Source organism: Amycolatopsis camponoti (genome assembly GCF_902497555.1).
Taxonomy (GTDB): Bacteria; Actinomycetota; Actinomycetes; order Mycobacteriales; family Pseudonocardiaceae; genus Amycolatopsis; species Amycolatopsis camponoti.
On the sequence record NZ_CABVGP010000002.1, the window covers coordinates 755,178 to 867,926 of the forward strand.

Genomic DNA, 112,749 nt, shown 5'->3' on the forward strand with positions numbered 1-112,749 from the left:
GAGCTCGCGCTCGAGGGCCTGCAGGAGGTCCTCGTCGCGGTCTTCGTCGACCTCGAAGTCGGCGTTGCGGGTGACGCGGAAGACGTGGTGCTCGGTGACGTCCATCCCGGTGAACAGCTCGCCCAGGTGCGCGGCGATGAGCTCTTCGAGGGGCAGGAACGTCGCGGTCCGGCTGGTCCGCTCGGTCTCGACGCGCATCAGGCGCGGCACGTTGCTCGGCACCTTGACGCGCGCGAAGCGCTCGGTGCCGCCCTCCGGGTCGCGGACCGTGACCGCCAGGTTGAGCGAAAGGCCCGAAATGTACGGGAACGGGTGCGCCGGGTCGACGGCCAGCGGCGTCAGCACCGGGAAGATCTGCTCGGAGAAGTAGCTGGACAGCCGGAGCTGGTCGGCGCCGGAGAGGTCGGCCCAGCCGACGATGTGGATGTCGTGCTCGGCCAGCTGCGGGCGCAGGTGCTTCTCGAACGCGCCGGTCTGCCGCTCGACCAGGTCCTGGTTGCGCTTGGCGATGTAGTCGAGCTGCTCGCGCGGGGTGAGCCCGTCCGCGCTGCGCACCAGGAGGCCGGTCTCGTCGCGGCGCTTCAGGCCGGCGACGCGGACCATGTAGAACTCGTCCAGATTGGACGCGAAGATGGCGAGGAACTTCGTCCGTTCGAGCAGCGGCTGCGACTCGTCCTCGGCCAGCGCGAGCACGCGGGCGTTGAAGTCCTGCCACGAGAGCTCGCGGTTGAAGTACCGGTCGTCCGGCAGCGTCTCGGTGGCTGTCGGGGCCGTGGTGACCGCGGGCGGCGCCGACGGGCCGGCGCGGAACTCCTCGCCGGGGCGCTCGCTGGCGCGGCGCCGGGGCGTGGCCGCGGCGGCGGTGCTCTTGCGGGTTCTCGGCTTCCCGGCGTTGGCACGGGCGGCGGTGTCACGCGCGGTCGACTTCGACGGGACCTTCTTGGCGGCGGCCGGTTTGGCCGCGTTCGCCCGGGCGGTGGTGGTCTTCTTCGCCGCCTCCGAAGATCCGTCCGCCGGGTTCCGTCGCCTCCGCGGTGCGGGTGTTCCGCCGTCGTCTGTGCTCACGGCCCCCATTCTTCACTAAGCCCGGCCGAATTGCGCAGGGCGCGGTGAAGGTCAGATGAACAGCTCCGCGGTGTGTTTCCCGACACCCAGCGCACGCACGTGGGCGAGGTCTTCGGGGGTGTCGACGTCGCTGCGGAGACTCGGGAGCGGGTTTTTCAACGGAACGGCCCCGGAGCCGGTGTGTTTTCGCGCCGAGCCCGGGCCGAAGTGCGGGTCGAGGGGCGCGCCGGGCGCGGACAGCAGGAGGGTGGTGCCGGTGCCCTGCCGGTCCGCGACGAAGGCGCGCTGCCCCGCCGCTTCGGCGAGGGCGTCGGCCAGGTCGCCGGCGCGCAGGGCCGGGAGGTCGGCTTGGAGTGCGCCGACGACGGAGCCGGGATCGTCTCGCCGGAGGAGCTCCGCGCCGTGGCGGAAGGCGGCGTTGAGGGTCTTCTCGGCGGGTTCGCGGACGATCTCGACCCCGAGCTGCGCGAGCTCGGCGACGGAATCGGGATCGGCGGCGACGAGCAGGACGCGCCGCACGTGCGCACCCGAGGTGACGGCGGCGAGGGTGTCGGCGGCGAGGGCGAGGACGAGGCCGGGGTGCCGATCGGCCTCGACGGCGCCACGCAGCCGCGACTTGCCGTCGCGGGGGTGTTTCATCGGCACGACCAGGTCCACGTCCACCCGTCCATCTTTACCCGAACCTGCGGGTGGGTGCCGCCGACCGCCGGGTTCGGACGGTGGGCCCGGCTGGGAGGCCTTTCGCCCGGACTCGCCGGCACCCCCCGGATCACCGCCCCGACCTCGGCGAAGGCACCCTCCCTGGACTGCTCTCACCCCGGCGCGGCAGGATCTGGGGCGGACGTGACGTGTGGAGGAGGAGATCGTGGCCCGGCGTGAGAAGGGCGGCTTCTGGGTTGGGCTCGCCGCCGTACTGTTCTACCCGCTCACCGCCATCGGGCGGCGGGTCTACGTCGGGGCCGAGAAGATCCCCCGGCAGGGCCCCGCGCTGCTCGTCATGAACCACATCTCGCACCTGGACCCGGTCGTCGACGCCGTCTTCGTGCACCGGCAGAAGCGCGTTCCCCGCTTCCTCGGCAAGGAGAGCCTGACGCGCACCCCGGTCTTCGGGAAGATCTTCGTCGGGGCCGGGCAGATCCCCGTCTCGCGCGGGTCCGCCGCCGCCGGTGACAGCCTCAAGGCCGCCCACCAGGCCCTCGAAGAAGGCAAGATCGTCGTCATCTACCCCGAGGGCACCATCACCAAGGACCCCGCCGGCTGGCCGAAGGAGTCCTTCACCGGCGCCGCGCGGCTCGCGCTGCAGAACGACGTCCCCATCATCCCCATCGCGCGCTGGGGGACCAACCAGATCTTCAACGGCTACACCAAGAAGTTCACGCCGTTCCCGCGCAAGACGATCACCCACTCGATCGGCGACCCGATCGATCTCTCCGCCTACCGCGGCGGCAACACGCGCAGCGCGTCGAAGCTGCGGGAGGTCACCAAGGTCATGATGGACGAGGTGACCCGCCTGCTCGGCGAGATCCGCCACGAGGAACCGCCGTCGGCGAAGCCGGGGGACCCGGCCTGATGCGCGCCGACGTCCAGCGGGTCACCGTGCTCGGGGCCGGCTCGTGGGGCACCGCCTTCGCGAAGGTGCTCGGCGACGCCGGTCGCGACGTCACGATGTGGGCGCGCCGCGAAGAGGTCGCCGCCGACATCCGCGAGCGGCACGTCAACAGCGCCTACCTGCCCGGTGTCGGCCTGCCGGAGAACATCACCGCGACCAGCGACCCCGCGAAGGCGCTCGAAGACGCCCAAGCCGTCGTGCTGGCCGTGCCCAGCCAGAGCCTGCGGGCGAACCTTTCGGAGTGGCGCCCCCTGCTGCCGCTCGACGCGGTCCTCGTCAGCCTCGCCAAGGGCGTCGAACTCGGCACGCTCAAGCGGATGAGCGAGGTCATCGGGGAGATCGTCGGGATCGACCCCGGCGAGGTCGTCGTGGTCACCGGGCCCAACCTGGCCAAGGAAATCGCCGCCGGGCAGCCGTCCGCGTCGGTGCTCGCCTGCGCCGACCACGAACGCGCTGTCGCGATCCAGCGCGCCTGCGCCAACTCCTACTTCCGCCCGTACACCAACACCGACGTCGTCGGCTGCGAGCTGGGCGGCGCGTGCAAGAACGTCATCGCGCTCAGCACCGGCATGGCCGCGGGCCTCGGCCTCGGCACGAACACGATGGCGACGCTCATCACCCGCGGCCTGGCCGAGATGGCCCGCCTCGGCGCGAAACTGGGCGCCGACCCGCTGACGTTCGCCGGGCTCGCCGGCGTCGGCGACCTGGTCGCGACGTGCTCGTCGCCGCTTTCGCGCAACCGGACGTTCGGCGAGCGCCTCGGTCGCGGCGAGACCCTCGAACAGGCGCAGGCGGCGGGCGGCGGGCAGGTCGCCGAGGGCGTCATGTCGTGCTCGTCGATCCGGGCGCTGGCCATGAGCGTCGGTGTCGACATGCCGATCACCGACGCGATGCACCGCGTCTGCCACGAGGGCGTCGACCCGCGGCAGGCCGGCGCCGAGCTGCTGGGCCGCTCGCAGAAGCACGAGTGGTCCTGATCCTCCCGGCAGGTGGGACGTCTTGACCGGGGCACGACGGTAGGGAACGCTGAGCGCCATGTTCGCGTGCGAGATGACTGAGCTGCGGGGCCTTACGGGTCTCCGCGCCGTCATGTGCGCGTGTCGCTGTTGTCGGTGAACCCCGCCCCGGCCCAGTTCGACACCCCTTTTCTCTTCCGTGAGGACCTCATGTTCGCCGTTCCCGACAACACCCTGCTGCGTCCCGAGAACCCCGCGCTGCGCCACCCCGTGCGCGTCGCGCTGGAGGTCGCCGCCGACCGCGACCGCTGGAAGCACCTGCTGCGCTACGACCCCGACGAGCGGTTCGCGACGCTCGTCGAGAAGGACGAGCGGCAGGAGGTCTGGCTGATGAGCTGGCTGCCCGGCCAGCGCACCGACCTGCACGACCACGCGTTCGCCAGTGGCGCGTTCACGCTGGTCAGCGGTCATCTGACGGAGGCGGTGGCCCGCCGCGCGCCGGACGGCCGCGCGATCACCGAGCTGCACGCGCTGTCGGCGGGGCAGTCACGGGTGTTCGGCCCGGGGTACGTGCACGAGGTGCGCAATGACGGCCCGGACCCGGCCATCTCGATCCACGTCTACCGCGACGCGGAGCGCGAGATGCGCTCGTACCACCTCGACCCGCTCGGCGGCCCGGTCCTGGACTGAACCACTCAGTCCAGGTCGCCGCGGGCCCGGAACTCGCGTTCGATCGCTTCCCGGTCCGCGCCGCCCGCGAGCAGCGTGTGCAGCAGGATCCGGGACTTGCGCGCGTCCAGCCAGCCGGCCATCGTCGCGCCCATCGCGATCAGGTTCGACTCCGAGCCGGGGAAGCCGTACGTCGACCGCAGCGTCGGGCCCGCGCCCGTCCGGGAAGCGACGACCACCGGCAGGGACGTCACCAGCCGGGCCACCACGTCGGCCGTGCCGGCCGACACGTGGCCGGCGCCGGTCGCCGCCAGCACGATTCCGCGCACTCCAGGCTGCGAAGCGGCGTGAGAGAGCACCGCGCCCGAGTCGTCGAGGCCGGATTCTACCACCGGCACCAGCCCCGAAAAGTCCGTGCCCGGCAAGGCGGGCAGCCGCGGCGGCGACGGGTGGAACCAGTGCACCGCCCGCTCGACGACCATGCCGAGCGGCCCCGCCGGCGCCGATGAGAACGCCTCCAGGTGGCTCGAGTGCGCTTTCCGTACCCACCGCGCCGCGTGAACGTCGTCGTTCAGCGTCACCAGCACGCCCCGCCCGCGGCTGCGCGGGTCGGCCGCGACCGTCAGGGCGTTGCGCAGGTTCGCCGGGCCGTCCGGGCTGAGCAGGCCCGCGTTGCGCATCGCCCCGGTGACGACCACCGGGACCTCCGACGGCCAGCCCAGCTCCAGGAAGTACGCCGTCTCCTCCAGGGTGTCGGTGCCCTGCACGACGACGAACCCGTCGGCGTCCTGCCGCAGCCCCCACTCGCGGCACCGCAGCAGCGTCGCGAAGTCCATCGATGCGCTGCCGATTCCGGCCAGGGTCTCGGCCAGCACGTCCATCGGGAGGTCGCCGAGGCCACCGAGCAGTTCCGACGCGCCGAGCCGGGGGACGGCGCCACCCTCGCCGGAGACGGGGGCCATCGAGATGGTGCCGCCCAGCGTGGCGACGGCGATCAAGGGACGAGCCATGCCGCCACCCTATTCAGCCGCCCTTGACCGCCTGGAGCGTGTAGCTCGCCGCGACCCGCGACGGCGTGTCCGTCATCCGCCACTCGTCCGCGGCCTCGTCGTGCGTCATCTGCCCGGGGATCGCGTTCCACGGGACGCTGTCGTGCTCGGTGAACGCGGTCAGCGTCAGGCCGTTGTCCAGCAGCGCCGTGATGATCTCGCCGAGGGAGTGGTTCCACGAGTGGCTGATGCTGTTCTCCAGCTTCCGCGAAACCTTCATGTACGTCTCGGGCTCGTCGAACACCAGCGGTTCGGCGTGCTCGAAGTACGGGTACCGCGGCCACGCCGGGTCCGCGGTCTCGTCGAGCGCCCACAGCATCGGGTGCCCTTCGCGGACGAACAGCCGGCCACCGGGCCGCAGGAGACCGGCGACGACCGACGCCCACCGCGCGATCGAAGGCAGCCAGCACAAGGCGCCGATCCCGGTGTAGACCAGGTCGAACCGCCCGGCGCCGAGCACTTCGACGGCGTCGTAGACGTTCGCCTCGTGGAAGTCGATCGAAGCGCCGGCGGCGGACGCGAGCCGCCGCGCCTCCGTCAGCGCCGCGCCCGAGAAGTCCAGGCCCGTCATCGAAGCGCCCAGCCGGGACAGCGAAACGGTGTCCGTCCCGATGTGGCACTGCAGGTGGACCGCGCGCAGCCCGGCGAGGTCGCCCAGGCGCGGCCGGTCGAACCGCACGACGCCGCTCAGATACGCCGGGTCGGCCGCGATGGTGGCGAAGCTGGATTCCGGCGACGCCGCGTGCAGCGCCGCGCGTTCGTCCCAGTTGGCCTTGTTGACGGCGAACGAGTCCGTCACGACGTCGCTGCCCGTTCGGCGGCGCTGCGCAGGACGCAGAACTCGTTGCCCTCCGGGTCGGCGAGCACGGCCCAGCCGGTGCCGTCCGGCTTGCGGAGGTCGTTCACCAGCGTCGCGCCCAAGCCCAGGATCCGCTCGACCTCTTCGTCGCGCGGGACGTCCGGCTGCAGGCACACGTGCAGGCGGTTCTTGACGGTCTTCGGTTCGGGGACGCGCAGGAACAGCAGGTCGATGCCGCCTTCGAGACCGATGCCGCACTCGTCGTCCCCGGGCTGGTCCTCGTCGGGGACCGGCTTCCCGGTGACTTCGCTCCAGAACTGACAGAGCCGGTACGGGTCGGCACAGTCGACGGACACGTGCAGGACGGACGACGGCATGGCACTCCTCGGGATCGGGTGCCGTCGAGTCTGGCCGAGCCGCCGGAGGAGGGCGAACCGATTTCAGGACGCCCGAGCGCTTGCCCGAGGACGTCCCGCTTCCCCGGAAGCCAGCGCGAGCCCGGCCGTCCGGTGCACGCGCCGGCTGTCGTCGACGATCAGGATCTCGCAGTCCGGCCGGTCGGCCGCCCAGGTGATGCCCTCGGCGCCCATCGCGAACGCCGCGGTGGCCAGCGCGTCGGCGGTGACCAGGTCGCCGGCCACGATGGTGACGCTCATCAGCCCGGTCGCCGGTGTCCCCGAACGGCCGTCGACGATGTGCGAGCCGCGCTCGTAGGCCGCCGACGTCGCGATCGCGCCGTTGCGCGACTCCAGCACCGCGCACACGGCCAGGGGCTGCTCGGGGTGGCGGATGCCGACCCGCCACGGCCGTCCCGGTTCCGGCTCGCCCGCCGTGACGACGTCGCCGCCGGCGTTGAGGCAGAACGTCGTCGCGCCCTCGGCCTTGAGCATGTCGGCGGCGCGCTGCACCGCCCAGCCCTTGACCACCGCGCACGGGTCGAGCCCGCGCCCGGGCAGCCGCGCGCGGAACGCGCCGCCGGAGAGCTGCTCGTAGTACGCGCAGAGCTCCAGGACCTCCAGGAGGTCGTCGGTCAGCCCGGCCGCGGTGAGCTCGCCGCGGTCGTAGCGGCTGACCTCGCTGTCCGCCTTGAACGGGCTGAACCGGGCGTCGACGTCGCGGAACCAGGCGAACACCTCGTCGACGATCTCGGCGAAGTCGCCGTCGTCCCGCAGGTCGAGGGAGATCGGCAGGCCCATCACCTGCTCGACGCGCGTGGTCATCTGTTGCCCCTGGCGTCGATGGCCGCCCGCAGCGACGTCTTGTACGACTCGCTCGTCTCGGTCGCCCCGGTGATCGTGTCGATGTCGGCGCTCTGCGCTTTCATGGCTTCCTCCTGCAAACGCGGCAACGCGGTCAGCGCGCGGCCGTCGTGGGGAGCCTGCAGCAGCGTGACCGCCACCATCCGGGAGCCGGTGAACGTCACCTCGACCTGGACGGTCCCGTAGTTGCTGGACTCCGCGGAGCCCTGGGTCGTGACTGTCGCGTTCGCACTGTCCGGAGTGGACGTCGTGGACGGTGCCGTCGAAGCCGGCGGAGCGGGGGCGGTCGACGGTGCGGCGATGCTCGGCGGCGGCGCGGCGACGGCGGTGTTGTGCACCGGCCCCGGCTCGAACCGCCAGACCGCGATGAACCCCGCGACCGAAAGCGCGACGACGAAGATGGTCCGTTTCACTGGGCTGTCCCCTTAGGCCGCGAGGCTGAAGCGTTCGGCGTGGACCTGGGCCTTCGGCACGCGCAGCTCGCGCAGGCTGCGCAGCACCGCCGACGTCATCCCCGGCGGGCCGCAGACGAACACGTCCCGCTCGTGCACGTCCGGCACCATCATGTGCAGGTTCGCCGGGCCGAGCATCGCCCCGCGCGGGCCGACCGCCTGGTCCGATCCGGTGAGGACGCTCACCACCGCGCCGCGGGCCTTGGCGAGCCCGTTGAGCTCGGGCAGCAGGACCGCGTCGGCCTGCGTGCGCACCCGGTAGAGGACGACGACGTGGCCGTCGATGTCCTCCAGCAGCGCCCGGATCGGCGTGATGCCGACGCCGCCCGCCACGAGCAGCGCGTTGGGCCGCTGCTGGTGGATCGTCGTGAACGCGCCGTACGGGCCTTCGGCGAACACCCGCGTCCCGACGCGCAGGCTGCGCAGCGACGCGCTGGAGTCGCCGAGCGCCTTCGCGGTCAGCCGCAGCGTGCGGCCGTCGGGCGCGGCGGACAGCGAGAACGGGTTGGCCTGGTACCAGCGGTCCTTCGTGAGGAACCGCCACAGGAAGAACTGGCCCGCGCGCGCCGGCATCTTGTCGAGGTGCTTGCCCGTCATGTAGACCGAAACCACGTCCGGCGCCTCGGAAACCACGGCGGTGACGCGCAGCTGGTGGCGCAGGTTCCGCCACAGCGGGAGCACGACGCGCCCGGCGAGCACGGCGAAGCCGGCGCCCAGCCACATCGTCCACCAGTAGGCCTTCGCCGTCGGGGCACTGGCGAACGACGTCCCGAGCGCGATCTGGTGCGTGAACGCCAGCACGATGGCGGCGTAGGTGTAGAGGTGGATGAAGTGCCACGTCTCGTAGGCCAGCCGCTTGCGCGCGAACTTCGCCGAAGCCGCGCCCACGATGAGGATCACGGCGAACGCGACCAGGGCCCGCAGGATCCCTTCGAGTGTGTTCGCCATTTCGACCAGCTCGTCGACGACGCCCTTGTTCGAGACCTCCGCGTACCCGAACGCGATGAACACGAGGTGCGCCAGCAGGGTCCAGAGGATCGTGAAGCCGGTCCACCGGTGCCACGTCGTGAGCCGGTCCATCCCGATCCGCCGGTCCAGCCAGGGCAACCGGGCCACCAGCAGCAGCTGCGTGGCCATCGCCAGCGCGCCGTACATCCCGGCGAGCCTGCCGATGCTGATCAGCACGTTCTGGGACAGCCCGGCCTGGGCGAAGAGCACCGTGACGGCGCCCACGTTGGCGCCCAGGAAGAGGAAGAGGCCGGATTTCGCGGCGATCCGGGGGCGGATCGCCGGGCGCGTGGCCTCGGCGGTCTGCGTCATGCTGGTCACACGGATCCCCTTCGGTTTCGGTTCACGAAGGCCAGCTTCGCCACGGAGCCTGTGGCGAGTCTGGGTAAGGGCTGTCGGATTCCTGTCGGCCCGGGTCACCGGTCGCCGCTCGCCCACGCGCCGGGAGAAGATGGGGTGGTGCAGCCCTCCGAACCCGTGCGCCTGCTCGTCGTCGACGACGAGCCGCACATCGCCGACCTCGTCGCCACCGTCGCCCGGTACGAGGGCTGGCAGGCGGTCACGGCCGGGTCCGGGAAAGCCGCGCTGAGCCAGGCCGCGGAGTTCGGGCCGGACATCGTCGTGCTCGACCTGATGCTGCCCGACCTGGACGGCTTCACCGTGCTCGACCGCCTCCGGGAGAACGGCAGCACGGTGCCCGTGGTGTTCCTCACGGCCAAGGACGCGACGGCCGACCGGATCGCCGGGCTCACCCGCGGGGGTGACGACTACCTCGTGAAACCGTTTTCCGTCGAGGAGCTGATGGCGCGGCTGCGGGCGGTGCTGCGGCGCAGCTCCGGCGTCACGCACCAGGTGGTGACGCGCGGCGCCGTCCTGCGCGTCGGCGACCTGACGCTGGACGAGGACACCCGCGAGGTCCGCCGCGGCGACCGGCCGGCCGAGCTGACCCCGACCGAGTACGAGCTGCTGCGCTACCTCATGCGCCGCTCGCCCGCGGTGCTGACGAAGGCGCAGATCCTCGACCACGTCTGGGAGTACGACTTCGGCGGCCGGTCCAATGTGGTCGAGCTCGTCATCTCGCACCTGCGGCGCAAGGTCGACGCGGGCGACGGCGAACCACTGATCCACACCGTGCGCGGTGTCGGGTACGTCGTGCGCCAGGCCAGCCGGTGAAGCGCTTCTTCCGCCGGTGGTACGGGGCCTGGCAGCGCACGCGGCTGGGCACCCGGATCACGCTCGGCCTCGGCGCGCTCGCGCTGGTCGTGTTCGCGGCCGTCGGCGTCACGACGGTCGGGATCATGCACGGCTACCTCGACCGGCGGCTCGACGAGCAGCTGTCCAAGAGCCAGAACACGCAGCTGCCGATGCTGCGCGAGACGCACGGCTCGCCGCAGTCGATCTACTCGTGGTACTCGGCGCTGTACAAGGTGCGCGACGGCGTCGCGATGCCCGAGACGGGCGGCAAGCTGCCGGGGGACGGCCGCCAGCTCGCGAAGATCGCCGCCGAGGCGGCGGGCGGCGACGTCACGCGCACCGTGTACCTCTCCGACGACGGCCCCTACCGGGTGCGGGCCTGCCCGGTCGACAACGGTTCGGTGCTGCTGTCCGCCGCGCCGCAGAAGGACCTCGACGGCACGGTCCGGCAGCTGATCTGGGTGGAGGTCGGCGCCTTCGCGTTCGCGCTGGCCGTGCTGGTGGTCGTGGGACGGCTCGTGCTGAGCCGCGGCCTGCGCCCGCTGGCCGACATGGCCGGTACCGCGCACGACATCGCGTCCCACGACCTCACCGCGAACCCCGCCCTGCCGGCCCGCGCGGCGGGCACGGGCGGTGGCGCCGAGGTCGACGAGCTGCGGACGGCGTTCAACGTGATGCTCGCGCACATCGACACGTCCCTGGCGGCGAAGACCGAGGCGAACGAGCGGCTGCGCCGGTTCGTGGCGGACGCGTCGCACGAGCTGCGGACGCCGTTGACGTCGATCCGGGGCTACGCAGACCTTTTCCGCTACGCGGCGGCGAACGAGCCCGCGGAGCGGGAAGCGCACCTCGGGAAGATCCGCTCCGAGACGGCGCGGATGAGCGTCCTCGTCGACGACCTCCTGCTGCTGGCCCGGCTCGACGCGCGCGCGGCCGAGACGCCGTTGCGGCCGGAGCGCGTCGACCTGGCCGAGCTGGCCGGCGACGCGGCGGACGCGTTCGCCGCCGGCCGTCCCGACCACCCGCTGACGACTTCCCTCGACGCGGCTTTCGTGGACGCCGACCCGGTGCGGCTGCGGCAGGTGTTCGACAACCTGCTGGCCAACGCGGCCGTGCACACGCCGCCCGGGACCGCGGTGCACGTCTCGGTGACGGCCTCGGCGTCCGAAGCGGTCGTGGCGGTGGCCGACGCCGGACCGGGGATCGCCGCGGCCGACCAGGAGCGCATCTTCGACCGGTTCTTCCGCGTCGACGACTCGCGCACCCGCGGCAACGGCGGCACCGGGCTCGGGCTGTCGGTGGTCCAGTCCCTGGTCACGGCGCACGGCGGCACGGTCGCGGTCGCCTCGGAGCCGGGCCGGACGGTGTTCACGGTCAGGTTGCCGCTCGCCCGGTCGTGAGTGAGAAACAGTGTTCTAACCCTGTTTCTCACTCACGACCGGTGACGTGCGCCGGGACCTGCCAGCCGGGGGAGAGGTCGGTGGACGGCTCGGGCGTGCCGAAGACGGTCCGGACCGGGAGCACTCCCGCCCAGGCGGCGTCCGCGTCGAGGTCTTCCGGCTCGTCGTCCGGGCCTTCGGCGCGCACCTTCACCGACGCCTCGGCGAGGTCCAGCGACAGGACGCTCACCGCCGCGAACTCCTTCGCGTTGACCTCGCGCGCGTGCTCCCAGGAACCCGGCGCGAGGTGGTCGGTCAGCACCTTCAGGCCGTGCATCTTCGCTTCGGGGTCGACGACCGGCTTCGCCTTCCCGAAGATGACCGCGCTGCGGTAGTTCATCGAGTGGTTGTTCACCGAGCGCGAGTAGACGATGCCGTCGAGGAGCGTCACCGTGACGCAGACGTCGAGGTCCCGGGACGCCGTGCGCAGGCTCGACGCGCCGGTGGAGCCGTGCAGGTAGAGCGTGTCGCCGTCGCGGCCGTAGCCGGTCGGCAGGACCAGGGGCGCGCCGTCCCGGACGATGCCGAGGTGGCAGATCAGGCCCTCGTCCAGGACGGCGTGGAGTGCGGAGCGGTCGGTCACGGCCCGGTGCTTCTTGCGGCCGAGCGTGGTGCGGGGCGTGGTGGACAGCATGCGACCAGCGTCTCCCAGCACAGTGGCATCGGAGAACGTCCACTTCTCGTACACTTGGGAAGTCCACTTGAGGAGGTCCCCGTGACCCACGCCGACACCGCGCTCCCGGTCAGCCTCGACCGGGACGACGCGACGCCGCTGGCCGTCCAGCTCGCCGACGCGCTGCGAGAAGCGGCCGCTTCGGGCCACCTCCGGGGCGGCGACCGGCTCCCGTCGACGCGGGCACTGGCCGGACGCCTCGGCGTCAGCCGGACGGTGACGTCGGCGGCGTACGAGCAGCTGCACGCCGAGGGGTGGATCGCGGGGCGGCACGGGTCCGGCACGTACGTGACGACGCCGCCCTCGTTTTCGGCGTCGGAGGTGCCGGCGCCGGCTGTCCCGGCGCCTGAGTCCGAAGCGCCGTCGCTGCTCGACCTCGGGCCGGGGACGCCGTGGGCGGACGGCCTGGACCGCGCGGCCTGGCGCCGCGCGTGGCGGGCGGCGGCCGACCCGGATCCGCTGGTCCGCGCGCACCGCGCCGGGCTGCCGGAGTACCGCGCGGCCGTGTCGGAGCACCTGCTGCGGCACCGCGGGCTGGCGGCGGGCTCGGTGCTGGCGACCGGCGGGACGACGGCGGCGGTCGTCGAGCTGGCCGCGGCGGTGCTCGAACGCGGGGACGTCGTCGCCGTCGAGGAGCCCGGCTACCAGCGCGCGGTGCAGGCGTTCCGGCGGGCGGGCATGCGGGTGGTGGGCGTGCCGGTGGACGACGAGGGCCTGCGCCCGGACGCGATCCCGGCGGGGGCGAGGGCGGTGTACTGCTCGCCGGCGCACCAGTACCCGATGGGCAGCCGGCTGAGCGCGGCGAGGCGGGTCGCGCTGGTGGAGCGGGCGCGATCGTCCGCGATGTTGGTGATCGAGGACGACTACGACGGCGAGCTGCGCTTCGACGTGGCGCCGCTGCCGATGCTGGCGTCGTTGGCACCGGACGTGGTGGCGCACTTGGGGACGACGTCGAAGATCCTGACGCCGACGCTGGGGGCGGGGTGGATGGTGGCGCCGGAGGCGATCACGTCGGCGGTGCTGGCGTATCGGGATTCGACGGGGACGCGGCCGTCGCCGGCGGGGCAGCGGGTGCTGTACGAGTTCGCGCGGAACGGGGATCTGGGGCGTCACTTGCGGAAGCTGCGCCGGGAGATGGCCGAGCGGCGGACGTTGCTGGCGGGAGCGTTGGCCGGGGCGGGGATCCCGGTGCGGGGCGATGACGCGGGGGCGCATCTGGTGGTGCCGTTTTCGTCGGCTTCGGTGGAGGCTTCGGTGATCTCCGCGGCGGAGCGGCGGGGGATCCGGCTGGACGGGTTGGCGCGGCACTTCGCGGGGGAGCCTTCGGCGCACGGGGTGGCGATCGGGTACGCGGGTTGTGGGCGGGAGGCTTTGGTGGCGGCGTTGCCGACGTTGGTTTCGCTGCTGCGGTGAGGCTTGTGGTGAGCTGGCGCTGCGGGTTGGTGCTGCGGGTTGGTCTCGAGCGCGCGATGTGGCCTTGGGTGTGTTGGGCGCCCCGATGTGGCGTTGGTTGCGCGGGGCGCACGCAATGTGGCGTTGGTTGCGCCCCGCGCACCCGATGTGGCGTTGGTTGCGCGGGGCGCTGATCTCTCTTGCCGTGTCAGGAGTTGCGCTGTTGTCCACAGCCAAGCCGTGATGTGGACAACGAGGTTCGGTCGGCGGCTTTCCCGGCTTCGCGTCGGTGGTTGCCGATACGCTGGAGCAGGCGGGGGCCCCCGAGGGGAGGGCGGGCTCTGCCCTGGCCCGCGGGGAACTGCGTGGGCCCTACAGGGAACTGCCCTGGCCTTGCGCGGGCTCCGCGGGGGAACTGCCCGGCCCTGCGGGGGAACTGCCCCGCCCTGCCGGGGAGCTGTGCGGACCCTGCCCCGGCCTTGCGCGGGCCCTGCGGGGGAACTGCACAGGCGCTGCGCGGGCCCTGCGGGGGGAACTGCACAGGCGCTGCGCGGGCCCTGCTCGGGGAAGTCCGGGCTGTCCCGGCTCCGGCCCGGCTGAGCCCCGAGTCCCGAGACTCCAGCCCGAGACTCCAGCCCCGGGCCCACCGGTCCCCCGATGTACCAGACGTGACAGGGCCCGCACAGGTTGCGCTCACCGCCCGTGGGGCGCCGCCCGGCGCACCGGGCTCGGCTGTTCGCCGAGGTCACCGGGTACGGTGGCTCACCATGAGCGAGAAGATCCGGGTGGCGGTCGTGTTCGGCGGGCGCAGCAGTGAGCACACCATCTCCTGCCTCTCCGCCGGCAGCGTCCTGGGGAACCTCGACCCCGGACGGTTCGAAGCCGTTCCCGTCGGGATCACCCGTGCGGGCCGGTGGGTGCTCGGCACCGGGGACTCCGCGCAGCTCGCCATCCGGGGCCGCGAACTGCCGTCCGTCGATGACGGCAAGGGCCTCGTCCTCGCCGGCGATCCCTCCAGCCAGGGGCTCGTCGCCGTCGAAGCCGGGCGGGAAAGCGAACTCCTCTCCCAGGTGGACGTCGTCTTCCCGGTGCTGCACGGCGCCTTCGGCGAAGACGGCACCATCCAGGGCCTGCTCGAACTCGCCGGCATCCCGTACGTCGGCCCCGGCGTGCTCGCCAGTGCCGCCGCCATGGACAAGGAAACCGCCAAGAAACTCCTGGCCGCCGAAGGGCTTCCGGTCGGTACCTTCGCCGCCCTCAAGCGCAGCGAGTCCACTTTGGACGAACACGGCAAGGCCAAGCTCGGCCTGCCCGTCTTCGTCAAGCCCTCGCGCGCCGGTTCCTCAGTCGGCATCAGCCGCGTGACGTCGTGGGACGACCTCGACGCCGCCATCGAACTCGCCCGCGCCACCGATCCGAAGGTCCTCGTCGAAGCCGCGGTCGTCGGCCGTGAGGTCGAGTGCGGTGTCCTCGAGTTCCCCGACGGCCGCGTCGAAGCGTCGCTGCCCGCCGAGATCCGGGTGCTGTCCGAGGACGAAAACGCTTGGTACGACTTCGAAACCAAGTACCTCGGCGACGACGCCGAGCTGGACATCCCGGCCAAGCTCGACGACGCGCTCACCGAGAAGCTGCGCGCCATGGCCGTCAAGGCGTTCCGGGCGCTCGACTGCCAGGGCCTCGCCCGCGTCGACTTCTTCGTCGGTGCCGACGGCGAGCTGACCATCAACGAGGTCAACACCATGCCCGGCTTCACGACGAAGTCCGCCTACCCGAAGATGTGGGAGGTCACCGGCGTCGACTACACGACCCTGCTGACCACGCTCATCGACACGGCCATCGCGCGGGGCACGGGCCTGCGCTGACCGAGGCTCAGGAGAACCGCAGCGGCCGAGCGGGCAGCTTCGCCGCCACGGTGTCCGAGATCTGCTGCAACGGCCCGGTCCCGGCGCTGTCCGGCACCGTCAACGCCGCGTAGACCTCGCGGTCCACGACGTACCACGTCGACGCGCCGTCGCCCGGCACCTGCAGCCATTGGACCTTGTTCACCAGCCGCAGCGCCGCCGTCGGCGTCAGCTCCGGGGGCCGGCTCAGCCCGCACCGGAGCACGAGCGGGTCGTCGGAGCCCCAGGCCACCGTGGCCGGCGGGGCCGGGTCCGCCAGCGCGCGCACTTTGAGAGAAGTCCCGTTCGACGTCAGCTCCGTCGGCACCGCTCCCAGCAGCGTCGTGCAGCCCGGCGACCCCGCGAACGGCGCGGGCACCGGGACGAGCGGCAACGGGCCGGAGTCCGCGGACTCCGAGGAACGCAGAGTCAGGGCGAAGACGGCGACGGCGACCGCCAGGGCCACGGCGAGCGCGGCCGCGGTGACGAGCACCACCCTGGGCGGGGCACCGGTGTCGGAATCGGGCACGCCACCACTACACCATTACTCAGAGATGCACGACCGGGCAGGTCAGCGTCCGCGTGATGCCTTCCACGTTCTGCACCTTGGCGACCACGAGCTGACCCAGCTGGTCGACGCTGTCGGCGGCCGCGCGGACGATCACGTCGTACGGCCCGGTGACATCCTCCGAACTGGTGACGCCGGCGATGCTGGAGATCTCGGCTGCCACCGCGGCCGCCTTGCCGACCTCGGTCTGAATGAGGATGTATGCGTGGACCACGGCGCGCCCTTTCGTCGGGATCGATCGGCTCAAGGTAGGAACGTTCTCAGCAACGTATCGCCAGCTCACGGAAAAACATAGGGCATCCGACTATCGGTGATCGATCTTTGTCCCGGTAGAGAAAGCAGAGGTGACCGGTGTCACCGAACGACGGAACGGTCGCCGAGACCGGGGAGTTCGCGCTCATCCGCGCCGTCACCGAAGGACGGCGCCAGCCCCCGGGCACGCTGCTCGGCCCGGGCGACGACGCCGCCGTCGTCGCGGCCCCCGACGGCCGCGTGGTCGCCAGCACCGACGTGCTCGTCCAGGGCGTCCACTTTCGGCTCGACTGGTCGCCGCCCGAGTACGTCGGGCGCAAGGCCGTCGCGGTCAACCTGGCCGACATCGCCGCCATGGGCGCCACCCCGACCACCGTCCTGGTCGGCCTCGCCTGCCCGCCCGACACCCCGCGCGACGTCGTCACCGCGCTGGCCGACGGCATGTGGGCCGAGGCCGAACGCGCCGGCATCGGCGTCTCCGGCGGCGACATGGTCCGCGCCGACCAGCTCGTGATCAGCGTCACCGCGCTCGGCGACCTGGGCGACCGCGAGCCCGTGACGCGCTCGGGCGCCCGGCCCGGCGACGTCCTCGCCGTCAACGGGAAGCTCGGCTGGGCGGCGGCCGGCCTGGCCGTGCTCGGCCGAGGGTTCCGCTCGCCGGTCGGCGTCGTCAACGCCCAGCGCTGCCCGGAACCGCCGTACGACGCGGGTCCGCGCGCTGCCCTCGCGGGAGCCACGGCGATGATCGACGTCTCCGACGGGCTCCTGGCCGACCTCGCCCACATCGGCGAGGCGTCCGGCGTCGGGATCGACGTCCGCACGGCCGACCTCGACGTCCCCGGGCGGCTCACCGAAGTCGGCGCCGCACTGGGCGCCGACCCGCTGGACTGGGTCCTGACCGGTGGTGAGGATCACGCCCTCGTCGCGACCTTCCCGCCGTTCACCGAACTCCCCGAGGGCTGGCGCACGATCGGCGTCGTCACCATGGCGGACTCGGGGATCACGGTGGACGGGAAACCGTTTTCGCGAGAAGCCGGATGGACGCACTGGCGCTGATCTAGGCTCGGGAAGCGTGAGAATCGTTCCGGTCCCCTTCGACCATCCCGACGCGGCCAAGCTCATGGCCGCGGTGCAGCAGGTCTACGTCGAGCGCTACGGCGACGAAGACGCCACCCCGATGACCCCGGCGGACTTCGACCCGCCGCAGGGCGTTTTCCTCGTCGGTTACCAGGGCGACGAAGCGGTCGCCTGCGGGGCGTGGCGCGCCCATGACGGCCCCGCGCCGGACTTCCGGGACGGCGACGCCGAGTTCAAGCGGATGTACGTCGCCGATTCCGCCCGCGGCCGCGGGTTCGCGCGGATGATCCTGTCCGAGCTGGAGCGCACGGCGGCGCTGTGCGGCCGCAAGCGCGCGATCCTGGAAACCGGGACCAAGCAGCCCGAGGCCATCGCGCTGTACACGTCGTCGGGCTACGCCGAGATCCCGAAGTTCGGCGTGTACAAGGACGAGGAGTCGAGCCGCTGCTACGGCAAGGACCTCACTTCGGTGTGAGCTTCAGCAGGGCCGCCGCGTGTGGTCGCAGGGACATCGAGACGTCGGAACCGAGGTCTCGATGTGCCCAGAGATCCCGGACGGTCCAGGCGCCCGGGATCGCCGCGGAGACGGTCGCGGTGGTGGTGCCGGTGTTGAGCAGCACCACCGCGAACCCGCCGCCGGTCAGCGGTTTCCCCCACACCTGGTAGCCGGGGCCGGCGGCGAGCTGACGGCCCTGGCCGCCCGCGAAGTCCTGGTCGACGGCGATCGCTTCGGGGTTGGCGAGCGTCGCGAGGTCGGCGTCGGAGAGCTTCGCCGGGTCGGTGCCGGCGAACAGCGGCGCGTTCAGCACGGCCCAGACGCTGAAGTGGGCGCGGGCCTCGTCCGCGGTCAGCGTGCCGTTGCCCACCTGCAGCATGTCCGGGTCGTTCCAGCCGCCGGGCGAGCCGCTGTGGGGCGCGACGGCGGCCTGCTGGTCGATCGTCGCGAGGACGGAGTCCCAGGTCGGGACCAGGTCGTTGGTGGTCCGCCACAGGTTCGCCACCGGCCGAGCCCAGGTCCACGGGCTGGAGACGCCGTATTCGGAGATCGCGTAGACGATCGGGCGGGGCAGTGCGGCGAGCTCGTCGCGCATCTTCTCGAACGCCGCCCTGCGGTCGAGGCCGTCGACGGTGTCGGCGTTGCACCAGTCGTACTTGAGGTAGTCGACGCTCCACCGGTCGAACGTCTCCGCGTCCTGGCGCTCGTGGCCGAGCGAGCCGATGCCGGACGCGGGGTAGGCGTCGTTCGCCATCGCGCAGGTCCGGCTGCCCGGCACGGCGTAGATGCCGAACAGCAAGCCGCGGGAGTGCACGTAGTCGGCGAGGTCGGCGATGCCGTGGGGGAACCGCGTCGGATCGGCCTGCAGCGAGCCGTCGGCCGCGCGTGTGGGTGCCTGCCAGCAGTCGTCGACGACGACGTACTTGTAACCCGCGTCCCGCAGGCCGGTGTCGGCGAGTGCGTCGGCCGCCTTCTTGACGACGTCTTCGGTCAGGTCGTAGCAGCGGACCTGGTTCCAGCTGTTCCAGCCCATCGGCGGGGTCCCGGCGAGGCCGTTCGCCAGGGCCGGTGACGCGCCGGGCAGGCTCAGCAGCCAGGTCAGCACGATGAGCAGGAGCACGAGGCCCGTGCTCCCGGTACTGGCGTTCCGGTTCGCGGTGATGCCGTGATCCAATCGCACGGGAAGTGAAACCGCGGTCACCCGGAGGCGGCATGCCCATCTATGCACTCGGATCGCTCGAGCCCACGATCCACCCCGACGCCTACGTCCACCCGGACGCGACGGTGATCGGCGACGTCCGGATCCGCGCGCACGCGTCGGTGTGGCCCCAGACGGTGCTGCGCGGCGACCACGGCCACATCGAGATCGGCGCGCGCTCGAACGTCCAGGACGGCTGCGTCCTGCACTGCACCAAGCAGAACCCGACGATCCTCGGGCCGTCGTCGGCGATCGGGCACGCCGTGCACGTCGAGGGCGCGACGATCGGCACCGGCTGCCTGATCGCGTCCGGGTCGGTGGTGCTCAACGGGTCGGTGATCGAGGACGGCGGCATGGTCGGCGCGGGCGCGGTGCTCTCGTACGGCTCGCACGTGAAGACCGGTGAGATCGCCCTCGGCGTCCCCGCGAAGACGCGGGAGAACAAGTCGTTCAGCGCGGAGAACATCGCTCTCGTCGTCGATTCCTACGTCCAGCGGGGCCGCCGTTTCCGGACCGAGCTGAGGCGGCTCGACCCGCTCGGGTGACGCCGGCCACGCCCGGTAGGCTTGCGCGCCGTGACCGCACGACCGCTGCAGGACATCGTCGAGGCAGGCTGGGCCGAGGCCCTCGAACCGGTGGCGCCGCAGGTGTCCGCGATGGGGGAGTTCCTCCGCGCGGAGATCGCCGCGGGCCGGACGTACCTGCCGGCGGGTGAACACGTGCTGCGGGCGTTCAAGCAGCCGTTCCACGACGTGCGCGTGCTGATCGTGGGGCAGGACCCGTACCCGACGCCCGGGCACGCGGTGGGCCTGAGCTTCTCGGTGGCGCCGGACGTCCGGCCGATCCCGAAGAGCCTGGTCAACATCTACAAGGAGTACGCCGAGGACCTCGGGTACCCGCTGCCTTCGAACGGCGACCTGACGCCGTGGGCCGATCAGGGCGTGCTGCTGCTCAACAGGGCGCTGACCGTGCAGCCCGGCAAGTCGAACTCGCACCAGGGCAAGGGCTGGGAAGAGGTCACCGAGCAGGCGATCAAGGCCCTCGCGGCGCGCTCGGAGCCGATGGTGGCGATCCTGTGGGGCCGCAACGCGCGCAACCTGCGCCCGATGCTGGGCGAGGTGCCGTGCATCGAATCGGCCCACCCGAGCCCGCTTTCGGCGCACAACGGCTTCTTCGGGTCACGGCCGTTCAGCCGCGCGAACCAGCTGCTGGAGCAGCAGGGCGCGGCGCCGGTCGACTGGAAACTCCCGTAGGTTCGGTGTCCGGAACCGCGTGACGGCTCCGACCAGGGGGAAACGGACCTTGGAGGACACCATGAACGTCACATCGGCCGACGGCACGACCATCGCCTTCGACCAGCGCGGCTCCGGGGCGCCGGTGATCCTGGTCGGCGGCGCGTTCAACGACCGGACGACGGTCTCGGGCCTGGCCGAGGTGCTGGCCGGGGATTTCACGACGATCGCCTACGACCGGCGTGGCCGCGGGGACAGCGGGGACGCTCCCGAGTACGCGTTCGAGCGGGAGATCGAGGACATCGCGGCGCTGATCGCGCACGCGGGCGGGTCGGCGTCGGTGTTCGGGCACTCGTCGGGGGCGGTGCTGGCCCTGGAAGCGGCGGCGGCCGGTCTCCCGATCGACAAGCTGGTGGCGTACGAGCCGCCGTACGCGACCGCGGAGGAGGCCCGCGGCGACGTGCTGGAGAAGGTGCGGGCGCAGCTCGCGGCGGGCGACCGCGACGGCGCGGTGGCGACGTTCCTGATGGTCGCGGGCACGCCGGCGGAGATGGTCGAGGGGATGAAGCAGGCCCCGGTGTGGGGCTGGTTCACGGGGCTGGCGCACACGCTGCCGTACGACCTGACGATCTGCGGCCCCGGCGCCCACCCGCGCACGGAGAACCTGGCGAAGATCGCGATCCCGACCCTGGTCATCGGCGGCGGTGCGAGCCCGGAAGCCCTCCAGGCGGGCGCGCGCGTGGCGGCGTCGGCGGTGCCGGGCGCCCGGCACGAGACCCTGGCGGGGCAGGACCACGGGGTGCTGCAGTTCCCGGAGACGCTGAAGCCGCTCCTGCTGGACTTCCTGAAGTAAGCCGACCGCTCGACCCGACCCCGCCGGGGGTCCAGGGGGGCTCACCCCCTGGCGGGGGTCTGGGGGTTCGACCCCCAGGAGGCACGTAAGGCGAAAAAAATGGCGAGCGCTCTTCGCGAGCACTCGCCACCCTTCCGTTTCGCCTTACCCGCGAACGACCTTGCCCGCCTTGATGCACGAGGTGCACACGTTCAAGCGCTTGCGCTGGGACACACCCACCTTGGCGTGGACGGTCTGGATGTTCGGGTTCCACCGGCGGTTGGTACGGCGGTGGGAGTGCGAGACCGACTTGCCGAAGCCGGGTCCCTTGCCACAGACGTCGCACACGGCAGCCACGTCGAACTCCTTTGGATCTGGGTCATAGAGATGAGCCCAGACGTGCTGGGCAACTCGACCATAGTAACTAGTGGCTTCGCGAGGATCCGCACGGGGTCGATACGCTGCCCCGGGACCGGGTAGGAGGTTACGGGGTGCGGGTGCTGGACGTGGCTGCGGTGTCGGCCTGGGCGACGGGCTGCGTGCACAGTCTCGCGAGCCTGCGGCCGGCCATCGACGAGATCAACGTCTACCCCGTCGCCGACTCCGACACCGGCTCCAACATGCTCTTCACGATGACCGGCGCGGCGAAGGAACTCGAAGCCGCGCAACCGAAGGACGCCGCCGAGGCGCTGAAGATCCTCGCGCGCGGCGCCGTGGCTTCGGCCAAGGGCAACTCCGGCGTGATCCTCTCCCAGGTCGTGCGCGGGCTGGCCGACAGCGCCCAGGGTGAGCTCGACGGCTCGTGGCTGGCCAAGGCGCTCGGGCACGCCGACGAGGTCGCCACCGGCGCTGTGAGCCGCCCGGTCGCCGGGACGATCCTCACCGTCCTGCACGCCGTCGCGCTGGCCCTGCGCGGCGACACCCGGTCGCTGGCCGAGGTCGCCCGAGAGGCCGCGAAGGAGGCCGCGCACGCCCTCGAGAAGACGCCCCTGCAGCTGCCCGCGCTGGCCCGCGCCGGCGTCGTCGACGCGGGGGCCCGCGGGCTCGTCGCCGTGCTCGACGCGCTGGTCGGGGTGCTCACCGGCACCGCGCTCGAACGGGACCACGCGCTGGAAGTGCCCACCGCCGAGGAGCTGACCTACGCCTGGGAGGTCATGTACCTGCTCGACGGCGTCGACGAGCAGAGCCTGCCGACCCTGCGCAAGGAGCTGAGTGGCCTCGGCGACAGCGTCACCGTGGCCGGCGACGGCTCGGGCAGCCACGCCGTGCACGTCCACTGCGCCGACATCGGCGCCGCCATCGAGGCCGGGCTCGGCCTGGGCCGCCCGCGCAAGATCCGGGTCGAGCCGCTGCTCACGCCGACGCCGATCGAGCCCGGTGGCGGGCTCGACCGCACGGTCGTCGCGGTGGTGCACGGCGGTGAGCTGGCCGAGCTGCTACGCGCCGAGAGCATCCCGGTGCTGGCCGTGGCCGAAGGCGAAACCCCGAGCGTCGAGGACGTGATCGGCCTGCTCAACGAAGCCGCCGGGCGGCACGTCACCGTGCTGCCGGGCAGCGTCGCGCTCACCGCGGCGGTCGACACGGCGGCTGGGCACGCCATGGCCGCCGACCGGGACGTCGTGGTCATCCCGTGCGTCTCGCCGGTGCAGGTGCTGGCCGCCCTCGCCGTGCACGACGCCGGGCGCCGCACCAACGACGACGTCGTCGCGATGGCCGAAGCGGCCGCCGCGACCAGGCGTGGCGAACTGCGGATCGCGCGCGAGGAGTCGCTAACCTGGGTGGGCCGGGCCCAGTCCGGCGACGTGGTCGGCCTGATCGACGACGAGGTGGTGCTGATCGAGCCGGCACCGGCGTCGGAGACGAACCTGGTCGCGGCCGCGATGAACGTGCTGAACCGGATGCTCGCGCTCGGCGGTGAGCTGGTGACGGTGCTGAGCGGGGCCGCCGCCCCGCCCGGGGTCGCCGAAGAGCTCGCCGAGCAGCTGCGGCTGGAGCACCCGGAGGTGGAGCTGGCCGGCTACGCCAGTGGTCAGGCGGAAGCCGTGCTGCTGATGGGAGTCGAATAGCCGATGGCCGGACTGCGCGACAAGCTGCCGCTGTTGCTGGGCGCCAAGACGGCGAAGGCGCTCGCCACGGCGTTGGACATCGAGACGGTCAGCGACCTGCTGCGCCACTACCCGCGCCGCTACGCCGAGCGCGGCGAGCTCACCGACATCGCCGGCCTCGAGCTGGGCGAGCACGCCACGGTGCTGGCGCGCGTGGAAAAGGTGAGCAAGCGCCGGATGAAGTCCCGCAACGGGACCATCCTCGACATGGTGATCACCGACGGCAAGCGCCGGCTCACCTGCGCCTTCTTCAACCAGGCCTGGCGCGAGAAGGACCTCGTGCCCGGCAAGACCGGCCTGTTCGCCGGCAAGGTGTCCGCCTTCCGCGACACCCTGCAGCTGACCAACCCCGAGTACGAGCTGTTCGAGGCCGACCGCGAAGCCGAGGCGATGGACGACTTCCTCGCCGCGATCATCCCGGTCTACCCGGCGGCGCAGGGCATGCCGACGTGGTCGATCGCCAAGTGCGTGCGCCAGGTGCTCGACGTCCTCGAAGTGGACGACGACCCGATGCCGGCCGAGCTGCGGCGGCTGCACAAGCTGTCCGACCTCGACACCGCGCTGCACGGCATCCACCGCCCGGCCAACTGGGCGCACCTGGAGGCGTCGAAGAAGCGGCTCAAGTGGGACGAGGCCATGGCCGTCCAGCTGATCTTCGCGCAGCGGCGCCACTCGGCCATTTCGCGACCGGCGAAGGCGAACCCGCACGTCAGCGGCGGCCTGATGGACGCCTTCGACAAGCGGCTGCCGTTCGACCTGACCGCGGGCCAGCGGGGGATCGGCGAGGAGATCGCCACGGACCTGACCTCCGAGCACCCGATGAACCGGCTGCTGCAGGGCGAGGTCGGCTCCGGCAAGACGATCGTCGCGCTCCGGGCGATGCTGCAGGTCGTCGACAACGGGCGGCAGGCCGCGATGCTGGCCCCGACCGAGGTCCTCGCCGCGCAGCACGCGCGGTCGCTGCGCGAAATGCTCGGCGACCTGGGCCAGGCGGGCGAGCTGGGCGCGGCGGAGAACGCCACCCGCGTGACGCTGCTCACCGGGTCGATGGGCGCGAAGGAGCGCAAGAAGTCCCTCCTGGAGATCGTCAGCGGCGAAGCCGGGATCGTCGTCGGCACGCACGCGCTGATCCAGGACCACGTCGAGTTCGCCGACCTCGGCCTCGCCGTCGTCGACGAGCAGCACCGCTTCGGCGTCGAGCAGCGGGACGCGCTGCGCACCCGCGGCGCCGGCGACACCAGCCCGCACGTCCTCGTCATGACCGCGACGCCGATCCCGCGCACGGTCGCGATGACCGTGTACGGCGACCTGGAGGTGTCCGCGCTGCGCGAGATGCCGGTGGGGCGGTCGCCGATCAAGACCACGGTCGTGCCGGTCGCCGAAAAACCCGCCTGGTTCGACCGGATCTGGCAGCGCGTGCGTGAAGAGGTCGGCAAGGGACACCAGGCGTACGTCGTGTGCCCGCGGATCGGCGACGAGCCGCCGTCGGACAAGAGCGACAAGCGGCCGCCGCTCGCCGTCCTCGACGTCGCGCCCGACCTGGAGCACGGCGCGTTGCAGGGCTTGAAGATCGGCGTGCTGCACGGCCGGATGCCCCCCGACGAGAAGGACGCCGTGATGCGCGCGTTCTCCGCGGCGCAGCTCGACGTCCTCGTGGCCACCACGGTGATCGAGGTCGGCGTCAACGTCCCGAACGCGACCGCGATGGTGATCATGGACGCCGACCGGTTCGGCGTCAGCCAGCTGCACCAGCTGCGCGGCCGCGTCGGCCGGGGCAGCGTCCCGGGCGTCTGCCTGCTGGTCACCGAGGCCCTCGACGGCACGGCGACGCGCGAACGGCTGGCGGCGGTCGAGTCGACGACCGACGGCTTCGAGCTGTCGCAGCTGGACCTGGAGCTGCGCCGCGAGGGCGACATCCTCGGCGCCGCGCAGTCCGGCAAGCGCTCGACGCTGAAGCTGCTGTCGCTGCTGCGGGACGAGGACGTGATCGCCGCGTCGCGGACCAGCGCGCAGGAGATCGTCGAGAAGGACCCGGACCTGAAGAAGTACCGCGGACTGGCGCAGATGGTCGCCGACGTCGTCGACGTCGACCGCGCGGAGTACCTGGAGAAGAGTTGACGATCCGCGACGCGACAGCGGCCGACGCACAGGCGATCGGCGAGGTCCACGTGGCCTCGTGGCAGGCGGCGTACGAGGGGCTGATTCCCGCGGACTTCCTCGCCGGGCTGTCGGCCGAGCCGCGCGCGGCGGCGTGGGCCAGGCAGATCAGGGACGGCGGCCGGGTGCTGGTCGCGGAGGACGACGGCGTCGTCGCGGGGTTCGCCGCCTTCGGGCCCGGGCAGCTCTACGCGCTGTACCTGCTGCCGGAGTTCTGGGGGCGGGGCCTCGGCCGGGCGTTGCACGACCGCGTCGTCGAGGAGCTACCCGGCGACAGCGCCATCCTCTGGGTGCTCTCGACGAACGAGCGCGCGAAGGCCTTCTACGTCCGGCAGGGCTGGGTGGACGACGGCGCCACCCAGACGGAGACGATCGACGAGGGCCGGGTCACGCTGGAGGAACGGCGGTTCCGGCGTTCGCTGCCGTGAACACGCCGGCTTTCGCGGCGGCCGCGGCGGCTTTCGCGGCGAGATCGGCGTCCGACGGCGTCACGCCTTCGCGGGAGACGAACAGGCGGTAGAAGATCGGCCCGCACGCGACCCGCACCACCTCGACGGCGTCCGTGCCGGGTGGGACCTCGCCGCGTTCGACGGCCCGGTCGACGACCACCGCCGAACGCGCGTGGCGGTCGACGTAGAACTCCTGCAGGGCGTCCGCCGCGCGAGTGGAGAGGAAAGCCGCCGAGATCGACGCCGTCGGCAGCTCGCGCTCGCCCGGCGAGGTGAAGTAGTGCACCAGCTCGAGGTTGATCCCGCGCAGGTCGCCTTCGAGGGAACCGGTGTCCGGGGCCGTCCACTCCTGCTCGGTCCCCATCAGCAGGGCGGCCGCGACCAGGCCTTCTGCGGACTCCCACCGGCGGTAGAGCGTCGTCTTGTGCACGCCGGAGCGCTCGGCGACCGCCTCGACAGTCAGCTCCGCGTACCCGCGTTCGCCGAGCAGCTCGAGGGTGGCGTTCAGCGCGGCGAGGCGGGTCCGCTCGGTGCGCCCGCCCGGCCGTCGCGTGCCGGAAATCTCGGTTGCCAACTGCTACTCCTGTTGCGTTAGTGTGCCCAGTATGCCAGAACCGGGGTCGCTCGACGTCACGTCCATCGCCGCGCTGATCGGCGACGCCGAGGTCGTCGCGATCGGCGAGAACAACCACCACATCCGTGAGTTCGGGGTGCTGCGCGACCGCCTCCTCCGCCACCTCGTCACCGAACGCGGGTTCACCGTCCTCGGCTTCGAGGGTGGGTACCCCGAAGGACGCCTGGTCGACGCGTGGCTCCAGGGCGGTCCTGGTGACGTCGCCGACATCGCGCGGGACGGCTTCACGTTCGGCCTCGGCGACTCGGCCGAGGTCCACGGGATGCTGACGTGGCTGCGCGGCCGCGGTGTCCGCTTCCGCGGGGTCGACGTGCCGAGTTCGGCGGGTTCACCGGTGCCCGCGCTGCGAGCGGTCCGCGAAGTCCTGTCGCGGATGGATCCCGCCAACGTGTCCCTTGTGGACACGGCGCTGGCGGCCTGTGAGCCGTACGCGTCGGTGAGCAGCGCGGTCGCGCCGGGGAAGTACCGAGAAATGAGCGTCGCGGCGCGAGACGCGGCGACCACGGCGTTGACCGTCCTCAAAGGACACGTCGAGTCGCTGGCGCCCGGCGCCGCGCACGACGCGGAGGGCGCGCTGCGCGTCGACCTCTACCTGCGTGAGCTGGACGCGCTGATGGCGGGCCGCGCGCCCGAGCCGCAGAGTTCGTCGCGGGACGCGTACATGGCCGCCACCGTGCGGCAGCTGCGTCGCCTGCACCCCGGCGAGAAGATCGTGCTGATGCTCCACAACGGACACCTCCAGCGCGTGCCGTTCTCGCCGACGCCCGGCATGACGGCGCCGTCGGCCGGCACGCTCCTGGCCGCCGAGCTGGGGGAGAAGTACTTCGCTTTGGCGCTCACCGCCGTCTCGGGGACGACGACGGGCCTCGTGCCCGACCCGGCGGCCCGGCTCGGGTTCCGGATGTTCGAGCAGGCCCTCGGGGAACCCGCGGAAGGCGGTGTCGAGGCGGCGCTGGCGTCCGAAGCGCCGTGCGTGGTCGCGCGCCCGGTGGGCTCGAGCATCCGGCACGCGCACATGTCGGTGGCGGTCGACGTCGCGGCCGCTTTCGACGCCGTCGTCTGCCTGAAAGGGCAGGAAACGATTTTCCGCGGCGTCGTCGAATAGGTGTGCCCGTTCGGCTGCTTGCCGTAACGCCGGAGTGGGCGTTTCCTACCGGTATGGCCGGGCGGAGGCGGGCGCTGATCGTCGCCAACGGCGAGTACGACAACGCGGGGCTGCAGCGGCTGGGCTCGCCCGCGGCGGACGCGGACGCCCTCGTGGAGGTGCTGTCCGACCGGGCGATCAGCGACTTCGAGGTCCGCGTGGTCCGCAACGAGACCGCGCACGTCGTGCAGGCGGAGATCGAGGACCTGTGCGCCGAGGGACGTCCCGATGACGTCCTGCTCATGCACTTTTCGTGCCACGGCTTGAAGGACGACTCCGGCGGCCTGTACTTCGCCGCGCGCAACACCCGGCCCGACCGGCTGCGGTCCACGGCCGTGCCCGCGCAGTTCGTGCAGCAGTGCCTCCGGCAGAGCCGCTCGCGCAGCGTCGTCCTGTTGCTGGACTGCTGCTACGGCGGGGCGTTCGGGCAGGGCGTGGCGGTGCGGGCGTCGGGCGACGCGAACGTGCTCGACAGTTTCCGCGGCGGCCGCGGCCGGGCGGTCATCACGGCGTCGAACTCGATCGAGTACGCCTTCGAGGGCGCCCGGCTGGCCGAGGGGCAGCCCGCGCAGCCGTCGGTGTTCACGGCGGCGCTGGTCGAGGGGCTGCGCACGGGGGAGGCCGACCGCGACGAGGACGGCTGGATCGCGCTCGGCGAGCTGTACGAGTACCTGTTCGACCGCGTCCGCGAGCGCAACCCGAAGCAGACCCCGAGCCGCGACATCGAGATGCAGGGCGAGCTGTACCTGGCGAAGAGCAGACGCCGCCGCATCAAGCCGTCCCCGACCCCGGTGGACCTGGCGGCGGCGATCGCGGCGGAGAACCCCTTCACGCGGCTGGGCGCGGTGGCGGAGCTGCGACGCCGGCTGGCGAGCGACAACCTGCCGGTGGCGATGGGCGCGTTCGAGGCCCTGAAGTCCATGGCGGCGACGGACATCCAGCACGTCGCCGCGGCGGCGTCGGACGCTCTGGGTTTCGCGGTGGTGCGGGTGGACGTGCCGTCGGTGCGGCTTTCGGCGCCGGCGGGTTCGCGTGCTTCGGCTTCGCTGCGGGTGTCGGGCCCACCGGTGGCGCGCGAGGTGCGGTTCGAGGCGTCGCACGCGTGGATCGGCGTCGCGCAGACGGCTTCCGGTGCGGAGTTGTCGGTCACGGCGGGGGAGCCGGGGGTGCGGCGCGGGAAGGTCGTGGTGACCGGGCCGACCGGCGATGCCGTGGTGGAGGTGGAGATCGAGGCGGTTCCGGTGGCCGAGCCGGTCGCCGAGCCTGAGTCGGTGGTGGAGGCCGAGCCGGTCGCCCAGCCGGAGTCGGTGGTGGAGGCTGAGCCGGTCGCCGAGCCCGTCGCTGAAGAGGTTGAGCCGGTCGCCTCGGAGCCGGCGCCCGAAGCCGTGGTCACGCCCGAGCCGGTCGTCGAAGCACCCGCGCCGCCCGTCACGGCCGATCCCGAGCCCGAGCCGGCCGCCGAAGAATCTCCGCCTGTCGCACCGGTGCCGAAATCCGAGCCGGCGGCGACCACCGGGGAATCCCCGGCGGACCCGGTCGCCGGCACCGCCGGTGTCACGGCGATCGCGGCGGCCGTCTTCGCCGTGATCGGGCTCGGCCTGAACTATCGCTACGACGAATACACCCTCGGCCAGTACCGGCCCGGCATGCCGTTCTACGTCAGCTTCGTCGTGGCCGGTGCGCTCGTCGGCGGAGTGCTGGTCCTGGCTCCGCGGACGAGGCGGCGGACCGGCCCGGCCGTCCTGGTCGGCACCGGTTTCGCCGCGCTCTTCGGGCTGCTGCGGTTCATCGGCGAGGGGATCACCCTCGGCGCGAACTCGTCGGACACCGAACTGAACGCGGGTTACGTCTTCGAGCTGATCGCGCACGTCGCGGTCGTGGTGGCGGCCCTGCTGGCGCTCGCCGCCCTGCGCCGCAGCCCGGGGCTCGCGTTCGGCGCCGGTGGGGTGCGGGGGTGGCAGCCTTGGGTGGCGATCGCGCTCGCCTGCGTGGTCGCCACCGGCTGGCTCACCCAGCTTGCCGAGCTGGACCACCTCGACCCGAGCGAAGCCGGCCGGGCCACGGCCTACTTCACGCTCGGCCCGCTCGTGGTCGTCCTGCTCGTGATCACCGTGGCGGCCCTGCGCCCGCCGGTGGTCGCGTGTGCCGTGCTGGGCGCCGGGACCGCAGGCCTGGCGGGGGTGCTGGGCCCGACGTATTCGAGCCTCCGGGACAACACATCGCTGACCCTCTTCGGTGAGGTCCTCGCGGGAGTGGGACTCGCCGGGTTGGTGGCGCTCACCGTCGTCTGGGCGCTCCGGCTCCGGAATCAGCCGATCGAGCGACAGCCCTGAGTTGTCGCCCGGGCAACGCCGGGGTACCACGACGATCATGAGGATGCTTCTCGCCGCCGTCGTGGTCGTGCTCGCAGGTCAGACCCCGGCGGCCGCCGCCGGTGGGGTGCAGGCGGACCCGCCCGGCTGGGGGCTCGACCGGATCGACCAGCGCACCGGGCTCGACCACGCCTACCACTACGCGAGCGACGCCTTGGGCGTCACCATCTACGTGATCGACAGCGGCGTCGACGCGAAGCACCCCGACTTCGAGGGCCGGGTCGCGCCCGGGCGGGACTTCCTGAACGGCGGCTCCGACACGGCCGACACCAACGGCCACGGCACGCGCCTCGCCGGGATCGCCGCGGGCAAGGCGTACGGCGTCGCGAAAGGCGCGCAGATCGTGCCGGTGCGGGTGCTCGACAAGGACGGCGGCGGCGCCACCGACCAGATCATCGCGGGCATCGACTGGGTCGCGCAGAACGCGCAGCAGCCGGCGGTCGCCCTCCTCGGCATCGGCGGCGTCCCGAACGACCAGCTCGACGCGGCGGTGAAGCGGCTGGCCGCGGTGGTCCCGGTCGCGGTCCCGGCGGGCAGCGAGACGGCCGACGCGAGCGGCTTTTCCCCGGGCCGGGTCGCCGAAGCGCTGACCGTCGGCGCCACCGACAGCCAGGACCACCCGGACCAGGCGTCGAACTTCGGCCAGGACATCGACCTGTACGCCCCGGGCGTCGACGTCCCGGGTCCGATCGCGGGCGGCACGGGCGCGGGCCCGGACTCGGGTACGTCGATGGCGGCGGCGTTCGCGGCGGGAGTGGCGGCGATCTACCGCGCGCAGCACCCGGAAGCGGCTCCCGACCAGGTGGACCAAGCGCTTGTTCAGGCGGCGACCCCGGACGCGCTCAAAGGGGTGCCGAGCGGCACGGCCAACCGGTTGCTCTACGCGCCTTCAGGGGCCTGAAAACCTGGTTGTCCCCAGGCCGGCTCGATTGTGGACAACCCGGCCGGGCACCCCCGATTTCCGGGGGTCTTCCCGGCCGGGGTCGATACGGTGAGCGCAGTCCGGATCACCGGGCGGGCCTTGGAGGAGGTGCACCGTGCTCGAACCGTCGGCGGAGCGGATCCGGCTCTTCGCGCGCCGAGGAGTCGTCGAGAGGTGCCACCGAGGCCGACCACCCAATCGTCTGGTCCGCATGATGTCCATCACCTGGTACTGAACTCCCGCAGAGCGGGAAGAACCGGGTAACGTGCGTTGACTTACCGATCCATACGGGAAGGACCGGGCAATGTTCCGCAAGGTGCTGGTGGCCAACCGCGGGGAGATCGCGATCCGAGCGTTCCGCGCCGGCTACGAACTGGGCGCGGGGACCGTCGCCGTGTTTCCGCACGAAGACCGCAACTCCCTGCACCGGCTGAAGGCCGACGAGGCGTACGAGATCGGCGAGCCCGGTCATCCCGTGCGTGCCTACCTCTCGGTCGACGAGATCGTCGCCGCCGCGAAGAAGGCGGGGGCCGACGCCGTCTACCCCGGCTACGGCTTCCTCTCCGAGAACCCCGATCTCGCGCGGGCGTGCGAAGAAGCGGGCATCACCTTCGTCGGGCCGAGCGCCGACATCCTCGAGCTCACCGGCAACAAGGCCCGCGCGGTCAAGGCCGCGCGCGAGGCCGGGGTGCCGGTGCTCGGGTCGTCCGAGCCGTCCAGCGACGTCGACGCGCTCGTCGCGGCGGCCGACGACCTGGGCTTCCCCGTCTTCGTGAAGGCCGTCGCCGGTGGTGGCGGGCGCGGGATGCGCCGCGTCGAGGACCCCGCCCAGCTGCGCGAGTCCATCGAGGCCGCCGCGCGCGAGGCCGAGTCCGCCTTCGGCGACCCGACCGTCTTCCTCGAGAAGGCGGTCGTCGAGCCGCGGCACATCGAGGTGCAGATCCTCGCCGACGGCGCGGGCAACATCATCCACCTGTACGAGCGCGACTGCTCGGTGCAGCGGCGCCACCAGAAGGTCGTCGAGCTCGCCCCGGCGCCGAACCTCGACCCCGAACTCCGGATGCGGATCTGCGCGGACGCCGTCAAGTTCGCGAAGCAGATCGGCTACCGCAACGCCGGCACCGTCGAGTTCCTGCTCGACAAGCAGGGCAACCACGTCTTCATCGAGATGAACCCGCGCATCCAGGTCGAGCACACGGTCACCGAAGAGGTCACCGACGTCGATCTCGTGCAGTCGCAGCTGCGGATCGCCTCCGGCGAGACCCTCGACGACCTAGGCCTGAGCCAGGACAAGATCTACCTGCGCGGCGCGGCGCTGCAGTGCCGCATCACCACCGAAGACCCGGCCAACGGTTTCCGCCCGGACACCGGCATGATCTCCGCCTACCGCTCGCCGGGCGGCTCGGGCATCCGGCTCGACGGCGGCACCGCCTTCTCAGGCACCGAGATCAGCGCCCACTTCGACTCGCTGCTGGTGAAGCTCACCTGCCGCGGCCGCGACTTCGAGACCGCCGTCGGGCGTGCGCGCCGCGCCGTCGCCGAGTTCCGGATCCGCGGCGTCTCGACGAACATCCCGTTCCTGCAGGCGGTCCTGGACGACCCGGACTTCCGCGCCGGACGCGTCACGACGTCGTTCATCGAGCAGCGCCCGCAGCTGCTCACCGCGCGGCAGTCCGCCGACCGCGGCACGCGGCTGCTGACCTACCTCGCCGACCAGACGGTCAACAAGCCGCACGGCGAGCGCCCGAAGACCCCCGATGCGACGCTCAAGCTGCCGAAGCTCGCGAAGGACGCCCAGCCGGCCGACGGGTCGAAGCAGAAGCTCGTCGAACTCGGCCCGGTCGGGTTCGCGGAGTGGCTGCGCAAGTCGCCGCACGTCGGCGTCACGGACACGACGTTCCGCGACGCGCACCAGTCGCTGCTCGCCACCCGCGTCCGCACCAAGGACCTCCTGGCGGTCGCGCCGGTCGTCGCGAACACCCTCCCCGGATTGCTGTCGCTCGAGTGCTGGGGCGGCGCGACCTACGACGTCGCGCTGCGGTTCCTCGCCGAGGACCCGTGGGAGCGCCTCGCCGCGCTGCGCGAAGCCGTGCCGAACATCTGCCTGCAGATGCTGCTGCGCGGGCGCAACACCGTCGGGTACACGCCTTACCCGACCGAGGTGACGCACTCGTTCGTCCAGGAGGCGACGAAGACCGGCATCGACATCTTCCGGATCTTCGACGCGCTCAACGACGTCGAGCAGATGCGCCCGGCCATCGAAGCCGTGCGCGAGACCGGGTCCGCGGTCGCCGAGGTGGCGCTCTGCTACACCTCGGACCTGTCCGACCCGGGCGAGAAGCTCTACACGCTCGACTACTACCTCAAGCTGGCCGAGCAGATCGTCGGCGCCGGGGCGCACGTCCTGGCGATCAAGGACATGGCCGGGCTGCTGCGCGCGCCCGCGGCGACCAGGCTGGTCACCGCGCTGCGCAAGGAGTTCGACCTGCCGGTGCACATCCACACCCACGACACCGCGGGCGGCCAGCTGGCCACCTACCTCGCGGCGATCAACGCGGGCGCGGACGCCGTCGACGGCGCGGTGTCGTCGATGGCGGGCACGACGTCGCAGCCGTCATTGTCGTCGATCGTGGCGGCCACCGACCACTCCGACCGCACGACCGGGCTCGACCTGGACGCGATCGGTGAGCTGGAGCCGTACTGGGAGAGCGTGCGCAAGATCTACGCGCCGTTCGAGGCCGGGCTGGCCTCGCCCACCGGGCGCGTCTACCACCACGAGATCCCCGGCGGGCAGCTGTCGAACCTGCGCACGCAGGCCATCGCGCTGGGCCTGGGCGACCGGTTCGAGGACATCGAGGCGATGTACGCGGCCGCCGACAAGATCCTCGGGCACCTGGTGAAGGTGACGCCGTCGTCGAAGGTCGTCGGCGACCTCGCGCTGCACCTGGTCGGCGCGGGCGTCTCCCCGGCCGACTTCGAGGCGGAGCCGAACAAGTTCGACATCCCCGACTCGGTGATCGGTTTCCTGCGCGGCGAGCTCGGCGACCCGCCGGGCGGCTGGCCGGAGCCGTTCCGCACCAAGGCCCTCGAAGGCCGTGCCGCCGCGAAGCCGGTCGCCGAACTGTCCGAAGAGGACCGCACGGCCCTTGCGGAACACCCCCGCAAGACGCTCAACCGGCTGCTGTTCCCGGCGCCCACCAAGGAGTTCGAGGCGCACCGCGAGGCCTACGGCGACACGTCCGTGCTGCCCAGCAAGGACTTCTTCTACGGCCTGCGGCCGGGGGAGGAGTACCAGGTCGACCTCGAGCCGGGCGTGCGCCTGCTCATCGAGCTGGAGGCGATCGGCGAGGCCGACGAGCGCGGCGTGCGCACGGTGATGTCGACGCTCAACGGCCAGCTGCGCCCGATCCAGATCCGCGACCGCTCGATCGCCTCGGACATCCCGGCGACCGAGAAGGCGGAGAAGGGCAACCCGAAGCAGGTCGCGGCGCCGTTCGCCGGCGTGGTGACGTTGCAGGTTTCGGAGGGTGACACGGTCGAGGCCGGCGCGACGGTCGCGACGATCGAGGCCATGAAGATGGAGGCCTCGATCACCGCTTCCGCCGGGGGCAAGGTCGGCAGGCTGGCGATCAACTCCGTCCAGCAGGTCGAGGGCGGCGACCTCCTGCTCGTCCTGGAATGACGCTGATCACCGCGGTCCCGCAGCGCCAAGGCGCGGTGGGACCGCGGGCGGCGGAGCTGCCGGACGGCTGCCTGGCGCTCGCGGAGCTGGCCGGGCACGTGCTCGGTTCGCCCGTCCACCACGTCCGGCAGACCCGCGAAGTGTCCGAAATGGACCGCGGGATCGCGTCGCGCGCGGTGCTGACGGGCCCGAACCGCGCGGCGCAGCTGGCGGCGCTGGAGGCCCCGGGCGGCCCGGTCCTGACGATCGGCGGCGACTGCGGGGTCGAGCTGATCCCGATCGGGGTGGCCAGGTTCCGGCACGGACCGGGCTTGGGCGTCGCGTGGTTCGACGCGCACGCCGACCTGAACACGGCGGCGACGTCCCCGTCGGGGGCGTTCCACGGGATGGTGCTGCGGTCCCTGTTCGGCGAGGGCGACCCGGAGTTCGCGGCTGCCCCGGCGTTGACTCCCGGGAACGTGGTTCTCGCCGGGACGCGCGTGTTCGACCCGGACGAGCGGGCGGCGGTCTCGCGGGGCCTGGCGGTCACGTCGATGGAGGCGCTGGCGGGCGTGGAGAAGCTGTACGTCCACGTGGACCTGGACGTGCTGGACCCCGCGGAGTTCGCGGGCCTGAACTACCCGGAGCCGGACGGCTGGACCATCTCGCGGCTGGTGTCCGAGCTCGACGCCCTGGCCGCGTACGAAGTCGTGGGCGCCGGGATCACCGAGTGCGTGGGGACGTCGCGCGAGGTCGAGGTGCTGGCACCGGTCCTGGCCGCGATCGGCCGCCTGCTCGCCGCTAGCTGACGTCGTAGGCGGCGCGGACCGCGGTCACCGCGGCTTCCACGTCGATGCCGAGGTCACGCGCCCGCGTCGCGTACTCGATCGCCGCGGTGAGGAGCTGCGCCGTCGGGTCCGGGCGGTCCGCGGGGGTCGTGACCACCGTGCCGCGCGCGCGGGCCGTCACCACCCAGCCCGCCGCCTCCAGCTCGCGGTACGCGCGGGCCACCGTTCCGGACGCCAGTCCCAGGTCCCGGGCCAGCTGGCGGATCGGCGGCAGGCGCGTCCCGTCCGGGAGCGCCCCCGCCGTCACCGCGCGGACGATCTGGTCGTGCACCTGCCGCCAGGGCGCCAGGCCGTTTTCGGTGTCGACGACGATCTTCACGCCGGGGCCGGCTGCCGTTTCACCGGTGCGGTCACCGCCAGGAACGCGGCCAGCCCGGCGACGACCGCCAGCAGCGATCCGAGGTTCCCGGCCGGCCAGCCGAGCGCGGCGCAGGCGGCGATGCCGAGGCCGAGCGCGACGCGTCCGCTGCGGCGGCGCAGGGCCAGGTCGGCGCGCTGCTCACCGACCGCCGGACGGCGCACCGTCAGCGCCGTGATCACCCAGCAGACCACCGTGGTGCCCGCCGCGGCCGCCAGCAACGTCCACTGCGCGGTCCAGGCCAGGTGCACGATCGAGCCGGCCGACGCCAGGCCGCTCAGCACCAGTGCCCAGATCGGGACGATGTCGGTCAGCGTCCGCGCGGCCAAGACGGCTTCGCGGCGCGGGGTCCGCGACGGCCGCTGGGCCAGCAGCTCGGCGATCAGGCCGCCGACCAGCAGCGTCGTGATGATCGTGCCCGGCCCGGTGTCGTCGAGCACGGGCGGGATCGCCAGGTAGAGCCACGGGTACCAGAGCCGGCGCCGCTTGAGGTACCGGACGGCGAGCGCCACCTCGCCGGCGTCCGGGTCGGGGACGCCCCAGCGCACGAGCAAGCGCTTTCCGTGCTTCTCGCCCGGCCAGAGCACGATCAGGATCGCCAGCCCGATCAGGCCGCTCAAGAGCCCGACGGCGAGCACGTTGTCCCACGGCATGCGAACCTCCTCGCTTGTATCAACCACATGATACAAGCGATCGGGGTGGCGTGCGCGACGGGTTCCGGGTTCGCCCGTTCGTACGTACAATCGTGAGCAGTCGGCGGGGTGGTTGTCAGCGTTCCGCAGCTGCGCCTCGTGAACTTGTCACGAAGATGACAAGAAATCGGTTTCCCTTCGAAGGTGTGACACGTTCCGGACTAGTTTTTCGATGTGTCCGGTGTCACCCCGCACCAGGTGGGGTGCACGGGCCGGGGTCCCGGGGCGGAGCGAAGGAGCTGCGATGTCGGTGGAGCGCGGATTCGATCACGCTGCGCCGCCACCCGCCGCACTACCCCGCAAGCTCGCCGACATCCTGCGTCCCGAACTGGCCAGCCTCGCGGCCGAGATCGTCGACGAGATCCGCGCGACCATCCCGGCTTACGCCCGCCCGCTCGACGGCCCCTACGGCAAGTCGATCCGGGCCGGCGTCGAGTACGCGATCACGTTGTTCGTGGCGCAGATCGCCGACCCGACGGTGTCCAAAGAGCAGTCCCACGAAGTGCACCACCGGCTGGGGCAGAACGAAATGCGCGAGGGGCGCAGCCTCGACACGCTGCAGTCGGCGTACCGGGTCGGCGCGCGCGTGTCGTGGCGGCGGATCATGCGCGTCGGGCGGCGGAGCGGGCTTTCGTCGGCGGTGATGTCCCAGCTGGCCGACGCGATGCTGGCGTTCATGGACGAGCTCGCCTCCGTCGCGCTCGACGGCTACCTGGAAGCGAAGGCGCGCACGGCGGGAGCGCTCGACACGTGGCGCCGCAAGCTGCTGCACCTCATCCTCGAGACCCCACCCGCGTCCCCCAAGGCGATCGCCGAGCTGGCCCAGCTGATCGGCTGGCCGGTGCCGACCGACGCGACGCCGGTGGCGGTCTGCCCGGCCGACGGCGTCGCCCCGGCCCGCCGCCACGCCGGGCTGGACGCGGACATCCTCGCCGAGCTCGACACGCCCGACCCGAAGCTGGTGGTCCCGGGCGAGCTCGGCGGCGCCCGCCTGGCGACGCTGCAGGTGGCCCTGCCGGACTGCCGGCTCTCGATCGGCCCGTCCGTCCCGCTCGCGTCGGTGGCGGATTCCCTGCGCTGGGCCCGGAACGCGCTGCACCTGGCCGAGCGGGGCGTGCTGGTGCCGCGCCCGGTGCTGCGGGCGGAGGAGCACCTGGCGACGCTGCTGGTCAACTCCGACACGGGACTGGTCGGCACGCTGCGGCACCGCCTGTTCGCGCCGCTGGCGGACATGACGGGCAAGCAGCAGGAGCGGCTGCTGGAGACGCTGCGGGCGTGGCTCGACAGCCAGGGCAACGTGGTGGAGATCGCGGAGCGCCTGGGCGTCCACCCCCAGACGGTCCGCTACCGCATGAGGCAGCTCCAGGCGACGTTCGGCGACAGCCTCCGCGACCCGGCGGCGCGCTTCGAGATGGAGCTGGCGTTGCGCGCGGGCGCGGCACCGTTGCCGTTGCGCTACCCGGTGAGCGAGCTGCTGCCGTCCCAGCGCGCCGGGGTCACGCGTCCACAGTGGACGTCCAGCTAGCCCTGGGTTCGCGTCGGCCCTGAATGACTGAAGGGTCCTTTCCTCCCGGGTGAGGAGAGGAAAGGACCCATCGCGCCGTCGCCCCGTCAGTGCGGGTGCTTGGCCACCGCTTTCTTCGCGGCCGAGACCGCCGGGTCCGGCGGGGGCCCATCGGACCCCGGCGGGCACTGGGTGTGGTCCGGTTCGGTGCACACGATCAGGTTGTACGTGTCGACGAACGCCTGGTTGCCCGGGCCCGAGCCCATCCCGGACAGCAGCGGGTCCAGGTCTTGGCCGCCGGCGCCGCAGCCGGTGAACTTCGGCAGCTCGAAGCCGGTCTTCTCGTCGGTCCGGATGTGCCCGACGCCGAACGCTTCGTACGGGCCGTTCAGCGTGAGGGTCACCTTGTCCGCCGTCACGCAGTCGGGGCCCAGGTCCAGCGGGACGCCGTTGACCTTCGCGTTGCTCAGCCGGGCCATCACCTGCAGCGTCGTGTTCAGGAACGTGGCCCCGGTGTCCGGGTCGGTGGTGATCTTGCCGGCGATCTCGATGACCTTGCTGTTCCGGTAGTCGACCGGCAGGAACTCGACGGTCGCCGTCACCGGCACGAAACCGAAGCCGAGGAAGGACGTCGTCGCCGGGTTGAAGGTGGTCGACCCGGTGACCCGCGAGGTGCCGTCGACCAGGTTGAGGATGAACAGCCCGTTGAACAGGAACGCCGGATCGGCGGTGACGGTCGCGCCGAGCTTCCGGACCGTCGACTTCGTCATGATCGTGACCAGGCTCAGCGGTACCGCGAACTCGTCTTCGGTCGGGGGATCGCCCGGCCCGGGCGCGTCGGCGGCCGCGGCCAGCTGCTTCTGCTTGGTGCCCGGCACCGTCTTCGGCAGGACGAGCACCTTGCCCAGCGTCGTCTGCTGGTCGGGGTCGAGGGTGCACGCGATCCGGGGCACCGGCTGCGTGGCCGCGGTGTCCGGCGGCGGCACGGCCTCGAGCGACAGCGTCGGCGCGGTGACGTCGAAGGTGACGGCGCCGACGGTGTTCAGGGCGATCTCCGGCACGGTGCCGGTGGCCGTCAGCGTGACGTCACCGGTCTCCGGCAGCGGGGTGGCCGGGACGGTCAGGTCGACCGGCACCTTGTCCGCCTTATCGTCCTGGCGCACGGAAAGGTCGACGTGCACGCCGCCGCGCAGCGAGCCGGCGGTGGCGCCTTCGGGGAGGTAGGAGAGCGCGACGTCGCGGGGGAGCGTGAGCTTCGCCGAAAACGCGCCGATCTTGGCCGACGTCCCGGTCTTCGCCTGCGCGGGCAGCGTCGCCGCCGTCTCGGCCGTGAGCTTCCGCGCGCCGAGCGGGTCGGCGAACGGGCACGTCACCGAAACCGACGCCGTGGCCTTCGTGTCCGGTGGGACCGCGGGCGCGGGGGCGGCCGAGCCGACCCCGGTCAGCGCGCCGTTCACCGCGGAGAGCAGGCCGACGGCCGCCAGCGCGGAAACGGTGAGGGTGCGGGGCCGGACTCGACGTGGCATCGGGTTCCCTGGGTGCGTTCGGAAGGGACGGGACGTCCCGGTGCGGGCCGGGGGACCGGACCCGCACCGGGAAACCCGGTCAGGAGACGGTGATGCTCGGGCTGAACGCGGTGTTCTGCGCCGGGCTCGTCACCTTGAGGGTGCAGTTCATCGTCCACGGCGCCCAGGCACCGGTGGACTTCTTGTGGAACTCCAGGTTCGCCGACAGCCCGCTCGTCAGCGACAGCGACGCGGATCCGGCCGTGGCCGGCGCGGTCCAGTCGGGGATGCTGGAGGTGGCGACCTGCGAGATGTTCACCGTGATCGGCCCGCCGGTCGGGTAGATCACCTCCGGGATGTTCAGCCCGGTGGCCGCGGGCTGCGACAGCGTGCCCGCGGAGGCGGTAACCGGAACCGTTGCCGTACCCCGGATGCCGTCGTAGCCGACCGCGGTGAGCAGCGCGTGCACCGTGGCGGTGATGGTCGCCGAGCCGCCCACGTTGGCGGGGGTCACGACCGTGCTGGTCGCGACCGAGTCGGGCGCGTCCAGCTGGGCCTTGATCGCGACCGGCTGCGGCGAGATGCCGGGGAAGGTGCAGTTGTAGGTGAGCCCCGCCGTGCCGCCGGCGGTGTAGGTGACCGTGGCGGCGGCCGCGGTGCCCGCGGTCAGCACCGCGATGGCGCCGATCGCGGTAGCGGTGGTGGCGATGCCGGCGGACAGCCTGCTGAGTCGGGACATACCTGTCATCTCCTTTGATTCAGTTCAGTCTCGGCTTTGGCTGATCGATTGCTCGCCGCCGTGAGCCCCCATCGCGTTCACCGTCCCCTTTGCCCCGGGCGGCGGGTCGCGATTTCATCGGCGTGCGAGGTGGAGGTCCATCTGCCGAAATCGAGGCTACTCGCCAGTTCAGTAAGGAACAAGACTTCGCGGCGGCGCGGGTGAGGCGGCGTTCGGCGGTATCGGTTTCTTGTGCGCGACGGCGTAGGCTGACGGCCGGACTTGGCGGATTTTGACAAAGAACGGCCGACGCGGCGAAGTGCCGCGTGCACCGGTCTACCATTTGTGATCTTGCCGAAGCAATCCCGGATAACGAAACCGGAGAAATGAGGCTACCGTGCCGGGTACTTCCCGTTGTGGACGGGTATCACTGAAGGGCGCCGCATTCGCGGTGACGGCGGCGATGGCCGCCTCGGTGTTCGCGCAGCCGGCGTCCGCGGCCACCGTCGGCGGCGTGATCGCCTGGGGCAAGCCGGACTACGACGTCACGATCCCGCCGCCGGACGCGCTGGCCGGCGTCACCGCCGTGTCGGCGGGCAGCACGACCGCGCTGGCGCTCAAGGGCGGCGCGGTCCTCGCGTGGGGCGCGAACAACTGGGGCGCCAACGAAATCCCGGCCGCGGCGACGTCCGGGGTCAGCCAGATCGCGTCGGGCTGGGGCCACGAGCTGGCCCTCAAGAACGGCAAGGTCCTGGCCTGGGGAAACAACTGGTACGGCCAGACGACGCTGCCCGCGTCGGTGGCGAGCGGGGTGATCGCGATCTCGACGTCCAACATGCACAGCCTGGCGCTGAAGCAGGGCGGGCTGGTGGTGAGCTGGGGTTCGCGGACCGACGTGCCGGCGGCCGCGCAGTCCGGCGTGACCGCGATTTCCGCTGGGGGAGACCACAACCTGGCGCTCAAGAACGGCGGCGTGCTGGCCTGGGGGAGCAACACCTACGGGCAGACGACCGTGCCGGCCGGGCTTTCTTCGGGCGTCACGGCGGTTTCCGCCGGCTTCTACCACAGCCTGGCGCTCAAGGGCGGCCGCGTCTACGCCTGGGGCCGCGACAGTCTCCACCAGACCGAGGTGCCGCCGGAGGCGCTGTCGGACGTTGTCAGCGTCGACGCCGGGTTCAACCACAACGTCGCGCTCAAGGCCGACGGCTCGGTGGTGACCTGGGGCTCGAACCTCGTCGGCGAGTCGTACTTCCCCTGGTGCGGGCCGGTTTTCGCGGTTTCGGCCGGGGACAACGACAGCTTCGCGCTGAAGGAAGATCCGGCCGCCCCCTGCTGACAGCCGCGGGTGGCGGGCACTCGGCCCGCCACCCGCGTCACGTCACTTCAGGGTGGCGTCGCTGGCCAGGTCGAGCGAAATGGTGTTGCCCGGCCCCGAAACCAGGGCGCCGAGCGCGATGTCGGCGACGAAGCAGTTGGTGAACTCGGGGATCGTGTAGGTGCCGGTGACCGTGATGGCCGGCGCGGTGATGTCGATGTCCTGCGCGGACAGCGTGAGGTCGAGCGGGGTCTTCGTCTTGCAGCTGCCCGGGACGGTCGGCAGCGGGAAGATCGGGATGATCGGGCCGGCCCAGATGTCGTAGATCTCCATGTTGGCCTTGGCCTTGGTGACGAGGTTGCCGTCGGCGATCGTACCGGTGGCCGGGCCGAGCGGGGTCACCTTGACCTTGGCCTTGATCCGGAAGATGCCCGACAGCAGGGAGATGTCGGCCTGCGACGGCGGCAGCGCGAGGTCCGCGCTGAGCCCGACCGAGCCGGTCTGGTCGTCGATCAGCAGGTTGCCCTTGAGCGAGCCGGGGCCGAGCGCCATGGCGCTGCCGGTCTTCTTCACCGTGGTGCTGCCGGTGACCTTGTAGGACACGGGGATCGGGATGACGTCGGCCGAGGCCGGGGTCACCACGACCCCGGTCAGCACGACGGCCGCCGCCGACGTGAGCACGGCCATTCTCCTCAGCTGCGTTGCCACGGACATGGTTGTCCTCCTTGTGCGTTTCCCGTCCGTTTCCGGGTGCTTCCGGAAACGGTGAAGTGCTCGTTGTTCAGCGGGGTTCGAGCTCGGTGACGACCCAGCCGTCACCCGTGCGTTCCGCGGTCACGGAAAGCTGCGCGGCGGCGCTGTCGGTCGCATTGTTGTCAGCCCGGACGGCTGATTGATCGAGAAAGACGAGTAACCGCGCGTGACCATTTCGCAGTTCTTGCACGGCGATCGCCGAAACGCGCGAAGTGAGCACGAGTTTCTGCTCGGGAGCCTTCTGCCTGACTTGGGCGAAGAGCTTGTCGTAGGAATCCTTGGCGGACCCCCGGAGCACGGCGGCGGCGGCCTTTTCGGTGACGTCGGTCTTGTCGTAGGAATAGGAGAAGATCCGGTTCATCGCGAGGGTGACGGCCGAGGTGACCTCGGAGGTCTGGCCGACATCGGTGAGCGCGAGGTTGCCGGCGGCGGGGTTGCTCGAGGCCGAGTGGGCTTCGAGGGTGAACCAGACGCCGGCCCCCGCGAGGACGAGGGCGGCGGCGAGCAGGAGGGCGGGGAGCCGGAGCCAGGCGGGCCGGGGCTTGGCGGGTTGAGCTGCGGGTTCGCCTTCGGCTTCAGCTTCCGCCGGCTCGCCGGCGGCGGGTTCAGGCTGGCCTTCGGCCGGGTCGCTGCCGGTGGCTTCGAGCGGCTCGGCGCCGGCTTCAGGGGACGCGGCATCGGACCCGGCCGACGCCTCAGCGGCCCCGGCGGGCTCGGCCCCGGCCTCGGCGGCCCGATGGGTTTCGGCGATGGCACCGGTCTCGGCAGCGGCCGAGCCTTGCTCGGTCGCCCGGCTGGCGGGCGCGCCGGCCCCGGCAGAGCCGGGCCGGGTGTCCCCGATGCTGCCCGGTGAGAGTTCAGCCGAGTCGCTCGAGTCTCGCGCCGATCCGTCCCGCTCGTCGGCGGGCGCGGCCAGCTCGGCCTCGCTTGCGGACGAGCCGCCCTCGGTCGCAGCCGAGCCATCCTCGGTCCCGCTCGCGGCCGCGCCCACCTCGGCCTCCACCTGCGCCGGAGCCTGCTCGGCCACCCTCGCGCGGTTCATCGGGCGCCCACCGGCAGCTGGTCCAGCGCGCTCAGCTTCCACCCGTCCGCCGTCCGGGACAACGCTGCCGCGAAGCGGTTGCGCTTCACCGCCGGGGCCGTTCCGTCCTTCGCCATCGTGATCTCCACCGAAGCCAGCATCTTCGCCGTGCCCGCGTGCTCGTCCAGCTCGCTCAGGGCCGCGTCCAGCACCCGGCCGGTCGCCACCGTCGCGTTCGCCGTCAGGGTTTCCTTCGTCTTGGCGTCCGTGCGGGCCAGCTGGTCGTGCAGCGGGCCCGTCGAGGCCGACAGCCAGCGCCCCAGACCGCCGTTCACGTCGTGGTAGTCCAGGCTGCTCAGCTCCGCCACCAGCGTCCGCCCGGTCGTCAACGCCTCGTCGCGGGCCACCCCGTACGTCAGCGACGGATCGTGCGACGCCGAGTACCACGAATAGCTCGACCAGCCCGCGAAGACGGCGGCCGCCGCGAAAACCACGACCGCACCCTGCTTCACCGCAGCCACAGCATCTCCTCGAGGCTCGTCGACGTCGCCTGCCCGTCGAGTCCGGTCAGCCCGCCCGGCACGGCCGGTTCCGGCACCGGCGGGTGCGGCGCGTTCTGCACGCCGCGCACCGAACTCTCGTTGCCGTACGGCAGCGTGCACGCCGCTCCGGTGTCGAACGGCAACGGCGAAAGGTCGTCGCTGGGCCGGTGCCGCGTCCCGCCGTAGCCCTGGACGCACGGCGGCGGGTTGTCGAAGTTCAGCACCAGCGCCATCCGCAGCGCGTCACCCCGGGGGTTCAGTGCCGACCCCACCCCGGCGACCGCGCGCGGCAGGTTCGCGAACAGCGACTCCTCCGCCGCGGTGCGGGTGCCGAACACCCGGGCCGTCGTCAGGAGGTTGGCCAGCAGGATCGGCAGCCCCGGGTCGTTCTCCTTCAGCAATGTCGAAAGCTCCGTCGCCGCGGGCGGGGCGGTCGCGATCAGGCGCCGCAGGTCGCCGTCGGAGCGGGCCAGCTGCTGGGCGAAGACCCGGGCGTTGCTGCTGAACGAGCGCCACTCAGACGACGAGTCGACCTGGGTGCGCAGCACCGTCGCGCCGTCGTTGATCAGCTTCGACGTCTGCGGCAGGTTCGCGCTCGCCTCGTGCGTGAACGTCGTCGCCGAGTCCATCAGCGTCTGCAGGTCCGGGCCGGCGCCGCGCAGGGCGTCGTCGAGCTCGTCGACCACCGTGCGGAGGTCCTGGGTCGGCACCGACGCGGTGAACGAGTCCAGGTCCGTCAGCAGGCTGTTCACCGGCAGCGGCAGCGTCGTCGACTCGCGCCGGATGACCGAGCCCGCCGCGAGGTAGGGCGCGTCGGCCGTGCGCGGCTGCAGGTCGACGTACTGCTCGCCGACGGCCGACCGGTTCGCCACCACCGCGCGGGAGTCCTCCGGGATGGGCGGGGCGCCGTCGTCGATCAGCAGGTCGGCCTCGGTCCCGGTGACGGTCAGCCGCAGCTCGCCGACCCGGCCGACGGCGACGCCGCGGTAGGTCACCTCGCCGTTGGTGAACAGGCCGCCGCCCTCGGCCAGCTCCAGCTTCACCACGTAGCTGCCGGACCCGAACAGCCGGCCGAGCCCGGCGTAGTTCGCGCCGACGAAAGCCGTGGTGGCCAACGCGATCACGATGAACAGCACGACCTGAAGACGTACTCTGCGCGTCAGCATCACTGACCTCCCGAGGGGATCGGGAGCGGCGGCAGGCCGGGCGGCACGCCCTCGCCGGGCGGGGGCAGCGGCACGCCGGACGCCGGGATCATCGACGCGTACGCGTTGACGTAGTCGCCCTTGATCGCCGGGAGCACCGAGTCGGGGAACGGGAACGTCGGCAGCATCTGCAGCGACTTCGGCAGGTCGGCCCCGGCGTCCGCGAGCTGGCCCAGGATCGGCGCCAGCGCGCGCAGGTCGGCCACCATGTCGTCGCGGCTGCGGTCGACGACGTCGGTGGCCACCGTGGACAGCCGGTCCAGCGCCTGCAGCATCGAGACGAGCTGGGTGCGCTGGTCGGTGAGGGTCTGCAGGCCGGGCGTCAGGTCGGTGAGCGCGCCGGAGACCTGCTCGTGGCGGTTCGCGAGCGTCGCGGAGAGCCGGTTCAGCCCGTCCAGCGCCTCGGTGATGTCCGACCGGTGCGCGTCCAGGTCCGTCATCAGGGTGTTCACCCCGGACAGGAACGAGCGGATCTGCGCCTCGTTGCCGTCCATCACCTTCGACAGCTCTTTGTTGATCGTCTGCAGCTGCCCGATCCCGCCGCCGTTGAGCAGCAGCGAAAGGGCGCCGAAGATCTCCTCGAACTCGGGGTTGCGGTTCGTGCGGTCCAGGGGGATCGTCGCGCCGTTCACCAGCCGCGCGCCGCCCGCGTTCGACGCCTCGCCGTCCGGCGCGGCCAGCTCGACGAACTTCTCGCCCAGCAGGCTGGACTGGCGCAGCCGCGCGACGGCGCCGGCCGGCAGCACGACGTCGCCGTTGACGTCCAGGACCGCTTCGGCCGTCCACCCGTCGCCGCCCAGCCGGATCTCCCGCACCCGCCCGACCGGGACGTCGCCGACCTTGACGGCGGCCTGCGGCACGAGGTCGAGGACGTCGGCGAACTGCGCGGTCACCGCGAACGGGTGGTCACCGAGGTCGGCGCCGCCCGGCAGCGGGAAGTCGTAGACGCCCTTGAACTCGCCGCCCGAGCAGCCCGCGAGGGCCAGGCACCCGATGGTCACGGCGGTGAGGATCCGCTTCATCGCCCACCCCCCTCGTTGGTGTAGACGTCGCCGGTGACCGGCAGGGGCAGGTAGTAGTCGAGGTTGCCGCGGCCCCTCAGCCGCCCGGTCGCCGGGTCGATCGCGTTGAGCACGTTCGTCACGGCCAGCGGTGCGCCGTCGAGGGTGTCGGCCAGCGACTGGCGCTGCTCGACGAGCGTCCGCGTCGTCGTCACCAGGTCGTCCACAGTGGACTTGATCGCGCCGCGGTTGTCCCGGATGAACGTCTGGACGTCGCCGAGCGCCTGGCCGAGGCTGTCGAGCGCGTGGGCCAGCTCGCCGCTGTTGGCGGCCAAGGTGCCGGAGATCTGCGCCAGCTGCTGGTTGACGCCGCTGACCTGCTGGTCGTTGGTCGAGAGCATGGTCGTGAACCGCTGCAGCTCGTCCACGGTGCCGAACAGGTCGCCCGAGTTGCCGGCCAGCGTCCGGGCGAGCTGGGCGAAGTTGCGGACGCTGTCGTTGAACGCCTGCCCGTTGCCCTGCAGGTTCTGCGCGCCGGTCTTGAGCAGGTCCGACAGCGCGCCCTGGGAGTTCGCGCCGTTCGGGCCGAGGGCTTTCGACAGCGAGTCGAGGCTGGCGTAGAGCTGGTCGAGCTCCACCGGGGTGGCCGTCCGCCGCACCGGGATGGACGCGCCGTTCTTCAGCCGCGGCCCGCCGCGGGCCGGCTTGGCGAACTGGACGTAGCGGTCGGCGACGACGCTGGGGGCGATCACCAGCACCGTCGTGTCCTCGGCGATGCCGACCGAGCCGTCGACGGTCATGTCCACCTGCACCTGCTCGCCGCGCGGGGTGACGGAGTCGACCTGGCCGATGCGGACGCCGAGCACGCGGACGTCGGAGCCGGAGTAGACGCCGACCGCGCGGGAGAAGAACGCCGTGACGTGGTGCTCGCCGGTGCCCGAGAACACCCACCACAGCGCGGCCGTCACGACCAGCGCGAGCAGGATCGCGGCGGCGATGAACCGGGTGGTCAGTACCCCCGCACGGGTGGTGGTCAGCGCGCTCACTTGGTGCCTCCCGGCGCGGTGCAGGGGTCGTGGTTCTCCGGCAGCAGGCCGCAGAGGTAGGCGTCGATCCAACGCCCGTTGCCGGTGGTGTTGGTGACCACGCGGAAGTACGGCCCGGCCAGCTGCAAGCCCTTGGTGAGGTTGTCGTTCTGCCGCTTCAGCAGATCGGTGACCTGGGACAGCGACTGCAGCGCCTTCTTGAGCGGGTCGGAGTTCTCCGCGATCAGGCCGCGCAGCTGGTCGGCCAGCCGTGCCGAGCCGGTGAGCAGGTCGTGGATCGCGTCGCGGCGGCGGTTCAGCTCGGTCAGCAGCAGGTTGCCGTCGTCGATCAGCTTTTCGAAGTCCTCGTTCGAGTTCGCCAGCGTCGTGGTCAGCTTCCGCGCGTTGGCCAGCAGCTCGGCGATCTCGCCGTCGCGGCTGGAGACCGTCTGGGACAGCTGCGACAGGCCGTCGAGCGCGCTGCGGACGTGCTCGGGGGAGTTGCGGAAGGTGTCGGACAGCGTGGTGAAGCTGTCCGCGAGCTGCTTGGTGTCGATCGCGCCGACCGTGTCGGCCAGGCCGTTGAACGCGTCGGTGACGTCGTAGGGCGTGACCGTCCGGGTGCGCGGGATCGCCTGGTCGGGGTTCTGCACGCCGTCGCCGGTCGGGTTCAGCGCGAGGAACTTGCGGCCCAGCAACGTCTTGATCTTGATGTCGGCGGTCGTGCGGTCGCCGACCCACGCGTCCTTGACCCGGAAGGTCACCAGGACGTGGTCGTCGGCCAGCTCGACGTCGCGGACCTCGCCGACCTTGATGCCGGCGATCCGCACCTCGTCGTCCGCCTGCAGGCCCGCGGCCTCGGAGAACTCGGCCTGGTAGGTGGTGCCGCCGCCGACGATCGGCAGGTTGTCGTAGTTGAACGTGACGGTGAGCAGCGCGGCCAGCGCGACGCTGCCGACCACGCCGAGGGCGATCGGGTTGCGCTCCTTGAAGGACTTCACGAGTCGCACCTCGCCGTCGGGACGTACACGCCGCGCGGGGGCGTGGTCTGCAGCGTGGCGCGGCACAGGAAGAAGTTCATCCACGTTCCGTAGGAGGCGACGCGGCCGATCTCGGTGAACTTGACCGGGAGGTTCGTCAGGAAGCTGTCCACATCGGACTGCTTCTGCGCCAGCGTGCCGGCCACCTCCTGCAGCCCGGCGATGCTCTCCTTCAGCGGCGGCCGCGCCTGCTCGAACAGGCCCGCCGTCGACTGCGTCAGGTCGCCGATCCCGCTGATGGCGTCGCCGATCGCGGCGCGGTCACCGGCCAGCCCGGACACGAGCTGCCGCAGCGTGGACACCAGGTTCGCCAGTGCGTCGCCCTTGCCGTTGACCGTCTTGAGCACCGAGTTGAGGTTCCCGATCACCTCGCCGATCACCTTGTCGCGCCCGGCGAGGGTGGTGGTCAGCGAACCGGTGTGGGCCAGCAGGCTTTCGACGGTGCCGCCTTCGCCCTGCAGCACCTGGACGATCTCGCCGGAGAGCTCGTTGACGTCGTTCGGCGACAGCGCCTGGAACAGCGGCTTGAAGCCGTTGAACAGGTCGGTGAGGTCCAGCGCGGGGGTCGTGCGGTCGAGCGGGATCTCGCCGCCCTCGGGCAGCTGGTCGCGCGTGCCGGTGGTGCCGCGTTCCAGTGCGATGTACCGCTGGCCCACCATGTTGCGGTACTTGATGACCGCGTGGACGTCGGCGGGCAGCCGTCGGCCCTGGTCGAGGGAGAACCCGACGAGCGCCCGGTTGCGGTCGCTGATCTCGAGGGACTCGACCTGGCCGACGCGGACGCCGGAGATGCGCACGTCGTCGCCGGCGTTGAGCGAGGTGGCGTCGAGGAACTTCGCCGTGTAGTGCTCGCCCGCGCCGACGCCGGAGTTCGTGATGGACACGGCCAGCAGCGTCGTCGCCAGGACGGTGATGACGATGAAGATCAGGCTCTTGATGAGCGGGGAGGCGATGTTCCTCACTTGAGCTTCACCTCCGTGCCGCGGTAGAGCGGCCCGACGAGCACGGAGCTCCACTCCGGGACCTGCGCGGCCGGCACGCCGATCGACGGCGCGACCAGCGTGGCCAGCAGCTGCTCCTCCTGCGGGGAGTTCGCGACACCGAGGTCGCCCTCGCCGCCGGTGAGCAGCGGGTGGCCGGCGCTGCCGGGGGCCGCGGCGGCGGTCCCGGTCGTCGGGGCGACACCGGAGGGGTAGCAGCGCGGCTCGCCGCCGCCGGTGAAGCGCGGGTCGTCGCGGCCGGGCAGGTACTTGCCGCTGTCGGCGGTCACCGAAACCTCGGCGTGCAGGCCGGGTTCGCCGCGGTCCGCGCCGAGGACCTTGTCCATGGATCCCTTCAGGGCACTCAGCGAGCTGATGGTGCAGGCGAAGCTGGGGGAGTACTTCGCGGCGACCTCGAGCGGCGCGCGGCTGTCGGCCGCCAGCGCGATGAGGTTGTCCCGGTTGTTCTGCAGGAAGTTCGTGACCTCCTGGGACGACGACGTCACCTGCTGGTAGACCCCGGCGAGGTCGGCCTGCTTCTCCTTGACGGTGTTGAGCGTGACCGCCGAGGACGTGAGCGCGTCGAGCAGGTCGGGAGCGATGTCGCCGTAGAGGTGCGAAACCGTGGCCAGGTCGCGGATGTCCTTCGTGAGCGTCGGCAGGTCGGAGTTGAAGTCCTTCAGGTAGTCCGCGGCGGTGCCGATCGTCTGCCCGAGCTGTTCGCCGCGGCCCTGCAACGCCGTCGACACCGCGGTCAGCGTCGTCGCGAGCTTCTGCGGCTGGACGGCCTTGAGCAGCGGCAGCAGGTTGTCGAAGACGCGTTCCAGCTCGATCGCGTTGGCCGAGCGGTCCTGCTCGATCGTGTCGCCCGCGGCCAGGTGCGGGGCCCGGACACCGTCCGGGATGGACAGCTGGACGTACCGCTCGCCGAACAACGTCTTCGGCACGAGCAACGCGGAAACGTTGCGCGGCAGCATGTCCACTTTGCCCGGCTCCAGGGCAAGCGCTATCTCGGCGCCCTGCGGCGTCGCCCGGACCTCGCGGATCTCGCCGACGAGCACCCCGCGGGCCTTGACCTGGCCGCCGGGGGACAGCTGGTTGCCGACGCGGCTCGCCTTGAGCGTCACCGGGACCGTGCTGACGAAGTCCTTGTCGTACACCTTGATCGAGAGCGTCACGAGCACGCCCATCACCACCAGGAACAGCACGCCCGCGGTGCGGATCCCGGCCTTGCGGCGGGTCTCCTGTCTCATCCGGCCACCTGCACGGTGGTCGTCGCGCCCCAGATCGCCAGGGACAGGAAGAAGTCGAGCACGCTGATCGCGACGATCGCGGTGCGCACCGCGCGCCCGACCGCCACGCCGACGCCGGCCGGGCCGCCGCTCGCGCGGAAGCCGTAGTAGCAGTGGGCCAGGACCACGACGACGCTGAAGACGAGCACCTTCCCGAACGACCACAGCACGTCGCCGGGTGGGAGGAACAGCAGGAAGTAGTGGTCGTAGGTGCCCGCGGACTGGCCGAAGAACCACACGGTGACCTGCCGGGAGGCCAGGTAGCTCGACAGCAGCCCGATCGCGTAGAGCGGGATGACGGCGAGGAAGCCGGCGATCACCCGGGTCGTCACCAGGTACGGGACGCTCGGGATGCCCATGACCTCGAGGGCGTCGATCTCCTCGGAGATCCGCATCGCGCCGAGCTGCGCGGTGAAGCCGCAGCCGACGGTGGCGGACAGCGCGAGCCCGCTCACCAGCGGCGCGATCTCGCGCGTGTTGAAGTAGGCGGAGACGAACCCGGCGAACGCCGACGTCCCGACCTGGTTGAGCGCGGAGTAGCCCTGCAGGCCGACGACCGTGCCGGTGGCGACGGTCATCCCGATCATCACGCCGATCGTGCCGCCGATGACGGCGAGCGCGCCGCTGCCGAAGCTGACCTCGGCCAGCAGGCGCGTGATCTCGCGCAGGTACCGGTGGACCGCCCGCGGCGTCCACGCGATCGCGCGGAGGAAGAACAGGATCTGGTCGCCGAGGGTGTCGAGGAACCCGAACCGGCGGTCGACGGCCTCGCGCACGCGCGCGGTCTTGGGGACTTCCGTGGTCGTCACGTTCAGCTCCCCTTGGGCGGCACGAGTTGCAGGTAGACGGTGGTGAGCACGAGGTTCAGCACGAACAGCAGCAGGAACGTGATGACCACGGACTGGTTGACGGCGTCGCCGACGCCCTTCGGCCCGCCCTTGGGGTTCAGCCCGCGGTAGGCGGCGACGACCCCGGCGACGAAGCCGAAGATGACCGCCTTGATCTCGCTGATCCACAGGTCGGGCAGCTGGGCCAGCGCCGAGAAGCTGGCCAGGTACGCGCCCGGCGTCCCGTGCTGCATGATCACGTTGAAGAAGTAGCCGCCGAGCACGCCGACGACGCTCACCATGCCGTTGAGGAAGATCGCGACGCCCATGGCGGCGAGCACCCGCGGCACGATCAGCCGCTGGACGGGCGAGACGCCGAGGACCTCCATGGCGTCGATCTCTTCGCGGATGGTGCGCGAGCCGAGATCGGCGCAGACGGCGCTTCCTCCCGCGCCGGCGACGAGCAGCGCGGTGACGATCGGGCTGGCCTGCTGGATGATCGCGAGCACGCTGGCCGCACCGGTGAAGGACTGCGCGCCGATCTGCGTGGTCAGCGACCCGATGTGCAGCGCGATGACCGCGCCGAACGGGATCGAGACCAGCGCCGTCGGCAGGATCGAGACGCTCGCGATGAACCAGAACTGCTGGATCAGCTCACGCAGCTGGAACGGGCGGCGGAACGTCAGCCGGACGACGTCGAGGCCGAGCCCGTAGAGCCGTCCGGTCTGCCGCAGCGCGGCGGCCCCGGGGAACGACGGCGTCGTCGTCCGTTCGGCCATTCGTGTGCCTCCCCAGCCGTTTCGGCGGCACGCCGAACACACCCGAGATGAGCAAGGGGAAATGGTCCGAACGGCGTAATAATGGACGGCCATTCACGGTCTCGGGGGTCACCGTGCCGGTTCCTACTGGTCGGTACGTTAACCACGGCCTTGTTGGGAGACAAGAACTTGAGCAGGATCACGCGGTCACGGGCTGGTAACCGCGCATTTCTTGTCCGGCGTTGACAAACGGACTCGATCTTGTTGTCAAAGAAGGAAAAGAAATTCCCGTCCCGAATGCGGGAGGTGTGGGGCGTTACCCATTTCCGTCCGGACGGGACACCGCCGAACGGAGGACACGGTAAGCCTGGTGCGTGCCGTCCGTCCAGGGGGTACCCAGCCGGACGACACGCGTACACCGGCGGACGACACGCGTACGCGGATGGACGACACGCGGGGCGGGCGGGCATCCGCCGTGTCGTCCGTTCAGGTACGCGTGTCGTCCCGCTGGGTACGCGTGTCGTCCGTCCGGGTCAGGACTTGAGGCCGGCCAGCAGCTCGTAGGAGCGGACGCGGTCCGCGTGGCCGTGGACCATGGTCGTGACCATCAGCTCGTCCGCGCCGGTGTCGGCCAGGAGCTGTTCGAGTCCCTTGTGGACCGTCTCCGGCGAGCCGACGATGCTCGAGCCGAACCGCTCGGCCAGGAACGCGCGGTCCATCTCCGTGTACGGGTATTCGGCGGCTTCCTCCGGCGTCGGCAGCGCGATCGGGCGGCCGCGGCGGAGACTCAGGAACGTCAGCCCGGACGGCCCGGCCAGGAACTGCGCGCGGTCGTCGGTTTCCGCGGCGACCACGGACACGCCGAGCATCACGTACGGCTCGTCGAGCACCCCGGGCCGGAAGTTCTCGCGGTAGAGCTGCACGGCCGGGATCGTGTTCTCCGCGGCGAAGTGGTGCGCGAACGAGAACGGCAGCCCGAGCCGCCCGGCCAGCTGCGCGCTGAAGCCGCTCGAACCCAGCAGCCACACCGGCGGCTGGTTGCCCTCGGCCACCACCGCGTTGACGCCGCGCGCCTCGGAGTGGGTGAAGTAGCCGACCAGCTCCTGCAGGTGCTCCGGGAAGTTCTCCGCGGACAGCCCGCCGGGGCCGCGCAGGGCGAGCGCCGTCCGCTGGTCGGTGCCCGGCGCGCGGCCGATGCCGAGGTCGATGCGGCCCGGGTGGAACGCCTCCAGCGTGCCGAACTGCTCGGCGACCACCAGCGGCGCGTGGTTGGGCAGCATGATCCCGCCCGACCCGACGCGGATGCGCTCGGTCGCGTCGGCGACGTGCCCGATCAGCACGACGGTGGCGGAGCTGGCGATGCCGGGCATGTTGTGGTGCTCGGCCAGCCAGTAGCGGTGGTAGCCCAGCCGCTCCGCGGCACGGGCGAGGTCGAGGGTGTTTCGCAGCGTCTCGCCGACGGTGTTCCCCTCGGAAACGGGGGACAGGTCGAGCACGGACAGCGGTACGTCAGGCAGTGAGCTCACAACCGGGGTCAACGCCCCGGTGCCGTCATTGCTTCCCGCAACGCCGCCGGATCGTCGCCGCTGAACACGATGACGCCGTCCGGCCGCGCCAAAAGCGCGTCGGCCGGGGCTTCCGGGCAGTCCGCCGTGACGATCTTCACGTCCGGGCCGGCGGCTTCCCGCAGGTCGGCGCGGCCGGCGAAGTCGAACAGCACCGGACGCGCCGCGCGCATGACCTCGGCCACGCGGGTGGCGCGGCCGCCGACGGTCAGCGGCAGGTCGGGGACGTACGGCAGCTCGTCGGCGTCCCGCAGCAGCCCGGCCAGGTGCCGCGTCGCCGGGGGAAGGGCTGCCAGCTCGCCGAAGAGCGTCCGCAGGGCGTCGCCGTCTTCGCCGGTCAGGCGGTCGAGCAGGGCCTGGACGCGGGTCTGGGTCAACGTCCGCGCGGCGACCGGGTGCCGTTCGGCGTGGTAGCTGTCGAGCAAGGACTCGTCGGCCGCACCGCGCACGACGGCGGCGAGCTTCCAGCCGAGGTTGACCGCGTCCAGCAGCCCGACGTTGAGCGACGAGCCGCCGGCCGGGAAGACGTGCGCCGCGTCCCCGGCCAGGAACACGCGCCCGACGCGGTACCGCTCGGCGAGCCGGGCGGAGCTGACCGTCCGCGACAGCCACAGTGGCTCGCCCAGCGCCAGGTCGGTGCCGAGCACGCGCCGCACGGCGTCCCGGAACTCCTCGAGCGTCGGCTCCCCGGCCGGTTCCGGCGCGACCTCCCGGACGCCGGCGATCATGACGCCCGGGGTCAGTGACGTCACCAGTACGCGCCCGCCGGGCCGCCGGTTCCAGCCCCGCCGCAACTCCGAAGTGAAGAGGGGCAGGTCCGTCCGGAAGTGCCCGAGGCGCATCAGCTCGTCGTCGGTGGTGCCGGGGAACCCGATCCCGGCCAGCTCGCGGACGCGGCTGTGCGCGCCGTCGCAGCCGACGATGTACCGCGCGGTCAGGCGGTAGGAGCCGTCCGGGCCGCGGACGGTGTCGAGGTCGGCCAGCTCGTGTCCCCGCCGGATCTCGGCGCCGAGCTCGACGGCGCGCTCGGCCAGCAGGGCTTCCATCCGCGGCTGCTGCAGCATCAGGCCGCGCATCGGCGTGTCCAGCCCGGCGAAGTTCAGGGGCACCGGCCCGAACGGGAACCCGGGGAACGGCCCGGCGAACGCCGCCTCGGCGCGGAACCTCGCCAGCAGGCCGCGGTGGTCCAGCTGCTCGACGATCCGGCCGCCGAGCCCGTTCGCCCGCGGCCGCTCGTCCGGAGTGGCCCGCCGCTCCAGGACCACGACCTCGGCCCCGCCGAGCCGCAGCTCCGCCGCCAGCATGAGGCCCACCGGGCCCGCGCCGATCACCGCGACATCCATGACGTCCTCCTTCTTGTCAGGTGGGGGCTCCGGGTGGCGGAGCCCCGGCCCGAGGCGAAGCCTCGGATACTGCTGTCAGTTTGAACTGACGGATGACTGTCAGGCTAGACTGACACACCATGGAGGCGGAAGAGCTTTCCGGGCGGATTTCGGAAACCGACCCCGCGGTCGCGCTGCGGGCGGTCGGCGCGCTGCACCGGCTGGCCGAGCAGGTCGAGGCGGCCGCCGTCGCGCACGCTCGGGAGCGCGGCTGGTCGTGGGAGCAGATCGGGGACGCCCTCGGTGTCGCCCGCCAGTCCGTGCACGCGAAGTACGGGAAGTGAGGCCGTGGTGCTCGACCGGCTGATCGCCAAGAGCCCGTTCGCCGTGGTGGTGACGGCGGCCCTGGAGGAGTCCCGCCGCCGCGGCGACCGGCGGCTCGGCACCGAGCACCTGCTGCTCGGTCTCCTCCGCGACCCGGAGTGCGCGCGGGCCCTCGGCGCGGACGTCGAGGAGGCTCGCGCGGCCCTCGACCGCCTCGACCGCGCGGCCCTGGCGGCGCTCGGCATCGAGGTGGAAGGGCTGCGGCCGGCGGAGGTCCCGGTGAAGCGCGGCCGGCTGACCCCGGGCGCGCTGACGTCGAATGCCCGTGCGGTCGTCAACGAAGCGATCCGGGGGAAGCCGCGGGAGCCCGTCGAACTGCTGCGGGCGCTGCTGAAGGTGACCCCGCCCGATCCGGCCGCCGACCTGATGGCGGAGCTCGGCGTCGACGCCGCGGCCGTCCACCGCCTGCTGGTTTCGCCGAACGATCCCTGACCCGCGGCGGCACCCGATACGGTTGGGGAAGAACCGGCGGAAAGGGAGGACGAGGTGCCGCGTCCGGAGCGCCCCTTGGATCCGGGCGACGACCCGCTCACCGAATTCGCCGCCGATCTCCGGCGTTTGCGGGAGAGCGCCGGGAATCCGACGTACCGCGAGCTCGGCCGGCGCGCGCACTACTCGGCCGGGACGCTTTCGGAGGCCGCCGGTGGGCGGAAACTCCCCAGCCTGGCCGTGACGCTGGCCTACGTCCGGGCCTGCGGCGGAGTGCCCGGCGAATGGGAAGAACGCTGGCACGCCGTGGCCGGCGGAGCACGCCGCGACGGTGATGATTCACCACCCGAGCCGGAAAGCGGGGAAAAGCCGCCGTACGTCGGGCTGGGCGCATTCGGCCCCGCCGACGCGAGCCGATTCTTCGGCCGTGAACGGCTGGTCGAAAAGCTCGTCGGGCGCCTTTCGAGACAGCGTTTTCTCGCCGTCCTCGGCGCGTCCGGTTCGGGGAAGTCCTCATTGCTGCGCGCCGGCCTGCTGCCGTCGGTGAAGGACCCGGTCGTGCTGCTCACCCCGGGCGCCCGGCCGCTGCAGGAGTGCGCCGTCAAGTTCGCCGCGGCGCTCGGCCTCGCGCCTGGCGCGCTGCTCGACGACTTCACCGCGCACCCGCGCAACCTCGGGCTCGCCGCCCGGCAGCTCGCCGACGCCGAGGACACCGACGTCGTCGTGATCGTGGACCAGTTCGAAGAGGTCTTCACCCTCTGCCAGGACGAAGAGGAACGCGCGCGGTTCGTCGGCGCGCTCGTCACCGCGACCACCGAGCCCGGCAGCCGCACCCGGGTCGTCCTCGGCATCCGCACCGACTTCTACACCCACTGCGCACGGCACGCGGACCTCGCCGAAGCCATGCAGGACGCGCAGGTCCTCGTCGGCCCGATGACCACCGAGGAGCTCCGGCAGGCGATCTCGCGGCCCGCGGTCGACGCCGGGTACCGCGTCGAGAACGCGCTGGTCTCGCGGCTCGTCGCGGACGCCACCGGCCAGCCCGGTGTGCTGCCGCTGCTCTCGCACGCGCTCCTCGAAACCTGGCGGCGGCGGCGCGGCACCACGCTCACCCTGACCGGGTACGAGGCAGTCGGTGGCATCGAGCGGTCGGTCGCGCAGACGTCGGAGGGCACCTTCGCGACGCTCTCGGCGCGTCAGCAGCGGCTGGCGCGGCAGATCTTCCTCCGGATGACCGCGCTCGGCGAAGGCACCGAAGACACCAAGCGCCGGATCAGCCGCACCGAGCTCGACACCGACGAAGAGGACACCGCCGTCGTGCTCGGCGAGCTGGCGTCGGCGCGCCTGGTCACCCTGGACGACACCGGCATCGAGATCGCCCACGAGGCCCTCATCCGCGGCTGGCCGCGGCTGCGCGAATGGCTCACCGAGGACCGCGAAGGCCTGCGCGTCCACCGGCAGCTCACCGAGGCGACCGACGCCTGGGAGTCCGTAGAGGAGGACCCCGGCTGGCTCTACCGCGGCACGCGGCTGGCCATCGCGCGGGAGTGGGCCGCGCGCCAGGACACCGCGCTTTCCCGGCGGGAACGGCGGTTCCTCGACGCCAGCCTCGCCGTCGAACACGCCGAGCAGGAGCGCGACCGCCGTCGCACGCGGCGGCTGCGGCAGCTCGTCGCGCTGCTCGCCGTGCTGCTGGTGTTCGCCGTCGCGGCCACGGCGTACGCCGTGCGCGCCGAGAACACCGCCACCGGACAGCGCAACAGCGCGCTCGCCCAGAAGGTCGCCGGCCAGGCGCTGGCCATGCGGGCCACCAACCCCGCGCTGGCCGCGCAGCTCGCGCTCGCCGCGTACCGCCTCGACCCCGGCGCCGACGCCCGCAGCAGCGTGCTCGGCACGTTCGCGACGCCGTACTCGACCCGCGTCACCGGGCACACCGGCCGGGTCAACACCGTCGCCCTCCGCCCGGACGGGCAGGTCCTGGCCACGGCCAGCTGGGACGGCACGGCGCGCCTGTGGGACGTCCGCGACCCGCACCACCCGGTCCCGCTCGGCGTCCTCGCCGGGCACGCCGGCAACGTCAACAACGTCGCCTTCAGCGCCGACGGCCGGACCGTGGCCACCGCCGGGTTCGACGGCACCGTCCGGGTGTGGGACGTCGGCGACCCGGCGCGGCCGGGGCCCGGGGTGGTCGTCGAGCAGCACGCGGGCAAGGCCTACGCGGTCGCGTTCAGCCCGGCCGGGCCGCTGCTCGCGACCGGCGACGTCGACGGCACGCTCCGGCTGTACGACACCACCGACCCGGCCCGCCCGCGGCCGGCGGGGGAGCTGACCGGGCACACGTCCTACGTCAACAACCTCGCCTTCAGCGCCGATGGCCGGCTGCTCGCGTCCGCCTCGGCCGACAAGACCGCGCGCGTCTGGGACGTCGGGGCGCGGAGCCCGCTGGGTGTCGCGACCGGGCACACCGGCGTCGTCCACTCGGTCGCCTTCAGTCCCGACGGGCGCACCCTCGCCACGGCGAGCGCCGACGAGACGGCGCGGCTGTGGGACCTCACCGATCCGGCCGCGCCCGCGCAGCTGTCGTCCCTCGTCGCGCACAAGGCGATCGTGCGGTCGGTCGCGTTCGGCCCGGACGGGCACACCCTGGCCACGACGGGCTTCGACCGCACCGCGCGGCTGTGGGACGTCGCCGACCCGCGGCGACCGCGCGAGCTGTCGTCCCTGCCCGGGCACACCGGCGCGGTCGGCTCGGTGGTGTTCACCCGCGACGGCCGCACCCTCGCCACGGCCAGCGACGACCAGACCGCCCGGCTCTGGGACCTGCCCGGTCCCGCGATCCCCGCCCACACGGCGCAGGCGTGCCACGCCGCGTTCGGCCACGGCGTGCTCGCCACCGGCGGCTACGACCGGGTGGTCCGGCTGCACGAATTCGCCGACGCGGGCGCGCCCCGGACCGTCGCCACGGTCGGCGGGTTCGGCGACGCGGTCTGCGGCGTCGCGATCAGCCCGGACGGCCGGACGCTGGCCACCGGCAGCTGGGACCACACGATGACGCTGCGGGACATCTCCGACCCCACCCGCCCCGGGCCACCGGTGGTGTTCGCGCGGCCGCACGACGACATCGACGCCGTCGCGTTCAGCCCCGACGGGAAGCTGCTCGCCACGGCGGGCGACGGCCACACGGCCCGGCTCTGGGACCTCGCCGACCGCCTGCACCCGGTGGAGATCGCCCGGCTGGACGGGCACGAAGACGACGTCCACACGCTCGCCTTCAGCCCCGACGGCCGGACGCTGGCGACCGCGGGCTGGGACCACACCGCGCGGCTGTGGGACGTCTCGGTGCCGCGGACCCCGCGGTCGCTCGCCAAGCTCGAAGGCCACACCGACACGATCTTCTCGGTCGCGTTCAGCCCGGACGGCCGGACGCTGGCGACGGCGGGCGCCGACCGGATGATCCGCCTGTGGGACGTCTCCGACCCCGCCGCCGCGCACGGGTCGGGCATCCTCGCCGGGCACACCGACATCGTCATGTCGGTGGCGTTCAGCGGCAACGGCCGGGTGCTGGCCTCCGGCAGCTACGACCGCACGGTCCGGCTGTGGGACGTCGCCCGGCGCGAGCCGTACGCGGTGCTGCCCGAGGAGGGCGACCGGGTCTACGCCGTGCAGTACGCCCCGGACGGCCATACGCTGGCGGGCACGGTCGCGGACGGCACGGTCCGCTTCTCGGAGACCGACCCCGACCGGGCGGCAGCGAAGATCTGCGCGGTCGCGGCGCCCCGGATCACCGCGGCGGAGTGGTCCGCGAACCTCCCGGGCATCGGCTACGCCCCGCCCTGCCCGTAACGAGTTGTCCGGTGTTGTTGTTCGGTGCCGGCACGCGGACACCGAACAACTTTTGTCCAGTAGACATGCCCTCGGACGAGCTCCGTCCCACGAGACGTTTCTTGACCGGGGGTCTGAAGGGCCCCTTCAAGGGCACGGGAACCTGCCTCCCGCCCCTCGAAGGGGCCCTTCAGCGTGTCCGGGCTCAGCCGCCCGGGATCCAGTCCGGGTTCGAGGCCAGCACGATCAGCTGCTGCGTCGCCCGGGTCAGCGCCACGTACAGCACCCGCCGCCCGGTGGTCGACTCCGTGATCAAGTCGTTCGGCTCCACGAGCACCACCGCGTCGTACTCCAGGCCCTTCGAATCCAGGCTGCCGACGACCTTGAGCCGCTCGTCCGCCTGCCCCGACAGCCAGCCCGTGACCTCCGGCACCCGGTCCATCGCCGTGATGACGCCGACCGTGCCCTCGACCGCGCCCAGCAGCTCCTTCACCGCCGCCTGCGTCGCCGGCGCCAGGCCCGCCGCCTCCACCGGGCGGACGTCCGGCTCGACGCCCGTCTTGCGCACCGCCACCGGCAGCTCGCCCGCCTCCGCGTGCCCGGCCACCACCTTCGCCGCGAGGTCGAAGATCTCCGCCGAGTTCCGGTAGTTCGTCCGCAGCGTGAACCGCCGCCGGGCCGTCTTGACCCCGAACGCCTGGTCCCGCGCCTGGGCCGCCTCCGCCGGGTCCGGCCACGAGCTCTGCACCGGGTCGCCGACGACCGTCCAGCTCGCGTACTTCCCGCGCCGGCCGACCATCCGCCACTGCATCGGCGACAGGTCCTGCGACTCGTCGACGACCACGTGCGAGTACTCCTCGTAGTGCTCGGGGCGCGTCGGGGCGCCGCCGGAGCGCTGCGGCTCCACCTCGAGCACCTGACGGCGCTTGCGCTTCGGCGGTGTCCCGATCAGCACGCGCAGCTCGTCGAGCAGCGCGACGTCCGCGATCGACCAGCCCCGCGACCGGTCCGCGAGGTCCGCGGCCAGCAGCGAGATCTCCTGCCGGTTCAGGACGCCCTTCGCGACCGACGCCAGCCGCTTCTCCTCACCCAGCCACTTCAGGATCTGCGCCGGGTACAGCACCGGCCACCACACCACCAGGAACCGGTGGAAGTCGATCCGCTCGCCGAGGTCGGTGATCAGCTCGGCCCGCTCGAACGGCTTGCCGTCGGCCTTCGCGTACTCCTCGGCCTTCGCGGCCAGCGCGTCGAGCAGCAGCTCCGCCGCCCGGATCCGCGACCGGTTCGGCGGCGCGCCCTGGGTGTGGGCCTTGCGGCGCACCTTCTCCAGCTCGCGCGCGTTCAGCCGCAGCACTTCGCCGCGGTAGACGATCCGCATCTCCTCCGGCGCTTCCGGCGGGGTGTCCCGCAGCGCCCGCAGCAGGATCTTCCGCATCCGCAGCGACCCCTTGATCGCGGCCAGCGGCGCCGCGTCCTGCCGCGTCGCCTCCAGGCCGTCGAGGACCTCGCCGAGCGCGCGCAGCTCGACGTTCGTCTCCCCCATCGAGGGGAGGACGCGCGAGATGTAGCTGGTGAACACGCCCGAAGGCCCGATCACGAGCACGCCGGCCCCGCCCAGCTGACGGCGGTAGCGGTAGAGCAGGTAGGCCGCGCGGTGCAGGGCGACCGCGGTCTTGCCGGTGCCCGGGCCGCCGGTGATCTCGGTGACCCCGCGCCACGGCGCCCGGATGACCTCGTCCTGCTCCTTCTGGATGGTCGCGACGATGTCGCGCATCTTCTCGCCGCGCGAGCGCCCCAGCGCGGCCATGAGCGCGCCTTCGCCGACGATCTGCATGTCCTCGGGCACGGCGTCGGCGATCAGCACGTCGTCGTCGACGTCGAGGACGTTCTGACCGGAGCAGCGGATCACGCGCCGCCGCACGACGTCCATCGGTTCCTCGGCCGTGGCCTGGTAGAACGCGGCCGCGGCCGGCGCGCGCCAGTCCGTGACGAGGTTGTCGAACTCGGCGTCGCGGATGCCGAGCCTGCCGACGTAGTTGCGTTCCCCGTCCCGGTCGTCGAGCCTGCCGAAGACGAGCCCCTCGTACTCGGCGTCGAGCGTCTGGAGCGTCTGGTTCGCGTGGTAGACCATCATGTCGCGCTCGAACAGCATCGACGCCTGCTCGAAGATCGCCTCGCGCTGCGCGCCCTGGCCGATCTCGTAGCCCTTGGTGCGCATCGCCTCGGCCTGGGTGCGCAGTTCGTCCAGACGGGTGTACACGCGATCGACGTGGGCTTGTTCGATGGCGATCTCGGCCCGTCTGACCCGAGGTTCCGACACGCATGGCTCCTTGACAGCTCTGGATCGCCTCCGAGGGCGAAGAACGACTCTACGCGTTGGCTCCGGCGGGCACACCGATGTCCCGGCCATCAGTGCCGCGTGTCATCCCCGCACAATCAAGGGGTGACCAGGATCGTGGCCGGGACGGCGGGCGGGCGGCGGCTGAAGGTGCCGCCGAAGGGCACCCGGCCGACGTCGGAGCGTGTGCGGGAAGCCCTGTTCAACGCCCTGGAGACGGCGGGCGAGCTGGACGGCGCCCACGTCCTCGACCTCTACGCGGGCTCCGGTGCCCTCGGTCTCGAAGCGCTCTCCCGCGGGGCGGCGGACGCGCTGTTCGTGGAGGCCGACCGGCGCGCGGTGGACGTCCTGCGCGGCAACGTCGCGGCACTGGGCCTGGGCGGCACGGTCCGCGCCGGGCAGGTCGAGACGGTGGTCGCGGCCCCCGCGCCCCGGCCGTACGACCTGGTGCTGGCCGACCCGCCGTACGCCGTGGACGCGGCCGCGCTCGGCAAGGTGCTGGCCTCGCTGGCGGCCGGCGGCTGGCTGGGGGAGGCGGCGCTGGTCGTCGTCGAGCGCGCGGCCCGCGACGGCGAGCCGGACTGGCCGGCGGCCTTCGAGCCCTCGCGCGCGAAGAAGTACGGCGACACGGCGGTCTTCTGGGCGGACTACCGCACTTCGTGACGCGGCCCACGCGCGGCAGAGCGGGCGCCGCGACCTGCGGCACGGTAGCGTCCGCGCCATGCGGCGTGCGGTCTGTCCCGGTTCCTACGATCCGGCCACCAACGGGCACCTCGACATCATCGAGCGGGCGAGCATCCTGTTCGACGAGGTCGTCGTCGCGGTGGGGGTGAACAAGAGCAAGAAGGGCCTCTTCGAGATCGAAGAGCGCCTGGAGATGCTGCGGAAGATCACCTCGAAGCTCCCGAACATCCGGGTGGACTCGTGGGAAGGCCTGCTGGTCGACTACTGCCGCGAGAACGACATCGCGGCGATCGCCAAGGGCCTGCGCTCGGTCAGCGACTTCGACTACGAGCTGCAGATGGCGCAGATGAACCGCGAGCTGACCGGCGTCGAGACGCTGCTGATGGCGAACAACCCGGCGTACGGGTTCGTGTCCAGCTCGCTGGTCAAGGAGGTCGCGGCCCTCGGCGGCGACATCGAGCACCTGGTGCCGGCCGTCGTCTACGAACGACTCTCGGAGAAGTTCCCGAAGCTCGGGCGCTGACCCTCCACAAGGGATTTTTTCAATCCGGGTCAGCCGGATGGACCGCGACCTTGGTCGGAACTTCGCCCCACCCCGCTGTGAGTTCACTTCGGCGCCTTCTGACGATCATCCGATCGGGTTACGGTCCGAAAATGACCAACTACCGATCACGCCTGGTCGCGGTCCTTTTCGCGCTCCTGGCCACCCTGTCCACAGGGGTCACCGCCGCCGACGCGGCGGCTCCGGCTGTCGCCGCCCAGAACGCCTGCGGGAACCTCTCCGGGTTCTCCCACACGACCCTCTCGGCCCTGCCCGCCGAGGCGACGACGACGTACAACCTGATCCGGAAGGGAGGCCCCTTCCCGTACCCGCAGAACGACGGCGTCGTCTTCGACAACCGGGAGGGCATCCTCCCGTCCTGCGCGTCGGGCTACTACCACGAGTACACGGTGCCGACGCCCGGCTCGAGCACCCGCGGCACGCGCCGCATCGTGACCGGCTCGGGCGGCGAGTACTTCTACACCGGTGACCACTACGCGACCTTCAAGGTCATCGACATCAGCGGCGGCGGCACGACCCACGCCTGCGGCGACCTGTCCGGCTTGACGAAGATCGGCTACTCCCAGCTGTCGGCGGCGGCTCGCACGGTGGTCGACAACGTCCGCGGCGGGGCGACGAGCAGCACGACCTACGAGAACCGGGAAGGTGTCCTCCCGGCCTGCGCGTCCGGCTACTACAAGCTCTTCACCGTGGGTACGAACGACCGCGTGATCTCCGGCAAGGCGGGCGAGCTGGCCTACACGCCCGACCACTACGTCACCTTCAAGCGGATCGACCTGAATTCCTGAGTTTCCGTGCAACGCGCCGCGCTTCCCCGCCCGTGAGTACCGGTGGAACATCGGACGGGGAGGCGCGATGCGGTCAGGGGACGAGGCGGGGTTCCGGGAGTTCGCCAGGGAACGGGCGCTGCCGCTGCGGCGGACGGCGTTCCTCCTGTGCGGTGACTGGCACCTGGCCGAAGACCTCGTCCAGGTCGCGCTCATCAAGCTCTACCGGGTCTGGCCGAAGGTCGCCCGGACGGGGCCCGTCGACAACTACGCGAGACAGGTCCTGCTCCGCTGCTGGCTCGACGAGCGGCGGCGACCCTGGCGGCGCAACGAGCGTCGCGACGGCGTCGTCCCCGAAGAGCCGCGGTTCGATCCGGCCGACGCCGGCATCTCCGGTGACCTGCTCCGCGCCCTCGCCGAGGTTCCGCCGAAACAGCGCGCCGCCGTCGTGCTCCGCTATTGCGCCGATCTCCCGGTCGCCGACGTCGCGAAGGCACTGCGCTGCTCGGAAGGAACCGTCCGGAGCCAAGCCGCGCGCGGGCTCGAAGCGCTGCGCGCGGCTTTGACGCGGCTGGAGTCCTCGGCCGCGGAGAGGAGCGTGTGATGACCGACCTGGAGACCAGGCTGCGCGAGGTGGTGCTCGCCGAGCCTCCCCTCGGGTTCGACCCCGACGACGTCGCGACGAAGGCGGCGAAGCGGCTTCGCAACCGCCGCGCGACCGTGGCGACCGTGGCCGTGACGCTGGGGATCGCCGGCGCCGCGGTCGTGGCGCTGCGGCCGTCGCCGCCACCGCCCGTACCCCCGGCGGCGACGTACCTGCCGCCGGTGATCGTGGTCAAACCGCCGCAGCAGCCGCAGACCCCGCTGGAACTGCGGAACCTGGCGCACCTCAAGGAAGTGCTGCCCGCGGTGATCCCGGGTGCGCGCAAGATCGTCATCGACAGCTTCTACAGCATGGGTGGCGAGCTGCACGCCGACGAGATGAGCACGAGCATTTCCTTCGTCGACCACGAGGGGAAGGGACACAGCTTCACCCTCGCGATCCTGGGGAAGCTCACGGTGGCGCGGAACACGCTGCCGGTGTCGCAGGCGTGCCCGCCGGGCGGCCGGATGCGGTGCGACAGGATCCCCCGGCCGGACGGCAGCACGGTCGTGATCTCGGAGGTCTCCGAAGGAGGACTGCCGGGCGCGCCGCCGTCCACCACGGTGGCCGGGCGCGCGGCTGCCCACTACCGCGTCGACGGCACCTCCGTCGACGTCAGCGACCTCGGGCGGGTCGCCCCGATGACGGCGGCCGAGCTGGGCCTCCCCGCTCCACGGATCGACGCCCCCGCCGGGGACGGGCTCGTGCTCGACGACCGGCAGCTGATCGCCCTCGTCACCGACCCGGGCTTCGTCGCCCAGTAGGGGGACGCCGGCGCCGGGTGTGGTCCAGGGGGACACGCCCGGTGCCGGTGGCGTTCACCGGTTCCGCGCGGAAAACGGGCAGACTGATCTCAGCGACAGGGGATTGGAGTTGCCGTGTACCGGGTTTTCGAGGCGCTCGACGAGCTCGTCACCATCGTCGAGGAGGCGCGCGGCGTCCCGATGACGTCCAGCTGCGTGGTGCCCCGCGGAGACGTCCTCGAACTCCTCGACGACGTCCGCGACGCACTGCCGGCGGAGGTCGACGACGCGCAGGACGTGCTCGACAAGCGTGACGACCTGATCCACGCCGCCCGCAAGGAGGCGGGGGAGACGGTCGCCGGCGCGAACGCCGAGGCCGAGCGCGCGATCGCCGACGCCACCGACGAAGCCGAGCGCATCCTGGCCGACGCGCGCGCCCGCGCCGAGCAGATGCTCGCCGACGCGCACGACCAGTCCGACCGCACGGTCGCGGCGGGCCAGGCCGAGTACCAGAACCTCACGGACCGTTCGCGCGCCGAGTCCGAGCGCATGATCCAGGCCGGCCGCGACGCCTACGACCGCGCCATCGAGGACGGCCGTCTCGAGCAGTCCCGGCTGGTCGCGCAGACCGAGGTCGTCCAGGCGGCGCACGCGGAGTCCGCGCGCATCGTCGACGAGGCCCACGCGGAGGCCGACCGCCAGCGCGCGGACTGCGACGCGTACGTGGACGGGAAGCTCGCGGAGTTCTCGGAGCTGCTGGCGACGACGCTGCGGACGGTCGACTCGGGCCGCAACCACCTGCGCTCCCCGGCGAACCTGCCGAGCTCGGGTGGCCGCCCGACGCTCTACGACTACCAGGTGTGACGAGTCTCTCACCTCTCGCGGGACGCCGTCCGCGCCTCGGCCGGTAGGTCCGACCTGCGCGGGTGCCAGCTCGAAAGGGGTGGCACCCGGTGCGTACTCTGGACTGGATGTCCGAGAACAAGACCCCCCAGCTCGACGACCGCAGCCCCTGGGTGATCGACACCCGGGAGCTCGGCCGTCACGCCGGCCTGAGCCGCGCCCTCACGCGCAGCGTGCCGGTGGAGACGCCCCTCGGCGTCCCCGATGTCATCACCATCGACGCGGGCTCCGAGCTCAAGCTCGACCTGCTGCTCGAGTCCGTCGTCGAAGGCGTCCTGGTCAGCGGCACCGCCACGGCGACCGCGAAGGGCACCTGCGCGCGCTGCCTCGACCCGCTGACCGAGGAGGTCGAGGTCGAGGTCCAGGAGCTGTTCGCCTACCCGGGCTCGGCCACCGAGGAGACCACCGACGAGGACGAGATCCCCCGGTTGATCGACGACCGGATCGACCTCGAGCCCATCGTGCGCGACGCCGTCGTGCTCGCCCTGCCGCTGGCGCCGCTGTGCACCGAAGACTGCGCCGGGCTCTGCATCGACTGCGGCGTCAAGTGGGCCGATCTCGAGCCCGGACACGGGCATGAGAAGATAGACCCTCGGTGGGCCGCACTGGTCGAGCGCTTCGACGAGAATGCGGGCGAGCAGCCTGCGCCGGGTCCCGCCGAGCAAGCCTGACGAGCGCCCCAGCTCGTTGCGGAGGAAGTTCGCTCGCACCGCGAGCAGACCGTCTTAAGGAGATCTACTCGTGGCCGTCCCGAAGCGGAAGATGTCGCGATCCAACACGCGCTCCCGCCGCAGCCAGTGGAAGGCGGCTCCGGTGCAGCTGGTGCCCTGCTCCAACCGCGCCTGCAAGCAGCCGAAGCTCCAGCACATCGCGTGCCCGTCGTGCGGCCAGCACAACGGCCGCCAGGTCGTCGAGCCCGCCTGATCGGGTAGCCGACATGGGGGGCAAGACGCCCGGGGGACCACCAGCCGATCCGGCGCCGTTGCTCGAAGCGCTCGGGGTCACACTCGACCCCGAGCTGCTCGAGCTGTCGCTGACCCACCGTTCGTACGCGTACGAAAACGGGGGCCTGCCGCCGAACGAGCGGCTGGAGTTCCTCGGTGACGCCGTGCTCGGCCTGGTCGTCACCGATCACCTGTACACCACGCATCCCGACCTGCCCGAAGGTCAGCTCGCGAAGCTCCGCGCCAGCGTCGTCAACATGCACGCGCTGGCGCGGGTCGCCCGCGGGCTCGGCGAGGGCGGGCTCGGGGCGCATCTGCTGCTGGGCAAGGGCGAAGAGCTCACCGGCGGGCGGAACAAGGCGAGCATCCTCGCGGACGGCCTGGAAGCCGTCATCGGGGCCGTCTACCTCGAGCACGGCATCGAGATCGCCCGCAAGCTCGTGCACCACCTCTTCGACGGCCTGCTCGCCGAAGCCCCGCTGCGCGGCGCCGGTCTCGACTGGAAGACCAGCCTGCAGGAGCAGACGGCGTCGGCCGGTCTCGGCGTGCCCGAGTACCGCGTCGAGGACACCGGTCCGGACCACCGCAAGGAGTTCACGGCCACCGTGCTCGTCGCCGGCCGCCCGATGGGCAACGGCAACGGGTCGACGAAGAAGGAAGCCGAGCAGAAGGCCGCCGAGACGGCTTGGCGCTCGCTGTCGGCCGAGCTCGAAGCCGAGAAGAAGGACGAACCGGAGTCCTGATCACCGGGAACCTCCGTTGACGATTTCCCGAACCGCTCAGTAGCGTGTGGCGATCCGCCGCGCTCGTACCTGACTGAGAGGTTTGGCGGAATGCGTCTGTTCTTCGTCCCCTTGCTCGCGGCGGCGCTCGTCGTCGTGCCCGGACCGGCGGCCTCGGCCGCGCAGGTCCGCGTCACGTCGCTTTCGGCGCTGCAGTCCGCTATGGACAAAGCGAACCCCGGCGACACGATCGTGCTCGCCGACGGCTCCTACTCCGCGGGCTCGACGCTGTCGATCAAGCGGTCCGGCACGAGCGCCGCGCCGGTGACCGTCGCCGCGGAGCACACCGGCCAGGCCACGATCACCGGCTCGAAGACGTTCGCCTTCGCGAGCGGCGTCTCGAACGTCGTGCTGCGGGGGTTCAAGTTCCGGGGCAGCGCGAAGCTGAGCGTCCCGGCCGGCGCGCCGGGCAACCGCTTGACCCGCAACGACTTCCAGCTCTCGACCGACGGCAACTGGGTGACGGTCAGCGGCGACGACACCGTCGTCGACCGCAACGTCTTCCAGAACCGCACCACCCAGGGCGTGTTCCTGCAGATCCTCGGGCCGTCCGGCGCGATGGCCAAGCACGTCCACGTGCACCACAACTACTTCTACAACCACCAGTTCAGCGGCTCGAACGGTGGCGAGTCGATCCGGCTGGGCCTCAGTGACCACCAGTCGTACACGGCCAACGCGCTGATCGAGAACAACCTGTTCGAGAAGGCCGACGGCGACAGCGAGGCGATCTCCGTCAAGTCGTCGGACAACGTGGTGCGGTACAACACGATCCGCGACAGCAAGGGCTACATAGTCCTGCGCCACGGCAACCGCAGCGTCGTCGAGGGCAATGTCCTCTTCGGATCGGGAATCCGGTTCCACGGGAACGACCACAAGATCGTGAACAACTACGTCGCGAACTCCGGCGACCGCGCGATCGTCTTCGGGTCCGGCGACGAGGCCGACAGCGGGCCGACCAGCAAGCTCCACGATCGACCCGATCGGGTGACGGTCGCGTACAACACGGTGCTGGGCTCGAAGAGCGTGATCGACGGCGACGGCGGCGACTTCAAGCCGAAGGACTGCGTGGTCGCGGACAACATCGTCAAGGGGACGTCCGGCCCGCTCGTGACGCTGCCCGGCGGGTCGACGGTGAAGTACGAAGGCAACATCACCTTCGGCGGGTCGGCCGGGATCCCGTCCCGTTCGGTGGACCCGAAGCTGGTGAAGGACGCGGCCGGGCTGTACCGGCTGGCGTCGGGGAGCCCGGCGATCGACGCGGGCGTGGGTTCGTACCCGTTCGCGGCGAAGGACTTCGACCTGCAGTCCCGTTCGGGCGCTTTCGACGTCGGGGCCGACGAGTTCCTCGCCGGCGCCACCCGCGTTCCGCTGACGAAGGCCGACGTCGGCCCGGCCGCTCCGTAGCCTTCGCGAAAACTGTCGTACCTCCCGGGCACAATGAACGCATGCCCGAACTCCCCGAGGTCGAAGTCGTCCGCGTGGGCCTCCAGGCGCACGTCGCGGGCCGGACCATCCGCGAGGCGGAGGTCCTGCACCCGCGCGCCATCCGCCGGCACGCGCTGGGCGCGGAGGACTTCACGAAGCGGCTGGCCGGCACCCGCGTCGAGGCCGCGCGGCGCCGTGGCAAGTACCTGTGGCTGGAGCTGTCCGACAAGGAGGCGCTGCTGGCGCACCTCGGGATGAGCGGGCAGATGCTCGTCCAGCCCGAGGGCGCGCCGGACGAGAAGCACCTGCGCGTCCGGCTGCGCTTCGACGACGACGGTCCTGAGCTGCGTTTCGTCGACCAGCGGACGTTCGGCGGCCTGGCGCTCGACGACCTCAGTGACATCGGCAGCGAGGTGCTGCTCCCGGACACGATCGCGCACATCGCGCGCGACCCGATGGACCCGGCGTTCGACCTCGACGCGGCGGTGCGCGCGCTGCGGTCGCGGCGCACCGAGGTCAAGCGGGCGCTGCTGGACCAGACGCTGGTGTCGGGCATCGGCAACATCTACGCGGACGAGGCGCTGTGGCGGGCCCGCCTGCACTGGTCCCGGCCGACCGAGAAGCTGACCCTGGCCAAGGGGCGCGAGCTGCTGTCCGCGGCGTCGGACGTGATGAACGCGGCGCTGGGCGCGGGCGGGACGTCGTTCGACGCGCTGTACGTGAACATCAACGGGCAGTCGGGGTACTTCGACCGGTCGCTGGACGCGTACGGCCAGGAGGGGCTGCCGTGCCACCGGTGCGGCACGGCGATCCGGCGGGAGCCGTTCATGAACCGGTCGTCGTTCTCGTGTCCGCGGTGTCAGCCACGCCCTCGGGCCAAACTTGGGTAGATAAATAGTGTTCAGCTTTCAGCTAAGATGAATGTGCCTGGTAGCTGAGGGAGTGCATCGTGGCCAAGGAGCCCGGAAAGTCGACGCTGGCCGACAAGATCGACCGGCTGTTCCACGTGGTCCGCAGGCCCGATCGGGAGCCGTACAGCAACGAAGAGGTCGCGAAGGCCTGTCGCGAGGCAACAGGCGAGAGCTTCTCGACGACGTACTTGTGGCAGCTGCGCACGGGCCGCCGTGACAACCCGACGAAGCGTCACCTCGAGGCACTGGCCCAGTTCTTCGGAGTACCTCCGGCATACTTCTTCGACGACGAGCAGAGCACGAAGATCGCCGAGGAGCTGGCCCTGCTGGGCGCCCTTCGCGACGCGGGGGTCCGCGACCTGGCCCTGCGCGCGGTGACCCTGTCGGCGGACGGGCTGGACACGATCAGCGACATGGTCGACGCGATCGCCCGGAGGGAGGCCGGTCGCGGCGGACCGAAGAAGGAGGCCTGAGGTGACGGCGTTCGCGATGCCGGGCGCAGCGGGATTCGTCGAGGTCGAGCGGCCAGGCCCCGGCTTGCGCGGGAAGTCGCGCAGCCGGTCGCGCTCTCTCGCGAGCCATCGAAGCGCCACCTCGTCCGCCGACCCGCAAACCGTGCGACCGATCTTGCTCCTTCCGCGTATCCCCGCCGACGTCGCCGCGTTGAACCGGCCGGAGCCGTGGGGTCGCGGCGTGAGGGAGGGCTGACGTGGCGCGAACGTCGTGGCGGCGGAGACCGGGACGGGTGCTGTGGAAGCGGGCCCGGGAGGTCGCCGACGCCGTCACCCTGCCGGAGCCCTTCGATGCCGAGACGTTCGTCGCGAGCCTGGCCGCCGAGCGGGGGCGGCCCATCGAGCTCATGCCCGTCAGCGCGCCCGAAGGCGCTCCCTGCGGGCTGCTCATGAGCACCGAACGCGCCGACTACATCCTCTACCCGACCACCACCACCGCCCTGCACCGGCAGCACATCCTGCTCCACGAGGTCGGCCACCTGCTCTGCGGCCACACCGGCCCGGCCGGCGGCGCGGACGGTGTCGCCCTCGACGCCGCCGCCGGGCGGCAGCTCATGCCCAGCCTTTCGCCCGAGCTGGTTCGGCGCGTGCTCGGCCGCACCACCTACACCGAGGTCGAGGAACGCGAAGCCGAACTGGTCGCGAGCCTGCTCGCCCAGCGCGTCGTCCGGCCCGGGGAGCCGCGCGAGCTCGCGCCCGACGCCCCGGACGGCCTGCGGCGCTTCGACTCCCTCTTCGGCGGCCGGTCCCGCCGCCGGGCGCCGTGATCGAGACCCTGGCCTACCACCTGTGCCTGGTCGGGTTCGCCGGGTTCGGGTACAAGCTCGTCGAGGCGCGCCGCAGCCAGCCGGTGCGCACCATGTGGTTGCTCGCCGGGTTCGGCATCTGCATCGCCACCGGCATCCTCGTGCTGACCCCGGCGATGGCCGCCCTCGCCGGCCCGGGCCCGGTGGCCGAGTGGGTCCTCAGCCTGGCCGGCGACGAGCTGAAGCTGGGCGCGATCGGCTTCGCCGTGGCGTTCACGCAGTCGGTGTGGCGCGGCGAAGGCGCCCGGCTCGCCCCGCACGCGCTGTTCACCGGCGCGTCGATGGTGCTGCTCGCGGTGTGCTTCACGCTCTCGAAACCGCGGCGCGTCGGTGACGACACGGTCTTCTCCGACGCCGGCGTCGGGTTCGCCCTGGCCGACAAGATCGTCTTCCTGGCCTACAGCCTGATCAGCCTCGGCCTGCTGATCGCGGTGTTCGGCCGCAGCGCGTGGCACGCGGAGCCGGGCCCGCTGCGCACCGGGCTGTGGCTGCTGGTGGTCGGCGTGGGTGCCGCGTTCGCGTGGACGTTCTGGGACATCGACGACGTCCGCCGCCTCGCCGAGACCGGCCGGATCGGCGCCCGCGAGGACCTGCCGTCCTCGGTGCTCGCGGCGGCCACGATCGGGTTCGTGACGGCCGGCGCGACGCTCAGCGCGTGGTCGCCCGCGGTGACGTCGGTGATCGGCCGGGTGCGGGCGTACCGGGCCTACCGCCGTATCGAGCCGTTGTGGACGGCGTTGCGCGCGGCGGTGCCGGGCATCGCGCTGGACCCGGGCCGCGAGCTGACGGGCGGCGCCGAGTTCGCGCTGTACCGCAGGGTGATCGAGATCCGCGACGGTCACCTGGCCCTCCGCGCCCACTTCGACCCGGACCTCCCGGCCCGCGCGGAGACGGCGGCCCGCCGGGCGGGAGTCCCGGAGGCCGACCTGGCCCCGACGGTCGAAGCGGTGACCCTGGCCGCGGCGATCGAGGCGGGCCGCCAGGGACGCCGCTTCGAGCCGGGCCAGACGGAGCCCGCGCCCCTGGCGGAAGCGGACGCGGACGTCGGCGCCGAAGCGGCCTGGCTGGTCCGGGTGAGCCGGGCCTGGCAGCGCGACGCGGTGGTCGAGCGCCTCCGGACGAGCGCGCTCGGCTGAGCGTCAACGCAACCGAGGCGGCCTCGGGTGCTCGTCAGCGCGGGTAGCGGGCTCCGCTCACCGTCACCCGGAGCGTGTACAGCGAGCTGGAAGCCGTGATGAACAGGTCGTTCCCGCGCGGGCCGCCGAACGTGAAGTTCGAGCAGATCTCCGGTATCCGCAGCTTGCCGATCCGGGTCCCGTCCGCCGCGAAACAGTGCAGGCCGTCGTGGGCCGCCGCCCAGAGCCGGCCTTCGCTGTCCACCCGGACTCCGTCGAACACGCCGTTGTCGCACGTCGCGAACACCGATCCGCCGGTCAGCGCGCCGTCGGGACCCACCTCGAACACCCGGATGTGGCTGGGTTTCTGCCGCGTGTCCACTATGTACAGCAGCGACTCGTCGGCCGAGAACGCCAAGCCGTTGGGCCGGGAGAAGTCGTCCGCGACGATCCGCACGTCACCCGAAGGGGAGATGCGGTACACGTGGCACGCCCCGATCTCGCTCTCCGCCTGGTACCCCTCGTAGTCGCTGTCGATGCCGTAACTCGGGTCGGTGAACCAGACTGACCCGTCCGAGTGCTCGACGACGTCGTTCGGGCTGTTGAAGCGTTTCCCCTCGAACTTCGACGCCAGCACGGTGATCGTCCCGTCGTGCTCGGTGCGCGTCACCCGCCGGCGGCCCTGCTCGCAGCTGATCAGCCGTCCGTGGCGGTCGACAGTGTGGCCGTTCGAGTACTCGGACGGCTGACGGAAGACGCCGACCCGGCCCGTCGTCTCGTCCCAGCGCAGCGTGCGGTCGTTCGGGATGTCGCTGAACACCAGGTAGCGCCCGGCCGGGAAGTACGCCGGCCCCTCCGTCCAGCGGCAGCCGGTGTGCAGGCGCTGCATCCACTCGTCGCCGTTGACGCGCGCGAAGCGCTCGTCCAGCACCTCGAAGTCCGTCTTCACCAGATCCATCGATCACCCCTCATGAGATTCCCCGGCAAGTATGGCGGCTGGCCCTCCGCCGTGCGCACTACTGCGCAATGCGTGGTACCTTTCCAAGCGTAAGACTGGAGGGTGCAGTGGAGATCAGTCAGCTGCTCAAAGGGGTGCTCGATCTGGCCGTGCTCGCGGTGCTCCGCGAGGAAGACGGCTACGGGTACGACGTCCTGCGAAGACTCAGAGGCGCCGGCCTGCACGAGGTGGGGGACGCGTCGGTGTACGGGACGTTGCGCAGGCTCTACAAGGCCGGCCTGCTCACCTCGTACGTGGTGCCCAGCGAAGAGGGCCCGCACCGCAAGTACTACAGCCTGAACGAGCCGGGCCGGCTCCGCCTGGCGGAGTCGGGCAAGACCTGGCAGAGCTTCGCATCGACGATGAACATGCTTTTGGGAGAGGCAGCATGAGCGACAAGCCGACCGCCGTGCGGGTTTATCTGGCGCGGGTCCGCACCGCGCTCGCCGACCTGCCCGCGAGCGAGATCGAAGAGATCCTCGAAGACGTCCGCCCGCACCTGACGGAGCTGGAGGCCGAGCTGGGGGAGGGGGCCCGCGTCGAGGCCCTGATCGAACGGCTCGGCACGCCCGAAAGCTACGCCGCCGAGCTGCGCGCCTCGGGTGGGTACCCGCCGGCGGCCGAAGGCGCGACGCAGGTGCTCGCCACGACCAGGAACCCGAGCCTCGCGAAGCCGCGGATCGCGTTCTGGGGCCTCGTGCTCTGCGCGGTGGCGCTCGCGCTGTTCGCGTTCGCGGCCGCCGTCCGGGTCGACCCCGACGGGCTGCTGGGCGCGGTGCTCTTCCTGCCGGTGTTCCTGATCAGCCTGTTCCTGCTGCTGAAGGGCGGGGTCGAGCCGGTGCTCGCGCTGCCGGAGGTGGTGTGGCTGCGGCGGACGCTGAACAAGGGGCGGCAGCAGGAGGACTCGGGGAAGGCGCTGAGCTACCTCGCTTCGCTCAAGCCGGCCTGGTGGATCGTGTGCGCCGTCGTGCTCCTCGCCTTCGGGCTGCTCCTGATGCTGCGCTCGCGCACCGCGGTGCTGCTGCTGCCGTTCCTGCTCGTCGCGGGCGGCGCGGCCGTGTGGGCGGGCCCGCGGCTGCGCGGCGACCGGCGGCTGCTGTGGGTGACCGTGCCGATCTCGGCGTTCGTCATCGGCGGCATCCTGGGCGGGTTCGGCGCCGCGGTCGACCTGATCTCGAACCGGAACTCCTACTCGAACTCGCCGTCGTACTACCAGACGTCCGACCGGTACGGCAACGACCAGCTGACCTACGGCAACCACGAGATCGAGAACGTCTACGCGTTCGACGCCGAGGGCAAGCCGCTGACCGAGATCTACCTCTACGACGAAGAGGGCCGGCCGCTCACGGTGACCCGCTACGGCTGCGAGCGCTCGAGCGGCACCAAGGAGAAGATCGGCGCGGACAACCGGTTCCCGCGGCCGAAGATCGAGCAGGGCGTCACCGACGACCAGGGCAACTACAACGGCTACAACGGGTACCGCTCGTCCTGCCGCGAGAACGCGGGCGTGCCGTTCAGCGCGGCGATCCCGAAGGTGACCGCGCCTTCTCCGTCGAGCGCACCGACGTCTTCGTCCGCGCCGGCCACGCCGACGCCGACGAAGTAACGGGGGAACGAACGCCGGGAGCCGGGTCGGGGCCGCTCCCGGCGTTCACCCGATGCCAACGTGCGCGAAACGTCCCGCGAACGCGGGCGTGCTGAGCTGGGTGCGTGCCACTCACCGAGGTCGAGGCGGACACCTTCGCCCCGCGCACACGGGTCATCCACGGGTACGAGCGCGCCTACCGGATGGCCGGGCGCGGCCCGGCCCTGCTGTTCCTGCACGGCATCGGCGACGACTCGGCGACGTGGCTGGAGCTGCTCGCCTCACTGTCGGCCGACCACACGGTGATCGCGCCCGACCTCCTCGGCCACGGCGCCTCGGCCAAGCCGCGCGCCGACTACTCCGTCGCGGCCTACGCCTGCGGCATGCGCGATCTGCTGACCACGCTCGACGTCGACCGGGTCACGGTGATCGGGCACTCGCTCGGCGGCGGCGTCGCGATGCAGTTCGCCTACCAGTTCCCGGAACGCTGCGAACGGCTCGTCCTGGTCGGCTCCGGTGGGGTCGGGGCGAGCGTGCACCCGTTGCTGCGGCTGGCCGCCGCACCGGGCGCGGGACTGGCGCTGCCGCTGCTGGGGACGCGGCCGGCGCTGACGGTGCTGCGCGGGTTCGCCGAGCTGCTGCGGGTGTCCGAAGGGCTGGGGCTGGGCCCCGACCTCGACTACGTGCTGACCCGCTACGTCCGGCTGCTCGAACCGGGCACGCGCTCGGCGTTCCTGCGCACCCTGCGCTCGGTCGTCGACTGGCGCGGCCAGGTCGTCAACATGCTGGACCGCTGCTACCTGACCGAGGGGATCCCGACGCTGCTCGTGTGGGGGACCGACGACCGGGTCGTGCCGAGCGGGCACGCCCGGCGCGCGCACCGGGCGATGCCGGGCAGCAAGCTGGTGCTGTTCGAGGGCGCCGGCCATTTCCCGCACCGGTCGGACCCGAAGCGGTTCCTGGAGATCCTGCGCGAGTTCCTGGCGCAGACGCCGCCGGCGGAGTACGACCGCACGCGCTGGGGCGACCTGCTGCGCGGGGGCCGGGCAGCGCGGCTGCCGGACCCGGCTGCGCTCCCGGACGCGCCGGCGGTGTCGTCGGGGACCTGAGCAGCCCCCGTTTTCCACGCTACCGGCGGGCACCGACAGTTTCCGGGGTAGCCGGCGGAGTTGTCCCCAGGCACGACGAAGGCCACCTCCGGAAGGGAGGTGGCCATCGCTCCTCAGTGCGTCAGTGCGTCAGTGGCCGAAAGCGCTGCGAGCCGCGAGGTCCGCCAGCAGTGCGCGGCCCTTCTCGGCGTTGCGGGGCTGGGACAGGACGTCGTAGCGGCGCGCCACCAGCTGGCTCTGGGAGACGAACCCGCGCTTGTTGCGGTTGGCCGCGTACCCGAGTGCGCCGAAGAGCAGGTTGAACCCGAGCCCGGCGACCAGGCCGATCACGATCGGGACCAGGCCCGCGCCCGGGTTCAGCAGGCTCAGCACCAGGCCGAGGAACACACCGAACATCGCGCCGGACGTCGCCGCGCTGCCCAGGACCTTGCCCCAGGACATCTTGCCGGCGATGCGCTCGACGAGCATCGGCTCCACGCCCACGATCGTGACGTCGGTGACCGGGAAGTCCGTGCCCGCGAGGTGGTCGACCGCGCGCTGGGCCTGCTCGTAGGACTCGTAGGAACCGATCGGCCAGCCGGTGGGCAGGGTGGGCAGCTGGGGCCGGGCCTGCTGCTGTCCGATCGTGCTCTGCTGCGTGAATGCTGTGGTCATCGATCTCACCTCTCCTGCCCCGTTCAACGTGGGAGTACCCCGGATTCCTCCCGCTCGCGCGGAATTCACAGACTCTTCTCAGACGGGCAAACGGCGCATACCGGCCGCCACCGGTCCACGTGCTCATCGTGTCGTCCGTCCAGGCACGTACGCACGCCGTTCCGGTGCGTCCGGCCGCGGGCCTCGCGTACCCGGGTGGACGACACGCGCACCTCGGTGGACGACACGCGTACCTGGCTGGACGACACGGTCGGAGTGGGTGTGCGGCGGGGTGAATCAATGGTTCAATAAAATACCTTTGTTCCGGTTGACCCCGGCGGCGTCACCGGGTAGGAAGGACCCGCAAAGGATTCGCATCAAACCTTTGAGGCGGCAGATGGCACGCAGACGAGGCATGCTCACGCTGGACGAGCTCCGGGCGCGCGTGGACGCGGGCACGATCGACACCGTGCTCGTCGCGATCACGGACATGCAGGGCAGGCTCCAGGGCAAGCGCTGCTCGGCGGAGTACTTCCTGGACGAGGTCGTCGGCCACGCCACCGAGGCCTGCAACTACCTCCTGGCCGTGGACGTCGACATGAACACCGTCGACGGCTACGCGCTCTCGTCGTGGGAGAGCGGCTACGGCGACTTCGTGCTGCGCCCCGACTTCGCCACGCTGCGGGAGATCCCCTGGCAGGAGGGCACCGCGCTGGTGCTGGCCGACGTCGAGCGCGTGCAGGGCGGTGCCGTCAGCGTGTCGCCGCGGCAGATCCTGCGCCGTCAGCTCGAGCGCCTCGCGGAGCGCGGGCTCGCCGCGTACGTCGGGACCGAGCTGGAGTTCATCGTCTTCGACGACACCTACGAAGCCGCCTGGGACAAGCGCTACCACGGCCTCAAGCCCGCCAACCAGTACAACGTGGACTACTCGATGCTCGGCACCGCGCGGCTGGAGCCGCTGCTGCGCCGCATCCGCAACGAGATGTCCGGCGCCGGGCTCTACCCGGAGTCCGCCAAGGGCGAGTGCAACCCCGGCCAGCAGGAGATCGCCTTCCGCTACACCGATGCCCTGAGCACCTGCGACAACCACAGCGTCTACAAGAACGGCGCCAAGGAGATCGCCGCGCAGGAGGGCAAGAGCCTCACGTTCATGGCGAAGTACAACGAGCGCGAGGGCAACTCCTGCCACATCCACATCAGCCTGCGCTCGACCGAAGGCCGGGCCGTCCTGTCCGGCGACCACGACCACGGCTTCTCGACGCTCATGGAGCAGTTCCTCGCCGGCCAGCTCGCCGGGTTGCACGAGCTGACCTACTTCTTCGCGCCGAACATCAACTCCTACAAGCGGTTCGTGCCCGGCAGCTTCGCGCCGACCGCGATCGCGTGGGGCACGGACAACCGCACCTGCGCGCTGCGCGTCGTAGGCCACGGCGAGTCGTTGCGCGTCGAGAACCGCGTGCCCGGCGGGGACGTCAACCCGTACCTGGCCGTCGCCGCGCTCATCGCCGCCGGCCTGCACGGCATCGAGAACGAATTGGAGCTGGAAGAGCCCTTCGTCGGCAACGCCTACCAGTCCGACCGGGGCACGGTCCCGACCACGCTGCCCGAGGCCGCCGCGGCCCTCGCGGAGAGCACCCTGGCGCGGGAAGCGTTCGGCGAAGACGTCGTGGAGCACTACCTCAACGCGGCGAAGATCGAGATCGACGCCTACAACGCCGCCGTCACCGACTGGGAGCGGGTTCGTGGCTTCGAACGACTCTAAGCCGGTCATCGGGCTCACCACCTACCTCGAACCCGCCAAGTTCCTGGTCTGGGAGACCGAAGCCGTGCTGCTGCATCGGGTCTACGTCGACTGCGTCGTCTCGGCCGGTGGCATCCCGGTGCTGCTGCCGCCGGTGTCCGACGCGTACGACCGGCTCGTGTCCACTGTGGACGGCCTGGTGCTCACCGGCGGCGCGGACGTCGAACCGCAGCGCTACGGCCAGGAGCCGCACCCGGCCACCTACACGCGGCCGGAGCGGGACGCGTTCGAATTCGGCCTGCTCGAAGCGGCGCGGCGCCAGGGCAAGCCGGTGCTCGGCGTGTGCCGCGGCCTGCAGGTGATCAGCGTCGCCCTCGGCGGCACGCTCACCCAGCACCTGCCGGAGGCGTCGGAGTCCACCGAGCACCAGCCCGCGCCCGCGACGTTCGGCAAGGGCATCGTCACCCTGGCCGACGGCAGCCGGGCGGCGGCGATCCTCGGCCCGGAAACCAAGACGCTCTGCTACCACCACCAGGCGATCGACCGGCTCGGCGACGGCCTCGAACCGGTCGGCTGGGCCGCCGACGGCACGATCGAGGCCGCCGAGGTGCCCGGCGAGTTCACCCTGGGCGTGCAGTGGCACCCCGAGCAGGACAGCGACGACGTCCGGCTGTTCGCCGCCCTCGTCGACGCGAGCAAGGAGAGGGCATGACCAGCACGTTCGACGTCCGGAACCCGGCCACCGAACAGGTGGTCCGGACCGTCCCGCTGACCAGCGCCGAGGAGACCGACGCGGCGATCGCCCGCGCGCAGGCGGCGTTCCCGGGCTGGCGCGACGTCACCCCCGGCGACCGCGCGCGGCTGCTGCGCCGCTTCGCCGACGCCGTCGAGGCCGACATCGAGAACCTCGCGCGGCTCGAGGTCGAGAACTCCGGGCACACCATCGGCAACGCCCGCTGGGAAGCGGGCAACGTCCGTGACGTCCTCACCTACTACTCCGCGGCGCCGGAACGCCTGATCGGCAAGCAGATCCCCGTCCCGGGCGGCGTCAACGTCACCTTCCAGGAGCCACTGGGCGTGGTCGGCGTGATCGTGCCGTGGAACTTCCCGATGCCGATCGCGGGCTGGGGCTTCGCGCCCGCGCTCGCGGCCGGCAACACCGTCGTCCTCAAGCCGGCCGAGCTGACGCCGCTGACCGCGGTCCGGCTGGGCGAGCTGGCGCGCGAGGCGGGCATCCCGGAGGACGTCTTCCAGGTGCTGCCGGGCAAGGGATCCGTGGTCGGGCAACGGTTCGTGGACCACCCGGGCGTGCGCAAGGTCGTCTTCACCGGCTCGACCGAGGTCGGCAAGCAGATCATGGCCGGCTGCGCGGCGCAGGTGAAGCGCGTGACGCTGGAGCTGGGTGGCAAGAACGCGAACATCGTCTTCGCCGACTCCGACCTGGAGAAGGCCGCGGCGACCGCGCCCTACGGCGTCTTCGACAACGCGGGCCAGGACTGCTGCGCGCGGTCGCTGATCCTGGTGCAGGCGAGCGCGTACGACCGGTTCATGGAGCTGCTCGAACCCGCGGTGCACGGCGTCGTCGTCGGCGACCCGGGCGACGAGACGACCGAGATGGGCCCGCTGATCTCGGCCGCGCACCGCGAAAAGGTGGCCTCCTACGTGCCGGACGACGCGCCGGTCGCGTTCCGCGGCAGCGCGCCGTCGGGCCCCGGCTACTGGTTCCCCCCGACCGTCCTCACCCCGCCCGACCTGCGGTACCCGGCCGTGGCGGACGAGGTCTTCGGCCCGGTCGTCGCCGTCGTGCCGTTCGACGGAGAGGCCGACGCGGTCCGGATGGCCAACGCGACCGAGTACGGCCTGTCCGGCTCGATCTGGACCCGCGACGCCGGCCGCGCGTTCCGGGTGGCGCGCGGTGTCGAAGCCGGCAACCTGTCGGTGAACTCGCACTCTTCGGTGCGCTACTGGACGCCGTTCGGCGGGTTCAAGCAGTCCGGCCTCGGCCGCGAGCTGGGCCCCGACGCCGCGGCGGCGTTCACCGAAACCAAGAACGTCTTTCTGAGCACGGAGGAGTAATGGTCCAGCGTTTCGAAGGCCGCGTCGCGGTGATCACCGGCGGCGCGAGCGGCATCGGGCTCGCCTCGGCGCGCCGTCTGGCGAGCGAAGGCGCGAAGGTCGTCATCGGGGACCTCACGCCGGCCGAAGGCAAGGCGGCCGCGGACGAGGTCGGCGGCGCGTTCATCCAGACCGACGTCACCGACGCCGAGCAGGTCGAGAACCTGTTCCACAGCACGGTCGAGCAGTTCGGCTCGGTCGACGTCGCGTTCAACAACGCGGGGATCTCACCGCCCGAGGACGACTCCATCCTGACCACGGGTATCGAGGCGTGGGAGCGGGTGCAGCGCGTCAACCTGACGTCGGTGTACTACTGCTGCAAGGCCGTCCTGCCGCACATGCAGCGCCAGGGTCGCGGGTCGATCATCAACACGGCGTCGTTCGTCGCGGTGATGGGCGCGGCGACGTCGCAGATCTCCTACACCGCGTCCAAGGGCGGGGTGCTCGCGATGAGCCGTGAGCTGGGCATCCAGTTCGCGCGGGAGAACATCCGCGTCAACGCGCTGTGCCCGGGCCCGGTGAACACGCCGCTGCTCAAGGAGCTGTTCGCGAAGGACCCGGAACGCGCGGCTCGGCGGCTGGTCCACGTGCCGGTCGGCCGGTTCGCCGAGCCGTCGGAGATCGCGGCGGCGGTGGCGTTCCTGGCCAGCGACGACGCCAGCTTCATCACGGCGTCCCAGTTCCTGGTCGACGGCGGCATCTCCGGCGCGTACGTCACCCCGCTCTAACGCTTCGTCGGTTTCTTGACGCCGTAGACCTCCCGGAGGTAGTTCCAGGCGGCGTTGAGCTTCTTGCGCTCTTCGGAGACGAGCTTTTCGCGGCGGCGCAGCACGCGGACGGCGATCTCGGAGGCGAGGAAGGCGCCGGCGGCGAAGGTCAGCACGCCGACGATCAGGGTCAGGACGATGACGGTGGTGGTCATGGTGACCAGCGTCGATGCCGGGTGGGCGATTCGTCCCTGCGCAAAGCTAGCGGGTTTCGTTAGCTTTGTGAGGTGACGCACTGGCGCGCCGACGAGTGGGCGGAAGCGGTCCGGACCGGCATCCGCTCGCGGGGCCTGTCTCTGGACGAGGCCGCGCGCCGGATCGGCGTTCCGACGTCGACGCTGCGCAGCTGGATCGAACATCGGCACGCGCCGAAGGTGACCGTCTTCGACCACTGGGCCCAGCTCGCCGAGGTCACCGGCCTGGGGGAGGCCGAGCTGCTGCGCGTCGCCGGGGTGCTGCCCGACAGCCTGGCCAGCCCGGTGCACGTCGCGCAGGCCGCGAAAGCACTGCGGGAGGGCATCGACCAGGCCGGGCAGTTCCTCCGGCAGGCCACCGCGCTCGTCTACTCCTCGCCCGGCACGCAGGTGGCCAACCTCATCGCCGCGTCGCCGGTCGACTGGGAGATGCGGATCCGCTCCGCCACCCGCGGCGACGAGGTCCGCGTCACCTACCACCACTACGTCGGCGTCGTGGCGCCGCCGGGCTTTCCCCACGACGACGCCGAGGTGCGCCGGATCCTCGAGCACGACGTCCTCGGCGAGCTGTGGCGCCCGCTCGGGCTGTACTGGCGGGTCGCCGAGGTGCACGACTGGCACGAACCGCCGCGGCTGGTGATCCAGGTGCCCGAGCAGGAGGCGACGCGTCCGCCCGTGCCGTCGCCGGTCGTCGCCGCGCCGCCGGTCGTCGTGCTGTCGCCGATCTGGGGGTACGGCGAGCTGCTCGCGTCGCTGGTCGCCGACGGCCTCGGGTTCGGCAACGTCGACTTCCGCTACTTCGGCCTCCCGGACGCCATGGCCGACCGCGTCCGGATCACGGCCCGCGAGCTGGCCGAGCCCGCGCCGCGGCTCGTGCACTCGGTGCCGCCGATCATGCTGCTGCACGGCCTGGCCGTGCCGGACCTGACCGGACGGCTCCCGGTCGTGGTCCGCTACGGCCCCCGCATGCGCGAGCGGGCCGCGCGGATCTACCGCGAGCCGCTGCTCGAAGCGGGTTTCGCAGACCCGCTGGCGGGCGCGCGGGCGATCGAGGAAGCGATCTCGGTCCCGCCGGGCTGCGCGTACTTCGAGGTCACGCTCGCCGACGAGGATGTCTTCGACGGCGACGGCCCCTCGCTGGACCGGCTCAACGACTCGGTGGCCTGGTTCGCCGAGCAGATCGTCGAGCAGGTGCTGCTGGGTGCCGGGCACCCGCCGGTGCCGGTGGGCGGGCCGCTGAAACGCCTGGTCCTGCCCTCGGGCCGGGTGCGCCGGCCACCGGTGCTGGCCGGGGGCGTCGTGCGGCGCGTCGCGGATCGAGCCGCGCTCGAAGGGTGATGTGGCGTTGCCCGGGTGAAGTAGACGGACCTCGAACCCGGCAGGTACCGTGACCGTCACAACTGCAGATCGGGCCGTAGAGCCGAGGCGGGAGAGCCTCCACGAAGTCAGTGGGGCACCGAAGGAGCAAACTCCCCAGAATCTCTCAGGTACCTGTTACCGCTTCGTGCGAGGCCACTCTGGAAAGCAGGCGCACCCGCGTCTCACCCAAGGTGAAAGCCGTGTCCCGCACGGTGAAACTCTCAGGTGCCATGACAGAGGGGGAGTTCCCAGCGCACCGTTGTGTGCCCAGGCCCGAGGAGCTCCCCATCACTTCCACGCAGTTCGACGCCCGCCACATCGGCCCGTCCGAGGCCGAACGCGCGAAGATGCTGGCCGAGTGCGGCTACGGCAGCCTGGACGCCCTCGTCGGCGCGGCCGTGCCGACCGCCATCCGCGCCACCCGTGACCTGGTCCTCCCGCCGGCCGCGTCCGAAGAGGAAGCCACCGCGGAGTTGCGCGCCCTCGCTGCCCGCAACCGGCCGATGACGCAGATGATCGGCCTCGGCTACTCCGACACCGTCACCCCCGGCGTGATCCGCCGCAACGTCCTCGAGAACCCGGCCTGGTACACCGCCTACACGCCCTACCAGCCGGAGATCTCCCAGGGCCGGCTCGAAGCCCTCCTCAACTTCCAGACGATGGTGGCCGACCTGACCGGCCTGGCCACCGCGAACGCCTCGCTGCTCGACGAGTCGACCGCCGTCGCCGAAGCCGTCACGTTGATGCGCCGCGCGTCGAAGTCCAAATCGAACAAGGTCGTCCTCGACGCCGAGTGCCTGCCGCAGACCATCGCCGTCGTGCGGACCCGCGTCGAAGCGCTGGGCATCGAGGTCGAGGTCCGCGACCTGCTGACCGGCCTGCCGGACGACTTCTTCGGCGTCGTCGTCCAGTACCCGGGCGCGTCCGGCGTGCTGCGTGGCCGCGGCTTCTACCACGCGATTTCCGAGTCGGCGAAGGCCGCGGGCGCGCTGTTCACCGTCGCCGCCGACCTGCTCTCGCTGACGCTGGTCACCGCGCCCGGCGAGTTCGGCGCCGACGTCGCGGCGGGTTCGACGCAGCGCTTCGGCGTCCCGCTCGGCTACGGCGGTCCGCACGCCGGGTTCATGTCCGTCCGCGCCGGCCTCGAGCGCTCGCTGCCCGGGCGCCTCGTCGGCGTCTCGGTCGACGCCGACGGCAACCCGGCCTACCGGCTCGCGCTGCAGACGCGTGAGCAGCACATCCGCCGCGAGAAGGCGACGTCCAACATCTGCACCGCGCAGGTCCTCCCGGCCGTGCTGGCCGCGATGTACGCGGTCTACCACGGCCCCGACGGCCTGAAGAAGATCGCCCGGCGTGTCCACGGCCTCGCCGCGGGCTTCGCCGGCGCCCTGCGTCAGGCCGGTGTCGAGGTCGTGCACGAGTCCTTCTTCGACACCGTCGTCGCGCACGTTCCCGGCCGGGCCGCCGAGATCCACGCGGCTGCCCGCGAAGCCGGGATCAACCTCGGCCACGTCGATGCCGATCACGTCCGCGTCGCGTTCGACGAGGTCAGCACCCCCGCGATCACCGCCAAGGTGCTGGGCGCGTTCAAGATCGACACCGAGGTCGATGACGGCGTCGCGCTGCCGAACGGCCTCGCCCGCGAGAGCGGCTTCATGGGCCACGAGGTCTTCGGCACCCACCGCTCCGAGACGGCGATGCTGCGCTACCTGCGCAAGCTGTCCGACCTGGACTACGCGCTCGACCGCGGCATGATCCCGCTCGGCTCCTGCACGATGAAGCTCAACGCCACCACCGAGATGGAGCCGATCAGCTGGCGCGAGTTCGCCGGCATCCACCCGTTCGCCCCGGCCGAGGACGCCGCCGGCTACCACACGCTCGTGGGGCAGCTGGCCGACTGGCTGGCCGAGGTCACCGGCTACGACAAGGTGTCGCTGCAGCCGAACGCGGGCAGCCAGGGCGAGCTGGCCGGGCTCCTCGCGATCCGCGCGTACCACCGCGCGAACGGCGACGAGGCTCGCGACGTCTGCCTGATCCCGTCGTCCGCGCACGGCACCAACGCCGCGTCCGCGGTGCTCGCCGGGATGCGCGTGGTCGTCGTCAAGTGCACCGACGAGGGCAACGTCGACCTCGCCGACCTGCGGTCCAAGGTGGACACCCACCGCGACACGCTCGCCGCGATCATGGTCACCTACCCGTCCACGCACGGCGTGTACGAGCACGACATCGACGAGCTTGCGAAGATCGTCCACGATGGCGGCGGCCAGGTGTACGTCGACGGCGCGAACCTCAACGCCCTGCTGGGCCTGGCCAAGCCGGGCGAGTTCGGCGGCGACGTCTCGCACCTGAACCTGCACAAGACCTTCTGCATCCCGCACGGCGGTGGCGGCCCGGGCGTCGGCCCGGTGGCGGTGCGCGCGCATCTGGCGCCGTACCTGCCGAACCACCCGCTGCTGGACCAGGCCGGCCCGGCGACCGGCGTCGGCCCGATCAGCGGCGCGCCGTACGGCTCGGCGTCGATCCTGCCGATCTCCTGGGCCTACGTCCGGATGATGGGCGCGCCCGGCCTGACCGCGGCCACCAAGGTCGCCGTGCTCGCCGCGAACTACGTCGCCGCGCGCCTGGCCCCGCACTACCCGGTGCTCTACACCGGCCAGGACGGCCTGGTCGCCCACGAGTGCATCCTCGACCTGCGGCAGATCACCAAGGAGACCGGCGTGACGGTCGACGACGTCGCGAAGCGGCTCATCGACTACGGCTTCCACGCGCCGACGATGTCGTTCCCGGTCGCGGGCACGCTGATGGTCGAGCCGACCGAGTCCGAGGACCTCGGCGAGATCGACCGGTTCATCGCCGCGATGATCGCGATTCGCGCCGAGATCGACGAGGTGGCTGCCGGTCGCTGGGGCGCGGAGGAGTCCCCGCTGCGGGGCGCTCCGCACACCGCGGAGACGCTGGTCGGCGAGTGGGACAAGCCCTACGACCGCGAGCTGGCCGTGTACCCGGCGGGTGTTTCCCGCAAGAACAAGTACTGGCCGCCGGTGCGGCGCATCGACGGCGCCCGCGGCGACCGTAACCTCGTGTGCTCCTGCCCGCCCCTCAACGCTTACGAAGGCTGAGCTCCAGTGTCGAAAGAGACCTCCCTGCACGGAGTCCACAAGGGACTCGGCGCGCTGTTCACCGACTTCGCCGGCTGGTCCATGCCGGTCCGCTACGCCAGCGAGCTGGCCGAGCACAAGGCGGTCCGCGAGGCGGCCGGGCTGTTCGACCTCTCGCACATGGCCGAAATCCACGTCACCGGCAAGCAGGCGGCCGACGTCCTGGACTTCGCGCTGGTCGGCAACCTCACCGGGGTCAAGCCGGGCCGGGCGCGGTACACGATGATCTGCGACGCTTCCGGCGGCGTCCTCGACGACCTGGTCGTCTACCGGTTGGCCGACGAGCACTACCTCGTCGTCGCGAACGCGGGCAACGCGAAGGTCGTCGCCGACGCGCTGGCCGAGCGGGTCGCGGGCTTCGACGCGGTGGTCGACGACCGCAGCGAGACGACCGCGCTGATCGCCGTTCAAGGCCCGAACGCCGCGACGATCCTGGGTTCGGTCACCGACGCCGACCTCGACGCGCTGAAGTACTACGCCAGCGTCCCGGCGGTCGTGAAGGGCCACGACGTCCTGCTCGCCCGCACCGGCTACACCGGCGAGGACGGCTTCGAGCTGTTCGTGAACGCCGACGAGGCGCCGGCGGTCTGGCGTCTGCTCATGGACGCGGGCGAGCCGCACGGGCTCGTCCCGGCCGGGCTGGCCTGCCGCGACACCCTGCGGCTCGAAGCCGGGATGCCGTTGTACGGCAACGAACTCACCCTCGACCAGAGCCCGTTCGAGGCCGGGCTCGGGCGCGTCGTCAAGTTCGAGAAGCCGGGTGAGTTCGTCGGCCGCGCGGCCCTCGAAGAGCGGTCCAAGCAGGACGTCCCCCGCGTGCGGGTCGGTCTGAAGGGCGCAGGTCGTCGTGCTCCGCGGCACGGTTACCAGCTGCTGGCCGACGGCGCCGAGATCGGTGAGGTGACCAGCGGCGCGCTGTCGCCCACACTCGGTTACCCGATCGCCATGGCGTACGTCGATCGGGCGTACGCCGAGCCCGGCACCGAGCTGTCCGTCGACATCCGGGGCAGGATCGAGCCCGTCGAGGTCGTCGCCCTGCCCTTCTACTCCCGCGCGTAAGGACTTTTGAGCCATGAGCATCCCCGAGAACCTGCAGTATACCAAGGAACACGAGTGGCTGTCCGTCGAAGACGGCGTCGCCACCGTGGGCATCACCGCCTTCGCCGCCGAGTCGCTCGGTGACATCGTGTTCGTCCAGCTGCCCGAGGCCGGCGCCACCATCACCGCCGGCGAGGTGTTCGGCGAGGTCGAGTCGACCAAGTCCGTCAGCGAGCTGTACGCGCCCGTGTCCGGCGAGGTCGCCGAGGTGAACGGCACCACAGCCGACACCCCCGAGGTCATCAACTCCGACCCGTACACGGAAGGCTGGCTGCTGAAGGTGCGTCTGACCGGGGACGTGCCGGACCTGCTCGACGCCGCCGCGTACGCCGCGCTCACTCAGGAGAACTGATGACGACGTTCGACCAGCACCTGTCCGAAGTCGACCCCGAGGTCGCCGCGGCCGTCGCCGACGAACTGACCCGTCAGCAGTCCACCCTGGAGATGATCGCCTCCGAGAACTTCGCGCCGGTGGGCGTGCTCGAGGCGCAGGGCTCGGTGCTGACCAACAAGTACGCCGAGGGCTACCCCGGCCGCCGCTACTACGGCGGCTGCGAGCACGTCGACGTCGTCGAGCAGCTCGCCATCGACCGCGCGAAGGCCCTGTTCGGCGCCGAGCACGCCAACGTCCAGCCACACTCGGGCGCGCAGGCCAACGCGGCCGCGATGTTCGCCGTGCTCAAGCCGGGCGACACGATCCTCGGGCTCGACCTGGCGCACGGCGGCCACCTGACGCACGGGATGAAGATCAATTTCTCGGGCAAGCTCTACAACGTCGTCGCCTACCACGTCGACAAGGAGACCGGGATCGTCGACCTCGCCGAGATCGAGCGCCTGGCCGTCGAGCACCGGCCGAAGCTGATCATCGCCGGCTGGTCCGCCTACCCGCGTCAGCTCGACTTCGCCGAGTTCCGCCGCATCGCCGACCTCGTCGACGCCCGCCTGATGGTGGACATGGCCCACTTCGCCGGGCTGGTCGCGACCGGGCTGCACCCGTCGCCGGTGCCGCACGCCGACATCGTCACCACGACGACGCACAAGACCCTGGGTGGCCCGCGCGGCGGCCTCATCCTGTGCCGCCAGGAGCTGGCGAAGAAGATCAACTCGGCGGTGTTCCCCGGCCAGCAGGGCGGGCCCCTCGAACACGTCATCGCGGCCAAGGCCGTCGCGCTGAAGATCGCCGCGAGCGACGAGTTCAAGGAGCGTCAGCAGCGCACCCTCGAAGGTTCGCGGATCCTGGCGTCGCGGCTGTCGCAGGACGACTGCGCTTCGGCCGGGGTGCGCGTGCTGACCGGCGGCACCGACGTCCACCTGGTGCTCGTCGACCTGGTCCAGTCCACTCTGGACGGTCAGCAGGCCGAGGACCGGCTGCACGAGGTCGGCATCACGGTCAACCGCAACGCCGTCCCGTTCGACCCGCGCCCGCCGATGATCACCTCCGGCCTGCGGATCGGCACGCCGGCGCTGGCCACTCGCGGCTTCCAGGCCGACGACTTCGCCGAGGTCGCCGACGTCATCGCCGAGGCGCTCAAGCCGGACTTCGACGACGCCCTGCGGTCCAAGCTGCGCGACCGCGTCGAGACGCTGGCCAAGAAGCACCCGCTGTACGCGGACCTGTCCCGATGAGCGCGCTGCCCGAGGGGCGGAAGCTGCTGCGTCTGGAAGTCCGCAACAGTGAGACGCCGATCGAGAAGAAGCCGCCGTGGATCAAGACGCGGGTGCGGATGGGGCCGGAGTTCACCGAACTCAAGGGTCTCGTGCGTCGCGAGGGTCTGCACACGGTGTGCGAAGAGGCCGGTTGTCCCAACATTTACGAGTGCTGGGAAGACCGCGAAGCCACGTTCCTGATCGGCGGTGACCAGTGCACCCGCCGGTGTGACTTCTGTCAGATCGACACGGGCAAGCCCGCTGAGCTGGACCGGACTGAGCCGCGGAAGGTCGCGGAGTCCGTTCAGGCCATGGGGTTGCGCTACTCGACGGTCACCGGCGTGGCCCGTGATGACCTGGAGGATGGCGGCGCTTGGCTCTACGCGGAGACCGTCCGGCAGATCCACGCTCTGAACCCGGGTACCGGTGTCGAGCTGTTGATCCCGGACTTCAACGCGGACCCCGCGCAGCTGGCTGAGGTGTTCGGGTCGCGGCCGGAGGTGTTGGCGCACAACGTGGAGACGGTGCCGCGGATCTTCAAGCGGATCCGTCCCGGCTTCAGGTATGCGCGTTCGCTGGAGGTCATCACCGCCGCGCGTGAAGCCGGTCTGGTGACGAAGTCCAACCTGATCCTCGGCATGGGTGAGACCCCCGACGAGGTCGCTCCGGCGATGCAGGACCTGGTCGACGCCGGGTGCGAGATCCTGACGATCACGCAGTATCTGCGTCCGTCGTCGCGGCATCACCCGGTGGATCGGTGGGTCAAGCCGGAGGAGTTCGTCGAGCACTCCCACGCCGCCGAGGCGATGGGCTTCGCGGGCGTGATGGCCGGGCCGCTGGTGCGGTCGTCGTACCGCGCGGGACGGCTCTACGCGCAGACCAAGGGCTACCGTGGAGAGGAGCTGCCGGAAAACCTGCGGCACCTCGCCGACCAGGGCCCGGCCGCGCAAGAAGCCAGCTCCCTGCTGGCGCGATAGGAAGGGGCGGATCAATGGCGATCAGCGTCTTCGACCTGTTTTCCATCGGCATCGGCCCGTCGAGCTCCCACACCGTCGGGCCGATGCGGGCGGCACTGACCTTTGTGGACGGACTCGGCACCGATCTCGAGAAGACCGCGCGCGTCCAGGCCGAGCTGTTCGGCTCGCTCGGCGCGACCGGGTTCGGCCACGGCAGCGACAAAGCCGTCCTGCTCGGGCTGTCCGGTGAACGTCCCGAGGCGATCGACACCGACGTCGTGCCCGCGCGCGTCGCGGAAATCCGGGAGTCCGGGCGGCTGAAGGTGCGCGGCACGCACGAGATCGCGTTCGACGAGGACACCGACCTCACGATGCACCGGCGCAAGTCCCTGCCGGCGCACCCGAACGGGATGATCTTCCGCGCGTTCGCCGCCGACGGTTCCCTGCTGCGCGAACGCACGTACTACTCGGTCGGCGGCGGTTTCGTCCGCGACGAGTCGTACGAGACGGACGCGGTGTTCGTCGAGGACTCGACGCCGGTGCCGTACCCGTTCCGCACGGGCGCGGACCTGCTCGGGCACTGTGCCGCGACCGGCTTGCCGATCAGCGAGATCATGCTGGCCAACGAGCTGTCCTGGCGCAGCGCCGCGGAAGTCCGCGACGGGCTCCTGGCGATCTGGGCGGTCATGGCGGAGTGCGTCCGCAACGGCTGCACGCACGAAGGCGTCCTCCCGGGCGGCCTGAAGGTGCCGCGGCGGGCCCGCGCGCTGCACGAGAAGCTCCTCGCCGAGGACGGCCTGGACGACCCGCTGTACGCGATGGACTGGGTCAGCCTGTACGCGCTGGCGGTGAACGAGGAGAACGCCGCGGGCGGCCGGGTCGTCACCGCGCCGACCAACGGCGCCGCCGGGATCATCCCCGCGGTCCTGCACTACTACCAGCGCTTCATCCGGCACTCGTCCGACGACGGCATCGTGAAGTTCATGCTCACCGCGGGCGCGATCGGCTCGATCCTCAAGCAGACGGGCTCGATCTCGGGTGCCGAGGTGGGGTGCCAGGGCGAAGTGGGCTCGGCGTCGGCGATGGCGGCGGCAGGCCTGACGGAGGTCCTCGGCGGCTCACCGGCCCAGGTGGAGAACGCGGCGGAGATCGGGGTGGAGCACCACCTCGGCCTGACGTGCGACCCGGTGGGCGGGCTGGTGCAGATCCCGTGCATCGAGCGCAACGCGGTGGGAGCGTCGAAGGCGATCCACGCGGCGAGGATGGCGATGCGCGGCGACGGAAGCCACGTGGTGACGCTGGACAAGGCGATCAAGACGATGCGCGAGACAGGCGCGGACATGAGCGTGAAGTACAAGGAAACCGCCCGCGGCGGCTTGGCGGTGAACGTCATCGAGTGCTGATCAGCGCCCTCGTTTGCGCACCACGAACCGCTCGACCCCGTGGTGAGTGATCTTCCAGACGTCGGGAGTTCGATCAGCGGACAGCGTGACGATGTCCGCGAGGTTGCTCTCGACAAGGTGCAGGAGTTGGTCGCGGGTCGCTTCGCCGGGTAGGTAGAACATGTGCACCTTCGCGGACCGGTACGCGACCAGCTCATCGGGACGCTCCATGATCTTGGCGTCCCGGTTCAGCACTACCCAACCGGTTCCGGCGATCCGCCCCAGCCATTCGGTGTCGGCCGCGCCGAGCGATTCGATCCGGGTGCCGAACAACTCGGGCGGGGTGTGACAGGTATAGCCGAGCGCGACAAGGCAGCGCCGCACACTGCGCGTGACGGCGTTCTCGTCGAGGTAGAACTCAGGCGGCGCGGCCCAGGAGGACGCGTGCGGCGGCCCGGACGGCGTCGATGCCGATTCCGTGTTCTTCGGCGACGACGGCAGGTTCTTCACCTGCCCTCAGCATGGCCGCGACGTTCGAGACTCGCGCACCGGAGTCCATGAAGACGGGCTGCCCCGACGAACGATAGGGGTCGATGGCGACCTTCGAAGGTTCGAAGGTTCGCAGCTTGAGGTGATTCGGGTAGTCGTCGGCACCGAATCCCACGTAGGTCAGATAGTCCTGCACGATTTCGCGAATCACGGTCTGACCGGACCGGCCTTCGATCAGACCCGCTCCGGCTTCGGTCTTGGAAAAGTCCCAAAGCACCGAGATCCCGTCGGTCACGAGCGCCGGCGATACCAGGACGTACTCATGTCCGAATTCGCGTTGCAGTTTCTTGAGAGCAGGGCGGATTTTCTGTGGACGAACGCCCGCCTGCCGGAGTCCCTCGAGGACCCATGCCTCGGCGAGGGCGATGAACGGGACGCTGGCCTGCCGGATGCTTTCCGGTTCGGAGATGTGCAGGAGCGGTCCGCCGTGCGGATAGCCACGCGCCCAGCGGTGGAACGTCTGCTGCGGAATCCCCAGGTGCCGAGCGGCATCGGCCATGCTCATCAGCGGCCGGGCGAACCTCACGTCGTCGTCCACGCGTCCTCCTCTCGGATAGGACAATACTGCTCCATCGCTCAGGGTGATCATTTGACACGCACGGCGACAGCTTGACGCGAGACAGGCGCGGACATGAGCGTGAAGTACAAGGAAACCGCCCGCGGCGGCTTGGCGGTGAACGTCATCGAGTGCTGACGTCGCTTTCCGCGAAAGCGACGTCAGTTCCGCCGGTCCTCGTCCTCCACCGCCAGCTTCAACCCCACCTCCACCAGGCGCCAGCCGAGCTGCTGCTTCCTGGTTCCCGGGCTGCGGCTGGGCCTCGCCCGGCCGGGCGGACGGTCGCGCACGCCGTGGCGCAACTCGTTCTCCCGCTCGTGAACCAGATCTTCGGCCATCAGGAAGTGCACCGGATCGCCCCCTGCGTCGATGTTCGGTGTCGGTGGTGCCATCGTCGCCGACCGTGGCCGTCCGGTTCCACCGGTTTTTCGGACCGCGAACGTCATTGTCACCGACAGCGACCGTCCGTGGCCACTCCGAAGGTGCGCCGCGCCGGGGAAGTACCGCGCGCCGCGGCCTAAACTCGCGGGATGGAACCGACCTCGGTGGTGAATGCGGGTGAAGCGCTGTTCCGGCCGGTCCGCGCGGGCAACGCCTTCGAGGAGACGGTCGAACGGCTGCTGCAGGCCATCCGGCTCGGCGTCGTCGGCGCGGGGGAGCGGCTCCCGTCGGAGCGCGAGCTGGCCGAGCGGCTCGGGGTCAGCCGCGTCACGCTCCGCGAAGCCATCCGGGCCCTCTCCGACGCCGGTTACGTCGAGTCACGGCGAGGCCGCTACGGCGGCACTTTCGTGCACGACACCCTGCCCGGGCCGCCGGAACGGTCACCCGGAGGCAAGGTCGAACCCGTCGCACTGGAGGACGCGCTGTGCCTCCGGTACGTCCTCGAGACCGGCGCCGCGGAGATGGCCGCCGCGCGGTCGCTGAGCCCGGCCGACCGCCGGCACCTCACCGGGACACTCGCCGAAGCCGCGAGCGCGAGCCTCGACGACTACCGCCGCAAGGACTCCCGCCTGCACCTCGCGATCGCGGAGGTGACGGCGTCCGGCTCCCTGACCACGGCGATGGCCGACGCCCGCACCCGCGTCAACCAGCTGCTCGACCGGATCCCGCTGCTCCCGCCCAACCTCGAGCACTCGAACGCCCAGCACGAGGCGATCGTCGACGCGATCCTGGCCGGCGACGCCCCCGCGGCCCGCCAGGCCATGGCGGAGCACATCGAAGGCACGGCGTCGCTGCTGCGCGCGTTCCTGGCCTGAGCGCACCGGGTTCGCCTTGACAGGATTCGAACAACCTCGTTAGTTCTCCACAGAACCTCCTCACCCGGTCGGCCGTCATCCATTCGTGACCTTGGCGAGCGAGGAAATAGCGGAAGAAGACGAGAAGCCGGACACCCCGCGGCGCCGTCGGTGGCGGCGGATCCGGCGGATCGGGTACTGGAGCTTCGGGCTGCTCGTCGGCGTCCCGCTGATCGCCTTCTGGGTCGCCTACCTCGTGCTCGACGTCCGCAGCCCCCAAGAGGTCCTCGCCGGGCTCGACAAGACCGTCGTCCTGCAGTATTCGGACGGGTCGTCGCTGCTCAAGGTCATCCCGGCCGACGGCGACCGGACGTTCGTGCCCTACACGCAGGTGCCCGCGAAGCTGCGCGACGCCATCATCGCCACCGAGGACCCGACCTTCTGGGACAACCAGGGCTTCGACCCGACCGGCATCGGCCGCGCGTTCCTCACCGGCGTCGGCGGCGGGTCCGGGATCACCCAGCAGTACATCAAGAAGTCCACCGGCGACGACGACGCCTCCCTCGGCCGCAAGTTCGCCGAGCTCGTCCTGTCCACGAAGATCACCCAGGAGCAGACCAAGGAACAGATCTTCGAGAGCTACGTCAACATCATCTCCTTCGGCCGCGGCACGTTCGGGCCCGCCGCGGCGATGAACGCCTACTTCGGCAAGAAGCTCGACGACTCGATGACGTGGAGCGAAGCCGCCTTCCTCGCCGGGATGATCCAGTCGCCGTCGGTGCACGACCCGGCCGCGTCCGGCGACGCCCACGCCGCCCGGCGCTGGCAGTACGTGCACGACAAGCTCGTCGCCCGCCGCTACGTGCCGGCCGGCGAGCCGATGGCCTACCCCGGCGGCGAGATCCAGGCGCCGTCGGAGACCCGCGCGGGCCGCGTCACCTACGACGAGTTCCACATCAAGCAGCAGGTCCTGGCCGAGCTGGAACAGGACGGCTTCCCGCTCGGCCGGCTCCAGCAGGGAAACATGACCGTCGAGACGACGCTGGACCGCGGCATGCAGGACGCGGCGAAGAAGGCGTTGCGGGACAGGCTGAAGGGCGAGCCGAAGGAGTTCCGCGGCGCGGTGGTCGCCGTCGACCCGAAGACCGGCGCGGTGCGCGTCTACCAGGGCGGTGACCAGGGCGTCCGCGACTACGCGAGCACCCCGCACGCGGCGGGCTCGGCGTTCTACCCGTTCACCGTCGCCGCCGCCCTGCACCGCGGCTACGGCCCGGACGTGCCGGTCCCGGCGCCCGAGGAGCAGGAGTTCCTCGGCGAGAAGTTCAAGTACCCGGACGTCTGCGGCGTCAAGTGCACGCCGCGCACGGCGATGCGGGCGCACGCCGACGGCCCGTTCGTCGCCCTGGCGAGGAAGCTCGGCCCGGAGGCGCTGAGCGACGCCGCGCGGCAGGCCGGCATCCCCGAGACCGTCGACGGCACACCGACGATGCGGGAGCGGGACGGCTTCCTCATCGGGCCGGGGATCGCGATCGGCCGGTACCCGTTGCGGCCGTTGGACATGGCCGGCGCGTACGCGACCTTCGCGAACGACGGCGTCCGCACGACCCCGCACCTGGTGGCGAAGGTGCGCGACGAAAGCGGCGCCGTCGTCTGGGAGCACACCGACACCGCGCGCCCGGCGTTCGACGACGACGAAGACGAAAGCCGCCGGGTCGCCCAGGACGTCTCCGGCACCCTGACCGACGGCGGCGGGGCCGCGCTGCGCACCGGCGAGGCCGAGCACGGCAGCAGCCCGGACAACCAGGACGCCTGGGCCATCGGCTACACGCCGCGGCTGGCCGCCGCGGTCTGGGTCGGCTCCGACGACGATCGCCTGCTGAAGGACGCGAACGGCGCGAAGCTCACCGGAGACGTCGTCCCGGAAGACATCTGGCGCGGGTTCATGACGGCGGCGCACCAGAGCGTGCCGGCCCGGAAGATCACCGTGGCCCCGCCTCCGGTGGTGCGGCCGCCGCGCTGAGTCAGCGCACCAGGGCCAGCACGAACCCGTCGTGCCCCTTGCTGCCCACGGTCTGGACGGCGGTCGCGTCCAGCCGCGGCTCGGCGGCGAGGAGATCGACCATCTCCCGCACGCCCACGACGTCCGGGTCGGTGCTCGCCGCGTCGGTCACCCGGCCCTGCCGGACGACGTTGTCGACGACGATCGTCGTGCCCGGCCGGGAAAGCTCCAGCGCCGCGCGCACGTAGTTCGCGGAGTTGCTCTTGTCGGCGTCGACGAAGACGAAGTCGAACGGCCCGGTCAGCGTCGGCAGCGTGTCGAGCGCGGTGCCGACCTTGATCTCGACGACGTCCTCGCCGAAGCCGGCCCGCGCCAGGTTCGCCCGGGCGACTTCGGCATGCTTGGGTTCGTATTCGCAGGTCACCAGCTTGCCGCCGGCCGGGAGCGCGCGGGCCAGCCAGATCGTGCTGTATCCGCCGAGCGTGCCGATCTCCAGGATCGAGCGGGCGCCGGCCTGGCGGGCCAGCAGGTTCAGCAGCTTGCCCTGGTTGGGGGCGACGGCGATGTGCGGCAACCCGGCGGCGGCCGAGTCGGCGAGCGCGTCGTCGAGCACCGGATCGGGGGCGAGCAGCGCGCCGGTGAAGTAGTCGTCGACTTCGGCCCAGGTCTTGTCGGTCATGGCACCTCCACGGCCAACTTAGCGGGCTGGGATCATGCTCGGGGACGACCGAAAGCGGGAAGGTGGACATGGACGACTACCGCGTCGTCGCGGACGCCCTCGCCGCCGACATCGAGGCCGGCCGTCTCCGCCCGGGTGACCGCCTTCCGCCGCAACGCCGCTTCGCGCGGCAACGCGGTCTCGCGAACTCCACCGCCGCTCGCGTCTACGGCGAGCTCGTCCGGCGCGGCCTGGCCGTCGGTGAAGTCGGGCGCGGGACCTTCGTACGGGCCGCGAAGCCGCCACCCGAACCCGCGCTCGCCGAACCCGGGGACGCCCGCGTCGACCTCGAACTCAACTTCGCCGTCCTGCCCGACCAGAGCGCGCTGCTGGCGAAAGCGCTGCAACCCCTGCTGCGCGACGACGTCCTCACCGCGGCCCTCCACCCGATCGGTGCCGCGGGCACCCCGGCTGCCCGGGAAGCCGCGGCCACGCTGCTCACCCGCGGCGACTGGCGCCCGGACCCCGCGACGATCCTCTTCACCGGCAACGGCCGCCAGGCCATCGCGGCCGCCATCGCCGCGTTCGTGCCGGTGGGGGAGCGGCTCGCGGTCGAGTCGCTGACGTACCCCGTCGTGAAGGCCGTCGCGTCGAGGCTCGGCGTCGAGCTGGTGCCGGTCGACACCGACGACCACGGGCTCGTACCGGAAGCCCTGGCCGCGGCCGGGCCGGTGCGCGCGCTGTACGTCCAGCCGACCCTGCACAACCCGCTCGGCACGACCATGCCCCCGAAGCGCCGCGAAGAGCTGGCCGCCGTCGTCGCCCGGCTGGACCTGCCCGTCATCGAGGACGGCATCTACACCTTCCTGCGTGACGACGTCCGCCCCTTCGCCGCGTACGCGCCGGAGCGGACGGTGTTCGTCGACAGCCTGTCCAAACGCGTCGCCCCCGGTCTGACGGCGGGATTCCTGGTCGCGCCACCGGCCTGGACCGCGCGGCTGGCGTCGTCGGTGCGGTCGGGCGCCTGGGCCGCGTCACGCTTCGCCGTCGAAGCGGCGACGCAGTGGATCGTGACGGGCACCCTGGCCGGCGTCGAAGCGGCGAAACGCCGTGATGCCGCTGTGCGGGCGTCGGTGGTCGAAGCGAAGCTGCCGGGTCTTCGGGGCGACGCGGCGTCCTACCACCGTTGGTGGGAGCTGCCGGAGCAGTGGCGCGCGGAGACGTTCGTCGCGGCGGCGGCTCGCCGGGGGATCGCGTTGTCCCCGGCGGCGGCGTTCGCGGTGCTACCGGGGCACGCGCCGAACGCCGTGCGCATCGCGGTCTCGGCCCCGCCGGTGGAGACGCTGGCCGCGGCCCTCGACGTCCTCGCGGCGCTGGCGAGCGGCAGCCCGGACGACCTGCTCGCCGACTGACGGCGCGTGCCAGCGGCGTGACAGTGCGGTGTGCGGTCCGCACCAGGGGCTCCGGCCAGCCTTCGGTTGTCGCGCAAGAAACCGAAGGAGCATCCATGAACGTCACGATCATCGGCGCCGGCCTCGGCGGCCTCACCTTGGCCCGGGTGCTGCACGTCCACGGCATCCCGGTCGCGGTTCACGAGGCCGAGCCGTCCCCGATGGCGCGCATGCAGGGCGGGATGCTGGACATCCACGACTACAACGGGCAGCTCGCCGTCGAAGCCGCCGGCCTGGTGGACGAGTTCCGCGCTCTCGTCCTGGACGGCCGCCAGGCGATGCGGATCCTCGACCGGGACGCGAACCTGCTGTACGAGAAGGTCGACGACGGCACGGGCGGACGGCCCGAGGTCCAGCGCGGCGAGCTGAGGCAGCTGCTGCTGGACGCGCTCCCGGAAGGGACCGTCCAGTGGGGACACAAGGTCAGCGGCGGCCGCACGCTCGACGACGGCTGCCACGAAGTGACCTTCACCGACGGCACCACGGTCGTCACGAGCCTGCTCGTCGGCGCCGACGGCGCCTGGTCGAAGGTCCGGCCGCTGCTCACCGACGCCACGCCGGAGTACGAGGGCACAGCGTTCGTCGAGACCTACCTGTTCGACGCGGACGCGAAGCACCCGGCCACCGCGGCGGCGGTCGGTGGCGGGTCGATGGTCGCGCACGGCGGCTCGGCGGACGACAGCATCAACGCCCACCGCGAGAGCGGCGCCACCCTGCACACCTACGTGGCGCTCGCCCGGCCGCTGGACTGGTTCGCGGCCATCGACTTCACCGACCCGGCCGCGGCCGCCGCCCGGATCGCGGCGGAGTTCGACGGCTGGGCCCCGGAGCTGACGGCACTGATCACCGACGGCGACACGGACCCGGTCCTGCGCCCGCACTACGCGCTGCCGGTCGGGCTCCGCTGGGCCCGAGTGCCGGGCGTGACCCTCGTCGGCGACGCCGCGCACCTCGCGGCGCCCAACGGCGAAGGCGCCAACCTCGCCATGCTGGACGGCGCGGAGCTGGGCCAGGCCCTCGCGGCGCACCCGGGCGATGTCGAAGCGGCCATCGCGCATTACGAGGAAGCCATGTTCGTCCGCAGCGCGACGCCCGTCGACGACGCCGTCCTCCTCGAGAGCCTGTTCGGCGACGACGTCCCGGAGAGCCTGCTGGAGCTGGTGCGGGGCGAGCGGGACTAGGGGGCGTACTTCCCGACGAAGCTGCCGCAGGTGACGGCGCGGCCCGTGAGCCGGGCTTGGATCGCCTTCTCCAGGCCCAGGTAGTCGAACACCGGCGTGTCCACCGGGACCGACTCCGGCACCGGGCCGCCCGTCGCGAGCATCCGGATCGAATCCGTCTCGAACAGCACCAGGTAGCCGCCTTCGCGGTTCAGCTCGTCCGCGGTCGAGAGCATCCGCTCGGGCGCGTCGCCGACGATCTCCAGCGGCAGCGGCCACTCCAGCGGGAACGGGTTGCGCAGGCCGAAGGCGGGGTAGGCGAACGGGCTGTCCGGCAGGATCGCCGTCTTCGCGGCCGGGAAGCGGTCGAGGCAGTCGCGGATCTGCCGGACGAACGTGTGCGTCGAAGGGTTGGTGCGGATGCCGGCCATCGCCGGGCTGACGTCGCCGAGGTCGGCGGTCAGCCGATCGTGCCCGAGGTCGAGGTAGGCGGCCTGGTCGTGGCGTGCGACGACGACCCAGCCGCACACCGCCACCGCCGTCAGGCCCGCGGTCGCGGTCACCCAGCGCCGCGCCAGCCGCGGCCGCGGCGGGACGACGTGGCTCAGCAGCAGCAACGCCGTCAGGGCGAGGGTGCCGGTGAGCAGCGTCGGCGTGTCGTTGCCCCACGACAGGCTGGTCATGAAGCCGGTCGCGAGCACGAGCAGCCCGGCCCACGGCACCTTCCGCGTCACGGCCGCGTTGACCGGCACGCTGATCGCGACGATCCACCACAGGACGTCCGCCCAGCGCGAGGAGCCGGTGAACCGGCCGTCGACGACCGTCCAGACGATCGCCGCCGCCCCGGCGAGCACGAGCACCCAGGACGCGATCCGCCCGGCGCCGCCGAGCCGGTCGCCCGGCAGCCGGACGGCCAGCAGCACGACGGCGATCGCGGCGAAGAAACCCAGCTCACGCACCGGCGCCCGGGTCAGCACCTCGGGGTCTTCGAGCCAGAGCCCGAGCAGCCGCTGGCCGTACGCGGGCACGCCGCCGGTCAGCTGCTCGACCATCTCGGTGAACCCGCCGCCGAGGCTCACCCAGGCGACGTACACGAGCCCGGGCGCGCCGAGCGCGAGGAGGTCGAGGAGCACCCGGACCACGCGCCGCGTCCCCGCGCGGGTGGCCGGGTGCAGCAGCAGCCACACCACGCCGATCACCGCGGCCAGTGCGAAGCTCTGCTTGACGAACACGGCGCAGCCGAGCAGCACCAGGCCGCCGCGCCGGGCGAGCGCGCGGCCGCCGCTCAGACCGGCGTCGAGCGCCCACGCGCCGCACGCGGTGAGCGCGATGCCGTCGACGGTGTGCCAGGCCATCAGCGGGAAGGCGTTGAGGTTGATCAGCGACGCCGCCGCGACCATCGCGGTCATGCCCGGGCCCCAGTCGAGCACCCGGCGGCGGGTGACGAGCGTGGCGAACGCGATCGTGGCGACGATGATCTCGATCATCGACAGGAAGCTCGACCCGAAGAACAACGGCATCGGCAGGGCGTAGTCGGCGACGTGCAGCACCGCGGACCCGAGCGGGCGGGCGGAGATGATGTCGGCGTGGGGGACTTCGCCGTGGAGCACGCGCCACGCCTGGGCGAGGATGAAGCCCTGGTCGGAGGGGTGGAACCCGAACCGGCCGACGCGCAGTTCGGTGGCCAGGGCCAGCAGCACCACCCAGCCGGCGTGAACGCCCCAGCGCAGCAGGGGCCGGGCGGGTTTCGCGGGTGCGGGCTCCGGGGCGGCGGCGCGCGCCGGACTCGCCACGTCCACGCCTGCCCGCCTTCCGCTCCCCGATCACACCCGGGAAGCGATGGTAGCGGCCTGGCCGGTGACCGGCTCGAACAGCACCACCGGGGCCGCCGGTCCACCGCGCGGGTCGTGAGTGAGAAACCGTGTTCTAACCCTGTTTCTCACTCACGACCGGTGAGCCGCGCCGCGGCCGGAGCCGGGTTCGCGCCCGGCCCCGGCCTTCACGTCACCTGATCGTGCGCCTTGCGGTGCCGATGGCGGCCGCCTGGTCGGCCACGGCGGATCGTTCCCCAGTACTGCTGATTTCCGGCATTCCGAACTCCCCAGTTCACGCCCGTACCGATGTACGGGACTCGCGCGAGGGTAGAAGTACCGTCGTCTCCAGTTCCAGTGTTTCGGCGGAATTCGCGGAGATCAAGCACGACGGCGCCAGATCGAGCGGGTCACCGCCGCCGCGACGGCCGCCGGCGCGGGCTGACTCGGGAGGCCGCGGGCCTCGGGCGCGGACTCCCGCGCCGCCCGGTACGCGAGGTGCGCGGCGAACCGCGCGAGCCGCGGCGCGACGAGCGTCGCCAGCTCGGCCGCCCGGCCTTCGGGCAGGCTGAGGATCTCCGGACGCTCTTCGAGGGCCTTCACCACGAGCGCGGCCGCGCGTTCCGGGCTGCTCGACGGGATGCCGCGGTAGCCGGTCGGCGCGATCATCGGCGTCCGCACCAGGGGCATCCGCACCGACGTGAACGTGATGCCGTCCGACAGCGTCTCGCGCCCGGCTGTCAGCCCGAACTCCTCCAGCGCGGCTTTCGACGCCAGGTAGGCCGAAAAGCGCGGGGTGTCGGTCTGCAGGCCCATGGTGGTGACGTTGACGACGTGGCCGAACCGCCGCTCGGCCATCGACGGCAGGAAGCCGAGGATGAGCCGCACCGGCCCGAAGTAGTTGATGGCCATCGTGCGCTCGTAGTCGTGGAAGCGTTCCGTGGACAGCGCGACCGAGCGCCGGATCGAGCGGCCGGCGTTGTTCACCAGCATGTCGACCGCGCCGTGCTCGCCGAGCACGTCCTTGACCAGCGCGTCGACGGCGTCGCCGTCGGTGAGGTCGCAGGGGTACGCGGCCGCGACGCCGCCGGCCGCGGTGATTTCGTCCCGGACGTCGTCGAGCTCCGCGGCGCGGCGGGCCACGAGGATCACCTTCGCGCCCTTGCGGGCCGCGGCGAGCGCCGACGCCCGGCCGATCCCGGACGACGCACCGGTGATCAGCACCGTGCGCCCCGCCAGGCCGTGCCGCCGACGCGCGCGGTCGGGGTCGAGGTGGTCCCGCCAGTACCGGTAGAGCGGCGCCGCGTAGTCGCGCAGCTCCGGCAGCTCGATGCCGCTGCCGAACAACGCGGTCGTGGTGCGCGCGGTGTCGAAGTCGACGTCGATGCCGAGGTGGGGCAGCACTTCCAGCGGGATGCCCAGCTCCTCCAGGACGGCGGCGCGGGCGGCCCGGCCGCCGGGCACGCGGTCGATCCCGGCCGCGGCGGCGTGCGCCAGCCGGGTGCCGGCGCGCCGCACGACGCCGGACGGCCGCGCCGGCAGCACGGCCCGGATCGTCGGCCCGCCCGCGGCGCGCGCGAAGGCGTTGTAGACGGAGTCGAGCGACTGCGGCCGCGCGGCGGCGAGGTGGTAGGTCGCCCCGGATGGCGCGTCCCGGTGCATCAGGTGCTCCATCGCCTCGACGACGTAGTCGACGGGCACCAGGTTCGTCGCGCCGAGGCCGGGGGCGGCGAGCGGGAGCCGTGCGGGCAGCGCCGCCAGCCGCGAGATGGCGGGGAGGAAGTAGTACGGGCCGTCGACCTTGTCCATCTCGCCGGTGCGCGAGTCGCCGACGACCGCGGAGGGCCGGTAAACGCGGAACGGCAGCGACTGCTCGCGGACGAGCTTCTCGGCCTGGAACTTCGTCGCGTGGTACGGCGAGCCGAAGTGCTGGCCGAGGTCGAAGTCGGCCTCGGTGAACCGCCCGGCGTGGTCGCCCGCGACGGCGATCGACGACACGTGGTGCACCAGTCCCGCCTCCGCGGCCAAGGCGAAGGCGAGCAGGTGCCGGGTGCCGTCGACGTTCGCGCGCCGGTTGGCGTCCTCGCCCGCGGTCAGGTCGTAGATCGCGCCGAGGTGGACGACGTGGTCGAGGTGCTCCAGGCCGGCGGGATCGACGCCGAGCCGGGGTTCGGCGAGGTCGCCGACCACCGGGTGGAGCTTGTCCGCACCCGGCAGGCCCTGGGCCCAGGTGGCCAGGCGCTCGCGGGAGGTCTCGCGGACCAGTGCGTACACCGCGGACGTCTCCGGCCGCCGCAGCAGGCGGGCGACCAGGCGTTTCCCGATGAAGCCCGTCGCGCCCGTCACGAAGTAGGTCGTCATGGCCGGTCCCTTCGGTAGTCGGGCCGACTCTAACCTACTGAAAAGTAGGAACGGTAGTTGTCAGTGTCCGCGGTTCACGGCTCGGCCGTGTCGTCCGCCGTCGCGACGACGGCGTCTCGCAGGGCGGCGCGCAGCCGTCCGACGTCGAGCGGGCCGAGTACCGCGGCCTCGCCCGGCGGCGCGACCAGCACCACCTTGTCCTGGCTGACGAACACCGTCACGTCCCGGCGCCGCCCGGCCAGATCCCGGCAGCCCACCGACCATTCGCCCCGACTCATGGTCGCCACCCTCCGTTTTCTCCTCGTGGTCGTGCTCCGTGCGAGGGTGGGAGAGAGGCGCGGGGGCGCTATGACGCCGGTTCACCCGATCTGCCTACTCGCGAGTTTTGTCTTGCGCTTCGCGGATTTCCGGCGTATCCCCCGGTCGTGAACGGGCGTGTTCGGGAGTACCGTCCGCACCGACTCGTCGACGTGGGAGGTCACTGATGCCGGAGCCGCGGAAGATCGTCATCGTGGGTGCGGGCCTGGGTGGTGCGTCGGCCGCGGCCGCGTTGCGCGAACGCGGTTACCGCGGCGAAGTCCTGCTTATGGGCGCGGATCCGCACCGGCCGTACGAGCTGCCGCCGCTGTCGAAGGGCGTGCTGCTCGGCACCACCGACGAACCTGACTGGGTGCACGAAGAGAAGTACTACGCGGAGCACGACATCCGGTTCAGCCCCGGCGTCACGGCGACCCGGCTCGAGCTGGGCGCGCGGCTGGTCCTGGACGACGCGGGCGGCGAACACCGCTACGACCGGCTGGTGCTGGCGACGGGTTCGCGGCCGCGCACGCTCCCGGTCCCCGGCGGCGACCTGCCCGGGCTGTACACGCTGCGCAGCCTCGACGACGCGCTCAAGCTGCGGTCGGCCTTCGCCGAGGCGGAGCGCGTGGTGATCATCGGCGCGGGCTGGATCGGCTCCGAAGCCGCCGCCGCGGCCCGCACGCACAACGCCGACGTGACGGTGGTGGACCCGGTTCCGGTGCCCCTGGCGAACGTCGTCGGCGAGACGGTCGGCGGGGTGTTCCGGGACCTGCACGTCTCGAACGGCGTGAAGTACCGCCTGGGCGAGCAGGTCGCGGAGATCACCGGCGGCCCGGACGGCGTCCGCGGCGTCCGCCTGGGCGGCGGCGAAGAGCTGACGGCCGACGTGGTCCTGGTGGCGGTCGGCGCGGCACCCCGGGTGGAGCTGGCCCACGCGGCGGGCCTGGAGCTGTCCGACGACGGCGGGGTGTGCGTGGACGCGGGCCTCCGCACGGCGGCCCCGGACGTGTACGCGGTGGGCGACATCGCGGCCCACTTCCACCCGCGCTACGGCCACCGGATCCGCGTGGAGCACTGGTCGAACGCGAAGGAGCAGGGAAAGCACGTGGCGCAGAACCTGCTGGGGGAGAACGAGCCGTACCTGGCTTCGCCGTACTTCTTCACTGACCAGTACGACCTGGGCTGCGAGTACCGCGGTCTCGCGGACCCGGTCACGGACGAGCTGGTGGTCCGCGGGGACCTGACGACCCGCGAGTTCACGGCGTTCTGGCTACGTGACGGCGAAGTGTCGGCGGCGATGAACGTGAACATGTGGGACGACGGGGACGCGTTGAGCGCGTTGGTGGACGGCCGGACGAAGGTGACGGCGGAGCAGCTCAAGACGGCGGACCTGGCGTCGCTCACCTGAGGCGTTCGCGGATCAGCGTGTCGAGCCGTCGCCAGGCGGGTGAAGACGCGTTCACAGCACCTTGCACCAACGCCGGGATCGCCGAACCTCCTTCGTAAGCAGGCAAATCCGGCCCATAACGCGCCCGCGTCGCCGAGACGAGCTTCTCGGCGAGCGCGTCGACGCGGGGGTCGTCCGGAAGCATGTCGTGCAGCCCGTCGTACTCGAGGACAAGGGAAAGCAACGTCGGATCGTCCAGCATCGACGACTGGTCCTCGAAACTGACCCGAGCCGTCGACGGGTGGGTGGCGAACACCAGCAGCCACAAGTCGTTCTGCAGCGTCACCCAGCGCTCGCTGAACCCGAGGTCGCGCAAGCGGGACAGGAACGCCACCACCGGCTCCGGTAGCGCGGACAGCTGACCGTCGGCGAGCTGCCGCAACCGTTCCCGAGTGGCGCGCAGGCCGTCGATGCGGGCGGACAGGTCGTCGTCGATCCGCTGGAGCGCGGAACGCAGCTCGCCGCCGGACCGCAGCTCGCGGATGCGAGCCAGTGGCACCCCGGCTTCGGCCAGGGTCCGGATCTTGATCAGCTCGATCGCGTCGGCCGCGCTGTAGCGGCGGTAGCCGGACGCGTCGCGCGGGGGCTCGGGCAGGAGCCCCTTCGCGTGGTAGACGCGGATCGTCTTGGCCGTCACCCCGATGTACGCGGCGAGCTGCCCGATGGTGAGCACCCCGCCATCGTCGCACTTGACCTTGCCCCAGGGGCAAGGTTGCAGGATGAGCGGCATGGCGGACTACGAGACCCTGCGCGCGCTGGCCGACGAGGGCAACGAAACGGCGCTCGACCGGCTCGCCGACCTCGCCGACGCCCGCGGGGACGTCGACGAGCTGAGCGAGCTGCTGGACGAGGGCTGCGACCACGCCGGCGAGCTGCTGACCCGCCGCGCGGTCGCCGGAAAAGACCTCCTCGCGCTGCAGCGGATCGCCGACGCCGGCCACGAGCCCGCCGGCGAAGAGCTGGAACGCCTGCTCAGGCCGTGACGGGACGCGTCAGCGCCAGGTAAGCCACCAAGGCCAGCAGCGCGAACCCCGCCATGGTCGCGGCCATCGGCACCGCCGTCCCCGGCCCGCCCAGCCCGACCAGCGGCGTCGCCACCGCGCCCACCACGAACTGCAGCACCCCGAGCAACGCCGACGCCGCCCCGGCGGACCGGGCGTGCGAAGCCAGCGCCAGCGAGCTCGCGTTCGGCATCACCAGGCCGATGCTCGACACCAGCAGGAACAACGACACCAGCAGAAAACCCAAGGGCGCCCGGAAGAACGCCGAAGCCAGCACCGAGGCCCCGCCGAACACCCCGAGCAGCAAGCCGGACAGCAGCAGCGCGCGCTCGGGCACCCGCCCCACGAGCCGACCGTTGAGCTGCCCCGCCAGGACGATCCCGACGCCGTTCACGCCGAACACCACGCTGTACGCCTGCGGACTCAGCCCGTACACGCCCTGCAAGGCGAACGACGAACCCGAGATGTAGGCGAACATCGACGCGAACAGCAGCCCGGACGCCAGCGCGTACCCCGCGAAGGACCGATCCAGCGCCAGCCGCCCGTAGGTCCGCATCACCTGGCCGAGCCGGGCGGGCGACCGCGAAGCCGACGGCTCCGGGAAGGAGAACAGCGCCACGGCCAGCAGCAGCGCGCCGAACGCCGTCAGCACGACGAACACCCCGCGCCACGACGTCCAGTTCAGCAGCTGGCCGCCGATCAGCGGCGCCAGGATCGGGGCCAGCCCGCTCACCAGCATCAGCGTCGAGAAGAACTTCGTCATCGCGGTGCCGGAGAACAGGTCCCGCACCGTGGCCCGCGCGATCACGACGCCGGCCGCCGCGCCGAGGGACTGCACGCCGCGCGCCGCGACCAGCAGCCACGCGTCCGGGCTCACCGCGCACAGCACCGAGCCCACGACGTAGAGCACCAAGCCCACCAGCAGCGGGCGGCGGCGGCCCAGCGCGTCCGACAGCGGTCCGAGCACCAGCTGGCCCAGGGCCAGGCCGGCGATGAACGCGCTGAGCGTCAGCTGGACGGTCGTGTCGGCCGCGTGGAGGTCGTCCGCCATCCGCGGCAGCGCGGGCAGGTACATGTCGATCGACAGCGGCCCGAACGCCGAGAGGCCGCCGAGTACCAGGACGAACTTCAGCTGCGTCCGCCTGCTCGTCGCGGTACGTTCCGGCGTGATGGTCATGCGCCTCCTCGGGTCCCTGACTCCGACCAGCGACGCGGTGACCTGCGCTATTCCGGCTGTGAGCCGTGACACCCCGTGCTCAAACGAGCACTGAACCGGTACTGATCCGATCAATTTCCGGCCGATTGAGCGACGGCTCTGGATCCAGGGTCCGGACTGCGATATACATCGGATGTCTGGTCGAGCGGGTGAAGGGAAAATCCGTGCAGCTTGTGCGTCTCGGGGAGCCGGGAAGTGAGCGTCCGTTCGTGCGTGCCGACGACGGCACGACCTACGAGCTGGGCGGCCTGACCGCCGACGTCGACGGCGGCTTCCTCGCCGCGGACGGCATCGCGCGCACCGCCGCCGCGCTCGCCGCCGGGGAGCTGCCGAGAGCGGACGTCGAAGGCCTGCGCGCCGGCCCGCCCATCGCCCAGCCCGGCAAGGTCGTCTGCATCGGCATGAACTACCGCCGCCACGCCGAGGAAACCGGCGCGACGCCGCCGACCGAGCCCGTCGTCTTCATGAAGGCGCCGGACGTCGTGGTCGGCCCGGCCGACGACGTCCTCATCCCGCGCGGGTCGGTCAGCACCGACTGGGAGGTCGAGCTCGGCGTCGTCATCGGCAAGACCGCGCGCTACCTCGACAGCGTCGACGAAGCCCTCGAGTACGTCGCCGGCTACGTCGTTTCGAACGACGTTTCCGAGCGCGCGCTGCAGTTCCGCACCGCCCAGTGGGACAAGGGCAAGTCGTGCGAGAACTTCAACCCGCTCGGCCCGGCGCTGGTCCCGGCGAGCGAGGTGCCCGATCCGCAGGACCTCGGCCTGCGGCTGTGGATCAACGGCGAGAAGAAGCAGGACTCGTCCACCAAGGACATGATCTTCAGCGTCGCCGAGATCATCCACCACCTCAGCCAGGTCATGGTGCTGCGACCGGGCGACCTCATCAACACCGGCACCCCGGAGGGCGTCGCGCTCGGGCAGCCCGACCCCAAGCCCTACCTGCGCGACGGCGACGTCATCGAGCTGGAGATCGACGGTCTCGGCCGGCAGCGCCAGACCGCCAGGCAGGCCTGACCATGGCGAAGATCATCGGCATGGAGGTCCTCGACGTCCGGTTCCCGACGTCGCGGGAGCTGGACGGCTCGGACGCGATGAACCCCGACCCGGACTACTCGGCCGCCTACGTCGTGCTGCACGCCGACGGCGGCCCGGACGGCTACGGGCTCGCGTTCACCATCGGCCGCGGCAACGACGTCCAGGCCGCCGCGATCCGCGCGCTCGCCCCGCACGTCGTCGGCCGGGACGTCCCGGAGGACGCTGCCGCGCTCGGCGACCTGTCGCGCACTCTCGTCGGCGATTCGCAGTTCCGCTGGCTGGGCCCGGAAAAGGGCGTCGCGCACATGGCCGTCGGGGCGGTGGTGAACGCCGCGTGGGACCTCGCCGCGCGCCGCGCCGCCCTCCCGGTCTGGCAGTTCGCGGCGCGCATGACCCCCGAAGAACTCGTGTCGCTCGTCGACTTCCGGTACCTGTCCGACGCGCTCACCGAAGCCGAAGCCCTCGACATCCTGCGTCGCGCGGAACCCGGCCGGGCCGAACGGACGAAGCAGCTGGAGGCGAACGGTTACCGTGCCTACAGCACCTCACCCGGTTGGCTCGGCTATGCCGACGCGAAGCTCGTCCGGCTGGCCGAACAGGCCGTCGCCGACGGCTTCGAGATGATCAAGCTCAAGGTCGGCGGCAACCTCGAGGACGACGTTCGGCGCATGAAACTCGCCCGCGAGACGGTCGGCGACGGCATCCGGATCGCGGTCGACGCCAACCAGCGCTGGGACGTCCAGGCCGCGGTCGACTGGATGACCGAGCTCGCGCCGTACGACCCGTACTGGATCGAAGAACCGACCTCCCCGGACGACGTCCTCGGCCACGCGGCCATCGCGAAAGCGCTTGCGCCGATCCGGGTCGCCACCGGCGAGCACGTCCAGAACCGGGTCGTCTTCAAGCAGCTGCTGCAGGCCGACGCGATCTCCGTGCTGCAGCTGGACGCCGCGCGCGTCGGCGGGTTCAACGAAAACCTCGCGATCCTGCTGCTGGCCGCCAAGTTCGGCGTCCCGGTGTGCCCCCACGCCGGCGGCGTCGGGCTCTGCGAGCTCGTCCGGCACCTCTCGATGTTCGACTTCGTGGCGGTGTCCGGCACCGACGCGGACCGCTCCATCGAATGGGTCGACCACCTGCACGAGCACTTCACCGACCCGGCCGTCGTCGAGCGCGGCCGGTACCTCGCCCCGACCGCCCCCGGGTTCTCCGCGCGCATGCACGACGCCACGCTGCGGCGCTTCCGGTTCCCGGATGGTCCCGAGTGGACGGAGACCGCAAGTGAGTGAATTCGAGGGCCTGGTGGCCGCCGTCACCGGAGGCGCCTCGGGGATCGGCCACGCGACGGCCACCCTGCTGGCCGAGCGTGGCGCGCAGGTGGCGGTCCTCGACCTGAAACCCGGCGACGACGGCTTCCGCTGCGACGTCGGCTCCGATGACGAAGTCCGCTCGGCGATCGACGCCGTCGTGGACCGCTTCGGGCGCCTCGACATCCTCGTCAACAACGCGGGCATCGGCGCGCAGGGCGACGTCACGGGCAATGACGACGACGAGTGGCACCGCGTGTTCGACGTCAACGTCGTCGGCATGGTCCGGCTCGCCAGGGCCGCCCTGCCGCACCTCAAGAACTCGCCGTCCGCGGCGATCGTCAACACCTGCTCCATCGCGGCCTGGGCCGGCCTGCCCAACCGCGCGCTCTACTCGGCCACCAAGGGCGCGGTGCTCTCGCTGACCCTGGCCATGGCGACCGACCACCTGCCCGACCGGATCCGCGTCAACTGCGTGTGCCCCGGGACGGCGGACACCCCCTGGGTGGGCCGGCTGCTCGACGCCGCCGACGACCCGGCGGCCGAACGCGCGGCCCTCGCGGCGCGCCAGCCGATGGGCAGGCTGGTCACCGCCGAAGAGGTCGCGAACGCCGTCGTCTACCTCGCCAGCCCGCTTTCTGCTTCGACCACCGGCACCGCGCTCGCGGTCGACGGCGGTATGTACGGCCTGCGCCCGCGCGGTCCCGTGCACCACGACTGAAAAGACTTGATTTCCGCTGTCATCAAGGAGGATGCGGTGCGCGCTGTGCTAATCCCGAACAGGGTGATCCAGGTGGCCGCCACGGCCGCCGTCTGCGGCCTGGTACTGGCCGCCTGTGGGTCCACAAAGGACAACGCCGCGGCACCCGCGGCAGGCGGTGGGGACCCCGGCGGCAAGGTCGGCGCGACGCTGCCCCTGCTGACCTCGCCGTTCTGGCAGGCCTACAACAACTACGTCCCGCAGATGGCGAAGTCCGAGGGCGTCGACGTCCTCCCGACCGTCAACGCGGACAGCGACCCCGCGAAGCTGATCACCGACATCGGCACCTTCCTCAACCAGGGCGTCAAGGGCCTGGTCGTCACGCCGCTGGACTCCGCGGCCATCGTCGCCGGGCTCAAGCAGGCCGAGAACAAGGGCGTGCCGGTCGTCGCGGTCGACGTCGCGCCCGAGAGTGGCAAGGTCGCCATGGTCGTGCGGGCCGACAACAAGGCCTACGGCACCAAGGCCTGCGACGCGATCGGGGAGAAGGTCAAGTCGGGCAAGGTCGTGCAGATCATGGGCGACCTCGCCTCGGTCAACGGCCGCGACCGCTCGGAAGCCTTCCGCGACTGCATGAAGTCCAAATACCCCGGCGTCCAGGTGCTGGAGATCCCGGCCGAGTGGAAGGCCGACAAGGCGTCCTCGGGGCTGGACAGCATGCTGACCGCGAACCCGGACATCAAGGGTGTCTACATGCAGGCCGGCGGCGTCTACCTGGCCCCGACCGAGCAGGCGCTCAAGCGCAAGAACCTGTTCTTCCCGGTCGGCGACCCGAAGCACATCGTGCTCGTGTCCAACGACGGCATCCCGCAGGAGCTGGCCGCGATCCGCGCGGGCGAGCTGGACGCCACGGTGTCCCAGCCGGCCGACGCCTACGCGAAGTACGGCCTGTACTGGCTGAAGAAGGCCATGGCGGGCGAGACGTTCAAGCCGGGCCCGACCGACCACGACAGCACCATTGTCGAGATCAGCCCCGGCATCCTCGAGGACCAGCTGCCCGCGCCCGTCATCACCAAGGCCAACGTGGACGACAAGGCCCTGTGGGGGAACAACCTGTGACCGCGCTGCCCGCCGGCGAATCCGCCGTCCCGGTGGTCAGCGCCGTAGGAGTCGGGAAGCGCTACGGCCCCACCGTGGCGCTCCACGACGTCAGCCTCACCGTGCACCCCGGCGAGTCGCACGCGCTCGTCGGGCGCAACGGGGCCGGCAAGTCGACGCTCGTCACCATCCTCACCGGCCTGTCCGCCACGGACACCGGGCACGTCGAGTTCGGCGGCGAGCCGGCCCCGCCATTGTCCAAACAGGACGACTGGAAGGCGCGCGTCGCCTGCGTGTACCAGCACGCGATGGTCGTCCCGCAGCTCACGGTCGCCGAGAACCTGTTCCTCAACCGACAGGCGGGCGGCGGGTTCTCGATCGGCTGGAAGTCGTTGCGGCGCAAGGCCCGCGAGCTGCTCGACTCCTGGGACGTGCACGTCGACGTCGACACCCCGGCCGGCGAGCTGTCGGTCGAGGACCGGCAGTTCGTCGAGATCGCCCGCGCGCTGTCCTACGGCGCCCGGTTCATCGTCCTCGACGAGCCGACCGCCCAGCTCGACAGCCAGGCGATCGAGCGGCTCTTCGAGCGGATGCGCCAGATGCAGGCGGGCGGGGTGACGTTCCTGTTCATCTCGCACCACCTGCACGAGGTGTACGAGGTCTGCCAGGCCGTCACGGTCCTGCGCGACGCCAAGCACGTGCTCACCGCGCCGGTCGCCGACGTCGGCAAGGCCGAGCTGGTCGACGCGATGACCGGCGAGCCCGGCGGCTTGTCCGTCCGCGACGCCGCGTCCCGGGAGTCCCTCGAAGCCGATGCCGCGGAGATCCTGGCGGTCGACGGGCTGACCGGTGACGGCTTCCGCGATGTCTCGTTCCGGCTCCGCCGCGGCGAAGTCGTCGGGCTCGCGGGCAGCAACGCCAGCGGCAAGCACCAGGTCGCCGAGACGGTCTACGGGCTGCGGACGCCGTCGGCGGGCACGGTCCGCGTCGACGGCTCGCCGCTGCGGCCGGGCGACATCCCGGCGGCACTGCGGGCGGGGATCGGGTGCGTGCCGCGCGACCGGCACCACGAGGGCCTGGTCCTGGAGCACTCGATCGCGGACAACGCCACCTTGTCCATCTTGGACAGGATGGGCCGCGGCGGTGTCGCCTCGCCGTCCGCCCGGCGCGCGAAGGCGTCGCAGGCTTTGAAGGACTACGACATCGTGGCCGCGAGCGCCGAGCAGCCCGTGTCGGACCTGTCCGGCGGCAACCAGCAGAAAGTCGTGCTGGCCCGGGCCCTGATCGGCGACCCGCGGGTCGTGGTGCTGATCAACCCGACGGCCGGGGTGGACGTGAAATCGAAGGAGGCGCTGCTCGCGGTCGTCGACCGGGTGCGTGCCGAGGGCAAGGCGGTGCTGATCGTCAGCGACGAGCTGGACGACCTGCGCCTGAGCGACCGGGTCCTGGTGCTGCGCGCCGGGGCCGTGGTCGCCGAACACCAGGCCGGGTGGTCCGACGGCGACCTCGTGGCCGACATCGAAGGAGTCGAGCTTTCGTGA

The 112,749-nt window shown here is 71.6% G+C and carries 109 protein-coding genes and 1 riboswitch (2 of these 110 running past the window's edge); of the genes, 65 read left to right on the top strand and 44 right to left on the bottom strand.

The window, feature by feature from the left end:
* Both AA23TX_RS24045 and cofC read right to left on the bottom strand, forming a co-directional pair.
* Window positions 1-1,074, bottom strand: the 5' end (the start) of a protein-coding gene (locus tag AA23TX_RS24045; RefSeq protein WP_196425504.1) for an RNA degradosome polyphosphate kinase. 1,302 nt of this gene lie to the left of the window's left edge; the window shows 1,074 of its 2,376 coding nt (coding positions 1-1,074); the start codon lies at window positions 1,072-1,074; its stop codon lies off the left edge, out of view.
* A 42-nt stretch (window positions 1,075-1,116) separates the two neighbouring features.
* Complete coding sequence (gene cofC / locus AA23TX_RS24050) at window positions 1,117-1,728, bottom strand: 2-phospho-L-lactate guanylyltransferase (protein WP_155545125.1); 612 nt, start codon at window positions 1,726-1,728, stop codon at window positions 1,117-1,119.
* 187 nt (window positions 1,729-1,915) lie between these two features.
* On the opposite strand from cofC, the gene AA23TX_RS24055 reads away from it, so the two are divergent.
* The 3 genes from AA23TX_RS24055 to AA23TX_RS24065 all read left to right on the top strand — a co-directional run bounded on the left by AA23TX_RS24055 (window position 1,916) and on the right by AA23TX_RS24065 (window position 4,320).
* Window positions 1,916-2,635 carry a lysophospholipid acyltransferase family protein gene (locus AA23TX_RS24055; RefSeq protein ID WP_155545126.1) on the top strand — a complete coding sequence of 240 codons (720 nt, stop codon included), beginning with the start codon at window positions 1,916-1,918 and terminating at the stop codon, window positions 2,633-2,635.
* The gene (locus AA23TX_RS24060) at window positions 2,635-3,651 is read left to right on the top strand and encodes an NAD(P)H-dependent glycerol-3-phosphate dehydrogenase (RefSeq protein WP_155545127.1); all 1,017 of its coding nucleotides are present in this window, start codon (window positions 2,635-2,637) and stop codon (window positions 3,649-3,651) included. The genes AA23TX_RS24055 and AA23TX_RS24060 overlap by 1 nt, the downstream gene beginning before the upstream one ends.
* 189 nt (window positions 3,652-3,840) lie before the next feature.
* On the top strand, window positions 3,841-4,320 hold the full coding sequence (locus tag AA23TX_RS24065; RefSeq protein ID WP_155547257.1) for a cysteine dioxygenase: 480 nt from the start codon (window positions 3,841-3,843) through the stop codon (window positions 4,318-4,320).
* Between the two features lie 5 nt (window positions 4,321-4,325).
* Here AA23TX_RS24065 and AA23TX_RS24070 read toward each other — a convergent pair whose 3' ends face one another.
* The 6 genes from AA23TX_RS24070 to AA23TX_RS24095 form a co-directional block, all read right to left on the bottom strand.
* Window positions 4,326-5,309 (bottom strand): asparaginase, encoded by a 984-nt coding sequence (locus AA23TX_RS24070; RefSeq protein ID WP_155545128.1) that lies wholly within the window; start codon window positions 5,307-5,309, stop codon window positions 4,326-4,328.
* Window positions 5,310-5,322: 13 nt separating this feature from the next.
* Window positions 5,323-6,147 carry a class I SAM-dependent methyltransferase gene (locus tag AA23TX_RS24075; RefSeq protein WP_155545129.1) on the bottom strand — a complete coding sequence of 275 codons (825 nt, stop codon included), beginning with the start codon at window positions 6,145-6,147 and terminating at the stop codon, window positions 5,323-5,325.
* On the bottom strand, window positions 6,144-6,524 hold the full coding sequence (locus tag AA23TX_RS24080; protein WP_155545130.1) for a VOC family protein: 381 nt from the start codon (window positions 6,522-6,524) through the stop codon (window positions 6,144-6,146). Before AA23TX_RS24080 ends, AA23TX_RS24075 begins: the two co-directional genes overlap by 4 nt.
* 63 nt (window positions 6,525-6,587) lie before the next feature.
* Window positions 6,588-7,367, bottom strand: a complete 780-nt coding sequence (locus tag AA23TX_RS24085; protein ID WP_155545131.1) for an FAD:protein FMN transferase — start codon at window positions 7,365-7,367, stop codon at window positions 6,588-6,590.
* Window positions 7,364-7,819, bottom strand: coding sequence for an FMN-binding protein (locus AA23TX_RS24090; protein ID WP_155545132.1), 456 nt, complete (start codon window positions 7,817-7,819; stop codon window positions 7,364-7,366). Before AA23TX_RS24090 ends, AA23TX_RS24085 begins: the two co-directional genes overlap by 4 nt.
* A 12-nt stretch (window positions 7,820-7,831) precedes the next feature.
* Complete coding sequence (locus tag AA23TX_RS24095) at window positions 7,832-9,178, bottom strand: ferredoxin reductase family protein (RefSeq protein ID WP_155547258.1); 1,347 nt, start codon at window positions 9,176-9,178, stop codon at window positions 7,832-7,834.
* Between the two features lie 147 nt (window positions 9,179-9,325).
* Between AA23TX_RS24095 and AA23TX_RS24100 the strand changes: the two genes are divergently transcribed.
* Together AA23TX_RS24100 and AA23TX_RS24105 are read left to right on the top strand one after the other, a co-directional pair.
* Complete coding sequence (locus AA23TX_RS24100) at window positions 9,326-10,039, top strand: response regulator transcription factor (RefSeq protein WP_155545133.1); 714 nt, start codon at window positions 9,326-9,328, stop codon at window positions 10,037-10,039.
* Entirely contained in the window at window positions 10,036-11,460 is a 1,425-nt protein-coding gene (locus AA23TX_RS24105) for a sensor histidine kinase (protein WP_155545134.1), read from the top strand. The genes AA23TX_RS24100 and AA23TX_RS24105 overlap by 4 nt, the downstream gene beginning before the upstream one ends.
* Window positions 11,461-11,488: 28 nt before the next feature.
* On the opposite strand, the gene AA23TX_RS24110 is transcribed toward AA23TX_RS24105, so the two are convergent.
* Window positions 11,489-12,133 (bottom strand): pyridoxamine 5'-phosphate oxidase family protein, encoded by a 645-nt coding sequence (locus AA23TX_RS24110; RefSeq protein ID WP_155547259.1) that lies wholly within the window; start codon window positions 12,131-12,133, stop codon window positions 11,489-11,491.
* 81 nt (window positions 12,134-12,214) lie between these two features.
* Here AA23TX_RS24110 and pdxR point away from each other — a divergent pair, with 81 nt between their 5' ends.
* The gene (gene pdxR, locus AA23TX_RS24115; RefSeq protein ID WP_155545135.1) at window positions 12,215-13,585 is read left to right on the top strand and encodes a MocR-like pyridoxine biosynthesis transcription factor PdxR; all 1,371 of its coding nucleotides are present in this window, start codon (window positions 12,215-12,217) and stop codon (window positions 13,583-13,585) included.
* 746 nt (window positions 13,586-14,331) lie between these two features.
* A complete protein-coding gene (locus AA23TX_RS24120) occupies window positions 14,332-15,426 on the top strand; it encodes a D-alanine--D-alanine ligase family protein (protein WP_155545136.1) in 1,095 nt (364 codons plus the stop codon).
* A 7-nt stretch (window positions 15,427-15,433) separates the two neighbouring features.
* Here the strand turns inward: AA23TX_RS24120 and AA23TX_RS24125 are convergent, their stop codons facing one another.
* Together AA23TX_RS24125 and AA23TX_RS24130 are read right to left on the bottom strand one after the other, a co-directional pair.
* Window positions 15,434-15,973, bottom strand: a complete 540-nt coding sequence (locus AA23TX_RS24125; RefSeq protein ID WP_196425505.1) for a DUF3515 domain-containing protein — start codon at window positions 15,971-15,973, stop codon at window positions 15,434-15,436.
* Window positions 15,974-15,992: 19 nt separating this feature from the next.
* Window positions 15,993-16,226, bottom strand: a complete 234-nt coding sequence (locus AA23TX_RS24130; RefSeq protein WP_155545137.1) for an Lrp/AsnC ligand binding domain-containing protein — start codon at window positions 16,224-16,226, stop codon at window positions 15,993-15,995.
* A 137-nt stretch (window positions 16,227-16,363) separates the two neighbouring features.
* Between AA23TX_RS24130 and AA23TX_RS24135 the strand changes: the two genes are divergently transcribed.
* Window positions 16,364-17,320 carry a thiamine-phosphate kinase gene (locus tag AA23TX_RS24135; protein WP_155545138.1) on the top strand — a complete coding sequence of 319 codons (957 nt, stop codon included), beginning with the start codon at window positions 16,364-16,366 and terminating at the stop codon, window positions 17,318-17,320.
* A 16-nt stretch (window positions 17,321-17,336) separates the two neighbouring features.
* Entirely contained in the window at window positions 17,337-17,816 is a 480-nt protein-coding gene (locus tag AA23TX_RS24140) for a GNAT family N-acetyltransferase (RefSeq protein ID WP_155545139.1), read from the top strand.
* Here the strand turns inward: AA23TX_RS24140 and AA23TX_RS24145 are convergent.
* On the bottom strand, window positions 17,803-19,017 hold the full coding sequence (locus AA23TX_RS24145; RefSeq protein WP_230862687.1) for a glycoside hydrolase family 27 protein: 1,215 nt from the start codon (window positions 19,015-19,017) through the stop codon (window positions 17,803-17,805). The genes AA23TX_RS24140 and AA23TX_RS24145 overlap by 14 nt on opposite strands.
* A 32-nt stretch (window positions 19,018-19,049) precedes the next feature.
* On the opposite strand from AA23TX_RS24145, the gene AA23TX_RS24150 reads away from it, so the two are divergent.
* The 3 genes from AA23TX_RS24150 to AA23TX_RS24160 all read left to right on the top strand — a co-directional run bounded on the left by AA23TX_RS24150 (window position 19,050) and on the right by AA23TX_RS24160 (window position 21,120).
* Entirely contained in the window at window positions 19,050-19,580 is a 531-nt protein-coding gene (locus tag AA23TX_RS24150; protein WP_155545140.1) for a gamma carbonic anhydrase family protein, read from the top strand.
* A gap of 30 nt (window positions 19,581-19,610) precedes the next feature.
* Window positions 19,611-20,288: a uracil-DNA glycosylase gene (locus tag AA23TX_RS24155; RefSeq protein WP_155545141.1), complete on the top strand. Its 678-nt coding sequence runs from the start codon at window positions 19,611-19,613 to the stop codon at window positions 20,286-20,288.
* A 61-nt stretch (window positions 20,289-20,349) separates the two neighbouring features.
* The gene (locus AA23TX_RS24160) at window positions 20,350-21,120 is read left to right on the top strand and encodes an alpha/beta fold hydrolase (RefSeq protein ID WP_155545142.1); all 771 of its coding nucleotides are present in this window, start codon (window positions 20,350-20,352) and stop codon (window positions 21,118-21,120) included.
* Between the two features lie 144 nt (window positions 21,121-21,264).
* On the opposite strand, the gene rpmB is transcribed toward AA23TX_RS24160, so the two are convergent.
* On the bottom strand, window positions 21,265-21,456 hold the full coding sequence (gene rpmB / locus AA23TX_RS24165; protein ID WP_003091970.1) for a 50S ribosomal protein L28: 192 nt from the start codon (window positions 21,454-21,456) through the stop codon (window positions 21,265-21,267).
* A gap of 134 nt (window positions 21,457-21,590) precedes the next feature.
* Between rpmB and AA23TX_RS24170 the strand changes: the two genes are divergently transcribed.
* From AA23TX_RS24170 to AA23TX_RS24180, 3 genes are read left to right on the top strand one after another with little or no spacing between them, the layout of a single operon-like run.
* Window positions 21,591-23,165 carry a DAK2 domain-containing protein gene (locus AA23TX_RS24170; RefSeq protein WP_155545143.1) on the top strand — a complete coding sequence of 525 codons (1,575 nt, stop codon included), beginning with the start codon at window positions 21,591-21,593 and terminating at the stop codon, window positions 23,163-23,165.
* A gap of 3 nt (window positions 23,166-23,168) precedes the next feature.
* Window positions 23,169-25,322: an ATP-dependent DNA helicase RecG gene (recG, locus tag AA23TX_RS24175; RefSeq protein WP_155545144.1), complete on the top strand. Its 2,154-nt coding sequence runs from the start codon at window positions 23,169-23,171 to the stop codon at window positions 25,320-25,322.
* Window positions 25,319-25,789, top strand: a complete 471-nt coding sequence (locus AA23TX_RS24180; protein WP_155545145.1) for a GNAT family N-acetyltransferase — start codon at window positions 25,319-25,321, stop codon at window positions 25,787-25,789. Before recG ends, AA23TX_RS24180 begins: the two co-directional genes overlap by 4 nt.
* Here the strand turns inward: AA23TX_RS24180 and AA23TX_RS24185 are convergent.
* Window positions 25,749-26,384 carry a TetR/AcrR family transcriptional regulator gene (locus tag AA23TX_RS24185; RefSeq protein WP_155545146.1) on the bottom strand — a complete coding sequence of 212 codons (636 nt, stop codon included), beginning with the start codon at window positions 26,382-26,384 and terminating at the stop codon, window positions 25,749-25,751. The genes AA23TX_RS24180 and AA23TX_RS24185 overlap by 41 nt on opposite strands.
* A 31-nt stretch (window positions 26,385-26,415) precedes the next feature.
* Between AA23TX_RS24185 and AA23TX_RS24190 the strand changes: the two genes are divergently transcribed.
* The 5 genes from AA23TX_RS24190 to AA23TX_RS24210 all read left to right on the top strand — a co-directional run bounded on the left by AA23TX_RS24190 (window position 26,416) and on the right by AA23TX_RS24210 (window position 35,352).
* Window positions 26,416-27,549 carry an erythromycin esterase family protein gene (locus AA23TX_RS24190; protein ID WP_155545147.1) on the top strand — a complete coding sequence of 378 codons (1,134 nt, stop codon included), beginning with the start codon at window positions 26,416-26,418 and terminating at the stop codon, window positions 27,547-27,549.
* Window positions 27,550-27,602: 53 nt separating this feature from the next.
* The gene (locus AA23TX_RS50795; protein ID WP_196425506.1) at window positions 27,603-29,921 is read left to right on the top strand and encodes a caspase family protein; all 2,319 of its coding nucleotides are present in this window, start codon (window positions 27,603-27,605) and stop codon (window positions 29,919-29,921) included.
* Window positions 29,922-29,958: 37 nt separating this feature from the next.
* Window positions 29,959-30,861, top strand: a complete 903-nt coding sequence (locus AA23TX_RS24200; RefSeq protein ID WP_439328775.1) for a S8 family peptidase — start codon at window positions 29,959-29,961, stop codon at window positions 30,859-30,861.
* A 325-nt stretch (window positions 30,862-31,186) separates the two neighbouring features.
* Window positions 31,187-34,564: a pyruvate carboxylase gene (locus AA23TX_RS24205; RefSeq protein ID WP_155545148.1), complete on the top strand. Its 3,378-nt coding sequence runs from the start codon at window positions 31,187-31,189 to the stop codon at window positions 34,562-34,564.
* Entirely contained in the window at window positions 34,561-35,352 is a 792-nt protein-coding gene (locus AA23TX_RS24210; RefSeq protein WP_155545149.1) for an arginase family protein, read from the top strand. Before AA23TX_RS24205 ends, AA23TX_RS24210 begins: the two co-directional genes overlap by 4 nt.
* Here AA23TX_RS24210 and AA23TX_RS24215 read toward each other — a convergent pair.
* A complete protein-coding gene (locus AA23TX_RS24215) occupies window positions 35,345-35,710 on the bottom strand; it encodes a GntR family transcriptional regulator (RefSeq protein WP_155545150.1) in 366 nt (121 codons plus the stop codon). The two genes, AA23TX_RS24210 and AA23TX_RS24215, sit on opposite strands and share 8 nt — an antisense overlap.
* Window positions 35,707-36,402, bottom strand: coding sequence for a hypothetical protein (locus tag AA23TX_RS24220; protein WP_155545151.1), 696 nt, complete (start codon window positions 36,400-36,402; stop codon window positions 35,707-35,709). The genes AA23TX_RS24215 and AA23TX_RS24220 overlap by 4 nt, the downstream gene beginning before the upstream one ends.
* A 283-nt stretch (window positions 36,403-36,685) precedes the next feature.
* On the opposite strand from AA23TX_RS24220, the gene AA23TX_RS24225 reads away from it, so the two are divergent.
* Window positions 36,686-37,966, top strand: coding sequence for a PucR family transcriptional regulator (locus AA23TX_RS24225; RefSeq protein ID WP_155545152.1), 1,281 nt, complete (start codon window positions 36,686-36,688; stop codon window positions 37,964-37,966).
* Between the two features lie 86 nt (window positions 37,967-38,052).
* Here the strand turns inward: AA23TX_RS24225 and AA23TX_RS24230 are convergent, their stop codons facing one another.
* Window positions 38,053-39,471 (bottom strand): DUF6801 domain-containing protein, encoded by a 1,419-nt coding sequence (locus AA23TX_RS24230; protein ID WP_155545153.1) that lies wholly within the window; start codon window positions 39,469-39,471, stop codon window positions 38,053-38,055.
* A gap of 79 nt (window positions 39,472-39,550) precedes the next feature.
* On the bottom strand, window positions 39,551-40,189 hold the full coding sequence (locus AA23TX_RS24235) for a DUF6801 domain-containing protein (RefSeq protein ID WP_155545154.1): 639 nt from the start codon (window positions 40,187-40,189) through the stop codon (window positions 39,551-39,553).
* Between the two features lie 442 nt (window positions 40,190-40,631).
* Here AA23TX_RS24235 and AA23TX_RS24240 point away from each other — a divergent pair, with 442 nt between their 5' ends.
* Complete coding sequence (locus AA23TX_RS24240; RefSeq protein WP_155545155.1) at window positions 40,632-41,504, top strand: RCC1 domain-containing protein; 873 nt, start codon at window positions 40,632-40,634, stop codon at window positions 41,502-41,504.
* A 42-nt stretch (window positions 41,505-41,546) separates the two neighbouring features.
* On the opposite strand, the gene AA23TX_RS24245 is transcribed toward AA23TX_RS24240, so the two are convergent.
* The 13 genes from AA23TX_RS24245 to AA23TX_RS24305 form a co-directional block, all read right to left on the bottom strand.
* Window positions 41,547-42,197 carry a hypothetical protein gene (locus AA23TX_RS24245; protein WP_155545156.1) on the bottom strand — a complete coding sequence of 217 codons (651 nt, stop codon included), beginning with the start codon at window positions 42,195-42,197 and terminating at the stop codon, window positions 41,547-41,549.
* Window positions 42,198-42,264: 67 nt separating this feature from the next.
* Window positions 42,265-43,278 (bottom strand): hypothetical protein, encoded by a 1,014-nt coding sequence (locus AA23TX_RS24250; protein ID WP_155545157.1) that lies wholly within the window; start codon window positions 43,276-43,278, stop codon window positions 42,265-42,267.
* Window positions 43,275-43,778 (bottom strand): Rv1363c family protein, encoded by a 504-nt coding sequence (locus AA23TX_RS24255; RefSeq protein WP_155545158.1) that lies wholly within the window; start codon window positions 43,776-43,778, stop codon window positions 43,275-43,277. The genes AA23TX_RS24250 and AA23TX_RS24255 overlap by 4 nt, the downstream gene beginning before the upstream one ends.
* On the bottom strand, window positions 43,766-44,965 hold the full coding sequence (locus tag AA23TX_RS24260) for an MlaD family protein (RefSeq protein WP_155545159.1): 1,200 nt from the start codon (window positions 44,963-44,965) through the stop codon (window positions 43,766-43,768). The genes AA23TX_RS24255 and AA23TX_RS24260 overlap by 13 nt, the downstream gene beginning before the upstream one ends.
* Window positions 44,965-46,026, bottom strand: coding sequence for an MCE family protein (locus AA23TX_RS24265; protein ID WP_155545160.1), 1,062 nt, complete (start codon window positions 46,024-46,026; stop codon window positions 44,965-44,967). The genes AA23TX_RS24260 and AA23TX_RS24265 overlap by 1 nt, the downstream gene beginning before the upstream one ends.
* Window positions 46,023-47,051: an MCE family protein gene (locus AA23TX_RS24270; protein WP_155545161.1), complete on the bottom strand. Its 1,029-nt coding sequence runs from the start codon at window positions 47,049-47,051 to the stop codon at window positions 46,023-46,025. Before AA23TX_RS24270 ends, AA23TX_RS24265 begins: the two co-directional genes overlap by 4 nt.
* A complete protein-coding gene (locus AA23TX_RS24275; protein WP_155545162.1) occupies window positions 47,048-48,031 on the bottom strand; it encodes an MCE family protein in 984 nt (327 codons plus the stop codon). Before AA23TX_RS24275 ends, AA23TX_RS24270 begins: the two co-directional genes overlap by 4 nt.
* Window positions 48,028-49,032 carry an MCE family protein gene (locus AA23TX_RS24280; protein WP_155545163.1) on the bottom strand — a complete coding sequence of 335 codons (1,005 nt, stop codon included), beginning with the start codon at window positions 49,030-49,032 and terminating at the stop codon, window positions 48,028-48,030. The genes AA23TX_RS24275 and AA23TX_RS24280 overlap by 4 nt, the downstream gene beginning before the upstream one ends.
* On the bottom strand, window positions 49,029-50,303 hold the full coding sequence (locus AA23TX_RS24285) for an MCE family protein (RefSeq protein WP_155545164.1): 1,275 nt from the start codon (window positions 50,301-50,303) through the stop codon (window positions 49,029-49,031). The genes AA23TX_RS24280 and AA23TX_RS24285 overlap by 4 nt, the downstream gene beginning before the upstream one ends.
* Window positions 50,300-51,151: an MlaE family ABC transporter permease gene (locus AA23TX_RS24290; protein WP_155545165.1), complete on the bottom strand. Its 852-nt coding sequence runs from the start codon at window positions 51,149-51,151 to the stop codon at window positions 50,300-50,302. Before AA23TX_RS24290 ends, AA23TX_RS24285 begins: the two co-directional genes overlap by 4 nt.
* A gap of 2 nt (window positions 51,152-51,153) precedes the next feature.
* Window positions 51,154-51,948: an MlaE family ABC transporter permease gene (locus AA23TX_RS24295; protein WP_155545166.1), complete on the bottom strand. Its 795-nt coding sequence runs from the start codon at window positions 51,946-51,948 to the stop codon at window positions 51,154-51,156.
* Between the two features lie 512 nt (window positions 51,949-52,460).
* Window positions 52,461-53,453, bottom strand: coding sequence for an LLM class flavin-dependent oxidoreductase (locus tag AA23TX_RS24300; RefSeq protein WP_196425507.1), 993 nt, complete (start codon window positions 53,451-53,453; stop codon window positions 52,461-52,463).
* Between the two features lie 8 nt (window positions 53,454-53,461).
* The gene (locus AA23TX_RS24305; RefSeq protein WP_155545167.1) at window positions 53,462-54,835 is read right to left on the bottom strand and encodes an FAD-dependent monooxygenase; all 1,374 of its coding nucleotides are present in this window, start codon (window positions 54,833-54,835) and stop codon (window positions 53,462-53,464) included.
* Between the two features lie 119 nt (window positions 54,836-54,954).
* Between AA23TX_RS24305 and AA23TX_RS24310 the strand changes: the two genes are divergently transcribed.
* From AA23TX_RS24310 to AA23TX_RS24320, 3 genes are read left to right on the top strand one after another with little or no spacing between them, the layout of a single operon-like run.
* Window positions 54,955-55,158, top strand: a complete 204-nt coding sequence (locus AA23TX_RS24310; protein WP_155545168.1) for a helix-turn-helix domain-containing protein — start codon at window positions 54,955-54,957, stop codon at window positions 55,156-55,158.
* 4 nt (window positions 55,159-55,162) lie between these two features.
* Complete coding sequence (locus tag AA23TX_RS24315; RefSeq protein ID WP_155545169.1) at window positions 55,163-55,630, top strand: Clp protease N-terminal domain-containing protein; 468 nt, start codon at window positions 55,163-55,165, stop codon at window positions 55,628-55,630.
* A 54-nt stretch (window positions 55,631-55,684) separates the two neighbouring features.
* Window positions 55,685-59,470 (top strand): nSTAND1 domain-containing NTPase, encoded by a 3,786-nt coding sequence (locus AA23TX_RS24320; protein WP_439328776.1) that lies wholly within the window; start codon window positions 55,685-55,687, stop codon window positions 59,468-59,470.
* 184 nt (window positions 59,471-59,654) lie between these two features.
* Here the strand turns inward: AA23TX_RS24320 and AA23TX_RS24325 are convergent, their stop codons facing one another.
* Window positions 59,655-61,769 (bottom strand): HelD family protein, encoded by a 2,115-nt coding sequence (locus tag AA23TX_RS24325; protein ID WP_155545170.1) that lies wholly within the window; start codon window positions 61,767-61,769, stop codon window positions 59,655-59,657.
* A 123-nt stretch (window positions 61,770-61,892) separates the two neighbouring features.
* On the opposite strand from AA23TX_RS24325, the gene rsmD reads away from it, so the two are divergent.
* The 14 genes from rsmD to AA23TX_RS24395 all read left to right on the top strand — a co-directional run bounded on the left by rsmD (window position 61,893) and on the right by AA23TX_RS24395 (window position 72,605).
* Window positions 61,893-62,450 carry a 16S rRNA (guanine(966)-N(2))-methyltransferase RsmD gene (gene rsmD, locus AA23TX_RS24330; protein WP_196425508.1) on the top strand — a complete coding sequence of 186 codons (558 nt, stop codon included), beginning with the start codon at window positions 61,893-61,895 and terminating at the stop codon, window positions 62,448-62,450.
* 58 nt (window positions 62,451-62,508) lie between these two features.
* Window positions 62,509-62,994 (top strand): pantetheine-phosphate adenylyltransferase, encoded by a 486-nt coding sequence (coaD, locus tag AA23TX_RS24335; RefSeq protein WP_155545171.1) that lies wholly within the window; start codon window positions 62,509-62,511, stop codon window positions 62,992-62,994.
* Between the two features lie 131 nt (window positions 62,995-63,125).
* A complete protein-coding gene (locus tag AA23TX_RS24340) occupies window positions 63,126-63,821 on the top strand; it encodes a ribonuclease domain-containing protein (RefSeq protein WP_155545172.1) in 696 nt (231 codons plus the stop codon).
* Between the two features lie 67 nt (window positions 63,822-63,888).
* Window positions 63,889-64,404, top strand: a complete 516-nt coding sequence (locus AA23TX_RS24345) for a SigE family RNA polymerase sigma factor (RefSeq protein ID WP_155545173.1) — start codon at window positions 63,889-63,891, stop codon at window positions 64,402-64,404.
* A complete protein-coding gene (locus AA23TX_RS24350) occupies window positions 64,404-65,207 on the top strand; it encodes a hypothetical protein (RefSeq protein ID WP_155545174.1) in 804 nt (267 codons plus the stop codon). Before AA23TX_RS24345 ends, AA23TX_RS24350 begins: the two co-directional genes overlap by 1 nt.
* A gap of 114 nt (window positions 65,208-65,321) precedes the next feature.
* Window positions 65,322-66,050, top strand: a complete 729-nt coding sequence (locus AA23TX_RS24355; RefSeq protein WP_155545175.1) for a DivIVA domain-containing protein — start codon at window positions 65,322-65,324, stop codon at window positions 66,048-66,050.
* Between the two features lie 107 nt (window positions 66,051-66,157).
* Window positions 66,158-66,760 carry a YceD family protein gene (locus tag AA23TX_RS24360; RefSeq protein ID WP_196425509.1) on the top strand — a complete coding sequence of 201 codons (603 nt, stop codon included), beginning with the start codon at window positions 66,158-66,160 and terminating at the stop codon, window positions 66,758-66,760.
* Window positions 66,761-66,830: 70 nt separating this feature from the next.
* Entirely contained in the window at window positions 66,831-67,013 is a 183-nt protein-coding gene (gene rpmF / locus AA23TX_RS24365; RefSeq protein ID WP_013223689.1) for a 50S ribosomal protein L32, read from the top strand.
* A gap of 13 nt (window positions 67,014-67,026) precedes the next feature.
* A complete protein-coding gene (rnc, locus tag AA23TX_RS24370) occupies window positions 67,027-67,776 on the top strand; it encodes a ribonuclease III (protein WP_196425510.1) in 750 nt (249 codons plus the stop codon).
* Window positions 67,777-67,866: 90 nt separating this feature from the next.
* Window positions 67,867-69,219: a polysaccharide lyase 6 family protein gene (locus AA23TX_RS24375; protein WP_155545177.1), complete on the top strand. Its 1,353-nt coding sequence runs from the start codon at window positions 67,867-67,869 to the stop codon at window positions 69,217-69,219.
* 41 nt (window positions 69,220-69,260) lie between these two features.
* Window positions 69,261-70,130: a bifunctional DNA-formamidopyrimidine glycosylase/DNA-(apurinic or apyrimidinic site) lyase gene (gene mutM / locus AA23TX_RS24380; RefSeq protein WP_155545178.1), complete on the top strand. Its 870-nt coding sequence runs from the start codon at window positions 69,261-69,263 to the stop codon at window positions 70,128-70,130.
* A gap of 59 nt (window positions 70,131-70,189) precedes the next feature.
* On the top strand, window positions 70,190-70,624 hold the full coding sequence (locus tag AA23TX_RS24385) for a helix-turn-helix domain-containing protein (protein WP_155545179.1): 435 nt from the start codon (window positions 70,190-70,192) through the stop codon (window positions 70,622-70,624).
* 272 nt (window positions 70,625-70,896) lie between these two features.
* The gene (locus tag AA23TX_RS24390) at window positions 70,897-71,430 is read left to right on the top strand and encodes a hypothetical protein (RefSeq protein WP_196425511.1); all 534 of its coding nucleotides are present in this window, start codon (window positions 70,897-70,899) and stop codon (window positions 71,428-71,430) included.
* Entirely contained in the window at window positions 71,427-72,605 is a 1,179-nt protein-coding gene (locus AA23TX_RS24395) for an MAB_1171c family putative transporter (RefSeq protein WP_155545180.1), read from the top strand. Before AA23TX_RS24390 ends, AA23TX_RS24395 begins: the two co-directional genes overlap by 4 nt.
* Window positions 72,606-72,639: 34 nt before the next feature.
* Here AA23TX_RS24395 and AA23TX_RS24400 read toward each other — a convergent pair whose 3' ends face one another.
* Window positions 72,640-73,542 carry an SMP-30/gluconolactonase/LRE family protein gene (locus AA23TX_RS24400; RefSeq protein ID WP_155545181.1) on the bottom strand — a complete coding sequence of 301 codons (903 nt, stop codon included), beginning with the start codon at window positions 73,540-73,542 and terminating at the stop codon, window positions 72,640-72,642.
* A 107-nt stretch (window positions 73,543-73,649) separates the two neighbouring features.
* On the opposite strand from AA23TX_RS24400, the gene AA23TX_RS24405 reads away from it, so the two are divergent.
* From AA23TX_RS24405 to AA23TX_RS24415, 3 genes are all read left to right on the top strand, one after another.
* Window positions 73,650-73,973: a PadR family transcriptional regulator gene (locus AA23TX_RS24405; RefSeq protein ID WP_155545182.1), complete on the top strand. Its 324-nt coding sequence runs from the start codon at window positions 73,650-73,652 to the stop codon at window positions 73,971-73,973.
* Entirely contained in the window at window positions 73,970-75,187 is a 1,218-nt protein-coding gene (locus AA23TX_RS24410; RefSeq protein ID WP_155545183.1) for a DUF1700 domain-containing protein, read from the top strand. The genes AA23TX_RS24405 and AA23TX_RS24410 overlap by 4 nt, the downstream gene beginning before the upstream one ends.
* A gap of 182 nt (window positions 75,188-75,369) precedes the next feature.
* Window positions 75,370-76,275, top strand: coding sequence for an alpha/beta fold hydrolase (locus AA23TX_RS24415; protein ID WP_338422537.1), 906 nt, complete (start codon window positions 75,370-75,372; stop codon window positions 76,273-76,275).
* Between the two features lie 129 nt (window positions 76,276-76,404).
* Here the strand turns inward: AA23TX_RS24415 and AA23TX_RS24420 are convergent, their stop codons facing one another.
* Entirely contained in the window at window positions 76,405-76,929 is a 525-nt protein-coding gene (locus tag AA23TX_RS24420) for a YflT domain-containing protein (RefSeq protein WP_155545185.1), read from the bottom strand.
* A gap of 376 nt (window positions 76,930-77,305) precedes the next feature.
* On the opposite strand from AA23TX_RS24420, the gene AA23TX_RS24425 reads away from it, so the two are divergent.
* The 4 genes from AA23TX_RS24425 to AA23TX_RS24440 are packed head-to-tail and all read left to right on the top strand — an operon-like array spanning window position 77,306 to window position 81,492.
* Window positions 77,306-78,670 (top strand): glutamine synthetase family protein, encoded by a 1,365-nt coding sequence (locus AA23TX_RS24425; protein ID WP_196425512.1) that lies wholly within the window; start codon window positions 77,306-77,308, stop codon window positions 78,668-78,670.
* Window positions 78,651-79,361 (top strand): gamma-glutamyl-gamma-aminobutyrate hydrolase family protein, encoded by a 711-nt coding sequence (locus tag AA23TX_RS24430; protein ID WP_155545186.1) that lies wholly within the window; start codon window positions 78,651-78,653, stop codon window positions 79,359-79,361. Before AA23TX_RS24425 ends, AA23TX_RS24430 begins: the two co-directional genes overlap by 20 nt.
* Complete coding sequence (locus AA23TX_RS24435; RefSeq protein ID WP_155545187.1) at window positions 79,358-80,725, top strand: aldehyde dehydrogenase family protein; 1,368 nt, start codon at window positions 79,358-79,360, stop codon at window positions 80,723-80,725. The genes AA23TX_RS24430 and AA23TX_RS24435 overlap by 4 nt, the downstream gene beginning before the upstream one ends.
* Complete coding sequence (locus AA23TX_RS24440; protein WP_155545188.1) at window positions 80,725-81,492, top strand: 3-oxoacyl-ACP reductase; 768 nt, start codon at window positions 80,725-80,727, stop codon at window positions 81,490-81,492. The genes AA23TX_RS24435 and AA23TX_RS24440 overlap by 1 nt, the downstream gene beginning before the upstream one ends.
* Here the strand turns inward: AA23TX_RS24440 and AA23TX_RS24445 are convergent.
* A complete protein-coding gene (locus AA23TX_RS24445; protein ID WP_155545189.1) occupies window positions 81,489-81,686 on the bottom strand; it encodes a hypothetical protein in 198 nt (65 codons plus the stop codon). The two genes, AA23TX_RS24440 and AA23TX_RS24445, sit on opposite strands and share 4 nt — an antisense overlap.
* A gap of 72 nt (window positions 81,687-81,758) precedes the next feature.
* On the opposite strand from AA23TX_RS24445, the gene AA23TX_RS24450 reads away from it, so the two are divergent.
* From AA23TX_RS24450 to AA23TX_RS24480, 7 genes are all read left to right on the top strand, one after another.
* Window positions 81,759-83,063, top strand: coding sequence for a helix-turn-helix domain-containing protein (locus AA23TX_RS24450; protein WP_155545190.1), 1,305 nt, complete (start codon window positions 81,759-81,761; stop codon window positions 83,061-83,063).
* Between the two features lie 78 nt (window positions 83,064-83,141).
* Window positions 83,142-83,235, top strand: a riboswitch (glycine riboswitch).
* A 136-nt stretch (window positions 83,236-83,371) separates the two neighbouring features.
* Window positions 83,372-86,203 carry an aminomethyl-transferring glycine dehydrogenase gene (gene gcvP, locus AA23TX_RS24455; protein WP_155547270.1) on the top strand — a complete coding sequence of 944 codons (2,832 nt, stop codon included), beginning with the start codon at window positions 83,372-83,374 and terminating at the stop codon, window positions 86,201-86,203.
* A gap of 6 nt (window positions 86,204-86,209) precedes the next feature.
* Entirely contained in the window at window positions 86,210-87,301 is a 1,092-nt protein-coding gene (gene gcvT / locus AA23TX_RS24460) for a glycine cleavage system aminomethyltransferase GcvT (RefSeq protein WP_155545191.1), read from the top strand.
* 13 nt (window positions 87,302-87,314) lie between these two features.
* Entirely contained in the window at window positions 87,315-87,692 is a 378-nt protein-coding gene (gcvH, locus tag AA23TX_RS24465; protein ID WP_155545192.1) for a glycine cleavage system protein GcvH, read from the top strand.
* Window positions 87,692-88,966, top strand: coding sequence for a serine hydroxymethyltransferase (glyA, locus tag AA23TX_RS24470; protein ID WP_155545193.1), 1,275 nt, complete (start codon window positions 87,692-87,694; stop codon window positions 88,964-88,966). Before gcvH ends, glyA begins: the two co-directional genes overlap by 1 nt.
* The gene (gene lipA / locus AA23TX_RS24475) at window positions 88,963-89,964 is read left to right on the top strand and encodes a lipoyl synthase (protein WP_155545194.1); all 1,002 of its coding nucleotides are present in this window, start codon (window positions 88,963-88,965) and stop codon (window positions 89,962-89,964) included. The genes glyA and lipA overlap by 4 nt, the downstream gene beginning before the upstream one ends.
* Before the next feature lie 14 nt (window positions 89,965-89,978).
* On the top strand, window positions 89,979-91,346 hold the full coding sequence (locus AA23TX_RS24480) for an L-serine ammonia-lyase (RefSeq protein ID WP_155545195.1): 1,368 nt from the start codon (window positions 89,979-89,981) through the stop codon (window positions 91,344-91,346).
* Here the strand turns inward: AA23TX_RS24480 and AA23TX_RS49670 are convergent, their stop codons facing one another.
* From AA23TX_RS49670 to AA23TX_RS24495, 3 genes are all read right to left on the bottom strand, one after another.
* On the bottom strand, window positions 91,347-91,835 hold the full coding sequence (locus AA23TX_RS49670; RefSeq protein WP_196425513.1) for a PIN-like domain-containing protein: 489 nt from the start codon (window positions 91,833-91,835) through the stop codon (window positions 91,347-91,349).
* Entirely contained in the window at window positions 91,744-92,412 is a 669-nt protein-coding gene (locus AA23TX_RS24490; protein ID WP_155545196.1) for a DUF433 domain-containing protein, read from the bottom strand. The genes AA23TX_RS49670 and AA23TX_RS24490 overlap by 92 nt, the downstream gene beginning before the upstream one ends.
* 179 nt (window positions 92,413-92,591) lie before the next feature.
* Window positions 92,592-92,822 carry a hypothetical protein gene (locus AA23TX_RS24495; RefSeq protein ID WP_155547272.1) on the bottom strand — a complete coding sequence of 77 codons (231 nt, stop codon included), beginning with the start codon at window positions 92,820-92,822 and terminating at the stop codon, window positions 92,592-92,594.
* Between the two features lie 138 nt (window positions 92,823-92,960).
* On the opposite strand from AA23TX_RS24495, the gene AA23TX_RS24500 reads away from it, so the two are divergent.
* A complete protein-coding gene (locus AA23TX_RS24500; protein WP_196425514.1) occupies window positions 92,961-93,686 on the top strand; it encodes a FadR/GntR family transcriptional regulator in 726 nt (241 codons plus the stop codon).
* An 85-nt stretch (window positions 93,687-93,771) separates the two neighbouring features.
* Window positions 93,772-95,685, top strand: a complete 1,914-nt coding sequence (locus AA23TX_RS24505) for a transglycosylase domain-containing protein (RefSeq protein ID WP_155545197.1) — start codon at window positions 93,772-93,774, stop codon at window positions 95,683-95,685.
* Between the two features lies 1 nt (window position 95,686).
* Here the strand turns inward: AA23TX_RS24505 and AA23TX_RS24510 are convergent, their stop codons facing one another.
* Window positions 95,687-96,343, bottom strand: a complete 657-nt coding sequence (locus tag AA23TX_RS24510) for an O-methyltransferase (protein WP_155545198.1) — start codon at window positions 96,341-96,343, stop codon at window positions 95,687-95,689.
* Window positions 96,344-96,411: 68 nt separating this feature from the next.
* Here AA23TX_RS24510 and AA23TX_RS24515 point away from each other — a divergent pair, with 68 nt between their 5' ends.
* Complete coding sequence (locus AA23TX_RS24515; RefSeq protein ID WP_196425515.1) at window positions 96,412-97,734, top strand: aminotransferase-like domain-containing protein; 1,323 nt, start codon at window positions 96,412-96,414, stop codon at window positions 97,732-97,734.
* Window positions 97,735-97,829: 95 nt separating this feature from the next.
* Window positions 97,830-98,954: an FAD-dependent oxidoreductase gene (locus tag AA23TX_RS24520; RefSeq protein ID WP_155545200.1), complete on the top strand. Its 1,125-nt coding sequence runs from the start codon at window positions 97,830-97,832 to the stop codon at window positions 98,952-98,954.
* Here the strand turns inward: AA23TX_RS24520 and AA23TX_RS24525 are convergent.
* The 3 genes from AA23TX_RS24525 to AA23TX_RS24535 all read right to left on the bottom strand — a co-directional run bounded on the left by AA23TX_RS24525 (window position 98,951) and on the right by AA23TX_RS24535 (window position 103,383).
* A complete protein-coding gene (locus AA23TX_RS24525; RefSeq protein ID WP_155545201.1) occupies window positions 98,951-100,732 on the bottom strand; it encodes a hypothetical protein in 1,782 nt (593 codons plus the stop codon). The genes AA23TX_RS24520 and AA23TX_RS24525 overlap by 4 nt on opposite strands.
* A 393-nt stretch (window positions 100,733-101,125) precedes the next feature.
* On the bottom strand, window positions 101,126-103,105 hold the full coding sequence (locus AA23TX_RS24530) for an SDR family oxidoreductase (protein ID WP_155545202.1): 1,980 nt from the start codon (window positions 103,103-103,105) through the stop codon (window positions 101,126-101,128).
* Between the two features lie 74 nt (window positions 103,106-103,179).
* Window positions 103,180-103,383 (bottom strand): hypothetical protein, encoded by a 204-nt coding sequence (locus AA23TX_RS24535; RefSeq protein ID WP_155545203.1) that lies wholly within the window; start codon window positions 103,381-103,383, stop codon window positions 103,180-103,182.
* Between the two features lie 206 nt (window positions 103,384-103,589).
* On the opposite strand from AA23TX_RS24535, the gene AA23TX_RS24540 reads away from it, so the two are divergent.
* Window positions 103,590-104,813, top strand: a complete 1,224-nt coding sequence (locus AA23TX_RS24540) for an NAD(P)/FAD-dependent oxidoreductase (RefSeq protein ID WP_155545204.1) — start codon at window positions 103,590-103,592, stop codon at window positions 104,811-104,813.
* Here AA23TX_RS24540 and AA23TX_RS24545 read toward each other — a convergent pair.
* Entirely contained in the window at window positions 104,806-105,582 is a 777-nt protein-coding gene (locus AA23TX_RS24545; protein ID WP_230862688.1) for a MerR family transcriptional regulator, read from the bottom strand. The genes AA23TX_RS24540 and AA23TX_RS24545 overlap by 8 nt on opposite strands.
* On the opposite strand from AA23TX_RS24545, the gene AA23TX_RS24550 reads away from it, so the two are divergent.
* On the top strand, window positions 105,572-105,835 hold the full coding sequence (locus AA23TX_RS24550) for a hypothetical protein (protein WP_230862689.1): 264 nt from the start codon (window positions 105,572-105,574) through the stop codon (window positions 105,833-105,835). The genes AA23TX_RS24545 and AA23TX_RS24550 overlap by 11 nt on opposite strands.
* On the opposite strand, the gene AA23TX_RS24555 is transcribed toward AA23TX_RS24550, so the two are convergent.
* A complete protein-coding gene (locus AA23TX_RS24555) occupies window positions 105,825-107,030 on the bottom strand; it encodes a multidrug effflux MFS transporter (RefSeq protein WP_155545205.1) in 1,206 nt (401 codons plus the stop codon). The genes AA23TX_RS24550 and AA23TX_RS24555 overlap by 11 nt on opposite strands.
* Before the next feature lie 203 nt (window positions 107,031-107,233).
* Between AA23TX_RS24555 and AA23TX_RS24560 the strand changes: the two genes are divergently transcribed.
* Window positions 107,234-108,085: a fumarylacetoacetate hydrolase family protein gene (locus AA23TX_RS24560; protein WP_155545206.1), complete on the top strand. Its 852-nt coding sequence runs from the start codon at window positions 107,234-107,236 to the stop codon at window positions 108,083-108,085.
* Window positions 108,086-108,087: 2 nt separating this feature from the next.
* Window positions 108,088-109,392: an enolase C-terminal domain-like protein gene (locus tag AA23TX_RS24565; RefSeq protein WP_155545207.1), complete on the top strand. Its 1,305-nt coding sequence runs from the start codon at window positions 108,088-108,090 to the stop codon at window positions 109,390-109,392.
* Complete coding sequence (locus AA23TX_RS24570) at window positions 109,385-110,131, top strand: SDR family NAD(P)-dependent oxidoreductase (RefSeq protein ID WP_155545208.1); 747 nt, start codon at window positions 109,385-109,387, stop codon at window positions 110,129-110,131. The genes AA23TX_RS24565 and AA23TX_RS24570 overlap by 8 nt, the downstream gene beginning before the upstream one ends.
* Window positions 110,132-110,194: 63 nt before the next feature.
* Window positions 110,195-111,229 carry a sugar ABC transporter substrate-binding protein gene (locus AA23TX_RS24575; protein WP_155547276.1) on the top strand — a complete coding sequence of 345 codons (1,035 nt, stop codon included), beginning with the start codon at window positions 110,195-110,197 and terminating at the stop codon, window positions 111,227-111,229.
* Entirely contained in the window at window positions 111,226-112,749 is a 1,524-nt protein-coding gene (locus AA23TX_RS24580; protein ID WP_155545209.1) for a sugar ABC transporter ATP-binding protein, read from the top strand. Before AA23TX_RS24575 ends, AA23TX_RS24580 begins: the two co-directional genes overlap by 4 nt.
* Window positions 112,746-112,749: the beginning of an ABC transporter permease gene (locus AA23TX_RS24585; protein ID WP_155545210.1), read on the top strand. 1,010 nt of this gene lie beyond the right edge of the window; 4 of the gene's 1,014 nt are visible here — the first part of the coding sequence; it begins with the start codon at window positions 112,746-112,748; the stop codon falls past the right edge of the window. The genes AA23TX_RS24580 and AA23TX_RS24585 overlap by 4 nt, the downstream gene beginning before the upstream one ends.

Excerpts from the sequence above, each read along its gene's own strand:
- rnc (WP_196425510.1), top strand. The coding sequence starts at position 67,027 with ATGGGGGGCAAGACGCCCGGGGGACCACCAGCCGATCCGGCGCCGTTG.
- AA23TX_RS24345 (WP_155545173.1), top strand. The coding sequence starts at position 63,889 with ATGCGGTCAGGGGACGAGGCGGGGTTCCGGGAGTTCGCCAGGGAACGG.
- AA23TX_RS24540 (WP_155545204.1), top strand. The coding sequence starts at position 103,590 with ATGCCGGAGCCGCGGAAGATCGTCATCGTGGGTGCGGGCCTGGGTGGT.
- AA23TX_RS24200 (WP_439328775.1), top strand. The coding sequence starts at position 29,959 with ATGAGGATGCTTCTCGCCGCCGTCGTGGTCGTGCTCGCAGGTCAGACC.
- AA23TX_RS24535 (WP_155545203.1), bottom strand. The coding sequence starts at position 103,383 with ATGAGTCGGGGCGAATGGTCGGTGGGCTGCCGGGATCTGGCCGGGCGG.
- AA23TX_RS24080 (WP_155545130.1), bottom strand. The coding sequence starts at position 6,524 with ATGCCGTCGTCCGTCCTGCACGTGTCCGTCGACTGTGCCGACCCGTAC.
- AA23TX_RS24065 (WP_155547257.1), top strand. The coding sequence starts at position 3,841 with ATGTTCGCCGTTCCCGACAACACCCTGCTGCGTCCCGAGAACCCCGCG.
- AA23TX_RS24160 (WP_155545142.1), top strand. The coding sequence starts at position 20,350 with ATGAACGTCACATCGGCCGACGGCACGACCATCGCCTTCGACCAGCGC.
- AA23TX_RS24375 (WP_155545177.1), top strand. The coding sequence starts at position 67,867 with ATGCGTCTGTTCTTCGTCCCCTTGCTCGCGGCGGCGCTCGTCGTCGTG.
- AA23TX_RS24240 (WP_155545155.1), top strand. The coding sequence starts at position 40,632 with ATGGCCGCCTCGGTGTTCGCGCAGCCGGCGTCCGCGGCCACCGTCGGC.
- AA23TX_RS24095 (WP_155547258.1), bottom strand. The coding sequence starts at position 9,178 with ATGACGCAGACCGCCGAGGCCACGCGCCCGGCGATCCGCCCCCGGATC.
- AA23TX_RS24205 (WP_155545148.1), top strand. The coding sequence starts at position 31,187 with ATGTTCCGCAAGGTGCTGGTGGCCAACCGCGGGGAGATCGCGATCCGA.
- AA23TX_RS24235 (WP_155545154.1), bottom strand. The coding sequence starts at position 40,189 with ATGTCCCGACTCAGCAGGCTGTCCGCCGGCATCGCCACCACCGCTACC.
- AA23TX_RS24190 (WP_155545147.1), top strand. The coding sequence starts at position 26,416 with ATGCCAGAACCGGGGTCGCTCGACGTCACGTCCATCGCCGCGCTGATC.
- mutM (WP_155545178.1), top strand. The coding sequence starts at position 69,261 with ATGCCCGAACTCCCCGAGGTCGAAGTCGTCCGCGTGGGCCTCCAGGCG.
- lipA (WP_155545194.1), top strand. The coding sequence starts at position 88,963 with ATGAGCGCGCTGCCCGAGGGGCGGAAGCTGCTGCGTCTGGAAGTCCGC.
- AA23TX_RS24350 (WP_155545174.1), top strand. The coding sequence starts at position 64,404 with ATGACCGACCTGGAGACCAGGCTGCGCGAGGTGGTGCTCGCCGAGCCT.
- AA23TX_RS24220 (WP_155545151.1), bottom strand. The coding sequence starts at position 36,402 with ATGCCGTGGGACAACGTGCTCGCCGTCGGGCTCTTGAGCGGCCTGATC.
- AA23TX_RS24425 (WP_196425512.1), top strand. The coding sequence starts at position 77,306 with ATGGCACGCAGACGAGGCATGCTCACGCTGGACGAGCTCCGGGCGCGC.
- AA23TX_RS24530 (WP_155545202.1), bottom strand. The coding sequence starts at position 103,105 with ATGACGACCTACTTCGTGACGGGCGCGACGGGCTTCATCGGGAAACGC.
- AA23TX_RS24410 (WP_155545183.1), top strand. The coding sequence starts at position 73,970 with ATGAGCGACAAGCCGACCGCCGTGCGGGTTTATCTGGCGCGGGTCCGC.
- AA23TX_RS24070 (WP_155545128.1), bottom strand. The coding sequence starts at position 5,309 with ATGGCTCGTCCCTTGATCGCCGTCGCCACGCTGGGCGGCACCATCTCG.
- AA23TX_RS24265 (WP_155545160.1), bottom strand. The coding sequence starts at position 46,026 with ATGAAGCGGATCCTCACCGCCGTGACCATCGGGTGCCTGGCCCTCGCG.
- AA23TX_RS24310 (WP_155545168.1), top strand. The coding sequence starts at position 54,955 with ATGGAGGCGGAAGAGCTTTCCGGGCGGATTTCGGAAACCGACCCCGCG.
- AA23TX_RS24120 (WP_155545136.1), top strand. The coding sequence starts at position 14,332 with ATGAGCGAGAAGATCCGGGTGGCGGTCGTGTTCGGCGGGCGCAGCAGT.
- AA23TX_RS24305 (WP_155545167.1), bottom strand. The coding sequence starts at position 54,835 with ATGGATGTCGCGGTGATCGGCGCGGGCCCGGTGGGCCTCATGCTGGCG.
- AA23TX_RS24225 (WP_155545152.1), top strand. The coding sequence starts at position 36,686 with ATGTCGGTGGAGCGCGGATTCGATCACGCTGCGCCGCCACCCGCCGCA.
- AA23TX_RS24565 (WP_155545207.1), top strand. The coding sequence starts at position 108,088 with ATGGCGAAGATCATCGGCATGGAGGTCCTCGACGTCCGGTTCCCGACG.
- AA23TX_RS24250 (WP_155545157.1), bottom strand. The coding sequence starts at position 43,278 with ATGAACCGCGCGAGGGTGGCCGAGCAGGCTCCGGCGCAGGTGGAGGCC.
- AA23TX_RS24400 (WP_155545181.1), bottom strand. The coding sequence starts at position 73,542 with ATGGATCTGGTGAAGACGGACTTCGAGGTGCTGGACGAGCGCTTCGCG.
- AA23TX_RS24295 (WP_155545166.1), bottom strand. The coding sequence starts at position 51,948 with ATGGCCGAACGGACGACGACGCCGTCGTTCCCCGGGGCCGCCGCGCTG.
- AA23TX_RS24415 (WP_338422537.1), top strand. The coding sequence starts at position 75,370 with ATGGCCGGGCGCGGCCCGGCCCTGCTGTTCCTGCACGGCATCGGCGAC.
- AA23TX_RS24545 (WP_230862688.1), bottom strand. The coding sequence starts at position 105,582 with ATGCCGCTCATCCTGCAACCTTGCCCCTGGGGCAAGGTCAAGTGCGAC.
- AA23TX_RS24520 (WP_155545200.1), top strand. The coding sequence starts at position 97,830 with ATGAACGTCACGATCATCGGCGCCGGCCTCGGCGGCCTCACCTTGGCC.
- AA23TX_RS24085 (WP_155545131.1), bottom strand. The coding sequence starts at position 7,367 with ATGACCACGCGCGTCGAGCAGGTGATGGGCCTGCCGATCTCCCTCGAC.
- AA23TX_RS24260 (WP_155545159.1), bottom strand. The coding sequence starts at position 44,965 with ATGCTGACGCGCAGAGTACGTCTTCAGGTCGTGCTGTTCATCGTGATC.
- AA23TX_RS24285 (WP_155545164.1), bottom strand. The coding sequence starts at position 50,303 with ATGAGACAGGAGACCCGCCGCAAGGCCGGGATCCGCACCGCGGGCGTG.
- AA23TX_RS24440 (WP_155545188.1), top strand. The coding sequence starts at position 80,725 with ATGGTCCAGCGTTTCGAAGGCCGCGTCGCGGTGATCACCGGCGGCGCG.
- AA23TX_RS24420 (WP_155545185.1), bottom strand. The coding sequence starts at position 76,929 with ATGACCACAGCATTCACGCAGCAGAGCACGATCGGACAGCAGCAGGCC.
- AA23TX_RS24515 (WP_196425515.1), top strand. The coding sequence starts at position 96,412 with ATGGACGACTACCGCGTCGTCGCGGACGCCCTCGCCGCCGACATCGAG.
- AA23TX_RS24480 (WP_155545195.1), top strand. The coding sequence starts at position 89,979 with ATGGCGATCAGCGTCTTCGACCTGTTTTCCATCGGCATCGGCCCGTCG.
- AA23TX_RS24150 (WP_155545140.1), top strand. The coding sequence starts at position 19,050 with ATGCCCATCTATGCACTCGGATCGCTCGAGCCCACGATCCACCCCGAC.
- AA23TX_RS24230 (WP_155545153.1), bottom strand. The coding sequence starts at position 39,471 with ATGCCACGTCGAGTCCGGCCCCGCACCCTCACCGTTTCCGCGCTGGCG.
- AA23TX_RS24110 (WP_155547259.1), bottom strand. The coding sequence starts at position 12,133 with ATGCTGTCCACCACGCCCCGCACCACGCTCGGCCGCAAGAAGCACCGG.
- AA23TX_RS24360 (WP_196425509.1), top strand. The coding sequence starts at position 66,158 with ATGTCCGAGAACAAGACCCCCCAGCTCGACGACCGCAGCCCCTGGGTG.
- AA23TX_RS24210 (WP_155545149.1), top strand. The coding sequence starts at position 34,561 with ATGACGCTGATCACCGCGGTCCCGCAGCGCCAAGGCGCGGTGGGACCG.
- AA23TX_RS24060 (WP_155545127.1), top strand. The coding sequence starts at position 2,635 with ATGCGCGCCGACGTCCAGCGGGTCACCGTGCTCGGGGCCGGCTCGTGG.
- AA23TX_RS24435 (WP_155545187.1), top strand. The coding sequence starts at position 79,358 with ATGACCAGCACGTTCGACGTCCGGAACCCGGCCACCGAACAGGTGGTC.
- gcvH (WP_155545192.1), top strand. The coding sequence starts at position 87,315 with ATGAGCATCCCCGAGAACCTGCAGTATACCAAGGAACACGAGTGGCTG.
- glyA (WP_155545193.1), top strand. The coding sequence starts at position 87,692 with ATGACGACGTTCGACCAGCACCTGTCCGAAGTCGACCCCGAGGTCGCC.
- AA23TX_RS24245 (WP_155545156.1), bottom strand. The coding sequence starts at position 42,197 with ATGTCCGTGGCAACGCAGCTGAGGAGAATGGCCGTGCTCACGTCGGCG.
- AA23TX_RS24495 (WP_155547272.1), bottom strand. The coding sequence starts at position 92,822 with ATGGCACCACCGACACCGAACATCGACGCAGGGGGCGATCCGGTGCAC.
- AA23TX_RS24555 (WP_155545205.1), bottom strand. The coding sequence starts at position 107,030 with ATGACCATCACGCCGGAACGTACCGCGACGAGCAGGCGGACGCAGCTG.
- coaD (WP_155545171.1), top strand. The coding sequence starts at position 62,509 with ATGCGGCGTGCGGTCTGTCCCGGTTCCTACGATCCGGCCACCAACGGG.
- AA23TX_RS24445 (WP_155545189.1), bottom strand. The coding sequence starts at position 81,686 with ATGACCACCACCGTCATCGTCCTGACCCTGATCGTCGGCGTGCTGACC.
- AA23TX_RS24500 (WP_196425514.1), top strand. The coding sequence starts at position 92,961 with ATGGAACCGACCTCGGTGGTGAATGCGGGTGAAGCGCTGTTCCGGCCG.
- recG (WP_155545144.1), top strand. The coding sequence starts at position 23,169 with ATGGCCGGACTGCGCGACAAGCTGCCGCTGTTGCTGGGCGCCAAGACG.
- AA23TX_RS24550 (WP_230862689.1), top strand. The coding sequence starts at position 105,572 with ATGAGCGGCATGGCGGACTACGAGACCCTGCGCGCGCTGGCCGACGAG.
- AA23TX_RS24340 (WP_155545172.1), top strand. The coding sequence starts at position 63,126 with ATGACCAACTACCGATCACGCCTGGTCGCGGTCCTTTTCGCGCTCCTG.
- AA23TX_RS24510 (WP_155545198.1), bottom strand. The coding sequence starts at position 96,343 with ATGACCGACAAGACCTGGGCCGAAGTCGACGACTACTTCACCGGCGCG.
- AA23TX_RS50795 (WP_196425506.1), top strand. The coding sequence starts at position 27,603 with ATGGCCGGGCGGAGGCGGGCGCTGATCGTCGCCAACGGCGAGTACGAC.